Raw genomic sequence first — 112,561 nt, 5'->3', positions numbered from 1 at the left:
GCTTGTACATGACGACGAGCGCCATCCCAAACAGGGCGAAGATCGCGCCCGATGCCCCGAGCGTCGTCTGGTGCGGTGTCGAGAGCCAGTAGACGAAGACCGATGCGGCGACGGCCGACGTGAGATAGGCCAGAAGGAACCGCGCCGTCCCGAGGTAGCGCTCCAGCACCGGACCGAACAGGTAGAGCGCGTACATGTTGAACGCGATGTGCAGGATGCTTGCGTGCAGGAAGGCTGACGAGAGCATCCGCCAGTAGGCGCCGTCGGCGACACCGTCCATCAGCGCGACCGAGCCGTCATCGAGTGGGAAAGCAGCGGAGTCGCCGAGCATCACCCCCCACTCCCAGAGCGGGGACTGCCACAAGCCGCCGGTGGCCATCATCAGCAGGAATGCGACGACGTTGAGGCCGATCAGGCTCAGCGTCACGACACCCGGACGGCCCGGAACCAGCCCGCCGCCTGCCGTACGGGCCTGACGCACCCCTGCCTGACCTTCGCGCAGGCAGTTCGGGCACTGGAAGCCGACCGAGGCCTCGCCCATGCAGTCAGGACAGATCGGTCGACCGCACCGCTGGCACGAGATGTAGGTCTCGCGGTCCGGGTGGAGGTAGCAGCGGGGCGGCACCGGCTGGGGTGCCGCCCCGGCGTCGTGCGGGGAGTGGGTCATCGACGGTGGAGGTCAGGCCTCGTCGAAGACGACCGACTCGATGACGACGGGCTCGGCGGGTCGGTCGAGCCGGCCGGTCGGCGTCGAGCCGATCGCGTCCACGACCGCCTTGCTCGCGTCGTCGGCGACCTCGCCGAAGATCGTGTGGCGGCGGTTGAGGTGCGGGGTGGCCACCGTCGTGATGAAGAACTGCGAGCCGTTGGTGTTGGCACCCGCGTTCGCCATCGCGAGCAGGTAGGGACGGTCGAACTGGAGCTCGGGGTGGAACTCGTCCTCGAACTCGTAACCCGGGCCGCCGGTGCCGTTGCCCTTGGGGTCGCCGCCCTGGATCATGAACTGGTCGATGACGCGGTGGAAGATCGTCCCGTCGTACAGGGGATCGTTGCGCTCGGCCCCCGTCTCGGGGTCCTTCCACGTCTTCGTGCCCTTGGCGAGCCCGACGAAGTTGTCCACGGTCTTCGGAGCGTGGTTCGGGAAGAGCCGGATGGTGATGTCGCCACGGTTCGTCTTGAGGGTGACGGTCGACTGGTCTGCCACGGTTGCCTCTCGCTCGGGAACTCTGGTTTCCATCTTCCCACGCGGCACCACAGCCGGACGCGCAGTGGGGGACGCCTCAGGTTAGACAGCCGCAGTTGCGGGCACCGGCACGGTGACCACGACGTCGGTACGGTGTTGACAAAGAGAACGCTGTCCATGGGAAAGGCCAACCATGTTGCTGCGCAAGAAGAAGTCCAAGAGCGAGGAGTTCGCGGAGAAGGCCGGGGAGTTCTGGGAGAGCGCATCCCAGTCCATCTCCGAAGCGGCAACCTCGGTGGCGAGCACGGTCGGACCTCGCCTCGAAGAAGCCCGGGAAGCTGCGGCACCCGTCCTCGCTGACGCACAGGAGCGTGCTGCCGAGGCCAGGGAGCTGTCGCGCCGCAAGGCCAAGAAGGCCAAGAAGCGCGCTGCCGCCCTCGCTGCTGTCGCTGCCACCGCTGCGGCGGCGAAGGCAGAGGAGCACGCCGGCGCCGATGACGACGAGCCGAAGAAGAAGAAGCACCGCCTGCGGAAGTTTGTCGTGCTCGCCGCGATCAGCGGGGCGATCGCGTTCGCGGTCAAGAAGCTGACGGCGCCTCCGTCGGGTGGCAGCTATACGCCGCCGCCTCCGCCGCCGGAGCCCGTACGCCCGACCGGCGCCACGGTGCCTGCCTCCCCGTCGGCCCCGCAGCCGCCGGAGGGTCAGGACGAGGATGTGATCGTCGACGGCGACGCCGACCCTCGCACCGGCCAGGAGCCCGGGTCCGACAAGATCTGAGGGTGACTGTCACTCTGACGTACGAGCCGAGCGGCGCCGCGATCCTCACCTTCGCGGCGCCGCCGGTGAACCTCTACTCGCTCGCGCTCCACGAGGCGTTCGAGGAGGCGCTCGACAGCCTGGCCGCAGACCCGCCGCGTGCGCTGCTGATCCGTGCCGAAGGCAAGGTCGTCTCCGGAGGGGTCGACGTCTCGCTCTTTGACGCGCAGACCTCCGCCGCTGAGGGCAAGGTCCTGTTCGACCGGATGCTCGAGCTGCCGCTACGCATCGCCGCGCTCGACTACCCGGTGGTTTTCGCTGCGCACGCGCTGTGCTTGACGTGGGCGCTCGAGGTCGCGCTCGCGTGCGACCTCATTGTGGCCTCCGACCGGGCGAAGTTCGGGCTCGTCGAGAAGGTCGTCGGCCTGACACCGACCATGGGCGGCACGCAGCGCTTCGCGTCGCGCGCCGGCATCGGCCGCGCCAAGGAGTTCGTGATGACGGGCGACCTGTACGACGCCGCGACCCTCGAGCGGTGGGGTGTCGTCAACCGGGTGCACCCCGTCGACGAGCTCGACGCGTCGGTGGCGACGCTCGTCGACTCGCTCGCCTCCGGACCGACGCGCGCCCACGCGGCCACCAAGGACGTCCTGCGCGCGGTCGAGCGGGGAGGTGTCGCCGCGGCGGACGCCGAGATCACCACGATCGCGTCCGCGCTGTACGACACCGCGGACATGCGGACGGCGATCCGCTCGTTCCTCGAGGACGGGCCGGGCCGGGCCACGTACGCCGGCCGCTGACGGACGCTACTGCGCGGCGGTGGCTTCGGCCTCGGCCTCGTACGTGGCCCAGAGCGCGCGGGTGTGCAGGGTGGCGCGGCGCTCGGCCCAGAACGACACGAACGGGATCGTCGCCAGCACCATCGTCGCGACCGTGAAGCCGACGCTCCAGCCGGCCTGCCGGGACAGGATCGCCGTGATCACGAGCAGCACCATGTAGAAGACCCCGTGGATCGGCGAGATCGACGCCGTGAACTCGCCGATGTCGTGCAGGGTCGTGCCCCCGGAGGTGACCATCTTGATGATCCAGCCGCCGACGACGGCGATCACGAAGAAGCTGACGACGAGTGCAAGGACGCGGTACGCGGCAAGTGTCTTGGGCACGCCTTCGAGAGTACCGCCGGGGTTCAACGCCCCGACGGCGACTTCTCTTCGACCGGCTCGGCCTCGCGTGCGCGGGCTCGTGCACGCGCCGCCTCCTGCGCGGCCCGCTTGGCCGCGGGGACGTGCGAGATCGTGACCGTGCCCTCGCGCCGGATGTCCTGGCACATCCGCCACCACATGAGCAACGCGAACGCCCCGAAGATCCACCACTCGATCGCATAGAAGAGGTTGCGCGTCCCGGCGGTGGAGTCGCTCGTCGGCTCGGGAACCGTCGCCGGCGTCAGCGCGGCCGCGTCGGCGGGATCGTGGGCGGTCACGATGCCGTAGCCGCCGTACAGGTCGTACGGCATCTCGTTGACCAGGCGGGGGATGCGGATGCTGTCGAGCGTCCGGGTCTGCACGTCGAACGCCGAGCCGCGCGCGTCGCCCACCTGGAGGACCGCCTCGAGCGAGACCTCGCCCTGCGGCGTCGGCGGGAGCTCTCCTGCCTCGGCCGACCATCCGCGTACGACCAGCAGCGCGGGCTGACGATCGGCGACGGCCGGCTCCACACCGTCGACGACGATCGGGGCGACGAGCCAGTAGCCCTCGCGGCCCTCGTGCTCGCGCCCCTCGATCCACACCTGCTCGTCGGTGGGGCCGTACGTCCCGGTGACGGTCACCGGCTGGTAGTCCGCCGTCGACGTGTACGGATCGTCCGGACCGAGCACGTCCTGGAGCGGCACCGCGACGGTCTTCGTGAGGTTCGCCTGCGCATCGTCGCGCCGTTCTTCGTACGCGCCGAGCTGCCACAATCCCATGAACGTGGTGAACGCGACGGCCACCACGAGCAGGACGTGCAGGCCCCACAGGCGTGACGACAGCCACCCGACTGGCGGGCGAGCGGAGCCGGAACGGCCGGACGGTGACCCAGTCACGCCAACGGAGCCAACGACGGATAGAGCGGGAAGCGATCGGTGAGCACCGCGACGCGCTTGCGCAGCGACTCGACGTCAGCGACCTCGGGCTTGAGCGCCTCGGCGAGGATGTCGGCGACCTCGCGGAACTCGTCGGCTCCGAACCCGCGCGTCGCGAGGGCCGGGGTGCCGAGACGGACGCCGGACGTCACCATCGGCGGGCGCGGGTCGAACGGCACCGCGTTGCGGTTGACCGTGATGCCGACCTCGTGGAGGCGGTCCTCGGCCTGCTGGCCGTCGAGCGTCGAGTCGCGCAGGTCGACCAGCACGAGGTGCACGTCGGTCCCGCCGGTCAGCACGCTGACCCCGGCCTCACGCATGTCGTCGGCGCTGAGTCGCTCGGCGACGATCTGGGCGCCCTTGATCGTGCGCTCCTGACGCTCCTTGAACTCCGGCTGCGCAGCCATCTTGAAGGCGACCGCCTTGGCGGCGATCACGTGCTCCAGCGGACCACCCTGCTGACCGGGGAAGACGGCGGAGCGGATCTTCTTGCCGACCTCCTCGTCGTTGGTGAGGATCACGCCACCGCGCGGACCGCCGAGCGTCTTGTGGGTCGTCGACGTGACGACGTGAGCGTGGGGGACGGGGCTCGGGTGAAGGCCGGTCGCCACGAGGCCGGCGAAGTGCGCCATGTCGACCATGAGCTTGGCGCCGACCTCGTCGGCGATCGCGCGGAACTCGGCGAAGTCGAGCTGGCGCGGGTACGCGGACCAGCCGGCGATGATCAGCTGCGGGCGGTGCTCCTGGGCGAGGCGGCGCACCTCGTCCATGTCGACGCGGTGGGAGGTCTCGTCGACGTGGTAGGCGACGACGTTGTAGAGCTTGCCGGAGAAGTTGAGGCGCATGCCGTGCGTCAGGTGGCCGCCGTGCGCCAGGTCGAGGCCGAGGATCGTGTCGCCGGGCTTGATCAGCGCGTGCATCGCGGCCGCGTTCGCCTGAGCGCCCGAGTGCGGCTGGACGTTGACGTACGAGGCGTCGAAGAGCGCCTTGAGGCGGTCGATCGCGAGGTTCTCGGTGATGTCGACGAACTCGCAGCCGCCGTAGTAGCGCTTGCCCGGGTAGCCCTCGGCGTACTTGTTGGTCATGACGCTGCCCTGGGCCTGCAGCGCGGCCAGGGGTGCGAAGTTCTCCGAGGCGATCATCTCGAGGGTGTCGCGCTGGCGCCCGAGCTCGGCGTCGATCGCGGCGGCGACCTCGGGGTCGAACTCGGCGAGAGTCTGGTTCAGCGGGGAGGGCTGGTTCGTGGTCATCGAGCGGACTCCTGGGCGCGGCGACGGGCGGGGGGCGTTGGTCGCCCCGCCCCAGCCTAACCGGCGCGGCCAGCGGTGGATCCTGTGCGTGGTCCGGGCCGGGCTCCCTGAGAGTTGGTAACAGTCGCGTGAAGGTTGCGCGGCCCGCCTAGGTGCGGCCCAGCACCTGGAGTAGCGTGCCCAGCGGCTGTCCGCCATGCGGACAACCTTCCTGACGAGGCCGCGCGGGACGGAGATTCTCCGGCACGGCCGCTCCGAAACGAGGAGAACGACGTGAAGAAGCTGAGAGCAACAGCCGCTCTCGCGGGTGCCACGGCTCTTGCCCTGGGTGCCTCGGCATGCGGCGCAGGCAACAACGGCGACGAGGACTCGAGCTCGGGCGGCGACAGCATCGTCGTCGGCACGACCGACAAGGTCGTGTCGATCGACCCGGCAGCCTCGTACGACAACGGCTCGCTGATGGTGCAGACGCAGGTCTACCAGTACTTGCTGAACTTCCCTGAGGGCGAGACCCAGCCCCAGCCCGATGCGGCGGAGAAGTGCGAGTTCGACACTCCGACGACCTACACCTGCACGATCAAGGACGGGCTGACGTTCGCGAACGGCAACCCGCTCACCGCCAAGTCGGTCGCGCACTCGTTCCAGCGCATCGTCGACATCGAGGACCCGAACGGCCCCGCGTCGCTCCTCGTCAACATGGCCACGGTCGAGGCCAAGGACGACAAGACGGTCGTCTTCACCCTCAAGACGCCGAACGACCAGACCTTCCCGCAGGTCCTCGTGACCTCGGCAGGCCCGATCGTCGACGAGGCCACCTACCCGGCCGACAAGGCGCTCAGCGATGAGGAGGCCGTCGAGGCCCAGGGCTTCTCTGGTCCTTACACGATCGGGAAGTACGAGAAGGGTCAGCTCGCCGAGTTCAAGGCGCACGACGACTACGACGGGGCCTACAACGACCCCAAGATCGACACGGTCACCCTGAAGACGTACGCCGACAGCAACAACCTCAAGCTCGACATCGAGAAGAAGAACATCGACGTCGCGTGGCGCTCGCTGACACCGACCGACATCGAGAGCCTCGAGGGCGCTGACGGCGTCACCGTCCACAAGGGTGCCGGCGGCGAGCTCCGCTACATCGTCTTCAACCTCAAGACGATGCCGGGCGCCGACGACGCGCAGAAGCTGGCGATCCGCAAGGCCGTCGCCTCGTCGCTCGACCGCGACGCGATCTCCGAGCAGGTCTACAAGGGCACCTACGTGCCGGCGTACTCGCCGATCCCCGAGGGTCTGCCGGGCGCGACCGAGCCGTTCAAGGAGATGTACGGCGACAAGCCCGACAAGGCAGCAGCCCAGAAGTTCCTCACCGACGCCGGGGTCAAGGCGCCGGTGACGATCAACCTCCAGTACAACCCGGACCACTACGGCGGCAGCTCCGACCAGGAGTACAACGAGGTCAAGCGCCAGCTCGAGGACACCGGCCTCTTCAAGGTCGACCTCCAGTCGGCGGAGTGGACGACGTACAACGAGGAGCGCGTCAACGACTCGTACCCCGTCTACCAGCTCGGCTGGTTCCCGGACTTCCCGGACGCGGACAACTACGTGACGCCGTTCTATGACAAGGAGAACTTCATCGGGAACCACTACGAGGACCCGAAGATGACCGCCCTTCTTGCCGCGGAGCGCACTGAGCCCGACAAGGCCAAGCGTGAGGACCTCCTCGGCCAGGTCCAGCAGCTGGCTGCCGAGCAGATCTCGACGCTGCCGCTGCTCACGGGCGCCCAGGTCGCCGTCGCGACCGATGACGTGAAGGGCGTGGAGAACACGCTCGACGCGGCGTTCAAGTTCCGCCTGACCTCGCTGTCGAAGTGACGGCAAGCAAGGTTTGAGCACCACCTGAGGGGCGGGTCCCGGCCGTTGGCCGGGGCTCGCCCCTGTTCGTCTGCACCCCCGAAAACACCTCTCGTGGAAAGTTGAGCCGATGGCGACCACCGAGCTCTTGACCGGGCCCGAGCAGCCCGAGCAGCCCGAGCAGCCCGAGGCGTCCGACGCCCGGCGCCGCTCCGGGGGACTGAGCCCACTGACCCGCTACCTCCTCGTCCGGGTAGCGCTGGTGATCCCGATGATCTGGATCCTCGTCACGTTCGTCTTCTTCCTGATGCGCGTGATCGGCGACCCGATCAGTGCGGCACAGGGCGGGCGGCTCACCCCCGAGCAGATCGCCGAGCGCAAGGCCGCCGCCGGCCTCGACGCCCCGCTCATCCAGCAGTACTGGGACTACCTCGCCGGGATCCTGCGCGGGGACTTCGGCACCGCGATGACCGACGGGCGTTCCATCTCCGACGTCTTCATCGTCAACGGTGCCGCGACCCTCGAGCTCGCCTTCTGGGCGCTGCTCGTGGCGTTCGCGATCGGCGTACCCCTTGGACGCCTCGCGGCTCGGCGCCGCGACACCTGGCCCGACGCCGTCCTGCGGATCTTCTCGATCCTCGTGTACGCGGCTCCGGTCTTCTTCGTCGGCCTGCTTCTCAAGCTCGCGTTCGTGCCGCTGGGTCTCCCTGTCGCAGGCCGCGCGAGCACGTCGGTGGAGCTCGCTCTGCAGGACGTCAACCCGCAGACGCACATCATGATCATCGACGCGATCCTGTGGGGCGATCCCGCGTACGTGTGGGACGTGCTCAAGCACACGATCCTGCCGGCAATCGCCTTGGGCCTGCTCACCGCAGGCGTCTTCCTGAGGCTGGTCCGGGTCAACCTCATCGACACGCTGCGCACCGACCACGTCACCGCGACGCGCGCCCGCGGCATCCCCGAGCGGCGCGTGGTCCGCAAGCACGCGTACCGCAACGCACTCGTCCCAGTCGTCACCGTGATGGGTCTGCAGGTGGCGCTGCTGCTCGGCGGAGCGGTGCTCACCGAGACGACATTCGAGTGGCAGGGGCTCGGCTACACGCTGGCCGAGTATCTGACGAAGCGCGACTTCATCGCCGTCCAAGGCATCGTCACGCTCATCGCCGTCGTCGTGGCGGTCTCGAGCCTGCTGATCGACGTCATCGTCGCCTACGTCGACCCCCGCGTGCGGTTCTGAGGAGTCACCGATGTTTTCTCTGCTCAAGTCCACCCGTGGCCTCCAGCGCGGCATGCTGATCGCCGGCCTGATCCTCGTCACGATCTTCCTGATCCTCGCCGTCTTTGCGCCCTGGCTGGCGCCGTACGGGTTCAACGAGACCCGCGTCGACGGCGTCCCGTTCGGCACCCAGCAGCCGCCGTCGGCCGAGCACTGGTGGGGCACCACCGTGGGCGGCCAGGACGTCCTGTCCCGGGTGATCTACGGCGCGCGCACCGCGGTCGCGGTGATCGTGCTCGCGGTGACGTTCTCGCTGGTGATCGGTGTGCCGCTCGGTCTGCTCTCCGGCTTCCTCTCGGGTCCGCTCGACCGCGCGCTCGTCCTGGTGATGGACGCGCTGTACGCGTTCCCCTCGCTGCTGCTGGCGATCGTGGTCGCGATCGTGGTCGGCGGCGGGTCGTCCGGGGTGGTGGGAGGCGTCCTCGCAGCGGCGATCGCGCTCACCGTCATCTTCATCCCGCAGTACTTCCGCGTGGTCCGCAACGCCACGCTCGCGGTGAAGGTGGAGCCGTACGTCGACGCCGCGCGTGTCGTCGGCACCCGGACCCCCCGCATCCTGTTCCGTCACATCCTCGCCAACGTCCGCGGGTCGGTCCCGGTCATCGCGACGCTCAACGCGTCCGAGGCGATCCTCTGCCTGGCGGCCCTCGGCTTCCTCGGCTTCGGCATCGAGCCGTCGTCGGCCGCCGAGTGGGGCTACGACCTCAACAAGGCGATGTCCGACGCCACCAACGGCATCTGGTGGACGGGAGTGTTCCCCGGGATGGCGATCGTCCTGATGGTGGTGGGCGTGACGCTGGTCGGCGAGAGCCTCAACGACGTGCTCAACCCACTGCTCAAGGCCCGCGGAGGCGACACGACTACCTCGGACGAGGAGGAGATCAGCGCCGAGTACGCCGAGGCCGTCGCCCAGGCCGGCCTCGACGAGGAGGTTGCCGAAGAGGCGGCGGCGGTGGACGAGGACGTACGCCGCGTCGCGACGCTCAGCCTCACCGATCTCGCGGTCTCGTTCCGCACCGGGGCCGCACCCGTGCACGCGGTGAAGGGCGTCAGTTTCGACATCGCTCCTGGAGAGGTGGTCGCGGTCGTCGGCGAGTCCGGCTCCGGCAAGTCGGTGACGTCGCGTGCCGTCATGGGTCTGCTCCCGGCCACTGCCGGCGTGTCGGGCTCGGTGCTGCTGCGGACCGGGGCGAGCGACTCCCGCGAGCTGATCGGGATGTCCGAGCGCAAGCTCCGCGCCGTCCGTGGCGACCAGGTCTCGATGATCTTCCAGGAGCCAGGTACGGCGCTGGACCCGGTCTACACGGTCGGCTGGCAGATCGTGGAGATGATCCGCACGCACCGCGACGTGTCCAAGAAGGAGGCGCGGGCGCGGGCGGTCGAGCTGCTCACCCTCGTTGGGCTCCCTGACCCCGAGCGTCGCGTGGACTACTACCCGCACCAGCTCTCCGGCGGTCAGAAGCAGCGGGTGATGATCGCGATGGCGATCGCCCTCGAGCCGGAGGTCATCATCGCCGACGAGCCGACGACGGCGCTCGACGTGACCGTGCAGGCGTCCATCATCGAGCTGCTGCTCGACCTGCGTGACCGTCTCGGCACCGCGATCGTGCTCATCACCCACAACATGGGTGTGGTCGCCGACGTCGCCGACCGTGCGGTCGTGATGTATCGCGGCGAGATCGTCGAGCAGGCTCCGGTAGACCGGCTGTTCGGCGCGCCTCGCCACCCCTACACCCGCAAGCTGCTCGAAGCTGTCCCACACCTCGGCCAAGGCGCGGGCGCACCGCCCGTGCCCGAGTCGGCGCCGGCGGTGCTGACGCTGCAAGACGTGACCGTCGAGTTCGCCGGGCGGCTCGGCCAGCCGTCGTTCCGCGCGGTCGACGACGTGAACCTGACGGTGCGGCGCGGCGAGGTTCTCGGCCTGGTCGGTGAGTCGGGGAGCGGCAAGTCCACGCTCGGGCGGGTCGCTGTCGGCCTCCAGAAGGTGACCGCCGGCTCCGTGCTCATCGGCGACGAGAACATCACGACGCTGTCCGACCGCCGCCTGCGCCCGCACCGGGGCCGCTTCGGCTTCGTGTTCCAGGACCCGGCCGCCTCGCTGAACCCGCACCTGACGATCAGCGAGTGCGTGGCCGAGCCGCTGAAGGTGCAGAGCGACCTCTCCGCGGCCGACCAGCGGGCCAAGGTCGAGACGCTCCTCGACCGCGTGCAGCTCCCCGCGTCGTACGCTGCTCGCTACCCGCACGAGCTGTCGGGCGGTCAGCGTCAGCGCGTCAGCCTCGCTCGGGCGCTCGCGCTCGATCCCGACCTGCTGATCGCGGACGAGCCGACGTCGGCGCTCGACGTCTCCGTCCAGGCGAAGGTGCTGGAGCTGTTCTCCGAGCTGCAGCGCGAGCTCCAGTTCGCGTGCCTGTTCATCAGCCACGATCTGGCTGTCGTCGATGCACTGGCGAACCGGGTCGCGGTCATGCGGAACGGGCGGATCGTCGAGGAGGGGACGAGGCAGGACGTGCTCCACTCGCCGCGCGAGGAGTACACGCGCCAGCTGATCGCTGCCGTCCCGGTGCCGGACCCCGCAGAGCAGCGGCGCCGTCGCGAAGCGCGCGGAGGTCTGCTCAGCGACGTCGAGTGACGGACGCGCCGGCCCGGTGCACCACCGGGCCGGCGCGCGTACTCACTTTGTTGACTAGGTCCCGCGGTATCCTGGGGCGATGGTGACCTACCAGCGCTTCGTGGCCCTCGGTGACAGCACGACAGAGGGGATCGGCGACACCCCGTACGCCGACGGCAGTCCGCAGGGCTGGGCGGACCGCTTCGCCACGCTCCTCGCGCAGGCGGTCCCGGGAGCGTCCTACGCCAACCTCGCCGTACGGGGCAAGGTCACGCACGAGGTTCATGCCGAGCAACTCGCGCCCGCCCTCGCGCTCGACCCGGATCTTGTGAGTCTCGTGGTCGCCATGAATGACCTCATCCGCCCGCGGTTCAGCGCCGACGCGATCATCGGCCACATCGAGGCGATGGTGGGTGCGCTGCGACGGCAGGGAGCGGACGTCCTCCTGATGACCTTTCCGGACCTGGCCGCGGTCTCGCCCGTCGGCCGTCTCGTCCGCGGGCGGATCACGGACCTCAACAGGGGGTTTCGTACGGTCGCCGCGCGCCACGGCGCACACGTGCTCGACATCGCGACCGTCCCCTCCGCCGGCGACCCCCGTGTCTGGGCCGACGACCGCCTCCACCTCAACCCCCACGGCCATGCGCTCCTCGCCCGCGCGATGGCCGCGACAGCTGGGCTGCCGGACACCGACAACTCGTGGCGGGCGCCGCTGCCCCCACCGCTCCGACGTGGACTGAGGGAGCGGGCCGAGATCGAGGCGGCCTGGTACGGCACGCACCTCGGTCCGTGGCTCGGGCGTCGCCTCACGGGCCGGTCGTCCGGGGACGGCCGCGCCGCCAAGCGGCCGGACCTCCTGCCGATCGTCGCCTGAGACGACGCGCCCCGTCGCGCTAGACGAGGGTGAGGTCCGTCCCGTCAGGTGAGTGGTCCGCCATCCTGACGCTGCGGATCGCCGGGTCGTCGTAGGTGTTCCAGTAGTAGGTCCCTGTCCTCGACGAGAAGAGCCCCGTGTAGATCGTCTTCTCGAACCCGCCCGAGCTGCCCATCACGGCGCCGCCGTCCACCATCGCGACCTGCTGCAGGGTGTGGAACGCGCGGCTGACGTTCTCCTCCTCGCTAGCCTTGTCCGGGTAGTGCTCGTTGACGTACACCGCACGCACGAACCTGGAGGGTGAGTAGTAGTCGCCGGGGATCCCTCGCATGTGCGACCCCGAGCCGAACGGGGTGAGGTGGGCTCTGCCGAGCACGAGCTCCTTGGGGAACTCGGGCGAAGCGTTGAGGTAGTTGCGCAGGTTCTCGTGGTGCCAGGCGAACCCGGGCTGGTTGGTCAGGACGTCGACGTCGTCATCGAAGACGTGCATGCCGTCGCTCGTGTGCTCCACCACGATGGCGCGATCCGCGTCGCCGATGAACCAGTGCAGCATCGAGCTCGGATACTTCTCGTTGATCGGCTTGTCGACGATGACGACATTCTCGAGCGCTGCGGCGGCCTCGTCGACGGTCGCGAACTGCGAGGCCACCCAGAGCGGGAACTCGTACGCAGCGACGTTGGTCGCGCCCTCGACAGGCTCCGGTGCGTAGGCCGCATATCCCGGGAAGTTCAGTCCCGCCACGGCCAGGCCCGCATCGTTGCCGCAGTCGAAGTAGAGCGGCGTGCCCTCCTCGACGATGCCCATCCCGATGGTCGCATGCAGGATGTTCGACACCGCCCCGAACGGCGACTTCAGGTCGTACCCCTTGGGTGTCACGACCACTCGCTCCCCGTAGCCGCTCGTCCAGTCGAGGTTCCGGGCGAGATAGAGGTTGCCGCTCTCGTCGTTGAATCTGATGCCGGTGCACACGTCGATGGCCCCTGTCCTTGGCACCCGCTGACCGTGGCCAGCGAGCTCGGTCGGTGCCTTCCAGCATGAGCGGGGGTGTGACGACCGGCAACTCGGCGGTCGGCAAAAGTACGCAGGCCGGACCCTGGAGGGTCCGGCCTGTCGTCGATCCAACGAGAGATTATGCGGTGGAGCTGAGGGGACTCGAACCCCTAACCCCCTGCTTGCAAAGCAGGTGCGCTACCAATTGCGCCACAGCCCCGCAAACTGCGGGCGCGGCGCGCCCGGCAGTGGGTCAGACCTTGTCGGTCGACTCGGCCCAGAGCTGCTGACCGTTGCGGCCGGCCTTCTTCTTCTTGTTGACCACCGCGAAGAGACCTGCTGCGGCGATGGCGGCGATCACGAGCTTCTTCATCAGATTCTCCTCTGGGTGGGGTACGTGGGCCTAACAGGACTTGAACCTGTGACCTCTTCCTTATCAGGGAAGCGCTCTAACCAAGCTGAGCTATAGGCCCGTTCTCACCGAACCGGTGAGCCGACGGAGACTTTACCTGGTGCCTGGCGGCGTACCCAAACCGGGGTAGGCCGCCAGGCTGTGCAGGCTCAGTCGTCCTCGGCCAGCGTGACCTCGAGCCCGCCGAGCAGCTGCGCGGCGAGGTTGTAGAGGAACGCTCCAACGGTCGCGAGTGCGGTGATCAGGATGACGTCGATCGCGGCGATCACGATGGTGAGGCCGATGATCCGTCCGAACCCGACGTACTCGCTGATGTCGAAAGCGTCGGCGTTGTCGTTGAGGACGGTGGCGACGCTCTGGTTGATCGCGTCCCACACACCGGCGGCGCCGAGCACTGCCCACACCAGGACGACTGCCACGACCGTGACGATGCCGACGGCGATCGCGAGTGCGAATGACATCTTCATGACCGACCACGGGTCGACCCGGTAGACGCGCAAGCGCGCCTTGCGCGACGGTGCAGTCGAGGCATTCTTGGACTCGTCCTTGGGGGAGTCCTCGTACGGCTTCGGACGGCGCTTGCGGGGGCGCGCCTCCGTGTCGACCGGAGCGACCGTCGGCTTGGAGACCGTCGGCTGGCGCTTGGTCTCGGTCGCGCGGGCCTCAGCCTCTGCGATCGAGCCGGCTGTCGGCACCGGGGGCTTGGCGGTCGACGAGCCGGTCGATGCCGGCGCCGGCTTCGCAGCAGGCGACACAGGCTTTGCCGACGCATCCTGGGCGGGCTTTGCCGTGGCCGGTGCGGTGGACGCCGGGGACGCAGGCTTGACTGCCGGGGCGTCCTTGGCGGGCGCCGACTGCTTCTGCTGCTGCGCAGCCCCTGCGGCCGGCGCAGACGGCGGCGTCGGTGACGCGGCGGGCGCCGTCGGTCGAGACGGCTGAGCAGGCTGACCGTTGGAGGCCTGCCGGTCACGCGTCACCGGCGTGCCCGGACGCGCCGGGGGCGAGGGTGCCGGACGCTGCGAGGCGCCCTGTGGTTGCTGCGGTTGCTGCGGCGGCTGCGACGGCTTCTGCCCGTTCGGCCTCGGCTGGGCGCCAGGCGACGCGGGCGGGGTGGCCTCGGACGGCTTCGCGCTCGACTGCCCCCCGTTCAGGCTCCCCGGAGTCGGCTGGGCAGGTCGCCGCGGGCCGCCGTTGACGGCGCTCGTGTCGGGCTCACTCTGCCTCGGCCGCTGCGGAGCCGCGGGGTTCGGCTTGCGGTCCGTCATTCTTCCTCCTGGGCGTCGGGGGTCGTGGTCTCTGGCTCCATTGCCTCAACCATCTCCTCGGCGTCGGACTCGTCGACTGTATCCAACAGTGAAGAGTTCTCCTCATTCCGCGCAAGGGCAACCACTTCGTCGTCCCCCTTCACACCGACGAACTTCACGCCCATGGTGTCACGTCCGGTCTGAGTGACGTCAGCCACACGCGACCGGGTGACCTGACCACTGGCCTTGATCGCGATGATCTCGTCATCATCGTCCACGACGAGGGCACCGACCAGCGCCCCGCGCTCGTCCTGAAGCTTCATCGCCTTGATGCCGAGACCCCCGCGACCCTGGACGCGGTACTGCGCGACCGCGGTCTTCTTGGCATAGCCGCCGTTGGTGGCAGTGAAGACGTACTGGTCGTCCTCGTCGGCATCGCTGCGGATCACCGCCATCGAGAGGAGCTCGTCAGAGTCACGGAACTTCATGCCGGTGACACCTGAGGTGGCGCGGCCCATCGGCCGAAGGGTCTCGTCGTCGGCGGTGAACCGGATCGACTGCGCACGGCGTGAGAACAGCACCAAGTCGTCGTCGGGGCCGACGAGCTCCGCTCCGACCAGCTCGTCGTCGGGGTCACGGAAGTTGATCGCGATGACGCCGGCCTGACGCGGGCTGTTGTAGTCCGCGAGGCGCGTCTTCTTGACCAGGCCGTTCTTGGTGGCCAGCACGAGGTAGGGCGACTGCTCGTAGTCGCGGATCGCCAGCACCTGCGCGATCTGCTCGTCGGGCTGGAACTGCAGCAGACCCGCGACGTGACCGCCCTTGGCATCACGCCCCGCCTCGGGAAGGTTGTACGCCTTCTCGCGGTAGACCCTGCCCGCGGTCGTGAAGAAGAGGATCCACTGGTGCGTCGTCGTGGAGAACAGGTGGTCGACCACGTCGTCGCCGCGCAGCGTCGCCCCTCGTACGCCCTTGCCGCCACGGCGCTGGACTCGGTAGAGGTCGGTCTTGGTGCGCTTGACGTACCCACCGCGGGTGATCGTGACGACCACGTCCTCGTCGGGAATCAGGTCCTCCATCGACAGGTCGCCGTCGGCGGGGATGATGCGCGTACGACGGTCGTCGCCGTACTTCTCGACGATCGCGGTGAGCTCCTCGGCCACGATGGAGCGTTGGCGCGTGATGTTGGCGAGGATGTCCTTGTAGTCGGCGATCTCGGCCTCGATCTCGGCGAGCTCGTCGATGATCTTCTGGCGCTCGAGGGCTGCCAGGCGCCGCAGCTGCATTTCGAGGATCGCCCGTGCCTGGATCTCGTCGATCTCGAGCAGACCGGTCAGGCCGTCGCGGGCGTCCTCGACCGTCTGGCTACGGCGGATGAGGGCGATGACCTCGTCGAGCATGTCGAGCGCCTTGACCAGGCCGCGCAAGATGTGGGCCCGCTCTTCGGCCTTGCGGAGGCGGTACTCGGTGCGGCGCCTGAGGACCTCGACCTGGTGCTCGACCCAGTTCGAGATGAACTGGTCGAGCGTGAGCGTGCGCGGCACCGAGTCGACGAGCGCGAGCATGTTCGCCGAGAAGTTGGTCTGCAGCTCGGTGTGCTTGTAGAGGTTGTTGAGGACGACCCGCGCGATCGCATCGCGCTTGAGCTCGACCACCAGGCGCCGACCGACGCGGGAGCTCGACTCGTCACGAACGTCCGAGATGCCCTGGACACGACCCGTGTTGACCAGGTCGGCGATCTTCTGGAGCAGGTTGTCGGGGTTGACCTGGTAGGGGAGCTCCTTGACGACGAGGGAGATCTTGCCCTTGGCGTCCTCCTCGATGTCGACGACCGCGCGCATCGGGACCGACCCGCGGCCGGTCCGATAGACGTCCTCGATGCCCTTGGTTCCGACGATGAGGGCCTTGCTGGGGAAGTCAGGGCCCTTGATGCGCTCCATCAGCGCGTCCAGGAGCTCCTCACGCGAGGCGTCGGGGTGCTCGAGAGCCCAGATGGCCCCGTCGGCGACCTCACGGAGGTTGTGCGGGGGGATGTTCGTCGCCATGCCGACCGCGATGCCGGCCGAGCCGTTGACCAGCAGGTTGGGGATCCGCGCGGGCAGGACCGTCGGCTCGAGCGAGCGACCGTCGTAGTTGGGCGTGAAGTCGACGGTCTCCTCTTCGATGTCGCGCACCATCTCCATCGCGATCGGCGCCAGCCGGCACTCGGTGTACCGCATCGCTGCTGCGTCGTCGTTGCCCGGCGAACCGAAGTTGCCCTGGCCCGCGACCATCGGGTAGCGAAGCACCCACGGCTGGGCAAGGCGGACGAGGGTGTCATAGATCGCGGTGTCGCCGTGCGGGTGGTACTGACCCATGACGTCACCGACGATGCGTGAGCACTTGCTGAAGCCACGGTCGGGGCGGTAGCCACCGTCGTACATCGCGTACAGCACGCGGCGGTGCACCGGCTTGAGCCCGTCCCGGACGTCCGGGAGGGCGCGCGCGACGATGACGCTCATCGCGTAGTCGATGTAGGACCGCTGCATCTCGGTCTGCAGCTCGACGCGCTCGATCCGCTCCGGTGGCGTGGGTGTCTCGGTCACGAAAGGTTTCCTTCGTCGTACGGGTCAGTCTGTGGATTCACGTGAAACGATGCGTGGCGCCACGTGTCAGATGTCGAGGCCACGTCAGATATCAAGGAACCGGACGTCCTTGGCGTTGCGCTGGATGAACGCGCGACGCTGCTCGACGTCCTCACCCATCAGCACGGTGAAGACCTCGTCGGCGTTGGCGGCGTCGTCGAGCGTGACCTGGCGCAGGATCCGCTGCTCCGGATCCATCGTGGTCTCCCAGAGCTCGTGGTCGTTCATCTCACCCAGACCCTTGTAGCGCTGGACCGGGGCTTCCTTGGGCAGGCGTTTGCCCGCCTCCTTGCCGGCGGCGAGCAGCGCGTCGCGCTCCCGGTCGGAGTAGGCCAGCTCGGGGGCAGTGTTGGACCACTTGATCTTGAACAGCGGCGGCTGCGCCAGGTAGACGTACCCGCCGTCGATCAGAGGCTTCATGAAGCGGAACAGCAGCGTGAGCAGCAGTGTCGAGATGTGCTGGCCGTCCACGTCGGCGTCGGCCATCAGCACGATCTTGTGATAGCGCAGCTTGTCGATGTCGAAGTCGTCGGTGACGCCCGTGCCGAGCGCGGAGATGATGGCCTGGACCTCGGCGTTCTGGAGGATCTTGTCGATCCTCGCCTTCTCGACGTTGAGGATCTTGCCGCGCAGCGGGAGGATCGCCTGGATCCGCGGGTCGCGCCCGCCCTTGGCCGAGCCGCCGGCGGAGTTGCCCTCCACCACGAACAGCTCGCACTCCTCCGGGTTGCGCGAGGAGCAGTCGGCGAGCTTGCCCGGCAGGCCCGCGCCGCCCAGCAGGCTCTTGCGGTTGCGGGCGAGATCGCGCGCCTTGCGGGCCGCCATCCGCGCGGTCGCCGCGTCGATGCTCTTGCGCACGATGATCTTGCCCTCGGCCGGGTTCTGCTCGAACCATGCACCGAGGTGATCGTTGGTGACCGTCTGGACGTACGACCGGGCCTCAGTGTTGCCGAGCTTGGTCTTGGTCTGACCCTCGAACTGCGGCTCAGAGAGCTTGATCGAGATGATGGCGGCCAGCCCCTCGCGGATGTCGTCACCCGAGAGGCGGTCCTCCTTCTTCTTGATCAGGCCCTGGTCCTCGGCGAACTTGTTGACCGTGTAGGTCAGCGCCGCACGGAAGCCCTCCTCGTGGGTGCCGCCCTCGTGGGTGTTGATCGTGTTGGCGAAGGTGTGGACCGACTCCGAGAACGAGACGTTCCACTGCATCGCGAGCTCGAGGCTCAGCCCGGCGTCCGGGTTTTCGGACTCGAACGCGATGACCTCGCGGTTGAGCGGGCTGCGGTTGCCCGTGTTGATGTGGTGGATGTAGTCGATCAGGCCGTCTTCGTACTTGAAGCGACGCTCCATCGCGCCTTCGTCCGTGCCGCCGGTCGCGCTGTCGGCGGGGGTGATGTCGTGCGCCGCCTCTGCGCTCTGGAGGGCCTCGGCGACCTCGCCGGCCGCAGGGCGCTCGTCGCGGACCACGATCTCGAGGCTCTTGTTGAGGAAGGCCATCTCACGGAAGCGGGTCGTGAGCGTCTCGAACGAGTACGTCGTGGTCTCGAAGATCTCGTCGCTGGCGTAGAAGGTGATCGTCGTGCCGGTCTCCTCCGTGGCCTCGCCGCGCTCGAGCGGGCCGTCAGGCACGCCGTACGTGAAGGACTGACGCCAGACGTGACCCTCGCGACGAACCTCCGCGTACAGCTTGGTCGAGAGCGCGTTGACCACCGAGACACCGACGCCGTGCAGGCCACCGGACACCTTGTAGCCGCTCCCACCGAACTTGCCGCCGGCGTGCAGCGAGGTCAGGACCAGCGTCAGGGTCGGGATCTTCTCGATGGGGTGGTCCTTCACCGGGATGCCTCGACCGTTGTCGACGACCTTGATACCGCCGTCGGACAGGAGGGTGATCTCGATGGTGTCGCATTGGCCGGCGAGGGCCTCGTCGACCGAGTTGTCGACGACCTCGTAGACCAGGTGGTGCAGACCGCGCTCACCGGTGGACCCGATGTACATGCCGGGCCGCTTGCGGACGGCATCGAGGCCTTCGAGAACCTGGATGTCTCCGGCGTCGTACGAGGACCCCGAGTCTGTCGGGCGGGTCTCGGGGGTGGGGATCGACTCGCTCACAGGTGGATGGCCTCCATCGTCTCGAGAACTCAGGTCGCGAACTCGCAGGCGTCCCGACCTGCATGGTCGCCGGGGCGGCGAGAACAGCCGGGACACAACTGGTCCAGTGTAGCCGGTAGAGCGCGCCACACGAGCCGACAGCGTCCTCCCGTGAGGGCGCGACGAAGCCCGGAAGCCTCTGAGAGGGCTCAGGTGCCCTCTGTGACGGATCGGGACCCCGCCGACGATGCCCCGTATGCGCCCCGTCCCCACTCGAACGCCTGTACGGGGCTTCTGTGTCGTGGACGGTCGAGACGGTGTCGATCGCTGTTGCGCGATGAGGCAAGGTGGGGGACATGGCATCTTCGACGGTTGCTCGTGCGCCGTCCGCGGGGCAGAAGCTTTATCGCGGACGGACGCTGGCGTCGGCGTTCGGACTCCTCGTGGTGTCGTTCGCCGCACTCGTGCTGATGGTGTCCTATCTCATCGAGAACCCCCGCGGGCAGCGTCTCGACCAGCGGGCGATGGAGGCCGTGTATGCGCGCCGCGACGCCCTCGACCAGCTCCTGTCCGTCCTCGGCTACCTCTCCATCGGCACGATGGCGATCGCCATGGTCGTCCTGATGACGATGGCGGTGCTGCGGCAGCGGTTCGCCGCAGCATTCGCCGCGGTGATCGTCGTCGCAGGCGCCAACATCACGACCCAGGTGCTCAAGCACGCTGTCCTCGACCGGCCCGACCACGGGTACGGCTGGCACGTCAACAGCCTTCCCAGCGGTCACACCACCGCCGCGATCTCGCTCGTCATCGCAGCGCTGCTGGTCGCGCCGGCGGCCCTCCGCGGCCTAGTCACGATGCTCGGCTCGGCCGCCGTCGTCCTCACCGGCGTCTCGACCGTCGTCGCCGGGTGGCACCGCCCGTCCGATGTCGTCGCGGCACTCGCCGTCGGACTTCTCTGGGGCGCGGGCGCCGTCTTCGTGCTCGCACTGCGCCGCAGCGGCCCGCCGACCGGCGGGTTCTTCGCCTCGCTGGGGTGGGGGCTGATCGGAGCCGTCGCTGCCGGCGCTGTCCTGCTGTTCATCGGCGTGCGCCCATACGGGGGCTGGGACGGCGTCGGGCCAGCCGCAGGCGTGATGGTGATCATCGGCATCGCGGTCGCCCTGGTCGTGGCGGTCTTCGACCGGATCTCGTCGGTCTTCGCGCGCTGAGGCGCGCCACTCACCCGTAGGTGTCGCGCGGCCCGCGGCCCTTCACCCTCAGTGAACCCTTCGCCCAGCTCGGGCCTTGGGGTCCGCGGACGTTGATCCGCGTGACGGTGCCGTCGCCGAGCCGCTCGTTGAGCTTGCCGACCACGTTGGGAGCGAGCATCCGCAACTGTGTCGCCCACGCCGTCGAGTCCGCATTCACCCAGAGCTGCCCGTCGGCATAACGGTCGGGCCGGCAGTGCTCGGCGACTTCCGCGCCCACGATCTCGCTCCACCGCCCGAACAAGCCGTGGACCGCAACCTCGGTGTCCCAGCCGTGCTCGGTCACGAGCCGGTCGAGCGTCGACTCCAGGGTCTGGGGGTCGCGGTCGTCGGGGTGAGCGCCGCTCACGCTCGGGATGGTGCGTCGGCGTCGGCGTCGGCGTGGCGTCGATGAGCGCGAGGCGGCCGGACCGACCGAACGGTACGCACGTGCGATGCTGCGAGCCAGCTCGATGCCGTCGGTCTGATGGTCTGCCGCAGGCTCGACAGGCTCGACGGGTGTGCGCTCACCGGGGTCGACGGGTTCCTTACTCATCAGCCACCTCCTCGTCCATCCTGACCTCGCCTGCCGCCACGTCGTACCGACGCCCTCGCAGGCCCGCGGGCACGTCCTCTGCGACAGCCGCGGTCACCAGCACCTGCTCGGCGCCGGCGACCCTGTCGGCAAGGTGAGCGCGCCGGTCCCGGTCGAGCTCGGCGAACACGTCGTCGAGGATCAGGATCGGGTCGTCGCCGTCTGCGCGCAAGAGGTCGTACGAAGCCAGTCGCAGCGCCAGTGCGTATGACCACGACTCACCGTGGCTCGCGTACCCCTTGGCGGGCATGCTCCCGAGAGACAGGACGACGTCGTCGCGGTGCGGGCCAACGAGGCTGACCCCGCGGTCGAGCTCGTCGCGTCGGCGCCGCACCATCTCCTCGGCCATCGCCTCACGGAGGACGTCGCGGTCCAGGGTCTCGGGGAGCTCGAAGGAGGGCTTGTACGCGGTCGTGGCCTCCGTACGCTCAGCCGCCGCAGACGCCGCGACCGCGCGGTAGGCGTCGGCGAGGTACGGACCGAGGGCGTCGAGCAGCGCGAGCCGTGCGGCCAGCAGCTCACCCCCGTACGTGGCGAGCTGACCGTCCCAGATGTCGAGCGTGTCGAGGTTCGCACCGCGGCCGGCGTGCCGTGCGGACTTGAGCAGCGAGTTGCGCTGGCGCAGTGCCCGGTCGTAGTCCGCCCGAACCCCGGCGAACCGCGGTGAACGCAGAACCAGGAGCGCGTCGAGGAAATGGCGGCGGTCGCTCGGGTCGCCCTTGACCAACGTGAGGTCTTCGGGTGAGAACACGACCGAGCGGAGCCATCCGAGGAGGTCACGCGGGCGGGGGAGCGGACCTCGGTTCACGCGTGCGCGGTTCGAGCGCCCGGGCGTGATCTCGATCTCCAGCAGCGCAGACCGGTCATCGCGCACGACGCTCGCGCGGACGACCGCGCGGTCGGCGCCGATCCGGACGAGTGGCGCATCGCTCGCGACCCGGTGCGAGCCCAGCGTCGCGAGGTAGTCGATCGCCTCGACGAGGTTGGTCTTGCCCTGACCGTTCGCACCGATGAAGGCGGAGGCGCCGGGTTCGAGCGTGAGCTCGAGCTCGACATAGGAGCGGAAGTCGTGCAGGGAGAGGTGGGTGACGTGCACGGTGCGGTGGCTACTCCGACTTCACCGCGTGGCCGCCGAACTGGTTGCGCATCGCGGCGATCGCCTTCATGGCGGGCGAGTCGTCCTGGCGCGACACGAACCGGGCGAACAACGCTGCGGTGATCGCCGGCACCGGCACCGCGTTGTCGATCGCGGCCTCGACGGTCCAGCGTCCCTCACCCGAGTCTTCCGCGTAGCCGCGGATATGCGCGAGGCCCGGGTCCTCCTGGAGCGCCTTGACCATCAGGTCGAGGAGCCAGGAGCGGACGACCGTGCCCTCGCGCCACGAGGCGAACACCTCGGTGACGTCGTCGACGAGGTCGACCTTCTCGAGCAGCTCGTAACCCTCCGCGTACGCCTGCATCATCGCGTACTCGATGCCGTTGTGAACCATCTTGGAGAAGTGACCGGCGCCCACCCCACCTGCGCGCACGTAGCCGCTGGTCGGGCTGGGTCGCAGGGCGTCGAACGCCGGGGTGACCTTGGCGATGTCGTCGGGCGCACCGCCGACCATCAGGGCGTAGCCCTCCTCCAGACCCCAGACGCCGCCGCTGACTCCGCAGTCGACGAACCCGATGCCCTTTTCGGCCAGCTCAGCGGCATGGCGGAGGTCGTCGGTCCAGCGCGAGTTGCCGCCGTCGACCACGACGTCGCCCGCTGAGAGCAGGTCACGTAGCTGGGCGACCGTCTCGTGCGTGGCGGCGCCGGCCGGGACCATGACCCACACGACCCGCGGAGCGGGAAGGGCTTCGACAAGTGCACCAAGCGAGGAGACGTCGGCAAGGTCGGGGTTGCGGTCGTACCCGACGACGTTGATGCCCCCTCGCCGCATGCGCTCGCGCATGTTGCCGCCCATCTTGCCGAGGCCGATCAGTCCGATGTCCATGGCACTCCTTGGAGTCGTGTCCGGGCGAGATGGTGGCGACAGGGGTGACGAGCGGACGTCAGCCCGGCAGGCGCATCGGCATGATGAGGTACCGGAAGGACATGTCGGGCTCCCCGCCCAGCTCCTGCACGCCCGCGAGCGTCGCGGGGCGGCTCGCCTGGGTGAAGGCGAGGTGGACGGCGGGGTCGGTCATGACCTGCAGGCCCTCGAGGAGGAACGTCGGGTTGAAGCCGACCACAATGTCGTCGCCGTCGACCTGCGCCTGCAGCGTCTCCTGCGCCTGGGCGTCGTCCCCGCTGCCGGACTCGAGGAGGACCTGCCCGTCGGAGAACGTCAGGCGCACCGGAGTGTTGCGCTCGGCGACGAGCGAGACTCGGCGGACGGCGTCGATGAGGTCCTGGCGGCCCACGAACGCGATGGTCTGGGCGTTGGCGGCGAACAGCTGACGCACCTTGGGGAACTCACCTTCGAGCATCCGGGTGGTCGTGCGGCGGGTGCCGCTGGCCGTGGAGCCCTCGAAGCCGATGAGGCCGGGGCCCTGCTCACCCGTGGCGACGGCCATCGTCAGCTCGCCGCCGGACGTGAAGGACTTCGCGATCTCGGAGAGCGAGCGCGCCGGGACGACGGCTGTCGCGGAGGTGTCCGGGTTCTCGGGGAACCACGAGAGCTCGCGGAGGCTCGCCCGGAACCGGTCGGTGGCCAGCAGCGAGATCGTCGACCCGGCAAGCTCGATGCGGACCCCGGTGAGGAGCTGGAGGACGTCGTCGCGCCCAGCGGCGGCCACGGCCTGCGCGACGGCGGTTGCGAAGTCGTCCGAGCTCACCGTGCCTGACGCCGTCGGCATCGCCGGCAGCTGGGGGTAGTCCTCGACGGGCATCGTCTGGAGGCTGAACCGGCTGCTGCCGCACACCAGCGAGACCTTGGTGCCGTCGACCGAGACGTCGACCGGACGCGAGGGGAGCGACTTGCAGATGTCGGCGAGAAGCCGACCGGACACGAGGGCCCGGCCATCGTCGGCGACGTCGGCGTCGACGGTGGAGCGGGCGGAGGTCTCGTAGTCGAAGCTCGACAGCGCGATGCCGCCGTCGGTGCTCTCGACCATGAGGCCGGCGAGCACGGGAACGGTCGGCCGAGTCGGCAGGCTCCGGGCCGTCCAGGCGACTGCGTCGGCCAAGGCGTCGCGGTCGATGCGGAACTTCACAGCGATGTGCCTCCGGACGGGTGTGGCCGGCCGTGGGAGCGGCCGGGGAATGACATGTTTCCTGGAATCCTGCCACGGCTCTGGCTCGGGCGACCAGTCAGGGAGGTTGTCATTCGTCATCCCCAGGTTTGGCCTGTGGATGACTTCGAACGAATGAGGAGATCTTGTAGTTCTCATCTCAGTAGTAGGGGCTGTTGACGGAGTGGACAACTCGAGTCAGTGCAGGTCAGCAACTGAATGGCAATGTTCACGCGATGTGGACAACCGACCCGTTCGCTGTGCGACGCGGTGGAGGACGGACTCGCGCTCCCCAGGTCGTGCACGGGACGGCGGGGGCTTGTGGATGAAGTTGGGGTGTTTTCCCCAGGTGTATCCCCAGATGTGGGTAGTCGTGAATCACAACAAAAGGGGCGGTACGACGGGTGTCGTACCGCCCCTTTTGGGGGTCTGAGGAGCGCGTGCGGGGCCGCTGAAGGTCCCGCTCAGCCCACCTGGCGAGCCTGCTGCTTGATGCGGTTCGTGAGCTCGGTGACGTGGTTGAAGACCTGTCGGCGTTCGGCCATCAGGGTGCGGATCTTGCGATCGGCGTGCATGACGGTCGTGTGGTCTCGGCCACCGAAGTGCTGCCCGATCTTGGGCAGCGAGAGCTCGGTGAGCTCGCGGCAGAGGTACATCGCGATCTGGCGCGCCTGGACGAGTCCCCGGGAGCGGCTCGCTCCGCAGATCTCCTCGATCGAGTACTCGAGGTAGGAGGCCGTCTGGGCGATGATCAGGCCGGCGGTGATCTCAGGCTCTCCACCCTCGGGGATGAGGTCCTTCAGGACGATCTCGGCCAACGGCAGATCGACTGCCTGGTGGTTCAGGCTCGCGAAGGCCGTCGCCCGGATCAGGGCGCCCTCGAGCTCGCGGATGTTGGTCTGGATCCGACTGGCGATGAACTCGAGCACCTCAGGCGGGACTGTGAGCTTCTCGATCTCGGCCTTCTTGCTGAGGATCGCGATGCGGGTCTCGAGGTCGGGCGGCTGGACGTCCGTCGTGAGGCCCCACTCGAACCGGCTGCGGAGCCTGTCCTCGAGCGACTCGAGCCCACGGGGCGGCCGGTCCGAGGTGATCACGATCTGCTTGTTGGAGCCGTGAAGGGTGTTGAACGTGTGGAAGAACTCCTCTTGGGTCTGGATCTTGCCCTCGAGGAACTGGATGTCGTCGATGAGGAGGACGTCCGTGTCGCGGTAGCGCCGCTGCAGCGCGGGCATCCGGTCGTCACGGATGGCGTTGATGAAGTCGTTCGTGAACTCTTCGGTGCTCACGTAGCGCACACGCGCGTTCGCGTACAGGCTGCGGACGTAGTGTCCGATCGCGTGCAGGAGGTGCGTCTTGCCGAGCCCGGACTCGCCGTAGATCATCAGCGGGTTGTAGGCGCGCCCCGGCGCCTCGGCGACAGCGACGGCGGCCGCGTGCGCGAAGCGGTTGGACGAGCCGATGACGAAGTTCTCGAAGTGGTAGCGCGGGTTGAGTCGCGTCTCGGCTGCCCGGACGTGGTGCGGAGGGCGTGCCTGGCTCGTCGTGGGGACGAAGGCCGGTGAAGCGTCGAAGTTCACCGGCGCGCCGTCGTCGTGCGCCGCGGACGACGCGGGGGCGCGGACGTCGGCGGTGTGCCCTGGAGCGGACACCGGGTCGGCGGCAGGTACCCCCACGCCGTCAGAAGTCGAGTTAACGCCATCTCGACTTGTCGACAAGTCAATTTCTTCGAGGTTGTCGGCCTTCTCCGTGGCGGCGGGGAGCACGTTGGGATCGACCGTGACCGCGATCCGGATCGGCCGCCCGAAGGAGTCCGACAGTGCCTGCTCGAGCTGCGGCCTCAGGCGTACCTCCATCTGGGTCCGCGTGAAGTCGTTGGGGACCCCGACGAGGAGGGTGTTCTCGTGGAGCGTGATCGGGACAGAGCTCGTCACCCATGCCCGTGTGGTGACGGGGAGGATCTCGGTGATCGCGTTCCAACGGCGGTGGAGCGTTGCGCTGTCGATCACCTCCGAGGGCGGCGTCGGCTGGTCATCACTCATGTTGGCCCCAATCTCCGGCTCCCTGGGGGGCGCGGTACGTCCACATCGTTATCCACAATCTGTGGACTTACTGCTCCCCGTGATGAGATCCCCGTGATCCCAGTGATGTCGCGGCATTCCACGCCGATGGCGTGCCCTGTGGATATCGTGGTATTTCGGGGACGCTAACAGCACGAATGGTCAGCGGCAACCGATTGTCCACAGGGTACCGATCATGGTGCAACCGGGGGTTCCCGGCGCGTGTCCTGGACGTGTGGGGCGTCACGGGTGTAAGGCCGGTTTGACCCGCTGTGGAGCGACCACGTACCGTTGAGAGGTCGAGGGTTCTCGACACCTGCCGCATGCCTACGTACGGGTCGCAATCGCGCGCGTACGTCGGCGGGCGGTGGCCGTCGAGCCAGAGACCGTCCAGTACCGATGACCGCGATTGCCTGCGGTCGCAGACACGACACGATGGGGAGCACTCCCGTGACGAAGCGCACCTTCCAGCCGAACAACCGCCGCCGCGCGCGCAAGCACGGCTTCCGCCTGCGGATGCGTACGCGCGCCGGCCGCGCGATCCTGGGGGATCGTCGTCGCAAGGGCCGCGCGCGTCTGTCGGCCTGAGCCGTGCTGGCCGTGCGGTGCTGAGCGCAGCCCATCGCCTGCGCACGAGCGACGACATTCGGACAACCATCAGGCGAGGACGCCGTGCGGGATCCCGCACCGTCCTCGCCCATGGTCGTTTGGGGGCCCGGTCGGAGGGTGATCCGTCGCGGGTCGCGTTCGTGGTCGGCAAGCAGGTCGGCAACGCGGTCACACGCAACACCGTCAAGCGCCGTCTGCGTGCCTTGATGTCCGCACGTCTGAGCGCGTTGCCCGAAGGTTCCGATGTCGTGCTGCGTGCGCTGCCTCCTGCCGCACGTCGCTCGAGTGTCGACCTTGGGCACGATCTCGATCTCGTCCTTGATCGCTTGCACCAGCCGAGGACGACCTCCTGACATGAAGTCCATCCTGATCGGCCTCTTGAAGGCGTACCGGTTCGCCATCAGCCCGTTGTACGGGCAGGTGTGCCGCTACTACCCGTCGTGCTCGGCGTACGCGCTCGGCGCGGTCGAGGAGCACGGTGCGATGCGAGGCAGCTGGATGGCAGTGCGACGTATCGGTCGGTGCCATCCGTGGGCCGCCGGCGGCTACGACCCCGTTCCCCCCCGATCCGCAGCAGGCGGATCTTCCCCGACTCCACCGCGAGGGGTTTGATGTTCGACGCGATCGGCAACTTCTTCGACACCATCATGCAGCCGCTGTACTACGTGGTCTCGGCGATCATGGTGGCGTGGCACTGGCTGCTCAGTGAGATCGGGATGGACCCCGACTCTGGCTGGACGTGGGCACTGTCCATCATCGGTCTGACGATCACGATCCGGATGCTGCTCATCCCGCTGTTCGTGAAGCAGATCAAGGCGAGCCGCAACATGCAGATGCTGCAGCCCAAGATCCGTGAGCTGCAGAAGAAGTACGGCCATGACCGTGAGCGTATGGCCCAGGAGCAGATGAAGCTGTTCCGTGAGGCCAACACGAACCCGTTTGCTTCGTGTCTGCCGCTCATCTTGCAGATGCCGATCTTCTTTGCGCTCTTCCGGGTGATCGACCACGCTGCCCGCGGCAACGCCTACGGTGTCCTCACCGACAGCCAGGCTGAGTCGATCCAGAACGCGACCTTCCTCGGCGTGCAGATCGCGAGCCGGTTCACCGACGACAACGTCCACATCAAGATCGTCACGGCGATCCTCGTCGTCCTGATGACGGCGACCACCTTCCTCACCCAGCGCCAGCTGATGATGAAGAACATGCCGAAGGACGCGCTGTCCGGTCCGTACGCCCAGCAGCAGAAGCTCCTTCTCTATGTGCTCCCGTTCGTGTTCGCCATCGGCGGCATCGCCTTCCCGGTGGGTGTCCTGCTCTACTGGACGACATCGAACGCGTGGACGATGGGTCAGCAGTTCTACGTCATCCGCAACAACCCGGCGCCTGGCACGCCTGCGTTCGAGGCGAAGCGTGAGCGCGACAAGCGGCACGGCAAGCTGAAGGAAGAGCCACTTCCGGAGGTCACGGAGAAGCCGTCCGATGCACCGCGTCGTCAGCAGCCCAAGAAGAAGACACGAGAGCAGCGCAAGAAGGGGAGTGCTCCCCGCGGTCAGGGTCGGACCTCCGGCCCCGACTCTTCAGCGAAGAACGATGACTCCTCGGACTCCGGGTCCGGAGAGGGAGGTGGAAGCGGTGACTGAGACGTCACACGACACGAATGCCACGGCCACGGAGCCGGACGACGCCGTCCTCGATGCAGATCCCGAGGTCGATGACGCGCCTGAGGACGAGGGTTCACGGAGCAAGCGCGTCGCGCGCCTTGAGAACGAGGGTGATATCGCGGCGGACTTCCTTGAGGAGCTCCTCGACATCGCTGATCTCGATGGCGATCTCGATATGGACGTCGAGGGCAACCGAGCGTCGGTGTCCCTCGTCGGCGGCGACCTGGGGACACTCGTCGGTCGAGACGGCGAAGTCCTCGAGGCTCTTCAGGAGCTGACGAGGCTGGCGGTCTACCGCGAGACCGGTGAGCGGAGCCGCCTGATGCTGGATGTGGACGGGTTCCGCGCACGGCGTCGTGACGTCCTCACGCGACTTGCCGAGGAGAGCATCTCTCGGGTCCGAGACTCCGGTCAGGAGCTTCGACTCGACCCGATGTCGCCGTTCGAGCGGAAGGTCGTCCACGACGCCGTTGCTGCTGCTGGCCTGACGAGCGAGTCGGAGGGCCAGGAGCCCAATCGTCGCGTCGTCATCCTTCCTGGGTGACGTTCACTCATGGATGTTTCACGTGAAACATCGCCACCACCCGAGGCGGCCGCCGTATTCGGCGGTCGCCTCGATCTGGCTCGGCGCTATGTAGACCTTCTTTCGACTGACGGCGTCGTCCGCGGTCTGATTGGCCCACGCGAGGTCCCGCGCATCTGGACCCGCCACGTGGTCAACTGCGCACTGCCCGCGACGGATCTCCCCGCCGGCGCTTCGATCGCTGATGTGGGAAGCGGTGCGGGTCTGCCCGGTCTGGTGTGGGCGATCATGCGTCCAGACGTCAAGATCACACTCATCGAACCCCTCCTGCGACGAACCACCTTCTTGTCCGAGGTCGTCGACGAGCTCGGTCTCAGCCATGTGGAGGTCCGTCGTGGCCGCGCAGAGGAGATCAAGGAGCGGTACGACATCGTGACATCACGGGCCGTCGCTTCCTTGGGGAAGCTCGTCCGTTGGTCGATGCCGCTGGTGCGGCCCGGCGGCCAGATGCGCGCGATCAAGGGGTCGGCGGCCGAGGCAGAGATCGAGGAGTCACTCTCCACAATCCGCGCGGCGGGTGGGACAAACCCACGAGTCGCGTCGTACGGTGAGGGAGTCGTCGAGACGCCCACGACCATCGTCATCATCGACAAGGCGGGTTAGATGCCAATCCTCCACATCGCGCACGGGCTCGGTTACCCGTGGTGGTCACCCAAGACGGATGCTCTCTCAGACGACGTCCTGCGCACCCCGGTCGGTTGGCAGCGACCGCCTGTTTCACGTGAAACAAAGACCCCTGAGGAGATGGCTGCGTGAGCGAGCCCTACGTACCCCCGATCGTCCCGCGTGCCTCCGATCTCGCTCACTCGGGCGGGCTCGCCACCGACACCCCGCTTGCCCAAGAGGTAGCTGCTTCGCTGCAGCGCCAGCACGATGCCGAGGCTGCCGCGCCGATGCCGCGTCCGCCGGCCACCCGCGTGCTGATCGTCGCGAACCAGAAGGGCGGCGTCGGCAAGACGACGACGACGGTCAACGTGGCGGCAGCGATGGCGACACACGGCCTGCGGGTGTTGGTCATCGACCTCGATCCGCAGGGCAATGCCTCGACGGCGCTGAACGTGGATCACAGCGCGGACACCCCTGGTGTGTACGAGGTGCTGGTGGACGGACAGAAGATCGATGATCTGATCCAGGCGTGCCCGGACGTCGAGAACCTGGATGTCCTCCCGGCGTCGATCGCACTCGCCGGGGCGGAGATCGAGCTTGTCCCGATGGTCGCTCGCGAAACACGTCTGCGGCGGGCGCTGGACGACTTCCTTGCACGGAACGCGCAGGCTGACCGCCCGTACGACTATGTGTACGTCGACTGCCCGCCGTCGCTCGGCCTTCTCACCGTCAACGCCCTTGCGGCGGCACGTGAGGTCATGATCCCGATTCAGTGCGAGTACTACGCCCTCGAGGGTCTGTCGCAGCTGATCAAGACCGTTGACATGGTCCAGGATCAGCTCAACCCCACGCTGAACCTCAGCACGATCCTCTTGACGATGTACGACGCTCGGACGCGCCTCAGTGCAGGTGTCGCCGACGAGGTTCGCACCTACTTTTCCGACCGCGTGCTCAAGACGGCAATCCCGCGGTCAGTCCGTATCTCCGAGGCGCCGAGCTATCAGCAGACGGTCATCACTTACGACCCGAGCTCGCCCGGGTCGCTGTCCTATCTCGAGGCGGCGCGAGAGATTGCGGAGGCTGCATCGACGCTCGACCTGGGGGATCAGTCATGAGTCAGCAACGACGTGGACTCGGCCGTGGCCTCGGCGCCCTCATTCCCACCGCCCCCGCAGATGTTTCACGTGAAACCACGCAGCCGGCCCCGCTGAGCGAGCACACCGACAACGGCGTGAGCACCTCTCCGGCGTCGGCTGCTGACACTCCGCCCGCAAGCTCATCGACCGGAGACGCCACTCCGGGCGACGCAGCCCTGGACAGCTCGCCCCTGCCGGTGGTCGAGGGGCTCCGACCCGTTGAGGGTGCACGTTTCGCGGAGATCCCGGTCGACCACGTCTCCCCGAACCCGCGGCAGCCGCGCGAGGTGTTCGACGAGGAGGCGATGGCGGAGCTCGTCCACTCGATTCGCGAGATCGGACTGCTCCAGCCGGTCGTCGTCCGGACCGTCGGCGACAACACCTACGAGCTCGTCATGGGCGAGCGTCGTTGGCGCGCGACCAAGGAAGCCGGGCTCGACACGATTCCGGCGATCGTGCGCGATACCTCGGACGAGGACCTCCTGCGCGATGCGCTTCTGGAGAACCTTCATCGCGCACAGCTGAATCCGCTCGAGGAGGCAGCGGCGTACCAGCAGCTCCTCGACGATTTCGGGTGCACGCATGAGGAGCTCGCGACCCGTATCGGACGGTCACGCCCGCAGATCAGCAACACCCTCCGCCTGCTTCGCCTCACTCCGGCGGTGCAACGCCGCGTCGCTGCGGGAGTGCTGAGCGCCGGACACGCGCGGACGCTTGTGGCGGTCGTCGACAGCGTGCGGCAGGAAAGGCTCGCTCAGCGGGTCGTCGCAGAAGGGCTCTCCGTCCGCTCGCTCGAGGAGATCGTCGCGATGGGAGAGGACCTCGCGGACGAGCCCGACCGCCGGCAGCGTCCTCGGCGCATCGTCGCCCCGAGGCTGACGGACCTCGCAGACCGGCTCGCAGACCGCTTCGACACGCGAGTGAAGGTCGACCTCGGCAAGACGAAGGGCAAGATCACGGTCGAGTTCGCGTCGATCGACGACCTCGAGCGCATCGTGACGTTGATGGACCCGGCCAAGCGAGGGAACGGTCCAGCGTCGGCATAGCGCTGAATCAATGAGGGAATTCATCTATTTGTCGACAAGTAGACTCAAGAACATGACTTCTTGCGGCGCCGCTCCGCGAAGGGCGACGACGAAGGGCCCGCACCGTCAGGTGCGGGCCCTTCGTCTGCGGCTGTGAGGTCGTCAGATCAGCTGACGAACGCGTCGAGCTCCTTGAGCAGGAGGCTCTTGGGCTTCGCGCCGATGATCGATTGGACGATCTCACCGTTCTGGTAGACGTTGAGTGTCGGGATCGACGTCACCCGGTAGGAAGCCGGGGTCTGCGGGTTCTCGTCGACATTCATCTTGACGATCGTGATCTTGTCGCCGTACTCGGCAGCGATCTCTTCGAGGATCGGCGAGACCTGGCGGCACGGACCGCACCACTCCGCCCAGAAGTCGACGAGCACGGGCTTGTCAGAGCCCAGCACGGTGGTCGGGAACTCGGCGTCAGTGACGGCCTGGATGTTGCCCACGGTTGCTTCTCCTTCGGATTGTCAGACGGCGGGTTCGATGAGTCTGTCTGGTGAAACGCCCTCAGGAGCGAGTCGATTCCCGAGGACCGGCGCTCACGCGGTGGCGAGCTCGGCGTGCTCGAGGTCGGCGATGTAGCGCTCGGCGTCGAGGGCGGCGGAGCAGCCGGTGCCTGCGGCGGTGACCGCCTGGCGGTAGGTGTGGTCGACGAGGTCGCCGGAGGCGAAGACGCCGGGCACATTCGTCCGGGTCGAGCCGGGCTGGACGAGCACGTAGCCCTCGGCATCGAGGTCGACCTGACCCGCGAGCAGCTCGGAGCGCGGATCGTGGCCGATCGCGATGAACAGACCCGTCGCGGGGACGAGGCGCTCCTCGCCGGTCACGGTGTCCTCGAGAACGACACCTTCGAGCGACAGCTCGCCGCGGATCTCCTTGACGGCGGAGTTCCAGGCGAACTCGATCTTGTCGTTCTTGAAGGCGCGTTCCTGCATGATCTTGCTGGCGCGCAGCTCGTCACGGCGGTGGACCAGCGTGACCTTGTCGGCAAAGCGGGTGAGGAAGGTCGCCTCCTCGAGGGCGGAGTCACCGCCGCCGACGACGATGATCTCCTGCTTGCGGAAGAAGAAGCCGTCACATGTGGCGCACCAGCTGACGCCGCGTCCGGACAGCCGGTCCTCACCGTCGATGCCGAGCTTGCGGTAGCCCGAGCCCATCGCGAGGATCACGGCGCGAGCGCGGTGCTCACCGGTCGCCGTACGGACGATCTTGACGTCGCCGGTCAGGTCGACCTCGACGACGTCGTCGGCGACCAGCTCGGCGCCGAAGCGCTCGGCCTGCTGGCGCATGTTGTCCATGAGGGCCGGGCCTTCGATCCCCTCGGGAAAACCGGGGAAGTTCTCGACGTCGGTCGTGTTCATCAGGGCGCCACCGGCGGTGACGGAGCCTTCGAAGACGAGCGGGGAGAGGTTGGCGCGAGCCGTGTACACCGCGGCGGTGTAGCCCGCGGGGCCCGAGCCGATGATGATCACGTTGCGTACGTCAGTGGACATGCTCCGCCTATCGGTCTGCTGTTGCGTGCGGTGTCGGCCGCACTCCACACAACGCATCCTAGGTCGCGGGCATTCCGGCGACGCGGTGCCGTCGGGTGTTGCGGCCCAACGCCGCGGACGACCCGTGCCACCCGGCGGTCACTCCAGGCCGCGGACCGTGACCTCCGCCACCGCACCCTGGAAGATGTCGTTCTCGCGCTCGGGGAGACGGGTGAGCCAGAGCAGCAGGTAGCGCGTGTTGACGGGCTGCGAGAACGACACCGAGGCACCGCTGGGCGCGTCGGCATAGCCGCCGATGCGCTCCATCTGACTGACCTCGGTCGGCGGCTGCGTGCGGCCGGGGGCCGCGTACACCCGGAACGACGTCGGCGAGGCGCCAAACAGCACCTGCATCGCCGTCACGTCGCGCGGTCGTCCGAGGTCGATCAGTAGCCCGACACCGTCCTTCAGTCCGCCAAGGTCGTTGCGGCGGTAGTACTCCATGGTGATCCAGGACGTCGCCGGGTCGCCGTCGGTAGCGAGCTCGACGGTGCTGGGGCTCTCCTCTCCGTCGCCGTCTGGCGCCGGGTCAAAGGACTCCACGTCCTTGATCCCGAGGTCGACCACCGCGCGGCTCGCCTCGGGCGCCGGCTCGTCGGCGGGCGGAGTCGGATTGGTCGGAGCTGAGACGCGGCCGAGGATGAAGGTCAGCGACGCCGCGAGAAGGACGACGACGCCGAGCGCGAGCCAGATGAGACCACGCTCGCCCTTGGCTGAACGCCGCACCTTCGACAGGCCTCGCTCGATGGGTGTCGGCGGTGGGGGTGCGAGCGCGGCAGGCCGGGGCTTCGGCGGGTTCACAGCAGGCGGAGGCTCACCGGCCCCCGTACGGACCGGGTCGTGGCGGTAGAGGTCGGGTGAGGAGCTGGGAGTGACCTCGGGGTCGACAGGCTCCTCCTCGCCGGTGATCGCCAGCTCGAGCGCCACGTCGCGGGCGCTGCGCAGCGGCGGGCGGTGGTGGCGCGGCGGGCGCCCGAGGATCCGGTCGCAGACCGTGTCGACGTCGTGCGAGACACCTGCCCTGACCTGTCGCGGACGCAGGACACGGCCGTGCTCACTCGGGGCAGGTGCGAGCAGTTCGTCGCCGCCGGGGTAGCGCCCGGTCAGACACGCGTACAGGATCTTGCCGAGCGCCTCGACGTCGAGCTGCTCGGCGTAGCCCACGTCGGCGTCGTCCACGTCGTGGTGGGCCGAACGCAGGGCGTGGTCGGTGGCGAGCCCGATGATGCGGATGCCGCCATTCTCCTTGAGAAGCACCGTCGCCGGGCGCAGATGGCGGTGATAGACGCCGGCATCGTGGGCGTGCGCGAACGCGTCGGCGAGCTCGAGGGTGACTGTCGTCGAGCGCGCGTTGGTCAGCGTCGACGGCCCGAGCACGTGGTCGAGCGAGACGGCGCGCGCCCACTCACGGACGAGATAGGTGTGTCCGTGGTCGCCCTCGACGATGTCGAGCACCTGAAGGAAACGTGGGTCGGAGACCGCGGTCGACCGACCGGCCGCGAGCACGAACGCAGTCGCACGGCGGTCGTCGGCACGCACCGCCTGGATGCCGACGTTGCGGTCGAGGACGGTGTCGTACGCCTTCCACGTCACCGCGCCGTCCGACTCCTTGATGAGGTCGTCGAGGCGGTAGCGACCCGTGAGCAGGGTCCCCGAACTCAGTGCCGCGGTCTGGTCCACGCCTCATGCTATCCAGGTCGGGGCGCGTGCTTGCACCACCGCGTGGTCAGCGACGCAGAACGGTCCTCACGACCGAGGTCACCTCGCGGATCCGCAGCAGGGACGCGGCCGCCAGATAGGTCACGGCGCCGAGCCCGCCGAACAGCACGAGCGCGAACAGCGCGTCGAGCTTGCCGTCGCCGTCCAGCCCCAGCGGGCCGGCGAGCATTGCGGCGGAGCCGAGGATCACCGCCCCTGCGAGCACGCAGGCGGTGACCAGACGCACGACGAACCCGACGGCGCTCCAGTCGACGACCGGCCCGATCCGTCGCGACAGCATCGAGATCGCGAGCAGAGAGCCGACCAGGTAGGCGGCTCCGTACGAGAGCGCGAGCACGGCCGAGATCGCGTTCGGCTCGACCTGGGACGCCAGCGTGATCGCGAGCCCGATGTTGACAGCGGCGAGCACGATCTGCAGGAAGAACGGCGTACGGGTGTCCTCGAGGGCGTAGAAGCCGCGCAGGCTCATGTAGTGCAACGAGAAGAAGATGATCGCCGGAGCGAACGCCGCGATCGTGGCCGACACCGTCTCGGTGTTGCCGGCCATCGCACCCCACGATGCCACCACGGTGCCGAGCGGACCCGACAGCGCGAACACCGCGACCGCGATCGGGGCGATCAGCGCCAGGACGAGACGGATGTTGTTGCGGATCTCTGCGCGCATCCGGACGAAGTCCGCCTCGGCAGCGAGCCGCGAGATCAGCGGCATCGTCGCGGTCACGAGGGACACGGTGATGACCCCGTGCGGGACCTGGGTGATGAGGAACGCGCTCGAGTACACCGTGGTGCCGGCCGGGTCGGGGTCGCCGTTGGCCGCGGCGAGCAGGCCCGCGCTCGAGCCGATGCGGGTGACGACGACGAACATCACCTGGTTGACCAGGATGAACGCCAGCGTCCACGCGCCGAGCTTGAGAGTGTGGCCGAGCCCGACACCGCGGAAGTCGAACCGCGGCCGGTAGTGGAAGCCGGCTGCCTTCAGGTACGGGAGGAGGATCAGGGCCTGGACGGCGATGCCGACCGTCGACCCGACACCGAGCATCAGCTCCTGCCCACTGGTGAACCCGTCGGAGCCGTTGCTCCCGCCGTACACGACGAGGTAGGTCCCGAGGACCGCGCACGAGATGACGTTGTTGGCGATCGGCGCCCACATCATCGGCCCGAAGCGACCACGCGAGTTGAGAATCTGGCCGACCAGCACGAATGCGCCGTAGAAGAAGATCTGCGGGAGGCAGTAGCGCATCAGCGTGTACGCCGAGGCGAGCGCGCCCTCGTTGCCCGGGTCGAACAGCATGCCGTCGAAGACGAGCCGGACCAGCAACGGCGCGAACACGACCAGGACCACCGTGGCGATCCCGAGGACGAGGAGGCCGAGCGTGATGATGCGCTGGGCGTACGCCTCTCCGCCGTCGGCGTCGTTCTTCATCGCCCGCACGAGCTGCGGGACGAGGACGACGTTGAAGATGCCGCCGGCGAGCAGGATGTAGAGGGCGTTGGGGATCGTGTTGGCACCGGTGAAGATGTCGGCGTTCAGGCTGCTGCCGATCGCCGCGAAGATGAGTGCCGATCGGACGAACCCGGACAAGCGAGACACGATGGTCCCGGCGGCCATGAGGACGCTCGCCGAGAGCAGGCCCGTCGAGGTGCGACGTTCCGCCTCCGCGACGGCCTCGCTGGTCTGGGTCACCTCCTGGACCGCGTCGGCCTCAGCGGCCAGGAACGGCGCATCCTCGGCGGTGGCCGTCTGCGCCGGCGTGGGTGCGGGCCTGCCCGACCTCCGGTCGCGGCGCGAGAGCCTGTGCTTGCTCATGCGTCTGTCTCCTGCTCCGACCGGGCCGGCTCAGTGCTGCTCGCGGGCTCGACTGTCGGATCGGGCTCGGCGTCACCCTCGAGCTCGCCCTCGGTCTCGTCATGGAGCGTCTCGACCTTGCGCCCCTTGACGACCCGGCGAACGACAGCGATGACGACCAGCAGCATGGCGAGGCCGAAGAAGAACCAGATCACCCGACCGACCACGCTCGAGCGGACCGTGAAGCGGGCCGGCTCGCTCAGCTCGCTGCCGCCGGACGTCACCAGTGCGGCCGTGAACGTGGTCGTCGTCGCCTGCCCCACGTCGGCCGAGACGGTGATCGTGACGCTCTGGCCTGCCGAGATCTGCTGCGGAGCGATGTCCTCGATCCGGGCGCTCGCGTCGTCGGAGGTGAAGCGCACACCGACGGTGACCGGTGACGACAGGCTGTTGGTGATCGTGATCGGGAAACGACCTGAGGAGCCCGAGAGGGTGACGAACGAGGACGCCGAGACGCTCACCCGATCGAGGACCCGCTCGACCGACGCAGCCTGCGCCTCGGCGTGCTGGACACCACGCGTACGAGCGCCGCGCCAGTCTTGGGAGACCGCCAGCGACGCGCTCTGGGCGTAGAAGACGTCACGCCCGACGTCGTCGCCGAGGAGCTCGCTCACCACGCTCCCGCTGTCGACGATGCGTGCCGCCGCGGCGACCTGCTCCTCGGTGATCGGGCGTTGGTTGGTGCGCGGGGGCAACGCGATGCGGCCCGTCCACCGACGGCTGCCCGAGCCGAGCAGCGCGTCGGCGGCCACGGGGCGTATCCACGCCGCGTCGAACACGTCGTGGAACTGCGCACGCGCCCACTCGCTGCCCGGGTCGAACGACGCGGACGGGAGGACGACGATCCGCCGCGAGCTGTCGCCCAGCGCGCCGAGTGCCGCGCGTGAGGCGATCCGCTGCCGCAGGGCGAGCGTCGGGTTGGTGGCCGACGACACGGCCTGGAGTCCCGGGTCGACGACGACGACGTCCATCGGCGCGCCACCGACCTCTGCGCGCAGCGCCGTGCCGTCGTCAGGCGTCCAGCCGGGGAGGACCTCGGGGGAGAGAATCGCCAGCTCCGTGCCGAGCTGTCGGGAGCCTGCGAGCCGGCTGGCGTTGCTGATGCCGTTGGGCGGCCAGGAGACCGTGCGCGCCGTGATCCCGAACTGCGCAAGCGTTGCCTGTGTCGCCGTCGTGGCCGCCTCGACGACGGTCGCGCCGGACTCGCCCGCGCTGCGCCGGGTGATCGCGAACGAGTCGGGCCGGCCGTACGGAACCGCCCATACGGGGTGGCGCTGGGCGTACGACACCAGGTCCGTGAGGAACGTTGCCACACGCTGCCGCGCGCCGCTGGTCTCCGGCTGCGCTTCGGGATCGGCCTGCTCCGGCGCGTCGGCGTCGGGGGACGGCGTCGGCTCGCCTTCGGGGACGTACAGCGCCGTCCCGCCGGGCCCGCCCTGACGGTTCGGGCCGTACGAGTCGGCGGCGATGTCCCGCAGGGCGTCGAGCAGCGCGGGGTCGAGCAGCACCGTCGACGGGGACGAGTCGTCCGAGCGTGCCAGGTCGAGCAGGCGCCGCAGCCTGCCACCGGGGGAGACCGACTGGACCAGCCCGGCGGTGTCGACGTACCGGTTGCGCTCGTCGCGCTGAACGGGCGCAATGAACGGCCACACCATCGACACCCGCGCGGCCGCCGCAGCCGCGTCGCCGACGAACGGGATGCTCGTGTAGGACCGACCGACGGCGTCCGGTGACCGGGTGCCGTCCGGGCCGGTGGCGAGCACGTGCACCCCCACCGGATAGACGCCCTCGGAGGTCACTCGCAGCTCGGCGTACGGCACCTGGAGCTGGAAGGTGGTGGTGTCGCCCGGAGCCAGGTCACCGGCCGCGACGACCGCGCCACCGCTCGTGTGGCGGGTGCCGGTGACCTCGGCCGACGGGTGTCCGAGCGCCTCGTCGAGGTCGGCCGCATCGTCGAGCGGCACCGACGGCATCACGAGGTGCACGCGCAGCCGGCTCCAGGCCTTCGACGACGGGTTCGTGATCCGCCCGCTGATCGTCAGCGTGTCGCCCTCCGACAGCGTGGCCGGAGAAAGCGCGTCGATCGTGACGGCGAGCCGGTCGGCATCGGCGGCGCGGGCGGGGGCGACGACCGTGGCGGTCGGGAGCAGCGCTGCGAGCACGGCGATCAGCGCGGTCGCCAGCAGCCCCCGTACGGCGCCGCGGTGCGCGGGACGGGAGGAGCAAGCTTCGGCGCGTGTCATCGGGGCAATGCTAGAGCGACCGGTCGAATCGGCGGACCCAGCCACTGTCAAGGCCGCACCGTAGAATGGCGGGTCATGGCCACAGCCTCCCCTTCCCCCGCGCTGCACGATCCCGGGGCAGCACTCACCGACCGTCTCGTCGCGGCCCCCGAGGTCCTCGAGCTGGCCCGCCGCTTCAGTGAGGCCGGTCACACGTTGGCCCTGGTCGGCGGCCCTGTGCGTGACGCCGTCCTCGGGCGGCCGACCCAGGACTGGGACGTCACGACCTCTGCTCGCCCTGACGACACCGAGCGCATTCTCGACGGGTGGGCCGACGCGACGTGGGACGTCGGCCGTGAGTACGGCACCATCGCCGCGCGCAAGGGCGACCTCCAGATCGAGGTCACGACCTACCGCAGTGAGGAGTACGACATCTCCTCACGCAAGCCGCACGTCTCGTACGGTGACTCCCTGGAGGGCGACCTCTCGCGACGCGACTTCACGGTGAACGCGATGGCGTACCTCCTCGAGTCCGGGACGTTCGTCGATCCCTTCGGCGGCCTCGCCGACCTCGACGCGCGGCTCCTCCGGACGCCGGTGTCGCCGACCCAGTCGTTCGACGACGATCCGCTGCGCATGATGCGGGCCGCGCGCTTCGTCGCGCAGCTCGGCTTCACCCCGGTCGAGGAGGTCGTGGCGGCGATGACGGCGATGGCCGAGCGGATCACCATCGTGTCGGCCGAGCGCGTGCGCGACGAGCTCAACAAGACGCTGCTCGCCGACCACCCGCGCGACGGCCTCACGCTGCTCGTCGACACGGGCATCGCCGAGTACGTGCTCCCCGAGCTCCCCGCGCTGCGTCTCGAGCGCGACGAGCACCACCGCCACAAGGACGTGTACGACCACTCGTTGACGGTCCTCGAGCAGGCGATCGCGCTCGAGGAGCGGCTCCCCGGCGGCGGGCCGGACCTGGTGGCCCGGCTCGCGGCGCTGCTGCACGACATCGGCAAGCCCAAGACACGCCGCTTCGCCGACGACGGCTCGGTCACCTTCCATCACCACGACGTCGTCGGGGCCAAGCTCGCCCGCAAACGGCTGCGCGAGCTGCGCTACTCCAACGAGGTCGTCGACGAGGTCACCACGCTCGTCGAGCTGCACCTGCGATTCCACGGGTACGGCACCGGTGAGTGGACGGACTCCGCGGTGCGGCGGTATGTCCGCGACGCCGGAGACCAGCTCGAGCGGCTCCACGTGCTCACCCGCGCCGACTCGACCACGCGCAACCGCCGCAAGGCCGAGCGGCTCCAGCGCACCTACGACGACCTGGAGCAGCGCATCGCCGTGCTCGCGGAGGCCGAGGAGCTCGACAAGATCCGCCCCGACCTCGATGGCAACCAGATCATGGGGATCCTCGGCGTCGGACCGGGCAAGGTGGTCGGCGAGGCGTACCGGTTCCTCATGGACCTCCGTCTGGACCGCGGCCCCCTCGGCGAGGACGCGGCACGCGAGGCGCTCCTCGCGTGGTGGGCCGCCCGCGAGGGCGGCGTCAGCTGAGCGTCGCCCGGTACGCCAGCTGCGGGTAGTCGACGACGACGCCGTCGCGGTCCACGGTGAGGTCGCCGACGAAGTCACGGCTCGCGCTCGCGTACCGTACGACCGCGTGGCCGGCCTCCTCGTCGTACGGGGCGACCGTCCCGTAGCGCTGCTCGCTGCGGATCACCGCGAGCGACGGCAGGTCGACCCACGCCATCACGTGCGCGATCTCGGGTCCGGGCGGTGCGGTCACGAGGCTGTGGCGCAGGATCGGCATCGTGTTCGTGACCGGGCACAGCGCGATGTCGCAGTCGAGCGCTCCGGCCACAGACTCCGGGTCGGCGAGTCCGGGCGCCTCGGCGGGACCGCCGTCGCCGTGCTGCTCCGCGAGGCCGGTCCACGCGTCGCCGTCACGGACGAGGGCGAGGCGGCGCGACCAGCCGGTTCCGTGGACGCTGACGTCGAGTCGGCGCGTCACCCAGTCGTCGCCGGTGACGAGCGACCACGCGGCGACGTACGACGACGCGCGCGAGGTGCCTCGGGCGATCAGGGTCCGGTCGTCGAGCGCAAGGGTCGCCGCCTCCACCCGCTCGGGGTCGTCCTCGGCACCGGTCCAGGTCACGTTGCGCAGCGTTCGTCCGTCCACGTCATGACCATGGCATCGCGGGCCGCGCGTCGCTAGTCTGGCGTCCGCGGGGGACGCGCGAGAGGACCACGGTGGCCGGACGGCATGCTGCTCCGAGCCGTGCCGAGCCTGCGACCCCGCACGCCGGCACGGATGCCGACCTGCCCGCGTCGGAGGACCCGCCCACCCGCCCTGAGCGCTCGTCCCGCGCTGCGACGGCGGCGGGTGGGCGGCGTGCGCAGACCAGGAGGCGGGGCGCCGGACGGGGCGCTGGACGGGGCGCTGGACGGGGCGAAAGCCCGGGCCCGCGCCGGCCTCGGTTCCGCCGCGTGCGACGCCTCGCCGTCCTCGTTCTCGTGGTCGCGATGGCCGTCCCTGCCGTGCGCTACGTCCTGGACGAGCGGGAGCGCGCTGCCCACGAGGCCGCCGTCGCGCGCGCGATCGCGCAGGAGGTCGACAAGCGCGCCTCGCACGAGGCCGCCGAGGTCCGCAGCAGCCGGGGGATGAGCGAGGCCGGTCGTGCGGTCGCCGAGCGGATGCTGATCCTCACCTCCTGCGCGTCCACCGGATCGCAGCCCTCGGGCCCGAACGGCCGCCTGCCAGCCTCGGCGCTGTGCACGGTGCCGCCGTCCGGCACCGAGCTGCGTGCTGACGCCGCCGAGGCCTGGGCGAGCCTGCAGGAGGCCTTCAAGGAGGCGCACGGACGCTATCCGTGTGTGAACAACGGCTACCGCAGCTATGCGCAGCAGGCCAAGATGCACGCCTCGAACCCGGGCATGGTCGCACCGCCGGGCACCAGCAACCACGGTCTCGGCCTCGCGCTCGACCTCTGCACGAACAGCGACGGCCAGGCTGGGACGGCGGCATGGGCGTGGATGGATGCCCACGCCTCGGCGTTCGGCTGGGACATCCCGTACTGGGCGCGCCCCGGCGGCTCACGACCGGAGCCGTGGCACTGGGAGTACGTCGCGTCCGGCGACCGCGTGTCCTGACCGCGGTTCACGCCACGAGCAGCGCTGCCAGGGCGGCACCGGCGACGTACGTGATGTTGTTGAGGACGTCGTAGAGCACGAAGACGCGGCCGAGGTACTGCTCGTCGACCTCGCGCTGCACCACCGTGTCGGTACGGATCTTCCACACCTGGTGGACGAGCCCGAACGCGAACGCCTGCACGAACCACGCCGTGACCGTCCCGCCCCCGACCAGCGGGGGCGCCGTGAGCAGGGTGAGCCCGACCGCTCCCGCGACGACGGTCCAGCGACCGATCCCGAGCCGGTGCGCGAGCCACGGGGTGCTGACGGCACCCAGCGCGAACCCTGCCGCGACACCGGCCGCCGCCACCGCAGCCTCCGCGTCGTCACCTCGCCCCGCCGTCGCCGCGAAGGCCAGCAGGGTGAACCCGCCGTACGCGACCCGCAGTGCGCCGAACGTGAGCAGTGCGGCGCTCGCGCGGCGGCGGCTCCACAGGTGGGCGAGGGCATCGGCGAGGTCACGCAGCACGTCACCGGGGCGCGGCGGACGGCTGCCGGCGTCCGGGCCGAGCGCGGCCCGACCGAACCCCCTGGCGAGGAGCGACGCCGTGACCGTCAGCAGCGTGCTCGCGACGAGGACGACGGGCGAGCCGGCGCCGAGCGCGAGCAGCAGCGCCCCGGCGCCGAGCCCGGTCGCGTGCGCCGTCGCCCCGAGCGTCGGGCCGACGGTGTTGGCGTCGACGAGGCGGTCCTGCGCCACCACGTGCGGGACGCTCGCCGACAGGCAGGCGAGCAGCAGCCGGGCGAACCCGAGCGCGACGAGGACCAGGACGTACACGGGCCAGTCGGCACGCTCGGCCGACAGCCACGCAACGAGGGCGACAGAGGCAACGACCCCGGCCCGTACGGCCTGGGCGGTGACCAGGATGCTGCGGCGCAGCCACCGGTCGAGCACCAGCGAGACGAACGGGGCGAGCACGCTGAACGGCAGCAGCACAATCGCGAGCACGAGCACGAACCGTCCCGACGAGCGCTGTGCCTCGGGTGACAGCAGCACCAGCCACGCGAGACCCGCCTGGAACAGACCGTCGCCAGCCTGGCTCGCCACGCGGACGCCGAGGAGCCGGACGAAGCCGCGGGTCCACAGGCTGGTGCGCACGCGCTCACTATCTCAGCGGCACCGGGAACGCCGAACGGCGCGGACCCGACCAGGGATCCGCGCCGTTGGGCGTGGTTTCGACAGGCTCAACCAGCGTGGTGTCAGCGCTCTTCGGTGCCGGCGATGAACGCCTCGAGCTTGGCACGCCCGAGATCGTCCGGACGCTGCACCGGCGGGGACTTCATCAGGTACGACGAGGCCGAGATCAGCGCGCCGCCGATGCCGCGATCCTTGGCGATCTTGGCCGCACGGATCGCGTCGATGATGATGCCGGCGGAGTTCGGGGAGTCCCAGACCTCGAGCTTGTACTCGAGGCTCAGGGGGACGTCACCGAACGCGCGACCCTCGAGACGGACGTACGCCCACTTGCGGTCGTCGAGCCACTGGACGTAGTCCGACGGGCCGATGTGGACGTTCTTGTCGTCGATCTTGCCGGCGAGCGGACCGTTGAGGTTCGAGGTGACGGCCTGCGTCTTCGAGATCTTCTTGGACTCCAGGCGATCACGCTCGAGCATGTTCTTGAAGTCCATGTTGCCGCCGACGTTGAGCTGGTACGTCCGGTCCAGCGTCACGCCGCGGTCCTCGAACAGCTTGGCCATCACGCGGTGGGTGATGGTCGCGCCGACCTGGCTCTTGATGTCGTCGCCGATGATCGGGACGCCCGCGTCCTCGAACTTCTTGGCCCACTCGGGGTCGGAGGCGATGAACACCGGCAGGGCGTTGACGAAGGCGACGCCCGCGTCGATCGCGCACTGCGCGTAGAACTTGTCGGCGGCGTCCGAGCCCACCGGCAGGTACGACACGAGGACGTCTGCCTTCGTGTCCTTGAGCACCTGCACCACGTCGACCGGCTCGGCGTCGGACTGCTCGATGGTCTCGAGGTAGTACTTGCCGAGCCCGTCGAGGGTGTGGCCGCGCTGCACGGTCACACCGGTCGGCGGGACGTCGGCGATCTTGATGGTGTTGTTCTCGCTGGCCTGCGTCGCCTCGGCGAGGTCGAACCCGACCTTCTTGGCATCGACGTCGAACGCTGCGACGAACTCGACGTCCTTGACGTGGTACTCACCGAACTGGACGTGCATGAGGCCAGGAACGGTGCCCTCAGGATCAGCGTCCTTGTAGTACTCGACGCCCTGGATGAGCGACGTGGCACAGTTGCCGACGCCCACGATCGCTACGCGTACCGAACCCATGGGGTCCTCCTCCTCGGGGGCCGCTGGCCCCGCTCTCTCGTCCTAGCCACCGTTGTCCGGCGGCGATGTCTTCGATCTCGTCTGGTCCCACGATCCGCCCGGCTGCTTGCCGGAGCGCTCCGCGTCGATCAGACCGGTCAGCCAGCGCACCTCGCGCTCGACCGACTCAAGGCCGTGGCGCTGCAGCTCCAACGTGTAGGCGTCGAGCCGTTCACGATTGCGCTGTGCCGTGCTGCGCACACGTTCGAGCCGCTCCTCGAGGCGACTCCTTCGTCCCTCGAGGATGCGCACACGGGTACGGGAATCGGTGCGCGAGAAGAAGGCGAAGTGGATGCCGAAGGTCTCGTCCTCCCACGACGAGGGGCCCGACGCCGACAGCAGGTCGCTGAAGTGCTCCTTGCCCTCGGCGGTGAGCCGATAGACGATCTTTCCCCGCCGTCCCCGTGCTGCCACGGCCGTCTCGGCAGGGTCGTCGGCCACGATGTAGCCCTTCTTGCCGAGCACCTTCAGGCACGGGTAGAGCGTGCCGTAGGACAGCACCCGAGACCACCCGAGCAGGGCGTTGAGCTCCTTGCGCAGCTCGTACCCGTGCATTGGGGTGTCATGGAGCAGCCCGAGTACGGCGAACTCGAGTGCAGCACCGCGCCTGGCCACGACGACCCCCTTCGCATTCCTCCTCGGCAGCCGGTCTCGACTGCCGATTGGATATATCGTTGCGATACATCGAACCAGATGTCAATGCGTGCTCGTGACACCGGGTCCGTGGCGCGGGGGTTTTGGTTCAACCTCGAAGTTGGGCACACTTGCTCGATGGGCCGTGCTCCGGCACGCCTGTGGCCTGCCCTGTGAAGGGCGGCATCCCCCCGGCAGCAATCCAGAGGAGTACGACGCGTGGCGAACCAGTCGCACGGCGGACCCGTGAACCCGCGCTCGAGGAAGGCCCAGCCCGCCTCACGGGCCGGCTCTCGATCCCGCACGGCCCCCAAGCCCGGCAACGGCGGCCGGTCCGCCGAAGAAGGCAAGCCCCGCAAGCCGCTCTGGCGCCGCATCGTCAAGTGGGGACTCATCACCGGCGTGGTGATGTTTGTCCTCGGGATCGCCGGCCTGTTCTTCGCGTACCGCGCGGTGTCCATCCCCGACGCGAACGCCGAGTTCCTCACGCAGACCACCAAGGTCTACTACTCCGACGGCAAGCACAAGATCGGCGACTTCCAGACGCAGAACCGTACGTCGATCACGTTCGACGAGATGCCGCAGACGATCAAGGACTCGGTCGTCGCGGCGGAGGATCGCAGCTTCTACACGAACCAGGGCCTCGACTTCAAGGGAATCGCCCGCGCCCTGCGCGACAACGCGACCACCAACTCGACGTCCGGCGGATCGACCATCACGCAGCAGTACGTGAAGGTTCTCTACCTCACCCAGGACCGCACCTGGAGCCGCAAGGCCAAAGAGGCGATCCTCTCGATCAAGGTCCACAACCAGATGTCGAAGGAGGAGATCCTCGAGGGCTACCTCAACACGATCTACTTCGGCAACGGTGCGTACGGGGTCGAGGCCGCGTCACAGACCTACTTCGGCCAGAAGGCCGCCAAGCTGACCGCACCGCAGGCTGCGCTGCTGTCGTCGGTGATCAACAACCCGAGCGCGTTCGACCCGTACGACGAGGACGACCACGACCGTCTGATGGGTCGCTACAGCTATGTCATCGACGGGATGCGCAAGGCCGGCAACATCACTGAGGAGGAGTACGCGAAGTACTCCGCGAAGCTCCCCAAGGTCCAGAAGCAACGCCAGTCCAACCGCTTCGGCGGCACCAGGGGCTTCCTTCTGCGCCTCACCGAGCAGCAGCTGCGCAAGGAGGGTTTCGACGACACCCAGATCAACGGCGGCGGGCTCAAGGTCGTCACGACGTTCGACTACGACGCCCAGAAGGCCGCGGTCGAGTCCGTCAAGGAGATGAAGCCCGAGGGCCTCAAGGAGCTCAACGTCGCGCTGTCCTCCGTCGACCCCGAGACGGGGGCGCTGCGGGCGATGTACGGCGGACCGAACTACCTCAAGAGCCAGCTCAACTGGGCGATGCTCGGCTCGCAGCCCGGGTCGTCCTTCAAGCCGTTCGCGGTCGCCGCGGCGCTGAGCGACGGCTACGGCCTCAAGACCCAGCTGAACGGCTCGTCGCCGCTGCGCCTCAAGGGTGACGCCGAGATCGAGAACCAGGGCGACTCCGGTGGCCGCTCGTTCGGGCCGGTCTCCCTGGAGTACGCGACGCAGGAGTCGGTCAACACCGCGTTCGTCGACCTCACGTACGACGTGATGGACGACGGCGGCGACAAGACCATCGAGGCCGCGCGTCGAGCCGGCGTCTCCGCGGCTGCGGTCAAGCGCTACGACCCGAGCGTCGCCGTCGTCTCCCTCGGTTATGCGCCCGTCCCCAACGTCGACATGGCTGCCGCGTACGCGACCTTCGCCAACGAGGGCAAGCAGAACGACTGGTACGTCATCGAGCGGGTCCGTGACCGTGAGGGCAAGGACCTCCACAAGCACACCGTCCGCTCCAAGGAGGCGTTCTCCAAGGCGGTCGCCTCCGACGTGACCAAGGCGCTCCAGGACGTCGTGCGCTCGGGCAGCGGCACCAACGGGAGCACGATGTGCCCGACCGCCGGCAAGACCGGCACCGCGACGTTCCAGAAGGTCGAGGACGGCAAGGAGGTCGGCAGCGCGCACGTCTCGAGCTCGTGGTTCGTCGGCTACACGCCCAAGCTGTCGACGGCCGTCATGTACGTCCGCGGCAAGAACGGCAACGAAGCCCTCAACGGCTACATGCCGACGTTCTACGGTGGCCAGTACCCCGCCAAGACCTTCAAGACCTTCATGGACAAGGTTCTCGACGGCGGCGACTGCGGCGAGTTCCCGCCGCCGGCCAACATCAAGTCGACCAAGGGCAAGACGTTCGTCCCGACGCCGACAGCGACCGAGGAGACGAAGAAGCCGAAGCCGGACCGTCCGGACCGTCCGAGCCGCCCGACGCGTCCGACCCGACCGGCACCCACCCAGCCGACGCTGCCGACGGAGCCGACAGAGCCGGATCCGACGCGTCCGACGCGTCCGACGCAGCCCACGCTGCCCACCGAGCCGGAGCCGCCCGAGGAGACCGACGGCCCAGGTAACGGCTGGGGCGGCTGACGATGGCGGGACCGGCGGGGGGCCGGGCCCGTCCCAGCCGGTGGTGGACGCCGGTCCGCATCCTGCTCGCGACGGCGATGCTCGTCGGGACGCTCGGGCTCGTCACCAAGGGCCCGTGCGCCGTCGACTCCGGGAGCCGGTGGTTCAGTGCGAAGCCGGTCGCGGGCGGAGCCTCGTACGCACGGCTGTGCGCGAGCGAGCTGCCGCAGGAGTACGCGACCACGGGGCTCGCCGAACGGGTCGCCCCCTGGTCGGAGGCCGGTGGCAGGTGGCCCGTCAACGCGGTCACGCTGCCGGTCGGGGCGCTGCAGCACGCGACGGCCGCGGTGGTGCACACCCTCGCGCGATCCGATGTCGACGCCCGCGCTGCACGGGACGCGACGGAGGTCGAGCGCGACCGCTCGGTGCGCCGCGAGGCCGTCGCGTACACCGGGCTGGTCGCGGTCGGGAGCCTCCTGCTCCTCCTTCTCGCACTCGTGGCGCTCGCCCGCTCCGCGCTCTCGACGAACGCCACGCGGCCGTGGCCCTCGTGGTCGCGTCCGGTCGCGTCGCTGATGCCGTTGGCCGCGTCCCCGCTGATCGCGCTCCTCATCGGCGTCGGCTGGGATCTCGTCGGGGTCGCCCTCGTGGCCTGGGGGCTGGCGGCCTGGACCGCGGGACGTGCGCGCCTGGCTGGTCTGGTGCTCGGCGTCGCGGTGCTCGCCGCGTGGTGGCCGGTCGTGGTCCTGCTCGTCCTCGGCGCCACCGCGCTGCTCCGGCACGGTGCCGCCGCGGGACGCCTGCTCGGCTCGGCGACGCTCACGGTGGCCGTCGGTGGTGTGGTGGCGTTCGCGGTGACGGCGGGCGACGCCGTCACCGAGCCCGTACGCCGGTGGCTCGACCATGAGGGCGGCGTCGGGTCGCTGTGGGCGGTGCTGGCCGAGCTCGGGGTGGATGTGTCGTCGACGGTCGTCGTCCCGATCGTGATCGGGCTGTGGGCGTTCGCGGTGTCCGTGACCTTCCTCTATGCGGCACGCTCGGGTGACGTGTCGCAGACCGCGCGCTACGCGTTCGTCCTGCTCGCGGCGCTGCTTCTCGTGGGGACGACATACGCACCTGGCTACGCCCTGTGGCTGCTGCCCCTCGCGGTGCTCGCGCACCCGGTGTGGCGCGACCTCCTGTGGTGGCAGGCAGCGGAGGTGTTCCTCGTGGTGGCGACGTGGTGGCACCTCGGCGACGTCACGAAGCCCGCCGGGGACACCGCCGACGTGGTCTACGTGGTCGCGATCGCGCTGCACGTGGTGGCGACGGTGTGGCTCGCGGCGCGCATGCAGCGGTCAGCCGCCGGCCGCGGCGTACCGGCGTCCGAGCAGCCGAACGTGGTCGATCAGCTCGGGCGGTGAGTCGACCCGGAAGTCCAGCCCGAGCATCCCGACGTACACGGCGAGGATCTCGATGCTGTCGGCGCCGGTGACGAGCACGCTGGTGTGCTCGTCGACCTCCTCGACGACCCCGACCGCGTCGTTGATGCGGGAGCGCACCTCCTCAGCGGGTGCGAGCACCGTGATGCGTGCGTGCACCGACCAGCCGCCCGACGCGATCTCGCGCACCACGAACGTCGTGTAGTCGTCGACGGCCATCGGGCGTGGCGCGAAGCGCGGCTGGGGCATCGCGCTGATCTCCGCCCAGTCCACCCGAAGGGCACGCCACCTCGCGGTGCGCACCTCACGGGCGACGAGGTACCAGCGCCGCTGCCACGTGATCACCCGGTACGGCTCGACGTCGAGACGCTCGCCCTCGTACGTGAGCCGCAGCCGCTCCTCGTCGCGGATCGCATCGGCGATGCGGGAGAGGGTCTCCGGGGCGATCTTGGGGTCCTCCACGTTGCTGTCGGTGTTGACCGGCCCTGCGCTCACGGTGTCGGTGATCGCCTCGACCCGGCGGCGCAGGCGGTGCGGGAGCACCTGCTCGAGCTTGGCGAGCGCACTCGCAGAGCTCTCCTCGATGTCCGTGATGCCGTGGGCCGCGCGCAGCCCGATCGCGACAGCCACCGCCTCGGCGTCGTCGAGGAGCAGCGGCGGGAGCTTCGCGCCGGGCCCGAGCCGGTAGCCGCCCGCAGGGCCGCGTGCGCCGTCGATCGGGTAGCCGAGGTCACGCAGCCGGTCGACGTCGTTGCGGATGGTGCGCGGGGTGACGTCGAGCCGTTCGGCGAGATCGGCGCCCGCCCATGCCGGGCGGGACTGGAGCAGTCCGAGCAGGGCGAGCAGGCGAGCGGACGTCTCCAACATTCTCCCGATCATGCCATAGATGAGGAACGATCCGTACCTGAATGCTTTGTACTGTCCTTTCATGAGCACACACGAGAACACCAGCACCCGACCCTTCCGCATCGAGGTCGCCCAGGCCGACCTGGACGACCTCGACGACCGGCTCGCCCGGACGCGCCTCCCCGCAACGGCCCCCGGCGACGACTGGACCTACGGCGTCCCGAACGCCTACCTCGCCGACGTCATCGAGCACTGGCGCACAGGATTCGACTGGCGCGAGGTCGAGGCTCGGCTGAACGCGTACGACCAGTTCCTCACCGAGATCGACGGGCAGACGGTCCACTACCTGCACGTCCGCTCGGACGAGGAGAACGCGACCCCGCTCCTGCTCGCCCACTCCTACCCCGGCTCGGTGTACGACTTCATCGAGATGATCGACCCCCTCGTCGACCCGGTCGCCCACGGCGGCCGCGCCGAGGACGCCTTCGATGTCGTCGTGCCGTCCATGCCCGGCTTCGGCTTCAGCACCCCAGTCGTCGATCGCGGCTGGACGATGGCGCGGATCGCGCAGACCTATGACACGCTGATGCGACAGCTCGGCTACGAGTCGTACGGGTCGCACGGGAGCGACGGCGGCGCGATGGTGTCGCGCGAGCTCGGCCTGAGGGAGCCCGAGGGCTTTCTTGGCCTGCACGTCATGCAGCTGTTCTCGTTCCCGACCGGTGCGCCCGGCGAGATGGACGGGTTCGGGCCGAAGGAGTTCGCGGCGCTGGAGCACCTGCAGTGGTTCCAGTCGGTCGGGGGCTACAACGCGATCAACGCGTCGCGTCCGCAGACCGTCGCCGTCGGTGTGTCCGACTCACCGGTCGGGCAGCTGGCGTGGAACGAGCTGTTCCAGTCGTTCGGCGACGGGACGAGCCTCCTGACGACGGACCAGATCCTCGCCGAGGTCACGCTCGAGTGGCTGACGAACACGTCGGCGACGGCCGGGCGCTACCACTACGAAGAGGCGCACCGCGATGCGAAGCCCGAGGTCAACCACTCTCGTACGGGGGTCGCGGTCTTCGCGGACGACTTCAAGACGATCCGGGCGTTCGCCGATCGCGACAACGACAACATCGTGCACTGGAGCGAGTTCCCCGAGGGCGGGCACTACGCCATGCTCGAAAAGCCGCAGGAGCTGGTGGCGGACATCCGCACCTTCTTCGCCACCGCCTGACCCAAACTGCAAGACCGCTAGGGCAGGTCGACGGCGTCGAAGGTCGTGGTCGTCATGCGCACCTCGAGCTCGACCTCTTCGCCGACCTCCGGCACCGCGACGCCGGAGGGGAGCAGGATCATGCTCGCCTGCATGTGCGGCGGCTCGACGAACCAGCGTTGCTTGCCGCCCACGACGAACGGCGACAGCGCGAGCCCCGCAGCGCCGAGCCCGCCTTTCGCGACGGACGTGGCGCGCTGCTTGAGCGTCGTGGCCGCCGTCGGCGCCTCGAGCCCGATGCCGTGCGAGGTGCCGCCGGACACGACGAGCACCGTGCCTCCGGCCGGGAGCGGGCGCTGGCGGTAGCCGATCCGCTCGCCCCGCTCGACGACGTGGGAGTCGAGGACGAGGCCGGTGACCCGGAACGCACCCCGGTCGCCGAGCCACAGCGCGGTGCCGACGCGGGGCCGTACGGACAGGCCCGGCCGGCGCTCGGCCAGCTCGCGCACCTCGCGGTCGGACAGGTGCGAGACGGTGAACAGCGGGGTCCCGGAGACTGCCGGTGCGAGCTTCGACGCCTCGAACGCCGCCGCCCACCGGTCGGCCTCGGCGAGATTGTCCTCGGAGAGCGGGAGGTGGATCGAGAAGCCGATCAGCCGCAGGCGTCCGAGCGCGTCGGCAGCCGCGGTGAGTGCGTGCCGGTCGACGCCGTGACGCGCCATCGCCGTCTCGCCCTCGAGGACGATCCGCGTGCCCTCCGGCGCCTCGTCGCGCAGCAGCGCCAGGTCTTCGATGCGGCTGACCGTGTGGACGACGCGCGGGTCGTACATCCGCTCGGAGCGCACCGTGTCGGACCAGAACGGGCGCCACGGTGTGAGCACGTGGATGTCGCCCCCGAAGCGCGGGAGGACGTCCATCAGCTCGGCGTACGTCCCGACGGCGACCGTGTCGACCTCGAGCCAGTCCGCACGGCGCGCGAGGGTCCGGTTGCCGAACCCGTACCCGTTGCCCTTGATCACCGGGACGATGCCTTCGTACAGCTCAGCGGTGCCGCGCAGGTGCGCTCGCCAGCGTTCGCCGTCGACGTGGAGCGTGAGAGTCATGGTCAGCCTTCCTCGCGTCGTGTGGGTCAACGCCGCTTCATGTACTGCTGGAACGCCAGATAGAGCAGGCGGTTGACGGGGAGGTCCCACTCGCCGGCGTACTCGACGGCCTGACCGCCGGTGCCGACCTTGAACTGGATGAGCCCGACGTGGCTGTCCTCGGGGTCGAGCGTGTCGGTGATGCCGCGCATGTCGTACACGGTGCACCCATCGGCCATCGCGTCGCGGATCATCTGCCACTGGATCGCGTTGGACCCACGGACCTCCCGCTTGGCGGTGGTCGAGGCGCCGTACGAGTACCAGGCGTGCTGCCCGACCCGGACGAGCGTCGTCGCGGCGACGAGGTCACCCTCGTGGTGGGCGAGGTAGAGACGCATCCGGTCGGGGTCCTCGCCGTTGAGCGCGTCCCACATCGTCTGGAAGTACGACAGCGGCCGCGGCGTGAAGTGGTCGCGCACGGCGGTCTCGGAGTAGATCGCGTGGAACGCCGCCAGGTCGTCCGCGCCGCCGAGGGTCACCTCGACGCCGGCCTTGTCGGCCTTCTTGATGTTGCGGCGCCACAGCTGGTTCATGCCGCGCAGCACCGCCTCCTCCGTACGGGGAGTGCCGTCGGCCTCGGCGAGGGGGAGCCAGAAGTTGTACTTGGGCTGGCCTGCGGTGAACCCGCCCTCGCTGACCTGCTCGCGCCACCCGATCCGGTGCAGCTCGCGGGTCACGGCGATCGCACGGCCGTCGGCCGTCGCCGCAGGGGCGTCGCCGAGCGTGCGCAGCGCCGGGTCGGCGACGGCCTTCTTGACGGTGGCCGCGTCCCACGTCCGCAGGACGACCGGCGGGCCCATGCGGACACCGAACGCGCCCTTGCCTGTGAGGTGCTTCACCATCGGGTCGAGCCACGCGGCGAGTCCTCCGGGACCCTCGACGGCCGAGGCGAAGTCGATGACGGGGCCCTCGGGCAGGTAGGCGAGGTACTTCGCGACCTTCGGCAGCTTGCGGTAGAGCACCAGGCCGGCACCGACGATCTCGCTCCCGTCGAACCAGCCGATCGACTCGCCTCTCCACTCCGGCTTCACCGCCGCCCACGCCGGGGTCTGGAGGAAGCTCGCGGAGGGGAGGGAGGTCAGGTACGCCAGGTGGTCGGCGCTGCTGATCGTACGGACGGTGAGGGACACGGCCACGAGGCTACCGGAGCGCCGTTCGGCCGCCTCGGTGTGGCGAAGCGGCCATGCTGCGAGCGGCTCCACGAATTTGTCTCCGCGCGATGTAAATGTGTGTGACACTCGGCACACCACGTGCGTCGGCTTTGCTCCCGGCGTTCTACGTTTCTCTGGAGGGAGATTCAGTGTCTACTTCGTCATGCCCACCCCCGGGCAGACTGAGGCGGTCCACCGCAGCGGTCGCGACCACCGCGCTCGCGGCCGGGACCCTGGCATTCGCGGCGGCGCCGATCACGGCCGCCGAGCGTTCTGCAGCCGCAGACGACCGCCCGATCGACAAGAGCTTCACCTACAACTGTCACGTCGTCGCCGGCGGTCTGTCGCTCGGCAAGCACGACGTCGGCGTACGCGCGCAGGTCGAGGTGCCCGAGTCCGCCAACCCGGGCGAGGTCGTGCCCAGCCGCACGACGCAGATCACGCTCACGATGCCGGAGAGCCTGCGCAACGCGACCGTCGGGCTGCTCGGTGGCAAGACCGCCGGCGGCAAGTCCGAGGACGCAGCCGTGGTGATGGCGCTGGGGGGCCAGACGCAGTCGTACCTGATCGACGGGCTGTCGGCACCGCAGACGCCGATCCCGCAGAAGGCCGGCGGCCTCTGGAAGATCCCGACCGAGGGGACCGTGCCGGCGATCACCGTGCCCGAGCTCACCGGCACCGCGACGCTGTCGATGCCTGAGCAGTTCTTCGTCAACGCCGTCGTCTACACCGAGCCCGAGGGCCTGCCCGCGAAGGACCTCCCCGCGACGATGGACTGCACGGGTCCGACCGTCGCAGCCGACCGCATCCTCACCGCGATTGAGGTCGAGGAGTCCTCCCCGACCCCGATCGCGAAGGATGTCGACGCAGGCAAGGTCGGCCGTACTGCTTTCGACTACGGACCGAAGGTCCCGGTCACCCTCCGGGCCGTCGGCGGGCGTGCTCCGTACACCTTCGCGGTCGTGACCAAGCCCGGGGCAGCGATCGTCACGATCGACGGGGCGACAGCGGTGCTGTCGACCACCGCGGGCGGCGCGGCGAGCTTCACCTACACCGCCACCGACGCCGACGGCCAGGTCAGCCCGCCGGCCACCGTCACGTACGAGGGTGTCAACAACGCGCCGCTGGTGCGCGACCTGCACTTCACCATCGGCAAGGGCAAGGCGCTCGACCTGTGGCCGTACGTCCGTGACGACGCCGCTCGGTTCTACTTCTGGCAACAGGCCAACGACTCGCAGCGCATCACCTACGGTGCCCCGAAGCACGGGGCGCTCTCCCCGTTCCTCACCGCCGCTGACGTCACCGCCGACGGGTGGACCGAGTTCCCAGATCTCGCGAAGTACCCGAGTGTCGGGCACAAGCAGACCTACACCCCCAAGCCCACCTTCGTCGGGACGGACACCTTCACCTATACCGCCACCGACAACGAGGGTGCGTCCGCGACAGCGACGATCACGGTGGACGTCGTGGAGGAGACCGCTGTCCGCGGCGTGCTCGACGGCGTGCGCTACAAGTGTCAGCCGCAGGAGCGCGACTTCGAGACCGGGGAGGAAGTTCCCGGGTTCACCGAGCTGCAGAACTATGTCATGGGTGGCTCGATGGCCTTCACCGTCGACACGCGGGCCGACCTGCCGCGCAGCATCGCCCCCGGCGAGGTGTTCACCCCCGAGCCGACCGACGTGGACCTCGTGATGCCGCAGGGCCTTGCCGAGCTGCTCGCCGGGAACAACACGCTCGACACGATGGGCTTCGGGCAGACCAAGGTCGGCGGCTCGTCGATCGCCTCGGTCCACCTCGAGGAGACCGCGACCGGGCATGAGTACGACGCCCCCCTCGAAGGCCTGCGGGCCGAGGACGTCAACGTGTCGTGGCCTGTCCCGAGCGAGGGAGTCCGGATCCCGACCACGGGCACGCTCGACGCCGTGACCGGGCCCGACAAGGGAGCGATCAAGGTGTCGGCCCCGCAGGAGATGGCGATCCTGTCCAAGCTGACGCCGGGGATCATGGACGGACTGATCCCGAACGTCTGGCTGCAGTGCGCGGCGATGCCCGGCCAGGACCTCCACGTCGCCACCGTCTACGTCAAGGGCGACTCGACCACGACGGCGAAGGTCGGCCCGGTCTCGTACGGCGCCGCGCCGGTCGTCGACGTGACCGTCGCGTCGGACAACGCCGCCGAGGGCACCGTCGAGGTGCGCGCCGGTGACAAGGTCGTCGGCACCGGCACGGTGAAGGGCGGCAAGGCCCGCGTCACGCTGCCCAAGGCCGCGAAGGTCGGGGCGCACGAGGTCGAGGTCGCCTACCTCGGCTTCGACGGAGCCAAGCCCTCCTCGACCACCGCGTCGTACTCGGTCACCAAGGCCGCGTCGACGACGACGGCGACCGCCCGCACCAGCGCGTACGGGGCCTCCCCGTCGGTGAGCGTGGCCGTCCGTACGGTCGCGGGTGCGAAGGGCAAGGTCGAGGTGCGTCGCGGCGCGCAGGTCGTCGGCTCGGCGACCGTGTCCGGCGGACGCGCGACCGTCGCCGTGCGCAAGGGCGCGCTGGCGCCGGGCAAGCACGCGCTGACGATCGCCTACCGCGGCGACGCGATCAGCGCGGCCTCGTCCGGTCGCGTGTCGGTCACCGTCACCAAGGCACGGGCTGCCGTCCGCGCCAAGGTGGCGCCGACCAAGGTCCGCGCGAAGCGCACCAAGGCGAAGGTGTCCGTGCAGGTCACGACGCCGACGGGTGTCGCACGGACCGGCAAGGTCGTGGTGACCGTCAAGGGCAAGAAGATCGGCACCGCGACGGTCCGCGCCAACGGCAAGGTCGTGGTCCGGCTCAAGAAGTTCGCCAAGCCGGGCACGTACAAGGTGAAGGTCGCCTACGCGGGCAACGTGTACGCCGCCGGCAAGACCGTCACCGTGAAGGTCAAGGTCCGCAAGTAGCGGACCCCCGCCGCTGGCGGTGCCTCAGCGCACCGTCAGCGGCGACCGGTGGGGCACGGCGGGGGTGACCAGCAGCGTCATCCCCGCCTCCGCCGGCGTCCGGTCGCCCTTGCGGTGGTTGCACCGCAGGCAGGCGGCCACCGAGTTCTCCCAGGTGAGCAGCCCTCCGCGAGAGCGGGGGAGGATGTGGTCCACGGTCTCGGCCGGGCCGCCGCAGTAGCCGCAGCGCTCGTCGCGCGCCTTCACCGCCGTCTTCGTGCACAGCGGGTCGCGCCCGTGCAGCCACCGCATCACGACGTAGCGCACGAGCCGCAGGACCTTGGGCACGGGGAACGGCCCGAAGCGGTCCTCGGGGTGGGCCTCTTCGACGACGGCGACCTCACGCACGAGCATCCGGATGGCGTGCCGCAGCGACACCCGCTGCAGGGGCTCGTAGCTGGCGTTGAGCACCAGCACGGTCCGCCTGTGGCGCGTGACTGTGACGTGGTGGTCCACCACCACGGGCTCGGCGACAGCTGTCATGGGCACCGCCTCTCGACCGCTCCGTGCGATCAGCCTAGCCGCAGGGCCCATGGCACGGCGCGTGCTTAACCGGCGCCGACCGGCGTTTCGTGACGGTCCGTCTCCTCAGCGCGGCGGCTGTTTGCGGGGCTTCAGCCGAGTGTGCGGCAGCTCCGGCGCGGGCAGCACCGCGGAGCCCCACACGTCGGGGAACGGCCCGTACGCGTCGGTGGCGGGGCCGGTCGCGCCGTGGACCTGCGCCTGCCACTCCTCGCGGAACCGCACGATCTCGTCGTGGTCGCGCCCGAGGAAGTTCCACCACATGACGATCTCCTCCTCCAGCGGCTCGCCGCCGATGAGGACCACGCGGCCGTCGGAGTCACCGGTGCGCAGGGCGAGCGTCGTCCCACCGACGGGCCGGTACGCGAGTGCCGCTGGCGCAACCGTCGTCCCGTCCACGTCCACCGGCCCGAGATCGACCAGCACCCCGTGCTCGTACGAGGGGTCGACGTCGAAGCGCACCTCCGAGCCGGCGGGCAGCACGATCTCGGCACCGACGAGCGGCGTGTACGTCGTGACCGGCGAGGCCGATCCGGCGAACGAGCCGACGAATGTCCGTACGGTCGCCGGACCGTGCGCCACCGGCTCGGTCACGTGGTGCTCGAAGGAGCGGCCGGCGAAGCGGGCCGAGTCCGGCAGGGCCGTCCACAGCTGGACGCCCTGCAGCAGCGTGGTCTCGGGCGTCGAGTACTCCGAGTGCGCGATGCCGCGGCCCGCCGTCATGAGGTTCACCTCGCCGGGTCGTACTCGCTGGACGGAGCCGACCGTGTCCACGTGGTCGACCTCGCCGGTGAACAGCCAGGTCACGGTCTGGAGTCCGGTGTGGGGGTGCCCAGGAACGGCCATGCCGCCGGTCTCGCGCACGTCGTCAGGCCCGTAGTGGTCCGCGAAGCACCAGGCACCGATGAGCGAGCGCAGGCGTTGGGGGAGCGTCCGGCGCACGGTCATCGCGCGCGGCCCGCCCAGCGGGACGAGCCGCGGCTCCAGCACCTCCGGTGCACCGTGGCCGTCGGTGGGCGGGCAGGTGATCTCCTGCGGATCGCGCTCCAGGTCGCTCATGAGCACCAGTATCAGGGTCTTCTCTCAGGGTCTTCCCCGATGACCGACCCTGTTCGCCAGGGGCAAAACCGATATCGGTGTGTCCCCGCCGTGTCCTAGCGTGGACGGACACCCCGCCCACCAGGAGTTGTGCCATGCCCGATGCCGCGTCCGCCACGACCCGCACTGTCGCCGCCCGAGCGGTCGACCTGCACAAGACCTACGGCAAGCAAGAGGCGGAGGTGCGCGCTCTCGACGGGGTCAGCATCGACGTGTACGCCGGCGAGTTCACCGCCGTCATGGGGCCGTCCGGCTCCGGCAAGTCGACGCTCATGCACCTGCTCGCCGCGCTCGACACCGCGACCAGCGGCACGGTCTTCATCGGCGACACCGAGCTGGCCCGCCTCAACGACAAGCAGCTGACCAAGCTGCGGCGTGACGACGTCGGCTTCGTCTTCCAGGCGTTCAACCTCGTGCCCACGCTGACGGCCAACGAGAACATCCTGCTCCCGCTGTCGATCGCGGGTCGCAAGCCCGACCAGGCCTGGTACGACCAGGTGATCGACACCGTCGGCCTGCGCGACCGGCTCGGCCACCGCCCCAACGAGATGTCGGGCGGACAGCAGCAGCGCGTCGCGTGCGCCCGCGCGCTCATCGGCCGGCCCACGATCGTCTTCGCCGACGAGCCCACAGGCAACCTCGACTCCACCTCTGGGGCCGAGGTGCTCAAGTTCCTCCAGCACAGCGTCCGCACGCTGGGTCAGACGATCGTGATGGTGACCCACGACCCGATCGCGGCGTCTTACACCGACCGCGTCGTCTTCCTCGCCGACGGCCGGGTCGTCGACGAGGTCCGCGACCCTGCCCCCGAGAAGATCCTCGAGCGTATGGGTGCGATCCAGACCCGGGCGATGGACGCGGCCAGCGAGGCGGTCGACGGTTCTTCTGGTCTCGAGGGTGGGGCCGCCTGATGTTGCGCGTGACCCTGCGCAACCTGCTGGCGCGCAAGGTGCGCCTGCTGATGAGCGCGTTCGCGATCGTGCTCGGCGTCGCGTTCGTCGCCGGCACGCTCATCTTCACCGACACGATGAGCAAGTCCTTCGACGGCATCGTCAAGGGGTCGACCCCTGACGTGGTGGTCCGTCCTGCGGGGTTGGCCGGCTGGCAGGAGGATTCGAGTGCCGACACCCGTACGGTCTCGGCGACGGTGGTCGACGAGCTGCGCGAGCTGCCCGGCGCCCAGCGCGTCGACGGCACGGTGGCGAGCCAGGCGCTGACCCTGGTCGGCACCGACGGCAAGCTCGTCACAGGCTTCGGCCCGCCGACACTGTCCTTCAACTACGACGACGCCCCGGCGATGACGGGCGAGCCCGCGGTCGAGATCGCGCAGGGCCGGGCGCCGACCGCCGACGGCGAGGTCGCGATCGACACCGACAGCGCCGAGAAGGGCGGCTACGAGATCGGCGACACCGTACGGCTCGTCTCGACGGGAGACCAGCCGCAGCTCGACGTCGAGCTGGTCGGTCTCGCCGAGTTCGGGGGCGGGTCGATGGCCGGTGCCTCGCTGGTGCTCTTCGAGACCACGTACGCCCAGGACCTGTTCCTCGACGGACGCGACGCGTACAACCAGGTCTCGCTGACCACGCGCGACGGCGTGACGCAGCAGGAGCTGGCCTACGACGCGAGCAAGCTGCTGCCCGACGGCTTCGAGGCCGTCACCGGTGACACGGCGGCCGCGGAGGCCGAGGAGACGATCGGGGAGATCCTCGGGTTCCTCACGACGATCCTGCTCGTGTTCGCGGCGATCGCGATCATCGTCGGCACCTTCCTGATCGTCAACACGTTCTCGATCCTCGTCGCGCAGCGCAGCCGCGAGCTGGCGCTGCTGCGTGCACTGGGTGCGTCCCGGCGTCAGGTGAGCCGCTCGGTCCTCCTCGAGGCGCTGGTGGTCGGGCTGGCGGGGTCGACGCTCGGCGTGCTGCTCGGCATCGTGCTCGCGATGGCCCTGTCGGCGCTGTTCCGGACGTTCGGCCTCGACGTGAGCGAGACCCCGCTCGTGATCGCTCCCCGTACGTGGGTGGTCGGCTACGTGGTGGGCGTGCTCGTGACGCTGGTCGCGGCCTACCTGCCGGCCCGCCGCGCCGCGCGCGTCGCCCCGGTGGCGGCGATGCGCGACGACGTGGCGCTGCCGGAGTCGTCGATGCGGGTGCGCATGCTCGTCGGCGCGATCCTCGTCGTGCTCGGCGCCGGTCTGGTGTGGCTCGGGCTGAGCGGCGCGGACAACGGTGCCTGGTACGTCGGTGGTGGCGCGTTCGCCATCCTCCTCGGCGTCTCTTTGATGAGCCCGCTGCTCAGTCACCCGGTGCTCGTCGCGCTCGGCGGGCTCTTCCGCCCGTTCGGCCTGGTCGGGCGGATGGCCACCCAGAACGCGTTGCGCAACCCGCGACGGACCGCGGCGACCGCATCGGCGCTGATGATCGGGCTGACGCTGGTGACGACGATGAGCATCCTCGGGTCGTCGGTCAACAAGTCCGTCGACGCGGGCGTCAAGGAGGAGTTCACGACGGACTTCCTCCTGATGAACCCGGTCGGCGCGCCGTTCTCCCCGACGATCGCGGAGCAGATCCGTGAGATCGACGGCGTCGGCGACGTCGTCGAGACGCAGTTCGTGCCCGCCCGGCTCGACGGGTCGTTCGCCGGCGTGACGGCCAGTGATCCGGAGAAGCTGTTCTCGATGTTCGAGCTGGACGCGAGCGTCGACACGTTGGGTGCGGGGGAGGTGGCGGTCCGCGAGGACACGCTCGACGAGCGGGGCCTGGAGGTCGGAGACACCCTGACGTTCTCGACGCAGTCCGGCGACCACGACCTGCGGATCGCGGGCACCTTCCCGGCGTCCAACGTCGTCTCGGAGTACGTCACGAGCTTCGACTTCGTCGACCAGGTGAGCGTGACCCGCGAGGACTCGTTCGTCGCGGTCGACGCGGCAGCGGGCGTGACGGGCGCTGAGATCGAGGAACCCGTACGCGACGTGGTCGCGGACATCCCGACCGTGGTCGTGCAGACGCAGGACGAGTTCATCGAGTCCCAGCGCGACCAGATCAACGGGATCCTCATGCTCATCAACGCGCTGCTCGGGTTGGCGATCATCATCGCCGCCCTCGGCATCGTCAACACGTTGGCGCTCAGCGTCATCGAGCGGACCCGCGAGGTCGGCCTCCTGCGGGCGGTCGGCATGAGCCGGCGCCAGCTGCGCCGCATGGTGCGCCTGGAGGCGGTCGCGATCGCGGTGCTGGGTGCGGTGCTCGGCATCGCGATGGGGCTGGTGTTCGGGATCGTGCTGCAGCGCGTGCTCGAGGACGACGGCATCACCGAGCTGTCGATCCCGTACGCGACCCTGCTCGTCTACGTGCTGATCGCGGCGGTGGTCGGCGTGCTCGCGGCGTTGTTCCCTGCGTTGCGGGCGTCCCGACTCAACGTGCTGCGGGCGATCGCCACGGAGTAGCCCTTACGGTCTCAGGGGGTGGTGGCAGCGAGGCCTGCGGCGAGTGCGAACCCGAGCACCGCCGCCAGGCCAGCCCTCTCGTGGATCTTCGCCTGAGCCTCGGGGATCATCGCGCCGACGAGCATCACGAGCAGTGCGCCGGCGGCGAACCCGTCGACCCCACCGACGAACCCGGCGGGGGTCGCCTTCGCGGCGGCGTACCCTGCGACGGTCCCGAGCAGGCACACGAGCGCCACGCCCGTCCACAGCAGGAGGATCCGACGCGGGGGCGAGCCGGCCTCTCGCATGTCCGATGCCGACCCGATCGCCTCGGGCAGGTTGGAGACGAAGATCGCGACGAGCAGGGCCACGCTGACACCGCCGGACTTGGCGATCCCGATGCCGAGCGCCGCCTGCTCGGGGATGCCGTCGAGGAACGCGCCGAGTGCCAGGGGCAGTCCGGCCGCCCCCGCACGCGAGCGCCCGCCGATCCGCTCGACCCACCGGTCGGAAACGTAGAAGACATAGGCGCCGAAGGCGAGCCCCAGCGCGAGCGCGAGCGCACCGCCCACCTCGAGGCCGTCCGGGAACAGCTCGAACGAGATGCTCGCCATGAGCGCTCCCGCCCCGAAGCCCAGGACGGTCCCGACGGCCCCGTCGCTCCACCGCCGTGCCATTCCGAGGATCGCGCCGATCAGCAGCGACGACGCAGCGACCGTGCCCCAGACCCAGACCGTCCCCACGCAGCGATCATGCACGCCCCCGGGGAATGCGGCGATTTGGGACGCCGTGGTGCCGCCGGATAGACTGATCCGGTTGCCTGGCCACTGCCGGCCCATGCCGGATCCACGGTGCCCGGGCAACGCGATGCATAGCCCTCCTGTCACGGAAGGACCGTGACCGTACAGACCGAAGGAGGTGGAGTTGCCTTGCGTCACTACGAAGTCATGGTGATCCTCGATCCCGACCTCGACGAGCGCACGGTGGCCCCGAGCCTGGACACGTACCTCAACGTGGTGCGTCAGGACGGTGGCACCGTCGACAACGTCGACATCTGGGGCAAGCGTCGTCTTGCCTACGAGATCAACAAGCGGTCCGAAGGGATCTACGCCGTGGTCGACCTGACCGCGACGCCCGCGACCGTCAAGGAGCTCGACCGTCAGCTCACGCTGAACGAGTCCGTCATCCGCACGAAGGTCATGCGACCCGAGAAGTGACGGACGTACGACACCTCGTCCTCAGGACGCACGCCGAGGTTTTCCCCGGCCTGCGATCACGGGGTCGCTTGTGTCGGACTCTTGATGTTGACTGCTAGCCAGCAGACATCCCGCGACCCGTTGGAGTAGAGACATGGCAGGCGAGACCGTCATCACCGTCGTCGGCAACCTCGTTGACGAGCCCGAGCTGCGGTTCACGCCGTCAGGCGCGGCCGTCGCGAACTTCCGCATCGCCTCGACGCCGCGCACGTTCGACCGCCAGAGCGGCGAGTGGCGCGACGGCGACACGCTCTTCCTCGGGTGCGCCGTCTGGCGTCAGGCCGCGGAGAACGTGGCCGAGTCCCTCCAGAAGGGCATGCGTGTGATCGTGCAGGGGCGCCTCAAGTCGCGCCAGTACGAGACGCGTGAGGGCGAGAAGCGCACCGTGTTCGAGATCGACGTCGACGAGGTCGGTCCGAGCCTGCGCAGCGCCACTGCCAAGGTCACCAAGGCCTCCCGCTCCGGTGGGGGCGGCGGCGGTGGCTACCAGCAGGGTGGCGGCGCCCAGGGCGGCGGCCAGGGCGGGTTCGGAGGCGGAGGCCAGCAGGCCCCGGCCAACGACCCGTGGTCCTCGCCCGCTCCGCAGGGTGGCAACGCTGGCAACGATCCGTGGGCCTCGCCGGCCGGCTCGACCGACGAGCCGCCGTTCTGAGCCCGCGCATCTGAACGACAACCAAGGCGATCATGTGATCGCCGCGTCATTCCGACCCGTCCTGCGGGTCGGGCTCACCGGAAGGGAGCACCACAATGGCTGCCAAGCCCGTTGTTCGTAAGCCAAAGAAGAAGAGCAATCCGCTCAAGGCTGCGAAGATCACCTATATCGACTACAAGGACACCACCCTCCTGCGGAAGTTCATCTCCGATCGCGGCAAGATCCGCGCTCGCCGCGTCACGGGTGTGTCCGTCCAGGAGCAGCGCAAGATCGCGACCGCGATCAAGAACGCTCGCGAGATGGCGCTGCTTCCTTACACCTCGACCGGTCGCTGATCGTAGGGGAAGGGACTAATCATGAAGCTCATCCTCACCCACGAGGTCACCGGTCTCGGTGCCCCCGGCGACATCGTCGAGGTCAAGGACGGCTACGGCCGTAACTACCTCCTGCCCCGCAAGTACGCGATCCGTTGGACGCGTGGTGCCGGCAAGCAGGTGGAGTCGATCAAGAAGGCCCGTGAGGCCCGCTCGATCCACGACCTGGACGACGCAAAGGCGCTCAAGCAGAAGCTCGAGAACAGCACCGTCAAGGTGAAGGCTCGTGCCGGCGACGAGGGTCGCCTGTTCGGCGCGGTCACCGTGTCTGACATCGCCTCGGCGCTCGAGGGCACCGGTGCCGACGTCGACAAGCGTCGCATCGAGATCGGCAACCCGATCAAGACCCTCGGCTCGTACGACGTGCAGGTGCGCGTCCACCCCGAGGTGACCGCCAAGGTCAAGATCAACGTGGTCGCTGCCTGATCCAGGCCGCCCCGCGAGTCGCAAGGACCCGCCCCCCTTCTCCCAGGGTGGCGGGTTCTTTCGCTTCGCCCCATGACCTCGGTACGGCCCTAGAATCAGCGCGAGCAAGAGCGGAGAGGACACGGGTGACGAGTCGAGCCGACGTTGTGGAGGATGCCGCCGATCGTCTCCGGCTGCTCCTCGATGCCAACCGGACGCTGGTCGAGGAGCTCGATCTCCCTGAGGTCCTGCGCCGGATCGTCACCGCCGCGATCGACCTCGTCGGTGCCCGGTACGGCGCGATCGGCGTGTTCGACGACGACGGGCGGCTCGAGGTGTTCATCCACGCGGGCATCGACGACGAGACGGCGGCGCAGATCGGGCACCTGCCGCGTGGACGCGGACTGCTCGGTGACCTCCTCGACGGAGGTCCCGCCGTCCGGCTCGACGACGTCACGACGCACCCCCACTACACCGGCTTCCCCGCGGAGCACCCGCCGATGCGGTCCTTCCTCGGCCTCGGCCTCGAGGTGCGCGGTCGGGTCTACGGCAACCTCTACCTCACCGACAGCGCTCACGGCACGTTCAGCGAGGAGGACGCCGAGCTCGCCCGCGCGCTCGGCGAGACCGCGGGAGTGGCGATCGCCAATGCCCGCCTGTACGACGAGAGTCGTCGCCGGGAGGCGTGGTCCTCGGCGTCGGCGGAGGTGACACGCGAGCTGCTCTCACCCGACGGCATCGATGCCCTGGAGCTCGTCGCGGTGAGGGTCCAGGAGCTCACTCGTGCCTCGCTGGTCGCGGTGCTCCTGCCCGCAGGCGACGGGACGTACGCCGTCTCTCGCGCTGCGGGGACGCACAGTCAGGAGCTGGTGGGAGTACGGACGACGACCGCCGCGGCGGCCCCGGTCGAGCCGACGATCGGCACCGTCGCGGCCGTGTGCGCCCCGCTTGGTCTGGACCTGCCGGACGTGCCGGCGTCGCAGGCGATGCTCGTGCCCCTGGTCGATGCCGACGACCCGCGCGGGCTTCTCGTCGTGCTCCGCGACGGCCCGCCGCGGTTCGACGACACCGACCTCTCGATGGCCGAGGCGTTCGCCGGCCAGGCAGCGCTGGCGCTCGGCAAGCGCGACCTTCGCCAAGCGCGTGAGGCGATGCTCGTCCTCGAGGACCGCGACCGCATCGCTCGTGACCTGCACGACCACGTGATCCAGCGGCTGTTCGCCAGTGGTTTGACGCTGCAGAGCGTCCACGCCACCATCCCGGTGGGCGCCCCGCGAGACCGGCTCGCTGCCCAGGTCGCTGAGATGGACGAGACGATCCGCCAGATTCGTCGCACGATCTTCGAGCTGCATGACACCGACCCCGGGCAGGGAGGCGTACGCCGTCGGCTCCGGCGGGTCGTCTCCGCGACGGGCGACGGCGGCACCGCGGTGACGCTCCAGATCGACGGGCCGGTGGACCTCGCGCTCGACGACGGGCTCGCGGACGACGTCGTGGCCGTCGCACGGGAGGGCGTCTCGAACGCACGCCGTCATGCCCAGGCCGAGCACATCGAGCTGCGGTGCGTCGTCCGTGGGGGTGAGGTGGTCGTGACGGTGAACGACGACGGCCGGGGTGTCCCTGAGGACGCCCGGCGCAGCGGCCTCGACAACCTCGCCCGCCGCGCCGAGGCGCGGTGCGGCACGTGCCGCGTGACGAGCGGGCGCGGCGGGACAACGCTGCGGTGGGCTGCACCGATCCCTGACGAAGGATATGACGCATGATCCGCGTGTTCGTGGTGGACGACCACGAGATCGTCCGACGCGGGGTCACCGACCTGCTCGAGACCGCCGACGACATCCGCGTCGTTGGTGAGGCGGTCGACGTCGCCCAGGCGCTCGCGCGGATCCCGTCGGTTGTCCCGGACGTCGCCGTCCTCGACGTCCGGCTGCCCGACGGGAGCGGGATCGACGTGTGCCGCGAGCTGCAGGTCTCCTACCCGGGCATCCGGACGCTGATCCTCACCTCGTACGACGACGACGAGGCCGTCTATGCGGCGATCCTCGCCGGCGCCTCGGGATACCTGCTCAAGGAGGTGCTCGGGTCGCGGCTCATCGAGTCGGTCCGTGAGGTCTCCGCAGGTCGCTCGCTGCTCGATCCGCACGTGGTCGCCCAGCTCATGCGTCGCTTGCGAGACCGGGAGTCCTCGCACGGCGACCCGCGGCTCGACGCGCTGACCGAGCGTGAGCGCGAGGTGCTGATGCTGATCACCGAGGGCTTGAGCAACCGCGAGATCGGCGAGCGGATGTTCGTCGCCGAGAAGACGGTGAAGAACTACGTGACCAACCTGCTCGCGAAGCTCGGGATGCAGCGGCGGACCCAGGCTGCCGTGTTCGGAGCCGAGGTCCGCCGTGCCGAGGAGGACGAGCAGCGGCACGTGTGAGCGGTGCCGATCAGTAGACGGGGCCGACCGGTGCCTGCATCGCGCGAGGGCGCGGGTGGTAGGCCAGGTCGACGGCGTCGTGCGGCACTGTGACGACGGGGCAGGCCGTGTGCGCGAGCACCGCCTTGGCCACCGAGCGGGTCCATGGCATGCGGTGCCCCGTGGTCCGGTGGCGCCCGAGGACGAGGAGGCGTGCGCCTTGGGCCGCGGATGCGCAGGCGTCCGACGCCGAGCTCTCGACCGTCTGCGTCGTCACCTCCACCTCCGGGTAGTCCTCACGCCACCCGGCGACCGTCTCGCCCACCGCGCGTCGACCCTGCTCGGTCCCTCCTCGCGCGGTGGCGTGGAGGACCACGAGGTCGGCGTGGGTGTGGCGCGCCCTCGCGAAGGCGAAGGTCAGCGCGCCGTGCGACGGCGAGTCCGCGTCGATCGCCACGACCACGGGGCCGGCGGCCGGCGCGTCGGTGTCGCACGGGACGACCATGACCGGGCAGGCTGCCCGGGTGGCGATCCGCGAGCTGGTGCTCCCGCTGAGCAACCTGTCGGCGATGCTCGCATCGCGGCGGACGACGATCACCATGGATGAGTCCTTCGAGACCGTCTCCAGGGCCAGCGCGACCGACCCGAGCACGGGGTGGACCTGCACCGGGACGTCGGGGGCGAGGTAGCGCGCCAGCGTGGCCGCACGTGCGAGGACGTCGGTCGCCTCCTCGCGTGCCGCGGTCACCTCGTACGGGGTGAAGGCGACGCCCTCGAACGGCAGGGCGGACGCGTGGACCAGCGACAGCGGGACGTCGAGCATCCGCGCCAAGGCGATGCCGTGGCGTACGCCCGTCTCTGTTCTCGCGCGGCTGGAGTCGACTCCGACGGTGACGGGGTGCGGTGCTCGTGCGGTCGTGCTCATCGGTCTCACCTCTCCTGGGTGCGGTTACACGCTCAGCCTGCGGCAGCGCGGGGCGCGCGAACAGTGACCAAGGTCCTGGGAACCGGGGACTCTGGGCTCTGACGGGGACCCTGCGGCCGGCTCGAGGATGAAGGTGTCAGAACGATCCAGGAGGACACCATGAGCGCCACCCCCCGAGCCGGCCTCGCCGGCCGCACCAAGGTCTTCGCCGCACGCGACGAGGAGCACGCCGTCACATCGAGCGCGGTCGCCAAGGGATTGGCGGCGATGCGCATCGGCTTCGGGCTCACGTTCCTCTGGGCCTTCGTCGACAAGCTGTTCGGACTCGGGTACGCGACACCGAGCGAGGGAGCATGGGTCAACGGCGGGAGCCCGACCGAGGGCTACCTGGCGAACGCATCCACCGGCCCGTTCGAGGGCTTCTACAACGCACTCGCAGGCCAGTGGTGGGTGGATGTCCTGTTCATGCTGGGTCTGCTGGCGGTCGGGCTGACCCTGATCCTCGGCATCGGCATCCGCCTCGGCGCCGCCGCTGGCGTCCTGCTCTACGTGATGATGTGGACGGTCGCCCTTCCGCCGGCCAACAACCCCGTCCTCGACGAGCACGTGCTCGGCGCTCTCGGTGTCCTCGTCGTCGGTCTCGCCCTCGCCGGCGACACCTGGGGACTCGGACGCTGGTGGGGCTCGGTGGAGCTGGTCCAGAAGTACCCCGTCCTCCGGTGAGTCGCCGCCACGACGTCTCGGGAAAGAGAAGCCACCCGGTTACGCACCGGGTGGCTTCTCACGTGTCTGGGTCGGTCCGCAGGGCGAGGTCGGCGACGACGGCCGCGAGGTCTCCGTCGACCCCGACTCGTCGCTGGCGGTCGGCGCCGGTCCCCTCGCGAAGGATTCGCGCGACGCCGTCCTGGACCACCTCGAGGTCCCTGGCGTCGACGAGCGCGTCCTTCACGTGCGCGACGAGCCCGGCAAGGACGTCCTCGGCGGGGCGGAGCTCGCGTGCGCCGGGGTCGAAGAGCGTGTCGGCCGTCCCGTGCCGCGCGGCGTGCCAGCGCGCACCGCGCAGCAGCTCGACCCGCCATTGCGCAGCGGGCAGGCCTTCGGTCCAGGCGCGCGCCTCGGTCTCCACGAGCCCGCGGGTGAGCGCAGCGACGAGGAACCCGTCGCGCAAGTCCGTGCAGACGTCGGCTACTCGGACCTCGACCGTCGGGAACGTGCGCGCCCGCCGGATGTCGAAATAGATCATCCCCTCGTCGAGGGCGGCGCCGGAGGAAACCAGGTCGGCGACGGCACGCTGATAGGTGGCGGCGTCACCGAACGGCTCGACCGGACCGGCGCTCGGCCACTCGGTCCAGAGGCGCGACCGCCAGGTCGCATGCCCCGTGTCCCTGCCCGCTTCGTACGGAGAGTTCGCGGCGAGCGCGATCAGCGTCGGCAGCCACGGGCGGATCCGATCGATGACCCCGACGGCCTCCTCGTCGTCGTCCACGCCCACATGCACGTGCATGCCGCAGACGACGGCGCTGCGCCCGATGGCGCCGAACTCCGCCACCATGCGCTCGTACCGCGGCTTCGGGGTGACCTGTGCCGGTGCGCTCGGCAACGGCGACGTCCCCGAGGCGACCAAGGAGGCTCCTGCAGCCCGTGCGGCGGCGACGGTCTCGCGCCGGGCCTGCGTGAGGTCGGCAGCCAGGTCGTCGAGCAGCCGGTGGGGGCTGGTCATCGTCTCCACCTGCTCGAGGAACAGCTCGTGCTCGATCGGCGCCTCGCCGTCGTGACTGCGTAGGGCGCGCTGCGAGACGGCGATCGTCTGCCCGGTCCCGGGATCGACGAGGAGCATCTCCTCCTCGACGCCGATGGTCCTCATGCGGCGGCGATCTCCTCGAGTCGCGGACGCAGCGTCGTTCGTACGTGGGAGAAGAACGCGTCCATCTCGTCCGGCGGGCCGGCGTTCATGAGGACGAGGTGGTCGAAGCCGGCATCGAGGAACCGGCTCGCCACCTCCGCGTGCCGCTCCACGTCGGGCCCGCAGCCGAACGCCTCGCGCATGTCGTCGACGCGGACGTGCGCGGTCGCCGCCTCGAAGTTGATGGGGTTCGGCAGCTCTGCCTGGACCTTCCACCCGGTCAGGCCGAAGCGCATCGTCCGGTGCGCCGCCTCGGCAGCGGCGACGGGGTCGGACGAGTACGCGAGCGGGACCTCGGCGTACCGGGGTCCGGCGCCGCCGGCCCGTTGGTAGGTCTCGACGAGCTCCTCGCGCGGCTCGGTCGCGAACAGACCGTCTCCCAGCTCGGCGGCGAGCCGGGCCGCGTCCTCGCCTCCGGCCGCGACGAGGATGCGCGGCGGGATCTCGGGCAGGTCGAACACCCTCGCGTCGTCGACCTCGAAGTGATCGCCGGTGTAGGAGTGGTAGCCGCCGGTGAACAGCAGGCGGATGATCTCGAGCGCCTCGGTCAGCATCTCGTGCCGTACCGACACCGATGGCCAGCCGGCACCGGTGACGTGCTCGTTGAGGCGCTCACCGGAACCGACGCCCAGCGTGAAGCGGCCGTCGCTGAGGACACCGGTAGTCGCCGCCATCTGGGCCACGACAGCGGGGTGGTAACGCATGATCGGGCAGGTCACCCCGGTCGCGAGGCCGATCGTGCGCGTCCGGGCAGCGATCGCGGCGAGCATCGAGAAGGCGAAGCCCGAGTGCTGCTGCGAGTACAACCACGGGTGATAGTGGTCGCTGACCTCGACGAAGTCGAAGCCGGCGTCCTCTGCGGCCACCGCCTGCTCGACGATCTCCTTCGGAGGGAACCCCTCCGCCATCAGCTTGAAGCCGATCCGCAGTCTGTTCGTCGCCATGGTTAGACCCTGCGCGCCCGCGCCCCGAACGGCAATCGGACGGTGTTCGCGTTGACAGCGCCGCCTCGGGACGGTTCGCTTGGCCAACGAGGGGGTGAGACGATGCGCGCGATGTGGAAGGGCTCTGTCTCGTTCGGCCTGGTCAGCATCCCGGTGAAGATGTACGGCGCGACGTCGACCCACGACATCTCGTTCCGGCAGGTCCGGAGCAGCGACGGGTCGCGGGTGAAGTACAAGCGGGTCGCGGAGGCCGACGGTGAGGTCGTCGAGTACTCCGAGATCGCCAAGGGGTACGAGCTCCCCGACGGCCGCATGATCGTCCTCACCGACGAGGACATGGAGCAGCTGCCGCTGCCGACGAAGAAGACCGTCGAGGTGCTGGAGTTCGTGCCGCTCGACCAGGTCGACCCGATCCTCTACAACAAGAGCTACTACCTCGAGCCGGACACGAACGCCGGCCTCAAGCCGTACCTCCTGCTCCGTGAGGCCCTTGAGTCGTCCGAGATGGTCGCGGTCGTCAAGGTGACGATCGGGACGCGTGAGCAGATGGCGACGATCCGCGTCCGCGACGGCGTGCTCACGATGAGCACGCTGCTGTGGGCCGACGAGATCCGCAAGCCCGAGTTCGGGTTCCTCGGCGAAGACCTGGAGCTGCGCCCGCAGGAGATCAAGATGGCGCAGTCGCTGGTCACGAGCATGGAGGGCGACTTCGACCCCGAGGAGTACACGGACGAGTACGAGTCCGCGCTCGACGAGCTCGTCGAGGCGAAGCTCGAGGGCAACCAGGTGGTGTCGCCGGCCGTCGGTGAGGGTGCTGACGAGAAGGACAACGTCGTCGACCTGATGGCGGCGCTGCAGGCCTCGATCGACCGTGCCAAGAAGGGCGAGGGTGCGGGGGAGGGCGCCGACGAGGCGGGGAAGAAGCCCACCAAGAAGTCCGCCTCCAAAAAGGCCGCGAAGAAGGCGCCCGCGAAGAAGGCCGCCGCAAAGAAGTCGACGGCCAAGAAGAGCACCGCGAAGAAGGCCGCGAAGAAGGCGTCGTAGCGCTCAGTCACCCACCCGAACCAGGCCCGAGGCCGAGGCAGGTGGGCCCGAGCAGCATGGTGGCACCGACGAGGAACAGACCAACCTGCCACTGAACGGCACAGGGTGGTCCTCAGGACGAGCGCCCTCCTGAGCGCGGGCCGCCTGAACACGACCCACCGGATCGCCTCGAGCAAGCAAGGACCACCGACGTCGCCCACCACTGCGCCGTACGCATGGCTCAATGTCAGGGCCCGATGGACCGCGATCAAGATCACCTGCCGCCCACGACACGCCGGGGCGCGGTTCGGCGGTCCTGTCGGACCTCGCGAGCACACTGAGAGCAGAGGAACCCCGACCCCCGGAGATGAGGTGCCCGATGTCGGAGCTGGTGATGATCTGCGTCGACTGCGGCACGGAGTTCTCCGAGGTCGACGGGTGGGGCGCTCGGTGCGCGACGTGCTGCGTCGTGCTCGACGACCACCTCACCGGCGTCCACGCGGCGTTCGTGATCGGTTGCGTCCTGTGCGACGACGCCGACCGCGACGCGGCTGACGTCGACCTCCATCGCGCGGTTCGCGAACGCTACCGCGCGGCCTGACCCGGGCGCGCCGGCGCGCAGTACCCCCGCGTGTCGACGCGCGACCGGTCGGCATCGCCCGCTCAGGGTGCGCCGACGACCATCCAACGGTCCGTACGCTCGCGGAGCACGAGCGTGACCATCCGCGCGAGCATGAATGCCGCGTACGCGATCCAGAGCCACGTCAGCCCCGCGTCGGTGAGCCACACCGCGACGGCGAGCGGCGCGTACGCGATGAGGGTGATGACCCCGGCCCACGCCAGATACGCGCCGTCGCCCGCTCCGATGAGGACGCCGTCGAGCACGAAGACGACACCTGAGATCGGTTGGGTGAGCGCCACGACGACGAGCGCCCCGACGAGCAGCTGACGCACGGCCTCGTCGGACGTGAACAAGCTCGGGAGCCACGGTACGGACGCGAGCAGGAGGACGGCAGCGACCACGCCCGACGCGACGCCCCAACCGATCATGCGCCGCGTCGTCGAGCGGGTGCCCGCGACGTCGCCGGCGCCGAGCGAGCGCCCGGTCAGCGTCTGCCCGGCGATCGCGATCGCGTCCAGCGCGAACGCGAGGATCGACACGATCGTCACGACGACCTGGTGCGCCGCGAGCGCAGCGGACCCCTGAGTGGTCGCGACGACGGTGGCGATGAGGAGTGCGGCGCGCAGCGTGAGCGTACGGACGACGAGGGCGGAGCCGGCGCGTGCCGACTCGCGGATGCCCGCGCGGTCCGGGCGAACGGGGGCGCGCTCGCGGCGAACTGCCCGCACCACCACGAACGCGAGGAACAGCCCCGAGCCGAGCTGCGCCACGGTCGTCCCGATGGCGGAGCCGCGGATGCCCATGTCGAACCCGTACACGAGGACGATGTTGAGGATCACGTTGACGACATTGGCGACGATGACCGTGTAGAGCGGGGTCTTGAGGTCCTGCATCCCACGGAGCACCCCGGTCGCCGCGAGCACGACGAGCATCGCCGGGATGCCGGGGGCGGCCCAGACGAGATAGGTGACGGCCTGGTCGCCGACCGCGTCGGCGGGACCGAACGCCCGGACGATCAGCGACGCTCCCGCGCCGGCGAGGAGCGCGGCAAAGGCGCCGATGAGGACGGCGAGCCACAGTCCGTTCATGCCGGCCGTCATCGCGCCCCGCTTGTCCTCGGCGCCCAGGTGGCGACTGACCGACGCCGTCGTGCCGTACGCGAGGAACACGCACAGCCCGACGAAGGTCTGCAGGACCGTCGAGGCGATCGCGAGGCCGGCCAGCGGGTCGGTGCCGAGGTGGCCGATGATCGCGGTGTCGGCGGCGAGCATCAGAGGCTCGGAGACCAGCGCGGCAAAAGCCGGGACGGCGATCCGGAAGATCTCGCGGTCGCGCGTGTCCAGGTGCGGTCTCACCGGGCTAGTTGACCACGTCCCTTCGACGGAACCCGAGGAACCCTGCTGCCACGAGCGTCACCGCGATCCCGGTGAGCCACAGGATCGGCGCCCACGCGACGTCATCGAGCGGTACGAGCGCGAGGTGGGTGAACGGCGAGACGTTCATGAGCCAGTCGGGGAACTTCAGCAGTGGCCCGAAGAACATCACGACGGCCGCGAACCCGATGGCCAGCCAGCCCCACGATGCGAGGCGCGGGAGGAAGCCGACAAGGACCACGGTGACGCCGATCATTACCCAGATCGCGGGCGCGTACGTGAGCCCGGCCCCGGTGAGCTGGCCGATCCTGTCGTACGACCCCGACACCACGCCGTACATCCACCCGGTCGCCGCGCCGGCGAGTGCGACGCCCACGGTGGAGGCGAGCACGGCGAGCGCGACATGGCTCGCGAGGTACGTCCTGCGGTGCAGGGCCGTCGCGAGCAGTGGCTCGGCCCGGCCGGACGTCTCCTCTCCACGGGCGCGCAGGATGACCGCGACAGCGAACGCGGCGGTGATGATGGCGAGCATGAGCATCGCGCTGCCGTAGAAGCCGTCGGTCATGGCCTCGCCGCTCGTCTGGCCGCCGGTCAGCGACCCGGACAGGTCGCTGTCGCCGACGAGGTCGCCGACATCGTTGCCGATGGTGCCGTACGCGGCGCCGCCGAACGCGAGCCCGACCAGCCAACCGATCACGGTCGGACGTTGGAGCCGCCACGCGAGCTCGTACGCCCCGCCTCGCCAGTCGCGCGTCGCCGGGCCACGGCGAGGAGCGACGAGTCCCGCTCCGAAGTCGCGACGGAGGTGGAGCATGCGGGCGACGGCGACAGACAGGACAGTCGTGCCGAGCAGCAGCAGCGCGGGCCACCACCGTTCGTCGGCGTACGCCCGCACCTGCTGGCCCCAGCCGATCGGGGAGAGCCACGTCAGGGCGTTCTCGCCGACGTCGCCGGCGGCTCTCAGCGCGTACGCCACTCCGATCGCCGCGCCGCTCATTCCCCACGCACCACGGGTCGTGCTGCTGACCTGGGCGAAGATCAGCGCGAGCCCCATGAACACCATCCCGGTGAACCCGCAGGCGCATCCCAGAGCCCAGGATCCTTCGGCGGGGAGCCCGCAGGAGATCAGGAGCAGTGCGATCGCGACGACGAGCACGAGGTTGGCGGCGGTGGTGACGATGACCGCCGCGGCGTTGGTGGCGGAGCGGCCCACGACGCCGGCACGGATGAGCTCGTCCGCTCCGTTCTCCTCGCCGGCCCGCGTCTGGCGCACGATCAGGAAGGTGCTCATCAGCCCGGCGAGGATCGCGCCGAAGGCCGACGTCTGCCACGCGGTCTGTCCGCCGATCGTGTCGAGGGCGTACTCGGGCCCGGCCATGGCGATGATCGCGGCGTTCCCGGAGAGGCTCGCGGCGAGCTGGTCGAGATCGGCCTGCGTCGGGTAGCTGGCCTCGAGCGCGAGGGCTTGGATGGGATAGAGCGCGGTGATGCCGACGATCCACCACAGCAGCGCGAACCGTGAACGGCGCAGTGCGAACCGGACCAGCGTGGCGGTCCCGGCGAAGGAGTCCCTCACGCCACCGGCTCCGCATCGCGCGCGCCGATCTCGTCGCCGTAGTGGCGCAGGAACAGCTCCTCGAGCGTCGGTGGCGTGCTCGTGAGCGCCGTGACGCCGTAGGTGCCGAGGTAGGTGAGGGTGTCGCCGATCCGTACGGTGTCGACCTCGAAGCGTGCCCGGGTGCCGTCGGCGTCGACGACGAGGTCGTGGATCCCGCCGAGGGTGTCGAGCCCGTCGACCGGGCGGGATGTGGTGACGTCGATCGAGGTACGGGTGAGGTGGCGCATCTCGGCGAGGGTGCCGGACTCGACCGTACGGCCCTCGCGGATGATCGTGACGCGGTCGCACAGCGCCTCGACCTCGCCGAGGATGTGGCTCGACAGCAGGACCGTGCGGCCCTGCTCGCGGACCTCCTGCACGGCCTCGCGGAACACCTCGTCCATCAGCGGGTCGAGCCCGGAGGTGGGCTCGTCGAGGAGAAGCAGCTCGGTGTCGGCAGCGAGCCCTGCCACGAGGGCGACCTTCTGGCGGTTCCCCTTGGAGTAGGTGCGGCCGCGCTTGGTCGGGTCGAGCTTGAAGCGCTCGATGAGGTCGTCGCGCCGTGCGGGGTCGACGCCGCCGCGGAGTCGACCGAAGAGGTCGATGACCTCGCCGCCGGAGAGGTTGGGCCACAGGGTCACGTCGCCGGGGACGTACGCGAGGCGTCGGTGCAGCGCGGTCGCCTCGGACCACGGGTCGCCGCCGAGGAGACGGACGGTGCCGCCGTCCTGTCGCAGCAGGCCGAGCAGGACGCGGATGGTCGTGGACTTCCCGGCACCGTTCGGGCCGAGGAAGCCGTGGACCTCGCCGGTGGTCACCGTGAGGTCGAGCCCATCGAGGGCGCGCGTGGTGCCGAAGCTCTTCTGGAGCCCGGCGATCTCGATGGCGTGGTTCACTCGACCGACGCTACACATGATTCAGAATTATGTGAAGGGTAAAGTGGGGCAGGCGGACGCAAAGTGACGGAGGTGGGCCCGGTGGCGAGCGATGCCCTCGAGGACTTCGTGGAGAGGTTCTCCGCGATCCTGCGCGACTCCGGCGTGCCTCCGATGCCGGCGCGGACGTTCGCGTACGTCCTGGGGCTCGGGCAGCGCAGCTATACCGCGGCCGAGCTCGCGGAGGCGACCGGCGCGAGCCCGGCGGCGATCTCGGGTGCGGTCAACTATCTGATCGGCCTTGGGATGCTCGAGCGCCATCGTGGAAGCGATCGACGTCACCACTACCGGCTCCCGCCAGGCGATCCGTGGGAGTCGATGATCGCGCGGCGGCAGGCGATCCTGGTCCGCTGGTACGAGAGTCTCGAGCAGGCAGCGAAGGACCTCGGCGACGAGCACGAGGACCACGGCGCGCCGCTCGAGCTCGGGGCCATGTTCTTCGCGTTCATGGCCCAGGAGATCCCGGGGATGCTCGCGCGCTGGGAGGCCTTTCGCGACGGCCACGGGCGCGCAGATTAGAAGGCTTCCATGCTGTGTGCAAGTCGGACGGACACGCCCGTGGGGGAGTTTCGATCCACACGCGGGGGACAGTGTTTCCCCAGGTCAGCCCACAGGTGTGGAGAACCTCGTGGGGTAATCCACACGGATACCCACAGCCTGTGCACATGTCTTCCCCTGGTTATCCACACAAATGTCGTCGCGATCCACAAAGGCTGTGCATCCACAGCCGCACACGACTGGCAGCCGGCATCGCGATGCGCGTAGTTTGCTTCTCGTTCGACGGATGTTTTCGAACCTCCTGGTGCGGGTCCGGGATGGCTCTCGAAGCTTCGTCGGTGGTCCCCCGTACGCTCGAAGCGTGAATGACAGACCTGTGATTCACGGCGTGCCGTTTTGGGGGCGTGGGGTGTCGCAATCGGGGTCGAGCGTGGAGGAGTGGCGCGGGTGAGCGTTGCCGAGCTGGGGTCGGTTCCGGAGCCGCCGGACGACTACGAGTACGGCGGGAGCCGGGTCGACCGCACCCCACCTCAGGACAACAACGCCGAGCAGTCCGTGCTCGGCGCGATGATGCTCTCGAAGGACGCGATCGCCGACGTGCTCGAGGCGGTGAAGTCGATCGACTTCTACCGTCCGGCGCACGAGGAGATCTTCGACGCGATCCTCGACCTGTACGGCCGCGGCGAGCCCGCTGATGCCGTCACCGTGTCCGCTGCGCTCCAGCGCCGAGGCGAGCTGGCCAAGATCGGCGGCGCGCCCTACCTCCATACGCTCGTCGCCAACGTGCCGATCGCGGCCAACGCGTCTTACTACGCCGACATCGTCCGCGAGAAGGCGATCCTGCGGCGACTGATCTCGGCCGGCACCAAGATCGCGCAGCTCGGCTATGCAGGCGAGGGCGAGATCGACGACATCGTCGACACCGCGCAGTCCGAGGTGTTCGGGGTGACCGAGCAGCGCACGTCGGAGGACTACACGGTCCTCAACGACATCATGGAGGCGACGTTCGACGAGCTCGAGGCGATCGCGGCCCGCGACGGGCAGATGGCGGGCGTGCCGACCGGGTTCGTCGACCTCGACCGGCTCACCAACGGCTTCCACCCCGGCCAGATGATCGTCGTTGCCGCACGACCCGGTGTCGGCAAGTCCACGCTGGGCCTCGACGTCTGCCGATCGGCGGCCATCAAGCACGGGCTGACGACCGCGATCTTCTCGCTGGAGATGAGCCGCATCGAGATCACGATGCGTCTGCTGTCCGCCGAGGCGCGCGTCGGTCTGCACGAGATGCGGTCGGGTTCGCTGTCCGACGACCAGTGGGCCAAGCTCGCTCGTCGCATGAGTGAGGTGGCGGCGGCGCCGCTGTACATCGACGACTCGCCCAACATGACGATGATGGAGATCCGGGCGAAGGCACGGCGCCTCAAGCAGCGCCACGACCTCAAGATGATCGTCATCGACTACCTCCAGCTGATGACCTCCGGCAAGAAGGTCGAGAACCGCCAGGTCGAGGTCTCGGAGTTCTCGCGTCAGATCAAGCTGCTCGCCAAGGAGCTCGAGGTCCCGATCATCGCGATCAGCCAGCTCAACCGTGGCTCGGAGCAGCGCACCGACAAGCGACCGATGCTGTCCGACCTGCGTGAGTCCGGCTCGATCGAGCAGGACGCCGACATCGTGGTCCTGCTGCACCGACCGGACATGTACGAGCAGGAGTCCGAGCGTCTGGGCGAGGCCGACTTCATCGTCGCCAAGAACCGTTCAGGTCAGCCGGGCTCGGCGACGGTCACGTTCCAGGGCCACTACTCGCGGTTCATCGACATGCCGAAGGAGTTCGGCTGAGCCAGCTCACCGCACGCCCTGGGCCCGGGCGGTCCGTCACCCCGGGCCGTCGGGATGGGTGAGGTCGTACGCGCGGGACAGCTTCTGGGGTACGACCATGCGCCAGGCGTCGACGACGAGCTCGCGGGCCTCAGCCCGGTCTAGTGCCGCAAGGTCGGAGCGGACCCAGTTGAACCGCATGTCCGACTGCACCGGCAGCTGGAACTTGCGCGGCTCGCTCGCGACGAGAGCGGCCCGCTCCTCCTTGGGGAATGCGAACTCCATCACGGTCTCGTCGAGGGAGAACGCCACATAGACGATCTGCTTCACGCGGAACTTCAGCCGGCCTCGTACGTACACCTCGTACGAGCGCTCGAGCGCGCTGCCGAGCGGCCGGACGTCCTCGATCACCGCCATCGCCGAGAGTCCTCCCTCTGAACCTGCTCCCTTCCCAGTTCGACTGCGCCAGCGGGCCCGAGTCATCGCTCAGGGATTGACGGCCTTGCTGCACCCGGGTCGTCGCATCAGAGGTTGCCCTTCCAGGGGTTGTCAACATCGCCGAGACCTGACGGACGGCATCGAGGCATCACGCGACCTGGCGATGGCGGAGTGGTCTCCGGATGACCGGCTGGCGGCTGTCTCCACGAACGACGGTGCCGACAACGAGTCGACCACCCTCATGCTCGTCGACGTCGGTCTCGGTCGGCGGCGAGAGTGCGGAGAACGCGCGCGTTCCCTGGACGGCTTCACTCGTTGATGGCCTCGATGCCCTGCCGCTCAAGCTCGGCGAGGTGGTCCCGCATGTGCTGGAGCTCCTCAGCAGAGTGCGGCGCCCAGTCCTCGACCTCGCCGACGACGCGCAGCGGCTCTCGCGTGCGGTACGACCGCGTCGGGTTGCCCGGGAACCGCTGATCGGTCAGGTTGGGATCGTCCTCGAAGGGCCCCGTCGGGACGACCTCGTAGATCCTCCCGGGCCCGTTGCCCACGGCCAGCTCGGCTCCCCAGGTGGCGGCGTCCAAGGTCGCGGTCATGTAGATGAAGTTCGCCTTCTGCCGCTCGCCGTAGTTGGAGCCGTAGCCAGGAGCGAGCAGGTCGTCGGGCTGCAGTTCGGCCTTCGTTCCGTGGAAGAAGGGTCCGGGATCGTCGGCTGCGGACCGGGTCGGTTCGTTCGTCATGCGCACTCCCGTCGGCGTTCACGCACGTCGGTGGCCCAGCGTCCACCCGTCGCGCTCGTGTGGACGCTAGCTCACCGACGCGCAGCCCGCGCATCGATCACGAATCGAGAAGCGTCCCTCGTGCGGCTCCGGCATCGTGGCGAGCACGACGACACCACGTCGACCGAGACCACGAGGAGCATCCGATGACCACCACCAAGAAGGCCGGCCAGAAGGAATCGACCGGCGTCGGCTTCACAGACGACGAGCGCGCCGCGATGAAGGAGCGCGCCGAGGAGCTGAAGGCGGAGGGGCGAGGCGGCAAGAAGAAGGCCGACAACCTCAAGGCCGTGCTCACGAAGATCGCCGAGATGGGCGACTCCGACCGTGTGATGGCCGAGCGCATCCACGCGATCGTCTCTCGCGTCGCGCCTCAGCTGGGCGCCAAGACCTGGTACGGGATGCCGGCCTACACCGACGAGAACGGCAAGGTGGTCTGCTTCTTCAAGGCCGCGGAGAAGTTCGACGGCAGGTACGCGACGCTCGGGTTCGAGGAGTCTGCCACGCTCGACGAGGGCAGCATGTGGCCCACGTCGTACGCGCTGACCGAGATCACCGACGCCGACGCGGAGAAGATCGAGCAGCTCGTGAAGCGCGCGGCAAGCTGACGACCATGGCGTGCGGGTCTGCCGATGATGGGGTGGGTCGACACGATCCCAATGACGCTGGCGCGGGTAGTCGGCATCGCGCCAGGCCTGGCAGTGGTCGCCGCGCTCTGCCTCGCGGTGCTGCACGTGCTGCCCGCGGGGCTCCACCTGTCTCGCGGCGAGGTGAAGGAGATCGCTTGCTGACACCGGCCTCTGTCGGTTGGCCGTGCCAGAGTGGCGTGCGACATGCCGACGAACGGAGCCACGATGAGCCGCGAATTCCAAGTGACCTTCGATGCGCACGATCCCAGGGCGCTGTCGACCTTCTGGCGTGACGTCCTGGGATACGTCCACCCCGGCCCGCCCGGCGTCGACGTCCCAGAGGGCGACGATCCGCTCGCTGCGTGGGACGACTTCCTCGCGCAGATCGGTGTCCCTGAGGAGGCGCGCAACTCGCGCTCTGCCATCGAGGATCCCGACGGCAAGGGCCCGAGGGTGTTCTTCCAGCAGGTGCCGGAGGACAAGGCCTCCAAGAACCGCCTCCACCTCGACGTCCGTGCGGCTCCTGGGCTGGAGGGAGACGCGCGGATGGACGCGTTGGAGGCCGAGTGCGAGCGGCTCGTCGCCTTGGGGGCGACCCGCCTGCGCCGCTTCGAGCCCGCGCCGCCGTTGGAGGCCGGGCACGTCATGATGGCCGACCCGGAGGGCAACGAGTTCTGCCTGGACTGACCGGCCCTCGCGAGCTGGCGCGGCAAACTCCAGGGTCAGGCAGCGAGGGCGCGCTCGAGGCGCCGTGCCCGCAGATAGGCGTACGGCGGCTCGCCGTAGGCGCGCTCGAACTGCCGAATGAGCTGGCCCGTCGACATGCGGGCACCGGCGGCGAGTGCCATGACGTTCAACGGCTGGGCGTATTCCCGCTCGAGCCGGTCACGGACACGGCGAAGCCGTACGAGGTCGTCGAGGCGTTCGGGCCGGTCGTGAGCCGGAAGGGCATTCATCCTCATGCACATGACGTCACGCTAGGCGTGGGCCAGACGGCGTGCTTCTCGATTCCTGACGGGCCTAGGCTGACGGCCATGAGCGAGGAACGCTGGTCACCGGATCGTTGGCAGGGGATCGCGACACCGTTCCTTGCGGTCGACCTCCCGACGCTGCGACGCAACCTCGCCCGCGCGCAGGCGCTCTGCGACGACCGCGGTCTGCGGCTGCGTCCTCACGTGAAGACCCATAAGATCCCGGAGATCGCGCGGCTGCAGGTCGCGGCCGGAGCGCGTGGCCTGACGCTCGCGACCGTTGGGGAGGCGGAGTGCTTCGCGAAGGCCGGGTTCGACGACCTGTTCGTCGCGTACCCGGTCCTTGCGACGGACGATCTCGCGGACCGGCTGCGGCGGCTGCTCGACGCAGCGACGGTCATCCTCGGCGTCGACTCGCGTGACTGCATCGACGCCCTCGTTCGCCACGGCCTCGCGGACCACCCGCGCCTCTCGGTCCTGGTCGAGGTCGAGTGCGGGCTGCGTCGTACGGGTGTCGTGCCCGAGGAAGCCGGCCTGCTCGCGGCGCACGCCACCGAGCGTGGTCTGAGGGTCGGCGGGGTGTTCACCTTCCCTGGTCAGGGGTATGCGCTCGGCGCAGGCGCGCCCGCCGCAGCTGATGAGGCGAGTGCGCTGTCGCGTGCCGCCGACGCGTTCGCCGCAGAGGGACTGCCGTGCGAGATCCGCAGCGGCGGGGCGACTCCGTCGTACGAGGCGACCGACGTAGAGGTCGTCACCGAGACGCGGCCGGGTGTGTACGCGTTCCAGGACGCGCAGCAGGTCGCACTGGGGACGGCCGGCCCGGACGAGGTCGCGCTCGCGGTGATCACCACGGTGGTGAGCGCGCCCGCGCCGGATCGCCTCGTCCTCGATGCAGGCTCCAAGACCCTCGCCGCCGACCGGCCGCCGTACGTCGACGGGCACGGAGTGCTGCTCGGAGTCCCCGGCGCGCGCATCGACCGGATCTGGGAGCACCACGGCGTGGTCGACGTGAGCGGCGCGGACCCGGCGGACGTCCCGGCGGTCGGCGACCGGGTCGCGGTTCTCCCGAACCACGTGTGCACCGCGATCAACCTCGCCGATCGGGTTCACGTCCGCGACGATGGAGAGGTGGCGACGTGGACCGTCGCGGCGCGCGGGCAGAACGGCTGAGGGAGCACCGTGAGCGGAGACGATCGCCCTGACGACGCGGGTGACGCGGTTGCCCGCAGTCTCGACGCGATCGCCGACCAGCTCGACGCGACGCTCGGCCTGGCCGTGCTCGACCAGCCCGACGGCGTTCACGCGCACCGCAAGGCCGTACGGCGGCTACGCAGCACGCTTGCGGCGTACCGGCCGTTCTTCGACGCCGACACGGTCCGCCGCCTGCACCGCACCTACCGGGACTGGGGACGCGAGCTCGGCGAGGCACGCGACCTCGAGGTGAGGATCGCGGTGGCCGAGCGGTTCCTCGACGACGACGACGACGACGCCGCCGCTGGCGCCCGGATGCTCGACGAGCTCCGCACCGCGTACCGCGACGCCCACCGTGCGGTCGCACGCCGCGGGGTGAGTGTCGATGCGAGGGACCGTCGGGCGGATCTCGCGGCCTTCCTCGACGCGCCCCCTCGGACCGCGAAGGCGTCGCGTCGTACGAAGCGCGGCGTGCGTCGCAGGATCGTCAAGGAGGGCGACAGGGTGCTGCGTCGAGCCGCGGCGGCGACCTCGGGTCCCGGTGATGACGTCGCGTTGCACGAGCTGCGCAAGGCGGCGCGACGCCTGCGCTATGCGGTCGAGTCCGTCACTCGCCCCCCGGTCGGACTCTTCGGTGCCAAGGCAGATGCGCTGGCGGTGAGCGCCGAGCAGATCCACGACCTCCTCGGCGACGTCCGGGACCTGCTCGCGTTCGCCCGGGCGTACGAGGCGGCAGGCGGCGTCAGCGACGGCCCGGCCGCGCGCGCCAAGGTCGAGGCGGCCGAGAAGCTCGACGAGCTCCCAGCCGCGGTCGACGACCTGCGCGGCGCGCTCGCTCAGTTCCGCTGACGCGCTCCACCCCGCCTACGCGCCCACGCGGTCGCGCCGATCGCCACAGCGAGCGCGGCGGCCGCCGTCGGCACGAACAACGCCCGCCGATAGTCGTCCAGGGTCGCGTCCTCGGGGCTCGCGCCGACGAGGACGATCGTGACCGCCGAGAGGCCGAGCGCCGCGCCGAACTGGAAGGCGGTGTTGACGATCCCGCCGGCGACGCCGTGCTCGGACTCGTCGAGCCCCTCGGTCGCAGCCGCGGCGAGCGGCCCATACGCGAACGCGAAGGCGAAGGCGACCAGCAGGAGCGTCGGGAGCAGGTCGACGTACGTCCAGTCGGCTTCGAGTCGCAGGGTCAGCGCGAACGCCGCGGTCGCGCTGGCGAACCCGGCCGTCATCACCGCCGCGGTGCCGAGCCGTGCGACCAGGAGCGGCGTGAGGAGCGGCGCGATCACCATGTCCGCGCCCATGATCGCGAAGGTCAGGCCGGTCTCGAGCGGAGTCCAGCCGCGGAGCTCTTGGAGGTACAGCGTGACCAGGAGCTGGAATCCGAAGAACGCGCCCATGAAAAGCAGCCCGGCAGTGCTGCTCGAGAGGAGCATCCCGTGGCGAAGGATGCTCAGGCGAAGGAGCGGCGCAGGGGAGCGGCGCTCCCACAGGACGAAGCCGACCAGCAGCGCGGCGGCGCCGGCCAGGGTGAGCGCGGCCGTCGTTGTGTGTCCCTCGCCCAGGCTCACGAGTGCGAACACGATCGACACCATCGCGGCGGTGACCGTGACCGAGCCGACGACGTCGAACCCGGAGGTCGAGGGGAGGCGTGGCTGGTCGGGACGGATCAGGGCACGGCCGACGACGAGGAGGAGTGCGCCGAGGACCACGGGGGCGAAGAAGACCCAGCGCCAGCTCGCGGTGGTGAGCAGCCCGCCGGCGACCATCCCGAGCGTGAACCCGCCTGCACCGACGGCACCGTACACGGAGAGCGCGCGGTTGCGCAGCGGTCCCTCCGGGAAGCTCGACGTGACGATGCTGAATCCGGCCGGCGTCATGAACCCCGCGGCGACTCCGGTCGCAAAGCGTGCGGTCACGAGCAGCCAGCCGGAGTCCGCGAAACCACCGACTCCGGAGAACGCGACGAAGACGGTGAGCCCGACCAGGAACACGCGCCGCCGCCCGAACAGGTCTGCCGAGCGGCCGCCGAGCAGCATGAAGCCGGCGTAGCCCAGGACGTACGCGCTGATGATCCAGTGCGCGGTCCCGGTCGCGAGCCCGAGGTCGGCGGCGATCGCGGGGACGGCGACGTTGAGCATCGCGATGTCGATCCCCTCGAGGAAGAGGGCGCCGCAGAGGACGAGCAGCAACCCCCATGAGCGCGGTGTCATCTGCTGTGCGGGTGGATCGAAGACGGGTGCGACGGTCACGCGGGCTCCTAGGGTTACCAAACATCAGCCTGGTTACTTCTTGTAACTGCGATCAGTCTGGGTGAGGATGGGGGCATGGCGGAAGTACGCACTTCGACATCACCTAGTTCTCTTGAAGTGACCGAGCCTCTTGAAGTGACCGAGGAGGACGAGCCCCGCTGGGACGTGTTCCAGTGGGACGCGCGCGAGGGCTGCGAGGTACGTCAGATCCTCGACCGGATCGCCGACAAGTGGTCTCTGCTCGTGATCTCGCTCCTCGAGGAGAAGACGATGCGGTTCAACGAGCTGCGTCGCGCCATCGACGGGATCAGTCAGCGCATGCTGACGGTCACGCTGCGCAACCTCGAGCGCGACGGCCTGATCTGCCGGACGGTGTACGCAGAGGTGCCGCCGCGCGTCGAGTACTGTCTGTCCCCGCTCGGATGCACCCTCCTCGGCACGATCCAGTCGCTGGTCCAGTGGACCGAGAAGCACCAGGAGGAGATCGTGCAGGCGCGCGCGGAGTTCGACCGCGCCGCACGCTGACATCACCGGTAGCGTGGCACGGGATGACGACTTCACCGACCACGAGCACGCCGACCCGACCCTCACGCGCGCTTGCCTGGGTGGTGCTCGTCGCGGCGATCGTCCAGGTGGTGACCCCGGCGGTGCAGGCGCTCGGCGACCTCGGCGCTCCACCGAGCAGCCAGGGCGACGACCTGCTGATCACGCCCTCGGGCTACACGTTCTCGATCTGGAGCCTCGTCTATCTCCTGACGATCGCCTACGCGATCGCCGTGCTCGTGAAGCGTGCGACCGGCACCGTGGCGTCTGGCCGCCTCCTCGGTGACCTGGCTCTGCTGTATCTGGGCGCGTCGCTCTGGATCGTCGCCTCGGCCTTCGAGTGGTCGTGGATCACCGCCGTGATCCTCCTTGTGATGGTCGTGATCGCCGTCGATGCGGCGCACGTGGCCGCCGCCCGTACTCCCGACACCGAGGCGCCGACGTGGCTGACGCGATTGGCGCGGGCGACGACGGGTCTGTACGCGGGGTGGGTGACCGCCGCCGGGGGCCTCAACGTCTGCACGGCGCTCGTGGCCGACGGTGACTTCGACGGGATGGAGACCAGTTGGCAGGTGTGGGCCCTCGCCCTCGTCGCCCTGGTCGCCGTGGGCTTCAGCGCGCTGATCGGCGGCTCGATCGCTTATGCGGCGGCGCTGGTGTGGGCGCTCGTCGGAGTGGTCGTGGCCGTACGGGACACGTCAGCCGCGCTGGTCGCCACGGCGGTTGTCGCGGCCATCGCGATCGTGGCCGTCAATGCGCTGCTGCTCCTGCGGCGGCGCAGTCGAACCTAGACTCGACCCATGAGCACCACGACCGACGGACGGCGCGCGCGCGGCGACGCGACGCGGCGCAAGGTGGCCCGCGAGGCCGCCGACGTCGCGACGCTGCACGGGCTCGACTCCCTGTCGGTCGGAGGGCTCGCCGCGGCCACCGGCGTGAGCAAGAGCGGCATCCTCACCGTCTTCGCGAACCGCGAGGCGATCCAGCTCGCGGCGATCGCAGAGGCCCGCCGGGTGGTCATCGCCGAGGTCGTCGCCCCGGTCTGGTCGACGGAGCCGGGCGCACCGCGTCTGCGTGCGCTGGTCGAGAGCTGGGCCGCGTACGCGCGCAGGCGGGTGTTCCCTGGCGGTTGTTTCCTGGTGACCTCGTCGTCGGAGTTCGGGGCGCAGGAAGGGCCGATCGCCGACGCCGTCCGTGCTCTCAAGCAGGAGTGGCTGGATCTGCTCGCGGTCGATGCGGTCGCGGCGGGAGGTGACGGGCGTACGGTCGCGTTCCAGCTTGATGCGTTCCTCGCCGCGGGCATCACGCGGTCGGTCCTCTTCGACTCCGAGGCCGAGCTCGACCTCGCCCTGGCGTGCGCCCTCGACGCGATCGCCGCACTCGCCTGACCGTACGAGCACTCAGACAGCCGGCCGCTCCACGTGGTCGGCGAGCAGCGGCGCCGCGTAGGTCCACTGCTCGTCGGTCAGCGGTGTCGGCCGCAATGTCGCCGGGTCGAGGTTGACGAGACGGCGCGAGCCCTCCGCGTGCAGGATGGTGCGGTCGGCAGAGGTGATCCGGAACCGGTAGTTCACGCTCGTGCGCCCCGCCTGGTCGACCCACAGGTGCACGGCGACGTCGCCGATCGCCGTGATCGGCTGGTGGAAGGTGAGGTGGACCTCGCGGATCACCTGCACCGACGAGGTCGGGTCGAGCACCCAGCCCGCGTCGGTCCAGAAGTCGATGACCGCGTGGTCGAACAGCCGCGCGTACTCGACGTGGTTGAGCATCCCGAACCCGTCGAGGTCGTCGAGATAGACGCGGACGGGGACCACGACCCCGTACGACGGCTCGTCCAGGGAAGGCGTCTTGTCGTTGGTGAGTGTCATGCACGCAACTTTACGACCGATCGGTCGTAAAGTCGACAGGTCTGAGGAGTGACAGCGCGGCACCGTCGCGCGAGCATGGACCGATGAGCACGCAGAGACTGACCGGCCCGCAGATCGCCGACGAGCGGCTCGACGGGTGGGCGAACCTGATCGGCGGCCTCCAGACACGCATCCGTACGCCCGACTTCGCGACGGGCCTGGCGCTCGTCAACGCGATCGGTGCTGCGGCCGAGGAGATGGGCCACCATCCCGACGTCGACCTGCGCTACACCCACGTCGATGTCCGGCTCACGAGTCACGACGCCGGCGGCATCACCGAGCGCGACGTCGGTCTCGCGCGCACGATCAGCGGGCTCGTCGCCGACGCCGCCGCGGGCGCCGACATCATCATGGAGTGTGCGACCGTCTCGCGGCTGGAGCTCGGGCTCGACACCCCTGCGTACGAGGGAGTGCTGCCGTTCTGGCGTGCCGCGCTCGCGATGGAGGATGCGTCGTCGTCGGAGGTGGATGACGAGGTGATCGACCCGTACGGTGCGCTGCCGACGATCTGGTTCCAGCCGTCCGGCGGCGAGGAGCCGAGACAGCGTTGGCACCTCGACGTGTGGGTCGAGCCCTCGCAGGTGCGGCCGAGGATCGACGCCGCGGTTGCCGCCGGTGGCACGCTCGTGAGCGAGGCGGAGGCGCCGAGCTTCTGGGTCCTCGCCGATCCGGAGGGCAACAAGGTCTGCCTCTGCACCTGGCAGGACCGCTGACTCGCGTCTCGCGCCACGGAATCCGTTCGACGGCCCGCCGCTGCGCCCGTACGGTCTGGGCATGCGCACCACAGAGTACGGCGATGTCCGCGTCCTCCTCGTCGACGCCGAGGGGCCGGCAATCTCCAGCGAGCAGGACGCGCTGGATCTCGTGGGCGACGCGTTCGGGTGCGAGGCACAGCTGATCGCGGTGCCGGTCGCACGCCTGTCCCCGGAGTTCTTCCGCCTCCGGTCGGGTCTTCTCGGCGAGGTGACGCAGAAGCTCGTCAACTACCGGCTGCGGCTCGCGGTGGTCGGCGACGTCGCAGGGCACGTCGCGGGGAGCGACGCGTTCCGCGACTTCGTCCGCGAGGCGAACCGTGGGACCCAGACCTGGTTCGTCGCGGACGAGAGCGCGCTCGCGGGTCGGCTCTCGCCCGCCTGAGCGAGCCCGGGCCGGTGCTCGCCAGCGCCTCAGCCCGCGGCCCTTGCCGCCAGCGATAAACAGCAGCGGTGCGCGGTCGTCGTTGTCGTGGTCGACCCACGTCTCCTGGTGCCCGGGTCTCGGGGACGGTGAGGTTCGCGATCACGTCGGGGTTCTCGCGGAGCGCCTCGACCTCGATCTCGAAGCCCGGGTATCCGGGCGTCACGACGCGATAGCCCGTCTCGATGGTGTCGTCTCACCCGAGAATGGCCTGCTGCGGAGCACTTGGCCCGCGCGTTGCAAGAGGGGCTCGGTGCCGCCCCCGCCGACGCCGAGCCCCTCTGTCACAGGCCGCGAACCGATGACGCTCTTAGCAGACCAGAAATCTTGACGACTGACAAGATTTTTGTAGGCATTCGTCCAGAAAAGTACCGGGCTGGCCCTTCTTCCGGCCGTACGATGGACGAGATGGGCATCACCGAGGGTCCGAGGAGTCGACAGCGCGCACGCGCCGAGCGCGCCGCGGTCGACAAGTTCGAGCGCCGCCGGGCCGAGATCGCCGACTCCGCCCTGGTGACGCTCGCGGCGAACGGATACGCCCACACCGGGCTGAGGGACATCGCCCAGAACTCCGACTTCTCGCACGGCGTCGTGCACTACTACTTCAGCGACAAGCTCGACCTGATGCAGCACTGCATCCGCCAGTACAAGCAGGACTGCGTCAAGCAGTACGACGAGATCCTCGAGACGGCGACCACGTCCGTCGAGCTGCGCGACGGCTTCGCCGAGGCGATGGCCGAGACGCTGCGAGACGAGAGCACGCTCCACCGCATGTGGTACGACCTGCGCAACCAGAGCATGTTCACCGCCGAGCTCGTGGGCGTCATCAAGGAGATCGACCTGCTGCTGGAGCAGATGATCTGGCGGGTGGTCGAGCGGTACGCCGAGCTTGCCGACAGCCCGCCGACCATCACCTCGCCGGTGGCGTACGCGCTCTACGACGGGCTCTTCTTGCGCTCGCTGATCGACTTCCTCGCCGGCGACCTCGAAGCGCTCGAGACCCTGCGCCGCGAGTGTGCAGCGCTGCTGGTGCGACTCTGCCCCTAGGCTGGGCGGCGACACCCCTCCGGCGAACAGAGGTCTCATGTCCGACGACGCATCCGCGACGAGGTCGCTCTCCGCGCCACGTACGATCGGGCGCCTCGCGCTCGGTTCGTTCCTTCTCTTCGCCGGCATCAGCCACCTGACGTTCGCGCGTCAGGAGTTCCTCGCGCAGGTGCCGGACTGGGTGCCGCTCGACGGCGACACCGTCGTCCTCGCCTCCGGGTTCGTCGAGATCGGGCTCGGTGGTGCGCTGATCGGTCTGCCCGGCAAGCGCGTCGCCGTCGGCTGGCTCACGGCAGCATTCTTCGTCGCGATCTTCCCCGGCAACATCTCGCAGTACGTGACGCACACCGACGCGTTCGGGCTGAACGACGACCGTGCTCGGGCGATCCGCCTGCTCTTCCAGCCGCTGCTCGTGCTCTGGGCGCTGTGGGCGACCGGCGCATGGCGCGACCGGCGGCGCGACGGCTGAGCACCCTCGCGCCAGCGCGCCACCGGTTGCCGCCACCGGACACCAGGCGCACAGTGAGAGACGACCTGGATCCTCTGGAGGTTCCCCATGCGTCGTCATGCGCTCGTCCTCGTCTCCACGCTCTCCGGCCTGGCTCTCGGCGCCGCCCTGCTCGCGGCACCGGCGCAGGCCCGCCCGGGTCCGCGCCCTCACTTCACGCCGGGCGCTGTCGGCATCGGTGACCCGTACTTCCCGACCGACGGCAACGGCGGGTACGACGCGCAGCACTACGGGCTGGACGTCCGCTACGACCCCGCTACCGACCGCCTCACCGGCACCGCGCGCATCCGTGCACGGGCCACGCAGAACCTGTCGCGGTTCAACCTCGACCTCGATGGTCTGACCGTGAGCGCGGTGAAGGTGAACGGCAGGCGCGCCGGCTGGAGGCACGTCGACGGCGAGCTCACCGTGATCCCGTCGCGCGGACTGCGCAAACGCAGCACCTTCACGACCGAGGTCACCTACGGGGGCGTGCCCGCCACCCTGGAGGACGGGTCGGGCTTCATCCACACGAACGACGGCGCGCTCATCGTCGGTCAGCCGCACGTCGCCGCCACCTGGTATCCGGTCAACGACCACCCGAGCGACAAGGCCTCGTACTCGTTCCGCGTCACCGTGCCGCAGGGCCTCGAGGCTGTCGCGAACGGCGTCCCGCGCGGCCACCGTACGCACAAGGGCTGGACCACGTGGGCGTGGGAGGCGCGCGAGCCGATGGCCTCGTACCTCACGACGGCGACGATGGGTGAGTTCGCGCTCAAGGACTACCGGTACGACGGCATCCGGATGGTCGAGGCGATCGACCCGCAGCTGTACGAGCCGGCGCCGACGCGCACGGGCGACCAGTACGCCATCTCGCAGGTCGCCGGCGAGGCTGCCTCGTACAAGCGCTTGAGCCGCACGGTCGAGGTGCCCGCCGGCGGTGGAGAGCTGGGCTTCTGGGTGGACCGCGACACGGAGACCGACTGGGACTTCGTGTTCGTCGAGGCTCGGACGCCGGGGCAGGACGACTGGACGACGCTGGCGGATCTCGGTGGGGCGACGAGCACGAGCGTCGGCGACGCCTGCCCGTTCTGGCTGAGCCTGCACCCGTTCCTCGGGCACTACCAGAGCGTGCAGCCCGACGACACGTGCGCGCCGACGGGCACGACCGGGACGTGGAACGCGGCGACCGGCAGCTCGGACGGCTACGAGCAGTGGCGCGTCGACCTAGGGGCGTGGGCCGGCGGGTCGGTCGAGGTCGCGATCACCTACGCGAGCGACGACGTCTTCCAGGGGATGGGCGTGTTCGTCGACGACGTCACGACGCCCACCGGTGTCGGGAGCACGTCGTTCGAGGACGACGGCGACACCTTCGACGGCTGGGCGGTCACCGGTGCACCGGCAGGGAGCGAGCCGAACCCGAACGACTGGATCGCGGGCACGCCCGCCGACGGGCCGCCGACACTGGGCGAGAAGGCGGAGGCGAACTTCGCGAAGCACCCGCAGGTCCTCGACTTCCTGCAGGCGAGCTTCGGCCCGTACCCCTTCTCGGCATCGGGCGGTCTCGTCGACGCTCACCCGGGGCTCGGGTTCGCGCTCGAGAACCAGACGCGCCCGATCTATGCGCAGGAGTGGTTCAGCGGCTCCGACGAGACCGCCGAGGGCGTGATTGTGCACGAGCTCGCGCACCAGTGGTACGGCGACAGCCTCGCGCTGTACAGGTGGAGCGACATCTGGCTCAACGAGGGCTTCGCCTCGTATGCGGAGTGGCTGTGGTGGGAGAGCCAGGGTGTCGCGACCGCGCAGGAGATCTTCGACGCGACGTACGGCTCGCACCCGGCCGACGACTCGTTCTGGGACATCGTGATCGGTGACCCCGGGCCGGACGACCTGTTCGCCGGTGCCGTGTACGACCGCGGCGCGATGACGCTGCACCAGCTGCGGGTCACGGTGGGCGACGACGACTTCTTCGCGATCCTGCAGGGGTGGGCCGCACGGAACAAGGGAGGCAACGTGACGATCCCGCAGTTCGTCGCGTACGCCGAGCGGGTGTCGGGGCAGCAGCTCGACGCGCTGTTCGACGCGTGGCTCTTCACGGCGCAACGGCCCGACGTGCCGGCCGCCCTGGCGCGGCGCGCGCCCGTCGACCTGCCGCCGCTGATCGGGTCGAGCCGGTTGCACCGCCACTGAGCGCGGCGGCGCAGCTCAGAGCCCTTCCCACGGGTAGCCGTGGCGCGTGAACGCCTCGGCCACCTGGCCGCGTCCGGCCTCGACGTCCTGCTCGAAGAGACGCCGGCCGTCGGTGCCGTCGATGACCACCTTCTTGCGGTCGGTGTAGACGGCGGCGACCTGGGCGTGCGCGATCGTGCGTCGGTCGTCGCCGTGCTGGACCACGATCTGCTCATCGCTCACGTCGAGCCGGTAGGCGTCGGCCACGACGACGGCAGCAAGCACGAGACCGACGACCAGGCCGACCGCCGGGCGTGCCACCCACGCCCACGGCTGGTCGAACGAGCCGACCCACTCGAGCGGACCCCTGAACGGGACGAGCGGCACGTCGGCGAGCCACGCCGCGAGCAGCGGGGCGAGGAGGAAGATCGCCAGCCCGGCGCCGCCGAAGACGACAGCGGTGCCGATCTTGTCGTTGCGGGTGTAGCCGAGGGTGGTCGTGGGGGCATCGACGCTCACGCACCCGACCGTACGGAGGCAGGCGCGGTCGCGACATCCGCCATCGGGCTAGCGGCCTGCGACGAAAGTAGGGGGCCGTGCATCTGTCCCGGGTGTCCCGGGCTCCCGCATCGGCGGCGGCAGCTCGGCGAGCCGACCGATCGGGGTGAGCACGATCGCGACGCACGCGAGCGCGTGCACCCCGGCCATCGCGAGCATGGTCGGCCGCGTGCCGACTTCATGCGCGAGGAGGCCTGCGGTCACGCCTGCCAGTGGCATCGCGCCGTAGATGACCACCTGGCTCGTGGTGACGACGCGTCCGATCAGCCGGGCCGGGATGTAGCGCTGCCGCCACGCTCCGCGGATGACGTTGCCGGACACGACGGTGGCCCCGACAAGGACGAGCCCGGTGACGGTGATCCAGACGTGGCGGCTCGACGTCGGGAGTGTGATGAGGAGCGCGGCGGGTCCGCTCAGCAGGAGGAGGCCGGTCGACGCGCGACCGGTGCCGAGCCGGTGGGCGAGCGGGACGGCCACGAGTGCGCCGAGGACACCACCGATGCTGCCGAGCATCATGACGAGCCCGGTGTACGAGGCGTCGATCTCGAGGACGTTCACCAGGTAGATGACGAGCAGCGTGGTGAGGCCTGTGAGTCCGAAGTTGGACACGCTGCCGATGAGCACGAACGGCGCGAGGTAGCGATCGCTCCTGACGACCGTGATCCCCTCGGCGATCTGGGTACGCAGCCGCACGGGCGCGGCCGTCGCGCTGCGCGCAGCCTGGCGGGGCCGTACGCCTCGCATGCACGCCACGGACACCAAGAACCCGGCGACGTCCACGAGCAGACCGGTCGCGGCGGAGACGACCGTGACGAGGAGGCCGCCGATGCCCGGCCCGGCGACCTGGGTCAGCGACTCGGTCCCGAGCAGGCGGGCGTTGGCCCGCTCGAGTCGCTCCGGTGGCACCACCAGCGGCACGATCTTGATGCCGGCCGCGCGTGAGAACAGGCTCGCGGTGCCGGTCGTCAGTGCGACCACGAGCAGATGGCCGAGCGTCAGGTGGCCCGCCCAGCCCGCGAGAGGGACGGTGAGGAGCGCCGCGGCGGCGACGAGGTTGGCGACGACGATGACCGCGCGCGGGGGGTGGCCGTCCACGAGGGCACCGGCCACCAGCCCGACGACGACCCAGGGAAGCCACGCTGCCGCGGTGAGGAGGCCCATCCACAACGGCCCGGCCTGCAGGTGGACGACGGCGAGCACCGGGATCAGGAACGAGCTCGTCGCGTTTCCAACGAGGCTCGCGCCCTGGCCGAGCCAGAGATAGCCGAATCCCGACCCGTGTGTGCGGCTGTCGTCGGATGGCGTCAACGTGAGCTCCTCAGGGCAGGCCGACATCACCTCGCGAGGAGGTGTGCGCGGCGGAAGGTGGGGCTGGCTAGGGCTGGTGGGGGAACCCGCGGGAGAAGACGAGGATGGGCTCGCGCTCCGCCCCGTCGTCCGGCACCTCCCTCCGGTGCCAGCGCGTCAGGAGGTCGACCATCTCCTCGCCGAGCTCGCGCAGCTCGGCAGGTGTCAGTCGCAGCCACGTCTGGGCGACGAAGGCAGCACCGTCCCAGTCGCCGGACGTCTCGGAGTTGGCGAGCCAGGTGCGGGCTGCCTCGGACTGGCGGTCGAGCTCCATGGACTCCGCGACCTTGGCGGCGTCGACGGCGGCGGTGTCCGTCGCGAACTCGTTGCGTGACCACCGAAGCGAGGGCGACACCTTGCGCCACCAGCGCTCTCGGCGGTCCCGAGCCAGCTCGGGCGCCTCCTCCACGAGTCCCGCCTCGTGGAGGACCTTGAGGTGGTGGCTCGCGCTGCCGACCGCCTGTCCGGTGCGCTGCGCCAGCGCGGAGGCCGTCGACGGGCCGTCCACGCTGAGGGCATCGAGCATCCGCGCACGGAAGGGGTTGGCGAGTGCTGACAGCGCCTTGGCGTCGGTGATCGTACGGCGGTAGGCGGCGTCGTCGGGTCCGTGCTCGCGGTCGTCGCTCATGATCGTCACGCTATATACGCAAGGGTGCTTGTGCAAGAGGTCTTGTGCAAGGTTTTTTGTGGATCTGGGTTGCCTAGACTCGACGAATGGGGGTTCGTACCGGCATGCAGCGCGGGCGCCGTGGCATCGGCGCGGTGGCGCTGGCGATGGTCCTGCTCGGCGGCTGCGGCGGCGGAGGCGACGACAGTCCGGGTGAGGCGACGCCGGCGCCGCAGACCAGCGGGACGACCTCGGAGGTGAGCCCGTCGGCCCCGGCCACGACGACGCCCAGTGCGACGGCCGCCAGTCCTGAGCCTGGCACCGTGCCGCCCGCGTGGCTCGGCACCCGAGAGCTGCCTCGTACGGAGGCCGGCTTCGGCGAGGTGCAGCCGACGCCGCCCGAGCTGCGCAACCGGCGGTTCACCCTGCCCGACTCCCTGCCGCAGCTGCCGGGCGACGGCTTCGCGAGCCAGATCACGGATCCCGCCCCTGCGCGTGTCATCGCCCGGTCGACCTGGAAGCGCGGCTGTCCGGTCGGACGGCGAGACCTGGCCTGGGTGAGAGTGGCGTTCTGGGGCTTCGACGACGCCCGCCACACCGGCGAGCTGCTCGTGAACGGCCGCGTCGCCAAGGACGTGGTGGAGGCCTTCCGGCGCATGTACGAGGCACGCTTCCCGATCGAGGAGATGCGCATCACCCGCGCCGCCGAGATGGACGCGCCGCCGACCGGCGACGGCAACAACACGGGCGCGTTCGCGTGCCGGCCCACGCGTGGGGCCACCACCTTCTCGGAGCACGCGTACGGGCTGGCGATCGACATCAACCCGTTCCAGAACCCGTACGTGAAGGGTGACGTCGTGCTGCCCGAGCTCGCGTCCGCCTATCTCGATCGCAAGGACGTCCGGCCGGGGATGATCATCGCCGGCGGCCCCGTCGTCGGCGCCTTCGACGCGATCGGGTGGGGCTGGGGCGGCGAGTGGCGCATGCTGAAGGACTACCAGCACTTCAGCGAGAGCGGGCGTTGATCCGCGCCACGCTCATCCCCAGGCGTGGCTCGTCCACCGCTGCGTCATGGGTCCACGCCGCTGTCGGCGGGAGCCCCTAGCGTCTTAGGTGTGTTCGAGTCCGATGCAGTGCAGGCGCTCAGCGAGGCGGTCGACGCGTTGTGCGTGCAGCCGTTGGCACTGGCCGACGGCACGCAGACCCGCGCGCTGCTGCGGGCGTTGCAGGCGGGCATCGACCGGCTGGAGGGGCTGAAGGCCGCCGCGTTGGACCAGCTGGACGAGACCGGTGGAGGTGCTGAGGAGGGGGCCTCGTCGGCGTTGGGGTGGGCGCGGCGCGAGCTGCGGATGGGTGATGCGGAGATCAAGCGGCGGCGCACGGCGGGTCGTTCGATGCGGCTGATCCCCGAGCTTGGCGAGGCTGTGCGCGGGGGCGAGGTGCGTCTGGACCACGCGTACGAGTTCTCCGCGGGCCTCGCCACTCTCGGTGTCGAGAAGATGCGTGAGGCGAGTGCGCAGATCCTCCTGCCGCTGGCGCGGGTTGCGGGTGCCGCGGACGTGCGCATGGCGATCCGGCGGATCGACGAGCTGGCCCGTCCCGAGCGGTTGGACGAGGCCTACAAGCGCGGCATGGAGCGGCGCGACCTGTCGGTGACGCGCTGCGGCGACGGGTTCCACGTGGCGGGGTTCTTCGACCTGGTCAACGGCGCCAAGCTCGCGACGTGGCTGGGTGCCGCGTCGGCGCCGCGGGGCGCCGACGACGTGCGTACTCCGGCGCAGCGACGCCTCGACGCGTTCGGTGAGCTGATCGACGCGACGTTGGCGCACGGGATGCCGTCGGACCGCGGTGTGCGCCCGCAGCTGCACCTGATGGCTGATGCGACGTGGCTTGCCGGGCAGGGTGGGGAGCCGCCACGGTTGGTCGGGTTCGGGTCGATCGGGCCTCAGCTGTTCGCGCAGCTGGCCTGTGGCGCCGACGTGACCCCGATCCTGGTCGACGGAGTGACGGGCGGGCCGACGCCTCAGGCTGACGTCCTCAACGTCGGGCGCACCCAGCGGTTGGCGACGACCCGGCAGCGCACCGCGGTGATCGCCCGTCAGGAGGGGATCTGCGCGGCGCCGGGGTGTCGGCACCGGATCGCTGAGATCCACCACGCCACGTGGTGGTCACGCGGCGGCCGTACTGATCTGGACGAGCTCGTCGGGTTGTGCGGACGTTGCCACCACGCGGTCCACTCCGGCAGGTTGCACGTCGAGCCCGACGGGCGGCGCGGGTTCGCGTTCCGTCGCGGCGCCGGCGCGGCCGGGCGGGCGATCGAGGACCACGACCGGGTCCAGCACACCCGCATCAGCGCCTACCTGCACCCGTTCGAGCACCCGCTGGCGCGCACGGCACCGCTGACACGACAAGACGGCACGCGCCGTCGCCACCTCCTCGACCCTCGGACGTGACGAGGCCGGAGCGGAGCACCACCACACTCACTCACAGGGGCACGCGAACGTCAGAGCCGCCCTCGTGGGTGAGGCGTTGCGCCATCTGGACGATGGCTGCTGTCGTCGTGAACCCGCCGGCGAACAGCGCCTGCCCTTGGACGAACGTGCCCGAGCGCGTCAGCAGCTCGTGCGGGGCGTAGCCGAAGTACTGGCCGAGCTCTTCGAGGTCACGCGGGGAGGTCATCTTCATGAGGGCGAGGTTGTCGCACTGCGAGAGCGCGTTCGGATGGATCTTTGAAGGACGTTGGGTGGACAGCAGCAACCACAGGCCATACTTGCGTCCCTCGGCCGCGATCTGGACGATGCGCTCGGTCAGTGCGACCTCGACGGGGAGCAGAGGGTCGGCCGGGCAGAGGTTGTGGGCCTCGTCGATCACGATGAGCAACGGTTGCCGGCTCTCGCGGGTCGCCCACAGGTGGTCGAGGATCGCGAGCGAGGCGACCTTCGACTCGTCGGGCGTCTTGAAGCCCCCGAGATCGAGCACGGCCGCACGCGGGCGCTCGTCGATCACGGCCTGAGTCGATCCGCCTCCCCACGCCCACACGTCCCAATCGAGGACACCGAGGTTCTCCAGACGCATGAGGAGCTTGCGAAGGCCGGGGTCCGTCGATTCCCTGAGTCGACGCAGGAAGGTCGTACGGTCGAACGTCGTCGGCCCGAACTGCGACTCGAGATGAAGGAGAACGTTGTACTCCTCGGCGTCCTTCAGCGGGTCGAGCCGGAGGATCGCAGCGCGAGAGCGCAGGCTCAGGTCGACGAACTTCACGCAGAGCCGCTCGTCCCCGTTCGCGCTCGGGCGGAACACCCTCGGGCGGACCGCCGTGAGCCTCTGCGCCACGTCGCCGTCCACGTCGTCGCGCACCTCACCGAGACGCACGAAGTCGGCGTTCGGGTCCATCACGAGCAGCGGGAGCTGGGTCTGCAGGAGGAGCTGTTCGAGGATGACCCCGAGCGCGTACGTCTTGCCTGAGCCGCTCTGTCCACACCAGAAGGTGTGCCGGTTGAACCGCATCGGGTCGAGCGTTGCAGGGGCGCCGTCCACGGAGTCGACGAGGGAGCCGATTGGCAGCTGGTTGTCCATGCGCCGACCGTAGTGGCGGAGAAGGTCGTCCGCCCGGGAGATGTGAGCCGTTGTCGGTGGGGCGTCGTACGGTGGCGACTCGACCGGCGGGGTGCCCGCCCGAAGGGAGCACGCATGGGACCGAAGCGACCGACGACGCGAGCGCCTCAGCTCGACACGCTCGCCGTGGATGCTCTCGTCGAGGGCAGCGTCGACGACCTCGTCGCCTCGGCCAACCTCGACGGGCTCGCCTTCGTTGGCCTCACGCTCGACTCCGCCAACCTCTCGGGCGCCCAGGTGCGGGAGTCGCTGCTCGAGCGCGTCAACGTCGCGGTGCTGCGCGCACCGCGTGCGACGCTGCGCGACGTACGGATCGAGGGCGGAAGGATCGGGTCGGCCGACCTCTACGACGGCGTCTGGGAGTCCGTACGGGTGAGCGGCTGCAAACTGTCGTTCGTCAACCTTCGAGGGGCGCAGCTGCGCGACGTCGTCTTCACCGACTGCGTCATCGACGAGCTCGACCTGGTGCAGGCGACCGCCGTGCGGGTGAGCTTTGCCGGGTGCACGATCGCGCGGCTCGACGTGCAGCACACGAAGTCCACCCACGTCGACCTGCGCGGTGCCGAGCTGCGCGAGATCGTCGGAGTCTCCTCGTTGCGCGGCGTCACCATCACCCCGCTGCAGCTCTCGCTCCTCGCGCCGCTGCTCGCCGACTCGCTCGGGATCACCGTCGAGGACTGAGCTCCGGTCAGCGACCGTCGCGCGGGCCGAAGGCGGCGATCGCCTCGGCATCGCCGTTGCGCGAGCGGACATACTCGTCGGCCCACGCGGCCCGCTCCGGGTAGGTCGAGAGCCGCACGATCTCCGCAACCACCGCGTCGACATCAACGGCGGTGTGACGCAGGGCGACCTGCCCGTCACGCATCAGCGCCCATGCGCCGCCGACGCGCCCGTACGGCATGCCGATGCTTCCCGGGTTGACGACGAGGCGCCGGTCCACGAGCCGGACGAAGGGCATGTGGGTGTGCCCGCACACGACTGTGCGTACCTCGTCGGGAAGGTCGGCGAAGACCTCCGCCCAGCGCGCCATCCGCGTGTCGACGAGCACCACCTCGTCGTCGTCGCGCGGCGTCCCGTGGCAGAAGACGACGGGGCCGAATCCCGCGACGTCGAGCGTGACGGGGTGCGGCATCGCGTCCAGCAGCTCCACCTGGTCCGGGCGCAGCTGACGACCTGCCCACTGCGACTCGGGGTGCGACGAGGTGCCGCCGCGTGCGACCTCCACCAGCTCGCGATCGGCGTTGCCTCGTACGAGGATGCAGCGCTCACCGAGCGACGTGAGCCGGTCGAGGACGTCGACCGGCATCGGTCCTGCCGCGTGGTCTCCCGTGACGACGATCCGGTCCGCCGTCGCCACCTCGGGCTCGGCCAGCACTGCGTCGAGCACGGGGAGGACACCGTGGACGTCGGAGAGCACCGCGACGGACGTGACCATCTCGTGACCGTACCGCTAGTCTCGCCGGGTGATCGCACCGTACGGACGCCCCCGCCGCCCGACCGCCGCGACCCCGAAGAGCGCCGTCCTTGCTCTCGTCGGCGTGCTCGTGGCGGCGACCGCGATGCTCTTCGCGGCGGCGCCGTCCGCTTCGGCCGCACCGGCCGACACGATCGCCAGCCTCGCCAACGACGCCCGCGCCGCGCAGGGCGCGAGCCCGCTCGCCCGCAACGCCGCGCTCGACGCCGTGGCCCGCGGGTGGGCGCGCCAGATGGCCTCCAATGGGAGCCTGTCGCACAACCCCGACGTCGCTGACGAGATCCCCAGCGGGTGGCGCCGAGTCGGAGAGAACGTCGCGCAGGGCTATCGCACCGCCGCCCAGATGCACTCCGGTTGGATGAACTCGTCCGGTCACCGTGCCAACATCCTCGGCGACTACACCGACATCGGGGTGGCGTTCATCGAGTCGGGTGGCACGACATGGGGCGTCCAGGTGTTCGCGAACTATCCGAACGGGTCGGGGGCGCGTCCGGCTCCGCCGACTCCGTCGGCGACAACGACCGCGACGTCTCGTCCAAAACCCACGGCGACGGCGACCACGCGGAAGCCGGCGAGCGCGCCGCGTCCGCCCAAGGCGACGCCCACCCGGACCCCGTCACCGACCGCGACGAAGACGACGCCGACACCGACGCCCACCCCGAGCCCGACCCCCAGTGTGACGGCCTCACAGGCGGCGGCGCCTGGCACGCCGTCGTCCGGTCCGGGGCAGGACCCGACACGCGAGGTCGTGGCCGACGCCCCCGCCGGAAGGGCGATCGATCCCGTGGTCCTCACGGTGGTGGGTCTTGCCGCGCTGCTGGCGGCGATCGCCGCGCTGGTCGCCTGGCGCCGGCACGCCGTTGCCAGGGATGCGCGTCACCGCGGCTGAGTCCTACTCCGGCACCACCGTGAGGACGAGATCGCGCACGAGGGCCTGGAGCGCGGTGTCGTCGACGCCGATGACTCCGGGCAAGGTCAGGTGCTCGAGGAGCAGTCCGCTCATCGCGAGGTAGAGGAGGAGCGCCGTCGTCGCGCCTCCAGGGAAGCCTCCCTCGACGTGGGCGGCAGTGATCTCGTCGAGGTTGGCGCGGTAGCGCGCGGTGAACGCCTCCTGCAGCTCCGGCCGACGGGCCGCCTCGAGCCGGAGCTCGAACATCGCGAGGTAGCCCGCGCGGTCGGCGCGCGCCCGCTCGACGATGTCCTGCATGAGCACGACCTCGAGCTCGCGTGACGGCGGCTCGGCCAGGCGCGCGGCGGCCTCCTCGGGGTCGGGCGCGAGCCGGACGAACACGTAGTCGCTGAGGTCGCGCAGCAGCGCGTCGCGGTTGGCGAAGTAGTTCGACGTGGTCCCCGTGGGGACTCCGGCCTCCTCGTCGACGGCGCGGAAGGTGAGGCCGCGGGCGCCGAGGCGGGCGATCACCTCGATGCCGGCGTCGAGCAGGGCCGTACGGCGTCCGGGGTTGCTGACCATGGGGAGCATCCTCCCGTGTTCGCACGCAGATAACAACTACGCTTGACGTACTTCATCTGTCGTGGTTGAGTCGGCGGCATGCGAGAACTGACCTACTACATCGCCCTGACCCTCGACGGATTCATCGCCGGACCCGACGACCAGGTCGACTTCTATCCGGTCTCGGAGGACCACACCCAGCACATGAACGCCACCTATCCCGAGGTGCTCCCCACCCACATCCGCCAGGCCATCGGCGCTGACGACGCGCCGAACCGCCTGTTCGACACGGTCGTCATGGGGCGCCGGACGTACGACCCGGCGCTGGAGCTCGGCATCACCGACCCGTACGCGCACCTTCGTACGGTCGTCTTCAGCCGGACGCTCACCGAGTCGCCGGATCCGAAGGTGGAGGTGACGGCCGCAGACCCCGTGGCGCGCGTGCGCGAGCTCAAGGCGGAGGAGTCGCCGTACGGGATCTATCTGGCCGGTGGCGGCGCGCTCGCGGGCGCGCTGCTGGACGAGATCGACCGGCTGGTCGTGAAGAAGTACCCGGTCGTCGCCGGCGCCGGCATCTCGGCGTTCACGACGGACTTCCGCCCGACGCAGCTCGCGCTCGAGGAGGTGAGCACGTTCGACAACGGCTGCGCCGTCCTCACCTACGCGCGGGCGTGAGCGCGTCGGCGCGCAGCAGGTCGACGAGGGTGTCGACGTCGTACGTCGCGAAAGCCGCGACGTACTGCTCGAGCAGCACCGCGTCCCTTGGATCGAGCAGAGCGTACGGGGCGGGCGGCGTGTCGACGTCGACCTCCCGCAGTGTCCGTCGGGCTCGCTGCAACGCGCTGTTGACCGACGCGACCGTGGTGGCGAGGAGCGCCGCCACCTCCGCCGCCCGCCAGCGCAGCACGTCGCGAAGCACGAGCACCGCCCTCTGGCGCGGTGGGAGGTGACGGACGGCGGTGGTGAACGCGTCCCGTACGGCCTGGTGCTCCGCCGCGACCTCGGCCGGGTCGGGCGCGGGGAGGACGTCGACGATGGTGAACGCCGCCCCCTCCGTCGTGCCGAGGTCCGCTGGTCGCGGGAGGCGCGCACGGGACCCCAGGGAGTCATGGCACACGTTCGTCGCGATGCGGTAGAGCCACGACCGCACCGACGCACGTCCCTGGAACGTCCTTCGACCACGCCAGGCCCGGATCATCGTCTCTTGGACCGCATCGTCGGCGTCGGACACTGATCCGAGCCGCCACGCGCAGTAGCCCAACAGGTCGGACCGATAGCGCTCCAGGTCGGCCGTCGCCACCGGCGCGACGGGCGTGATCATCACCGCCGCGCTCACCGTGCCGACTCCGTGTCGAACACGACGGCGAGCGCGGTGGCGCGCTCGGTGCTGAGGAACTCCTGGTCGATCTGCGGTGAGGCGTGGATGCACAGCATGCGCAGGGTCTGAGGTCCGACCGCGCGGAACGCGTGCGGGGTGTGCGGGCCGACGACGACGACGTCACCGGCCTCGCCGTGCGTCTCTCCGTCGGCGGTGCGGATGTGCGCGACGCCTGCGAGGACGACCCACGTCTCGGAGTACGGGTGGACGTGGGCGTCGGGCCCCGTCCCGGGCGCGTTGTCGACGTGGAAGAACGAGATGCCTGACCCGTACGCCTCGCCCTCGAACCGCGTCGTACGGCTTCCGGGGAGTCGCAGGTCGGCTTCCTTTGCGACGATCAGCATGGGGTGCTCCTTCGTACGTCCGTTGTTCTGGTGACTCGATCGTCGGCCGGGAGACCGGCTCTCCGGATCCGTGCCGAGCACGGAGCCGCCACGGAATCGGCACGGGTCTTCCCTCTGTGGACGGCATACTGAGCGGGTGCCAGATCTGCGCGGCGACGCCGTCTCCCCGCGGGAGCGGGACGTCCTGGGCGCCGTGGCCGAGCACCTGACCAACGCCGAGATCGCACGTCGGCTGCACCTGTCCGTCCGCACCGTCGAGAGCCACGTCTCGTCGCTGCTGCGCAAGCTCGGAGCGCGTGATCGTCGCGAGCTCGCTGCGTGGGCCGCCGGGGCCTCGTCGGGAACGCAGGCGCGCGCTGCCGCCGGCGAGCTGGTCGGACTGCCGCGTCCACGGACGTCCCTGGTCGGGCGTACGGCCGAGGTCGACGCCGTCACCCGGCTCGTTGCGGAGAGCCGGATCACGACCCTCCTCGGACCCGGAGGTGCCGGCAAGACGCGGGTCGCCGTGGCCGTGGCGGACCGTTCGCGGGCGTGGTTCGCGTCGGGCGGTGCGTTCGTCGACCTGGTGCCGGCCGCCGAAGGAGCCGTCGACGCGACGGTCGCTGCGGTCCTGGGTGTCTCCCAACGCCCGCAGGTCAGCCTGGCCGACGCGCTCGCCGCCGGCCTGAGAGGGCGGACGCTGCTGGTCCTCGACAACGCCGAGCACGTGCCGGACGACGTGGCGAGGCTGGTCGCCCACCTCGCCGACGCCGTCCCTGATCTGCACGTCCTCGTCACCAGTCGTGAACGGCTCGGGGTCCCGGGGGAGGCCGTCTTCCTCCTCGCACCCCTCCCTGACGACGAGGCCGCGGCCCTGTTCGTCGAGCGCGCGTCGGCCGTGGACCCCGCCGTGACGCTGCCGGAGGTCGCTGCCGGCGAGCTGTGCCGGCGCCTCGACGGATCACCGCTGGCGATCGAGCTGGCGGCGGCGCGCGTCGCCTCGTTGGGGCTGGCCGGGGTCGAGGCGGGACTCGACGACGTCCTCCGGCTGCTCACCCTGGGTCGCCCCGCCGACCGTCGGCACCGGTCGCTGCGCGCGGTGGTCGAGTGGAGCCACGCCGCGCTCGCCGACGACGAGCGCGCGGCGCTGCACACCGTGGCGGTGTTCGCGGGCGCGTTCGACCTGGACGCGGCCGCCGCGCTCCTGCCGGACGAGGGGCGCGCCGGTGCCGCCGACCTGCTCGGGCGCCTCGCTGACAAGAGCCTCGTACGCCGTACGCCCGGTGTGGACGGCACCGACCGCTGGTCCTTGCCCGTCGGCGTCCGCGAGCTGGCCCGTGAGCGCCTTGCGTCGTCGAAGAGCGTGGGGGAGACCCGTGACCGCTACGCCGTGTGGGCCCGTGCGCGCGCTCGGGACCTCGTCGAGCGACGCCCGTACGCCGCAGCGACCCTCGCTGCGTGGGCGACGGATGTCGACGCCGTCATGGACGACCTGCGCTCCTGCGTGCCGGGGATGGGACACGGCGATCCCAGAGCGCACGGTCTCGCACGCGACGTGGCCACGCTCGCCTACGCCCGCGGGTTCGTCGCCGAGGCAGGACGACACTTCCGCACGGCCGCCGGCCTTGCGGCGCGGGGCCGTGAGGCGGCGGCCGACCTGACCGATGCCGCTGCCTGCGTCCACCTCGTCTCCGACGCGAGGGAGGCCTACCGGCTCCTGCTGGACGCGGCCGACGCCGCCCGGGGCGAGGATCCGGAGGTTGCAGCAGTCGCCCTGGCGTCGGCTGTCACTGTCGCGGAGCGGTTCCGTGGGGGCGGCTTCGCTACGGACCCCGACCCTGCGAGGTTGGAGTCCCTGCTGGCAGAGGCCGAGGCCCTCTCGGGAGACACGGAGGTGGCGCGCGCGTCCTTGGCCACCGCGCGTGCGTGGACCTCGGGGGCCGACCACCAGCACGTCGTGCCCGCGGCGGCGGCCGAGGCAGTCGCCACCGCGCGCGCCGACGGAGACGTCCTGGTCCTCAGCGCCGCGCTCGACGCGTCGTCCACCGCGGCGGCGTTGTCCGGTCGTCCCGACGAGTCGCTCCGGCTCTCTTCCGAGCGCCTCGAGCTGGTCACGGCGGCGTCGGCGGAACGTGACCCCCGAGGTGCGATCGAGGTGGTCGACGCGCTGCGCTCCGTGACGGCGTACGCGGTCGCGACCGGAGGGCTCGAGGTGGCGCTCGCCGCCACCCGTCGGGGCACCGAGAACCCGACGCTCGAGCCGCACCCGTGCTGGGCGAAGGGCAGTGCGATCGCTCCGCTAGCACTCGCCGGAGACTTCGACGGCGCCGAGCTCATGGCTGTCGACGTGTGGGCGAACGTCGTCGAGACACGGCGCTACCAGAACGCGTCGCTCGCGGGCCCGCTCCTCGGTGCCGTGCTCGCGGCAGGGCTGCGCGGCGACCCGGACGCGTACGACCTGTGGTGGGAGCGGGCGCGGCAGGTCGCCGTTCCGACACGGCTCGACCAGTCGCCGAACCTCGCGCCGTGGGCGGCCTTCGTACGGGCGCGCGTCGCGCTCGCAGAGGGTGACCACCTGGAGCGTGCGCTTGCTGAGGTGTCCGCGTCGTTCGTGCCTGGCAGGTTCGACGGCTATGCCGCCGTGATGGCTGCCGAGCTGGCCGTCGTCCTGGACAGTCCGGACAGTGACCGGCTGCTGGAGCGCGCGGAGCGGTACGCCCCGCACCACCGGTGGGTCGCCGCCGGCGTGCTCCGGGTCCGTGGTCGACGCGACGGCGATGAGGCGACGCTCGACGCGGCGGTCCGAGCGTGGGACGCGATGGGCGCCGCGTATGAACGCGAGGCGACACGAGTGCTCGCCGCACAGGCTGAGCGAGGACGGATGTCCTGAGGTTGCGGGTGGGTCAGGCCGACGCGAGCACGTCGTCGTCGCAGTCCCACGCCGGAGGGCGTTCGTGGCCCGACCTCTCAGCCGCGTCGATGTAGTCGGCGAGCGCCTCGCGAGAGTGAGCGATCTTGCTCATCTGGGCATCAAGCCGTTCGAGGCGTGTGCGCATCGCGGTCAGCAGCTCCGGACACCCGGTGAGGTCCGGCGCCTCACCGGTCGCGCACGGCAGCAGGTAGGCGATGTCGTCGGACGAGAGGCCCGCACCGAGCAGGTGTCGGATCTGCGTCACCCGCAGCACGGCGCCCTCGTCGTACGTCCGATATCCGTTGGACCCGCGCTCGGCCTCGAGGAGGCGCTGTGCCTCGTAGTAGCGCAGCTGGTGGGCGTTGACGCCCGTCCGCCGGCTCAGCTCACCGATCAGCATCGACGCTCCTTGACCTTCACACCGATATCAAGGTTGACGATTCTTCCATGAACGCAGACACCGAGAAGTCCGTGACCGTGATCGGCCTGGGGCTGATGGGCCAGGCGCTCGCCAGCACCTTCCTGGAGGCCGGGCATCCCGTCACCGTGTGGAACCGTACGGCGTCCAAGGCCGAAGGGCTGGTGGCGCGGGGTGCACGGTCGGCGCCCACCGTGGGCGACGCCCTCGGAGCGAATGCCCTGACCATCCTGTGCGTCACCGACGACGAAGCGGTCCGTGAGCTGCTCGGTCAGGATGACGGAGGGCTGGACGGTACGACGCTGGTCAACTTCACCTCCGGCGACTCCGCCCAGGCTCGGAAGGTCGCTCGATGGGCAGAGCAGCGCGGCGCACGCTACCTGGACGGCGCCCTCATGGCCGTCCCTCCGGCGATCGGGTCCGCCGACGCGGTGATCCTGCTCAGCGGGTCGCCGTCCGACTTCGAAGCACACAGATCGACGCTCGACGTGCTCGGAACCACGACGCACCTCGGCGCGGACCCAGGCCTCGCCGCCTTGTACGACGGCGCCGGCCTCGCCATGATGTGGAGCATCCTGAACGCCTGGCTCCACGGGACGGCCATGCTCAAGACGGCCGGGGTCGACGCCGCGACGTTCGCCCCCTTCGCCCAGCAGATCGCCGTCGAGGTCGCGCAGTGGTTGCCGGGCTATGCCGAGCAGATCGACCACAGCTCCTTCCCTGCCGAGGTCTCGGCGCTGGAGACCGATGCGCGGGCGATGGCGCACCTCGTCGGGGAGAGCGAGGCGCTGGGCGTGAACGCCGAGCTTCCGAGGCTGATCCAGGCGATGGCCGAGCGCGCGATCGCCGCAGGGCACGGTGCGGAGCAGTATCCCGTGCTCATCGAGGAGTTCGGCAAGCCGTAGCGGTCGCCACCGCCACGGTCAGAGGCGCTCGAACACCGTGGCGTTCGCGAGCCCGCCCGCCTCGCACATGACCTGCATGCCGTATCGGCCACCGCGCTGCTCGAGCACCGACAGCAGCGTCGTCGTGAGGCGGGCACCGCTGGCGCCGAGCGGGTGCCCGATCGAGAGCGCGCCGCCGTTGACGTTGACCTTTGCTGGATCGGCGCCGGTCTCGGCGAGCCAGGCGAGGACGACGCTCGCGAACGCCTCGTTCACCTCGAACGCGTCGATGTCGCCGATCGAGAGTCCGGCGCGCGCCAGCACCTTCGCGGTCGCCGGGATGATGCCGGTGAGCATCATGACCGGGTCGTCGCCCGTGACCGCGAACGCGTGCAGGCGAGCCCGTGGCGTCAGCCCTAGCCGAGCGGCCGCCTCCTCGCTCGTGACCAGGAGCGCGGCAGCGCCATCGTTGACCGGTGAGGAGTTTCCGGCGGTGACCAAGAAGTCGAGGTCGGGAAAGCGCTGCGCCCAGTAGTCGTCCTTGAACGCCAGACGCAGGCCCGCCAGCGTCTCGACGGACGTCCCCGGGCGGACGGTCTCGTCGTCGAAGACCTCGTGCACCGACCCATCCTCGCGGGTCACCTTCACGGGAGCGAGCTCGGCGGCGAACAGCCCGTGGTCGTGGGCCTGCGCGGCACGGTGGTGGCTCTGGGCCGAGAAGGCGTCGAGCTGGGTGCGGCTCAGCCCCCACTTCTGCGCGATCAGCTCCGCGCTGATGCCCTGCGGGATCAGCCCGGACGGGTACCGGTCGGCGACTTCGGTCCCGACGAAGTCGCGTCCCAGAGTCTGGCTGCCGATCGGGATGTGGCTCATCGACTCCACGCCCGACGCGATGGCGATGTCGTACGCGCCGCTCATCACGCCCTGCGCGGCGAAGTGCAGGGCCTGCTGGCTGCTGCCGCACTGGCGGTCGACGGTCACGGCGGGGACGGACTCGGGGAACCCGGCAGCGAGCACGGCCCAGCGGGCGGTATTGCCGCTCTGCTCGCCGACCTGGCCGACGGTGCCGGTGATGACGTCGTCGACGGCAGCCGGATCGAGTCCGGTGCGCTCGACGAGCGTGCGCAGGACGTGGGCGTGAAGGTCGACGGGGTGGACCGAGGCGTACGCCCCGGTCGGTTTGCCCTTGGCGACCGGCGTACGGACGGCGTCGACGATGACGGCGGAGCGGAGCGGTGCGGACATGCGAGGCCTCCAGGCGTCTGAGTCTAGGTTTGTGAACTCAGTTGCACGCTAGCACTGCTGGGTTCAGTTGAACAGACCTAGATCCGGTGCGACGATGGCCAGGTGATCCTCAAGGGAGTGCTCAGTGACCGCGATGCGTGGAGTGCCGTCGGCCACTGCGCGATCGAGAAGGCCGTCGAGGTCGTCGGGACCCGCACGGCGATGCTCGTGATGCGCGAGGCTTACTACGGCACGACGCGGTTCGACGACTTCGCCGAGCGCGTCGGCATGACGCGCGCGACGACGGCGACCCGGCTGTCGGCACTCGTCGAGGCGGGGCTGCTCGAGCAGCGCGACTACCGCGAGGAGGGGCAGCGCACGCGCAAGGAGTACGTCCTCACCGACGCCGGACGTGACTTGGTCCCCGTCGTGTGGGCGCTGTTCCAGTGGGGGCGCAAGCACCTGCCGAGCGAGACCATCCTCGAGCTGGCCCACCACGACTGCGGCGCGCCCGTCGACGTCGAGGTGCGGTGCGCCGACGGTCACGAGGTCGGTCTCGACGACGTGGAGCTGCGGCTGCCGCGACGCTAGGTCTTGTACTCGACCCGCTCGCCCTCGCTGGGCTTCCAGATGGTGATCTCCAGCCGGTCGTCGCCGGCCGCTGCTGACGACGCACCCGTGAGGTCGGCGACGTAGAACGGGTCGAACACCTGCCCCCGCAGGTCCATCCCCGTCTTCTCGAACAGGTCGGCGGCGAAGCGGGCGTGGAGGTCGGGGGCCTGGAGGTTCGTGACACGGCCCCAGAGCTTGGCGTCGCCCTCTCCGAGCATGGGGTCCGTGGTGGCGGTATGGAGGCAGAACCGAGGGTCGCGGGCGAGGTCACGGAACTTCGTCGTCCCGGGCATGCCGACGAGCACCAGGTGGTCCTCGAAGAGCGTCGGTTCCATCGGGCTGATCCGCGGGAAGCCGTCGGAGCGCAGCGTCGCGAGCATGCACAGGTTGCCGGTCGCCGCGTGCCGCCGGGTGAAGACCTCGGCGATGCGCGGCGCCTCGTCCTGGAATGCGGCCCACGTGACCATCGCCGCCGAGACTACTCGCGCGACGCCGTCGGCGCCGGTCGGCACAATGGCACGCATGTCCGTCACCTTGCGCTGGATCACGGCCTACCTCGACCAGCCCGCTGCCACCGCTCCCGGCGCGCTGGCGTACTGGGAGGCGGTGAGCGGCACCCACGCCTCGGTGCCTCGGGGCGAGCACGACGAGTTCCGTACGCTGCTGCCGCCCGAGGGGGACGCCGCGCTCCGGTTCCAGGTGGTCGGCGACGGCGAGGCGCGTCTCCACCTCGACCTGCACGTCGACGACCCAGGTGCCGCGACGCCCGAGGCGGTGTCTCTCGGCGCGACGGTCGTGGCCGAGCCGGACTCGTACGTGGTCCTTGCATCCCCGGGTGGGATGCCGTTCTGCCTCGTCCCGAACGAGGATCAGCACGTCGTCCCGCCCCCGCCGAGGTGGCCCGCCGGCCACACGAGCGCCGTCGACCAGGTGGCGCTCGACATCCCGGCGGACGCGTACGACGTCGAGTGCGGGTTCTGGGCGGCGCTCACCGGCTGGACGTTGCGCGACGTGGACAGCCCGGAGTTCATGCGGCTGCCGCGGCCCGCCGCGATGCCGCTCGGGATCCTCCTCCAACGCCTCGACGACACCCCGCCCGGCCGCCCCGTCACGGCCCACCTCGACCTCGGCGCCGGTGGCGCTGTCGATGCCGAGGTCGAGCGCCACCTCGCGCTCGGCGCCGAGGAGCTGTGGCGCTCGAGCTGGTGGGTCACGCTGCGTGACCCGTACGGGCGGGTCTACTGCGTCACGCGGCGCAGCCCGGGCAAACCGGTCAGCTCATGACGGTGCGCGCAGCTGCGCGGCGAGCGGGCAGTCGAACGGGTCACGGGCGCGCAGACCGACGTGGTTGAGGTAGTCGACGACGATCCCGTACGACTCCAGCAGCCCGGCCTCCGTGTACGGGATGCCGTTCCGCTCGCAGTACGCACGGACGATCGGCTGCGCCTTCTTGAGGTGCGGTCGCGCCATGCTCGGGAACAGGTGGTGCTCGATCTGATAGTTCAGGCCGCCCATCATCACGTCGGTCACCGGCCCACCGCGCACGTTGCGCGACACGAGCACCTGGCGGCGCAGGAAGTCGAGACGCATGTCGCGCGGCACGATCGGCATGCCCTTGTGGTTCGGTGCGAAGGACATCCCGAGCGACACCCCGAAGACCGCCATCTGCACCGCGAAGAACGCGGCGGCCATCCCGAGCGGGAGGACGATCAGCAGTACGGCGACGTACCCGACGAGGCGTGTGGCGATCAGCGTGAGCTCGAGCCGTCGCCACGGCTGCCGCGACGTGCGATCCATGGTCGAACGGACGCTCGCGTAGTGAAGATTGAGCCCCTCGAGCGTGAGCAACGGGAAGAAGAGCCAGCCCTGGTGGTCGGCGAACCATCGCCCGAACGCGCTGCGTCGCTGCTGCACGATCGCCGGCGTGAACGCGAGGGCGCCGGGAGCGATGTCAGGATCGACCTCTTCTTGGTTCGGTCCCTTGTGGTGCTTGTTGTGCTTCGCGCGCCACCAGCCGTAGCTGAGACCGGCGAAGGGGCCCGAGAGGAGGCGCGCCGCCCATGCGTTGGCCGACGCCGACGCAAAGATCTGCCGGTGCGCGGCGTCGTGTCCCAAGAACCCGAACTGGGTGAGCACCACCCCCATCGCGGCTGCGACGGCGAGCTGCCACCACGAGGTGCCGAGGGCGAAGAACGCCACCCACAGGCCGACGAACGCGCCGACCGCGAGCGCGATCTGGAGGCCGTACCAGCCTCGCCGTCGCCTCAGCAGTCCGCGCGCGCGCACCTCGGCGAGGAGCTCGGAGAATCGTCCGGTGTAGCGGTCGGAGGTGGTGGTCGGGGCCAGGGCAGTCTGGATGCTGCTCATGCTCATGGGAGGCTCGTTCCGTGAGGTCGGTGAGCACCACATGTGCCCTTTCCTCGACGTTAGAAACGGCATGCGTCCGAGACGAGGGTGCTGACGCCCCGAGGTGGGTGGGCCTAGCACCACCCCGCCTCGCGATATCGGTTTGATGAGACCGGCGGCTGCGGGCGATCATGCATGGGTGTTCGGGTCCTTCGTCGCAGGTGCTGCCGCCGGGTACGCGATCGCGATCCCGGTCGGCGCCATCACGACCTACCTGGTGATGCTCGGCGCTCGGCACGGTTGGCGGGTCGCCGCGGCGGGAGGTCTGGGCGTCGCGACGGCCGACGGCCTGTACGCGACGGTCGCCCTGACAATCGGCGCGGTCATGGCGCCGGTGATCGTGGCCGTGCAGACGCCGCTGACCTGGATCTCGGTGGTCGTGCTCGCCGGCGTCGGTGTGGCGCTCGCCCTTCCCGCACTGCGGTCCGCCCCCGCGCGCACAGCGGCAGCGGACACGTCGTTGACGACGGCCCGCCGTGCGTACGTGGTCGTCCTCGGACTCACGATCATCAACCCGGCGACCGTCGTCTACTTCGCCGCGCTCGTCGCCGGGTCGTCGTTCGGCTCGTTCGACACCCTGCCCGAGCGGGCCGCGTTCGTCGCAGGTGCCTTCCTTGCGTCCGTGAGCTGGCAGCTGTTCGTCGCCGGGGCAGGCGCGTCGCTCGGCCGGATCCTCACCGGGCCGACCGGGCAGCGGGCGACGGCGCTCCTCGGCGGCGCCGTCGTCATCGCTCTCGCCGTCAAGACCGGGCTCGGGGCATGAGGCTAGACCTCTGCGCCCACCGGAACGCCTGAGTCGTCGCCGACCGACCGCTGCATCCAGGCGACGTCGTGCCACGCGTTGTGCTTCAAGCCGATCTTGCGCAGCGTGCCGACCGGCTGGAACCCGAGCGCGGAGTGCAGCCCGAGGCTCGCGGCGTTCGGCAGCGTGATCCCGGCGAGCAGCGTGCGGAACCCGCGGCCGGCGAGCCGTGGCAGCAGCGCCTCGTAAAGCGCGCGTCCGGCGCCCGAGCGCGGCTGGTGACCCTGGGCGAGGTAGACGCTCACCTCGCACGACCACGCGTACGCCGCACGGGACTTGAACTCCGTGCCGTACGCGTAGCCGGTCACCTCGCCGCCCTCGCACAGCACCAGCCACGCGTGGCGTTGTTGCGCGGCCGCGATGCGTGAGGCCATCCCGGTGACGGTCGGCGGCTCGGTCTCGAAGGTGATCGCCGTGTCGCGGACGTACGGAGCGTAGATCGCGGCGCATGCGGGGGCGTCGGCGCTGGTCGCATCACGGATGTCGAAC

At 69.8% G+C, this 112,561-nt stretch carries 111 protein-coding genes and 2 tRNA genes (2 of these 113 cut by a window edge); 57 read left to right on the top strand and 56 right to left on the bottom strand.

The window, feature by feature from the left end:
* Both ACFSDF_RS01105 and ACFSDF_RS01100 read right to left on the bottom strand, forming a co-directional pair.
* Positions 1-541 carry the 5' portion of a rhomboid family intramembrane serine protease gene (locus tag ACFSDF_RS01105; RefSeq protein ID WP_208322212.1) on the bottom strand. It extends 239 nt beyond the left edge of the window, so only the first 541 of its 780 coding nucleotides appear in the window; the start codon lies at positions 539-541; its stop codon lies beyond the left edge, outside the window.
* Positions 542-679: 138 nt separating this feature from the next.
* Complete coding sequence (locus ACFSDF_RS01100) at positions 680-1,204, bottom strand: peptidylprolyl isomerase (protein WP_243842837.1); 525 nt, start codon at positions 1,202-1,204, stop codon at positions 680-682.
* 172 nt (positions 1,205-1,376) lie between these two features.
* On the opposite strand from ACFSDF_RS01100, the gene ACFSDF_RS01095 reads away from it, so the two are divergent.
* Positions 1,377-1,961 (top strand): hypothetical protein, encoded by a 585-nt coding sequence (locus ACFSDF_RS01095; RefSeq protein ID WP_377155724.1) that lies wholly within the window; start codon positions 1,377-1,379, stop codon positions 1,959-1,961.
* 2 nt (positions 1,962-1,963) lie between these two features.
* A complete protein-coding gene (locus ACFSDF_RS01090) occupies positions 1,964-2,740 on the top strand; it encodes an enoyl-CoA hydratase/isomerase family protein (RefSeq protein WP_377155723.1) in 777 nt (258 codons plus the stop codon).
* A 6-nt stretch (positions 2,741-2,746) separates the two neighbouring features.
* Here the strand turns inward: ACFSDF_RS01090 and ACFSDF_RS01085 are convergent, their stop codons facing one another.
* Genes ACFSDF_RS01085 through glyA form a run of 3 tightly spaced genes read right to left on the bottom strand, consistent with a single transcriptional unit; the run spans position 2,747 to position 5,309 of the window.
* On the bottom strand, positions 2,747-3,103 hold the full coding sequence (locus ACFSDF_RS01085) for a DUF3817 domain-containing protein (protein WP_167000762.1): 357 nt from the start codon (positions 3,101-3,103) through the stop codon (positions 2,747-2,749).
* A gap of 23 nt (positions 3,104-3,126) precedes the next feature.
* Positions 3,127-4,020 (bottom strand): SURF1 family protein, encoded by an 894-nt coding sequence (locus tag ACFSDF_RS01080; protein ID WP_377155722.1) that lies wholly within the window; start codon positions 4,018-4,020, stop codon positions 3,127-3,129.
* Positions 4,017-5,309 carry a serine hydroxymethyltransferase gene (glyA, locus tag ACFSDF_RS01075; protein ID WP_377155720.1) on the bottom strand — a complete coding sequence of 431 codons (1,293 nt, stop codon included), beginning with the start codon at positions 5,307-5,309 and terminating at the stop codon, positions 4,017-4,019. The genes ACFSDF_RS01080 and glyA overlap by 4 nt, the downstream gene beginning before the upstream one ends.
* Positions 5,310-5,582: 273 nt before the next feature.
* Between glyA and ACFSDF_RS01070 the strand changes: the two genes are divergently transcribed.
* The 4 genes from ACFSDF_RS01070 to ACFSDF_RS01055 all read left to right on the top strand — a co-directional run bounded on the left by ACFSDF_RS01070 (position 5,583) and on the right by ACFSDF_RS01055 (position 11,918).
* Positions 5,583-7,178, top strand: coding sequence for an ABC transporter substrate-binding protein (locus ACFSDF_RS01070; protein WP_377155718.1), 1,596 nt, complete (start codon positions 5,583-5,585; stop codon positions 7,176-7,178).
* Between the two features lie 109 nt (positions 7,179-7,287).
* Positions 7,288-8,394, top strand: coding sequence for an ABC transporter permease (locus ACFSDF_RS01065; RefSeq protein ID WP_167000754.1), 1,107 nt, complete (start codon positions 7,288-7,290; stop codon positions 8,392-8,394).
* Between the two features lie 10 nt (positions 8,395-8,404).
* A complete protein-coding gene (locus ACFSDF_RS01060; protein ID WP_243842836.1) occupies positions 8,405-11,065 on the top strand; it encodes an ABC transporter ATP-binding protein/permease in 2,661 nt (886 codons plus the stop codon).
* Between the two features lie 79 nt (positions 11,066-11,144).
* Positions 11,145-11,918 carry an SGNH/GDSL hydrolase family protein gene (locus tag ACFSDF_RS01055; protein ID WP_377155715.1) on the top strand — a complete coding sequence of 258 codons (774 nt, stop codon included), beginning with the start codon at positions 11,145-11,147 and terminating at the stop codon, positions 11,916-11,918.
* 19 nt (positions 11,919-11,937) lie between these two features.
* On the opposite strand, the gene bsh is transcribed toward ACFSDF_RS01055, so the two are convergent.
* The 7 genes from bsh to gyrB all read right to left on the bottom strand — a co-directional run bounded on the left by bsh (position 11,938) and on the right by gyrB (position 19,298).
* Positions 11,938-12,912, bottom strand: coding sequence for a choloylglycine hydrolase (bsh, locus tag ACFSDF_RS01050; protein ID WP_377155713.1), 975 nt, complete (start codon positions 12,910-12,912; stop codon positions 11,938-11,940).
* A gap of 144 nt (positions 12,913-13,056) precedes the next feature.
* Positions 13,057-13,129 (bottom strand) — tRNA-Ala (locus ACFSDF_RS01045).
* Between the two features lie 33 nt (positions 13,130-13,162).
* Positions 13,163-13,282 carry a DLW-39 family protein gene (locus ACFSDF_RS01040; RefSeq protein WP_243842835.1) on the bottom strand — a complete coding sequence of 40 codons (120 nt, stop codon included), beginning with the start codon at positions 13,280-13,282 and terminating at the stop codon, positions 13,163-13,165.
* 25 nt (positions 13,283-13,307) lie between these two features.
* Positions 13,308-13,382 (bottom strand) — tRNA-Ile (locus ACFSDF_RS01035).
* Between the two features lie 88 nt (positions 13,383-13,470).
* Positions 13,471-14,586, bottom strand: a complete 1,116-nt coding sequence (locus tag ACFSDF_RS01030; protein ID WP_167000750.1) for a DUF3566 domain-containing protein — start codon at positions 14,584-14,586, stop codon at positions 13,471-13,473.
* The gene (gyrA, locus tag ACFSDF_RS01025; protein WP_167000748.1) at positions 14,583-17,150 is read right to left on the bottom strand and encodes a DNA gyrase subunit A; all 2,568 of its coding nucleotides are present in this window, start codon (positions 17,148-17,150) and stop codon (positions 14,583-14,585) included. Before gyrA ends, ACFSDF_RS01030 begins: the two co-directional genes overlap by 4 nt.
* Positions 17,151-17,234: 84 nt before the next feature.
* Complete coding sequence (gene gyrB / locus ACFSDF_RS01020) at positions 17,235-19,298, bottom strand: DNA topoisomerase (ATP-hydrolyzing) subunit B (RefSeq protein ID WP_279587718.1); 2,064 nt, start codon at positions 19,296-19,298, stop codon at positions 17,235-17,237.
* Positions 19,299-19,633: 335 nt separating this feature from the next.
* Between gyrB and ACFSDF_RS01015 the strand changes: the two genes are divergently transcribed.
* Positions 19,634-20,485: a phosphatase PAP2 family protein gene (locus ACFSDF_RS01015; protein WP_377155709.1), complete on the top strand. Its 852-nt coding sequence runs from the start codon at positions 19,634-19,636 to the stop codon at positions 20,483-20,485.
* A 10-nt stretch (positions 20,486-20,495) separates the two neighbouring features.
* Here the strand turns inward: ACFSDF_RS01015 and ACFSDF_RS01010 are convergent, their stop codons facing one another.
* From ACFSDF_RS01010 to dnaA, 5 genes are all read right to left on the bottom strand, one after another.
* Positions 20,496-21,059 carry a DciA family protein gene (locus tag ACFSDF_RS01010; RefSeq protein WP_167000744.1) on the bottom strand — a complete coding sequence of 188 codons (564 nt, stop codon included), beginning with the start codon at positions 21,057-21,059 and terminating at the stop codon, positions 20,496-20,498.
* On the bottom strand, positions 21,052-22,194 hold the full coding sequence (recF, locus tag ACFSDF_RS01005) for a DNA replication/repair protein RecF (protein WP_167000742.1): 1,143 nt from the start codon (positions 22,192-22,194) through the stop codon (positions 21,052-21,054). Before recF ends, ACFSDF_RS01010 begins: the two co-directional genes overlap by 8 nt.
* Positions 22,195-22,204: 10 nt before the next feature.
* Positions 22,205-23,122, bottom strand: a complete 918-nt coding sequence (gene gnd, locus ACFSDF_RS01000; protein ID WP_347877918.1) for a phosphogluconate dehydrogenase (NAD(+)-dependent, decarboxylating) — start codon at positions 23,120-23,122, stop codon at positions 22,205-22,207.
* 16 nt (positions 23,123-23,138) lie between these two features.
* Positions 23,139-24,281, bottom strand: coding sequence for a DNA polymerase III subunit beta (gene dnaN, locus ACFSDF_RS00995; RefSeq protein WP_167000738.1), 1,143 nt, complete (start codon positions 24,279-24,281; stop codon positions 23,139-23,141).
* 482 nt (positions 24,282-24,763) lie between these two features.
* Positions 24,764-26,341 carry a chromosomal replication initiator protein DnaA gene (gene dnaA / locus ACFSDF_RS00990; protein WP_167000736.1) on the bottom strand — a complete coding sequence of 526 codons (1,578 nt, stop codon included), beginning with the start codon at positions 26,339-26,341 and terminating at the stop codon, positions 24,764-24,766.
* A 468-nt stretch (positions 26,342-26,809) separates the two neighbouring features.
* Between dnaA and rpmH the strand changes: the two genes are divergently transcribed.
* The 8 genes from rpmH to ACFSDF_RS00950 all read left to right on the top strand — a co-directional run bounded on the left by rpmH (position 26,810) and on the right by ACFSDF_RS00950 (position 32,000).
* Entirely contained in the window at positions 26,810-26,947 is a 138-nt protein-coding gene (rpmH, locus tag ACFSDF_RS00985; protein WP_182397207.1) for a 50S ribosomal protein L34, read from the top strand.
* A 17-nt stretch (positions 26,948-26,964) separates the two neighbouring features.
* Entirely contained in the window at positions 26,965-27,321 is a 357-nt protein-coding gene (rnpA, locus tag ACFSDF_RS00980) for a ribonuclease P protein component (RefSeq protein WP_167000732.1), read from the top strand.
* A 1-nt stretch (position 27,322) separates the two neighbouring features.
* Entirely contained in the window at positions 27,323-27,580 is a 258-nt protein-coding gene (gene yidD, locus ACFSDF_RS00975; protein ID WP_167000730.1) for a membrane protein insertion efficiency factor YidD, read from the top strand.
* A complete protein-coding gene (gene yidC, locus ACFSDF_RS00970; protein ID WP_167000728.1) occupies positions 27,580-28,608 on the top strand; it encodes a membrane protein insertase YidC in 1,029 nt (342 codons plus the stop codon). The genes yidD and yidC overlap by 1 nt, the downstream gene beginning before the upstream one ends.
* Positions 28,601-29,173: a Jag family protein gene (locus tag ACFSDF_RS00965; protein WP_465264185.1), complete on the top strand. Its 573-nt coding sequence runs from the start codon at positions 28,601-28,603 to the stop codon at positions 29,171-29,173. The genes yidC and ACFSDF_RS00965 overlap by 8 nt, the downstream gene beginning before the upstream one ends.
* A gap of 9 nt (positions 29,174-29,182) precedes the next feature.
* Positions 29,183-29,815: a 16S rRNA (guanine(527)-N(7))-methyltransferase RsmG gene (gene rsmG / locus ACFSDF_RS00960; RefSeq protein ID WP_167000726.1), complete on the top strand. Its 633-nt coding sequence runs from the start codon at positions 29,183-29,185 to the stop codon at positions 29,813-29,815.
* A 149-nt stretch (positions 29,816-29,964) separates the two neighbouring features.
* Entirely contained in the window at positions 29,965-30,933 is a 969-nt protein-coding gene (locus ACFSDF_RS00955) for a ParA family protein (RefSeq protein ID WP_370465454.1), read from the top strand.
* The gene (locus ACFSDF_RS00950; protein ID WP_377155701.1) at positions 30,930-32,000 is read left to right on the top strand and encodes a ParB/RepB/Spo0J family partition protein; all 1,071 of its coding nucleotides are present in this window, start codon (positions 30,930-30,932) and stop codon (positions 31,998-32,000) included. The genes ACFSDF_RS00955 and ACFSDF_RS00950 overlap by 4 nt, the downstream gene beginning before the upstream one ends.
* A gap of 146 nt (positions 32,001-32,146) precedes the next feature.
* On the opposite strand, the gene trxA is transcribed toward ACFSDF_RS00950, so the two are convergent.
* The 5 genes from trxA to ACFSDF_RS00925 form a co-directional block, all read right to left on the bottom strand.
* Complete coding sequence (trxA, locus tag ACFSDF_RS00945) at positions 32,147-32,473, bottom strand: thioredoxin (protein ID WP_279587717.1); 327 nt, start codon at positions 32,471-32,473, stop codon at positions 32,147-32,149.
* A gap of 93 nt (positions 32,474-32,566) precedes the next feature.
* Positions 32,567-33,520 (bottom strand): thioredoxin-disulfide reductase, encoded by a 954-nt coding sequence (gene trxB / locus ACFSDF_RS00940; RefSeq protein WP_182397125.1) that lies wholly within the window; start codon positions 33,518-33,520, stop codon positions 32,567-32,569.
* A 138-nt stretch (positions 33,521-33,658) separates the two neighbouring features.
* Positions 33,659-35,239: a hypothetical protein gene (locus ACFSDF_RS00935; protein WP_167000720.1), complete on the bottom strand. Its 1,581-nt coding sequence runs from the start codon at positions 35,237-35,239 to the stop codon at positions 33,659-33,661.
* Positions 35,240-35,285: 46 nt separating this feature from the next.
* Positions 35,286-37,085 carry a murein biosynthesis integral membrane protein MurJ gene (gene murJ / locus ACFSDF_RS00930; RefSeq protein WP_377155697.1) on the bottom strand — a complete coding sequence of 600 codons (1,800 nt, stop codon included), beginning with the start codon at positions 37,083-37,085 and terminating at the stop codon, positions 35,286-35,288.
* Positions 37,082-39,367, bottom strand: a complete 2,286-nt coding sequence (locus tag ACFSDF_RS00925; RefSeq protein WP_377155695.1) for a DUF6049 family protein — start codon at positions 39,365-39,367, stop codon at positions 37,082-37,084. Before ACFSDF_RS00925 ends, murJ begins: the two co-directional genes overlap by 4 nt.
* Before the next feature lie 75 nt (positions 39,368-39,442).
* Between ACFSDF_RS00925 and ACFSDF_RS00920 the strand changes: the two genes are divergently transcribed.
* Entirely contained in the window at positions 39,443-40,900 is a 1,458-nt protein-coding gene (locus ACFSDF_RS00920) for a CCA tRNA nucleotidyltransferase (RefSeq protein ID WP_167000714.1), read from the top strand.
* On the opposite strand, the gene ACFSDF_RS00915 is transcribed toward ACFSDF_RS00920, so the two are convergent.
* Entirely contained in the window at positions 40,893-41,525 is a 633-nt protein-coding gene (locus tag ACFSDF_RS00915; protein ID WP_208322210.1) for a putative glycolipid-binding domain-containing protein, read from the bottom strand. The genes ACFSDF_RS00920 and ACFSDF_RS00915 overlap by 8 nt on opposite strands.
* A 308-nt stretch (positions 41,526-41,833) precedes the next feature.
* On the opposite strand from ACFSDF_RS00915, the gene ACFSDF_RS00910 reads away from it, so the two are divergent.
* A complete protein-coding gene (locus tag ACFSDF_RS00910) occupies positions 41,834-42,496 on the top strand; it encodes a M15 family metallopeptidase (RefSeq protein ID WP_167000712.1) in 663 nt (220 codons plus the stop codon).
* Positions 42,497-42,503: 7 nt separating this feature from the next.
* Here the strand turns inward: ACFSDF_RS00910 and ACFSDF_RS00905 are convergent, their stop codons facing one another.
* From ACFSDF_RS00905 to ACFSDF_RS00895, 3 genes are all read right to left on the bottom strand, one after another.
* On the bottom strand, positions 42,504-43,634 hold the full coding sequence (locus tag ACFSDF_RS00905; RefSeq protein WP_377155691.1) for an MFS transporter: 1,131 nt from the start codon (positions 43,632-43,634) through the stop codon (positions 42,504-42,506).
* A 101-nt stretch (positions 43,635-43,735) separates the two neighbouring features.
* A complete protein-coding gene (locus ACFSDF_RS00900) occupies positions 43,736-44,827 on the bottom strand; it encodes an inositol-3-phosphate synthase (RefSeq protein WP_167000708.1) in 1,092 nt (363 codons plus the stop codon).
* A gap of 42 nt (positions 44,828-44,869) precedes the next feature.
* Positions 44,870-45,481 (bottom strand): PadR family transcriptional regulator, encoded by a 612-nt coding sequence (locus ACFSDF_RS00895; RefSeq protein ID WP_377155689.1) that lies wholly within the window; start codon positions 45,479-45,481, stop codon positions 44,870-44,872.
* Positions 45,482-45,718: 237 nt separating this feature from the next.
* Here ACFSDF_RS00895 and ACFSDF_RS00890 point away from each other — a divergent pair, with 237 nt between their 5' ends.
* Both ACFSDF_RS00890 and ACFSDF_RS00885 read left to right on the top strand, forming a co-directional pair.
* Entirely contained in the window at positions 45,719-48,010 is a 2,292-nt protein-coding gene (locus ACFSDF_RS00890; RefSeq protein ID WP_377155687.1) for a transglycosylase domain-containing protein, read from the top strand.
* A 2-nt stretch (positions 48,011-48,012) separates the two neighbouring features.
* The gene (locus tag ACFSDF_RS00885) at positions 48,013-49,392 is read left to right on the top strand and encodes a hypothetical protein (RefSeq protein ID WP_377155685.1); all 1,380 of its coding nucleotides are present in this window, start codon (positions 48,013-48,015) and stop codon (positions 49,390-49,392) included.
* Here the strand turns inward: ACFSDF_RS00885 and ACFSDF_RS00880 are convergent.
* Positions 49,327-50,277 (bottom strand): helix-turn-helix transcriptional regulator, encoded by a 951-nt coding sequence (locus ACFSDF_RS00880; protein WP_167000701.1) that lies wholly within the window; start codon positions 50,275-50,277, stop codon positions 49,327-49,329. The two genes, ACFSDF_RS00885 and ACFSDF_RS00880, sit on opposite strands and share 66 nt — an antisense overlap.
* A 61-nt stretch (positions 50,278-50,338) precedes the next feature.
* On the opposite strand from ACFSDF_RS00880, the gene ACFSDF_RS00875 reads away from it, so the two are divergent.
* Entirely contained in the window at positions 50,339-51,475 is a 1,137-nt protein-coding gene (locus ACFSDF_RS00875; RefSeq protein WP_167000700.1) for an epoxide hydrolase family protein, read from the top strand.
* 17 nt (positions 51,476-51,492) lie between these two features.
* Here ACFSDF_RS00875 and ACFSDF_RS00870 read toward each other — a convergent pair whose 3' ends face one another.
* Entirely contained in the window at positions 51,493-52,557 is a 1,065-nt protein-coding gene (locus ACFSDF_RS00870) for an alanine racemase (RefSeq protein ID WP_167249627.1), read from the bottom strand.
* 26 nt (positions 52,558-52,583) lie between these two features.
* Positions 52,584-53,726, bottom strand: a complete 1,143-nt coding sequence (locus tag ACFSDF_RS00865) for a lipid II:glycine glycyltransferase FemX (RefSeq protein ID WP_167000696.1) — start codon at positions 53,724-53,726, stop codon at positions 52,584-52,586.
* Between the two features lie 170 nt (positions 53,727-53,896).
* On the opposite strand from ACFSDF_RS00865, the gene ACFSDF_RS00860 reads away from it, so the two are divergent.
* On the top strand, positions 53,897-56,677 hold the full coding sequence (locus ACFSDF_RS00860; RefSeq protein ID WP_167249629.1) for a DUF6801 domain-containing protein: 2,781 nt from the start codon (positions 53,897-53,899) through the stop codon (positions 56,675-56,677).
* A gap of 24 nt (positions 56,678-56,701) precedes the next feature.
* On the opposite strand, the gene ACFSDF_RS00855 is transcribed toward ACFSDF_RS00860, so the two are convergent.
* On the bottom strand, positions 56,702-57,199 hold the full coding sequence (locus ACFSDF_RS00855; protein ID WP_167249631.1) for an HNH endonuclease: 498 nt from the start codon (positions 57,197-57,199) through the stop codon (positions 56,702-56,704).
* 105 nt (positions 57,200-57,304) lie between these two features.
* Positions 57,305-58,297, bottom strand: a complete 993-nt coding sequence (locus ACFSDF_RS00850) for a pirin family protein (RefSeq protein ID WP_377155681.1) — start codon at positions 58,295-58,297, stop codon at positions 57,305-57,307.
* Positions 58,298-58,431: 134 nt separating this feature from the next.
* Between ACFSDF_RS00850 and ACFSDF_RS00845 the strand changes: the two genes are divergently transcribed.
* On the top strand, positions 58,432-59,247 hold the full coding sequence (locus ACFSDF_RS00845) for an ABC transporter ATP-binding protein (RefSeq protein WP_167000688.1): 816 nt from the start codon (positions 58,432-58,434) through the stop codon (positions 59,245-59,247).
* Complete coding sequence (locus ACFSDF_RS00840; RefSeq protein ID WP_167000686.1) at positions 59,247-61,778, top strand: ABC transporter permease; 2,532 nt, start codon at positions 59,247-59,249, stop codon at positions 61,776-61,778. The genes ACFSDF_RS00845 and ACFSDF_RS00840 overlap by 1 nt, the downstream gene beginning before the upstream one ends.
* Positions 61,779-61,789: 11 nt before the next feature.
* Here the strand turns inward: ACFSDF_RS00840 and ACFSDF_RS00835 are convergent, their stop codons facing one another.
* Positions 61,790-62,500 (bottom strand): ZIP family metal transporter, encoded by a 711-nt coding sequence (locus ACFSDF_RS00835; protein ID WP_167000684.1) that lies wholly within the window; start codon positions 62,498-62,500, stop codon positions 61,790-61,792.
* A gap of 186 nt (positions 62,501-62,686) precedes the next feature.
* Between ACFSDF_RS00835 and rpsF the strand changes: the two genes are divergently transcribed.
* From rpsF to ACFSDF_RS00805, 6 genes are all read left to right on the top strand, one after another.
* Positions 62,687-62,974 carry a 30S ribosomal protein S6 gene (rpsF, locus tag ACFSDF_RS00830; RefSeq protein ID WP_167000682.1) on the top strand — a complete coding sequence of 96 codons (288 nt, stop codon included), beginning with the start codon at positions 62,687-62,689 and terminating at the stop codon, positions 62,972-62,974.
* A gap of 133 nt (positions 62,975-63,107) precedes the next feature.
* On the top strand, positions 63,108-63,665 hold the full coding sequence (locus ACFSDF_RS00825; RefSeq protein ID WP_167000680.1) for a single-stranded DNA-binding protein: 558 nt from the start codon (positions 63,108-63,110) through the stop codon (positions 63,663-63,665).
* 95 nt (positions 63,666-63,760) lie between these two features.
* Positions 63,761-64,000 carry a 30S ribosomal protein S18 gene (gene rpsR, locus ACFSDF_RS00820; RefSeq protein ID WP_139085704.1) on the top strand — a complete coding sequence of 80 codons (240 nt, stop codon included), beginning with the start codon at positions 63,761-63,763 and terminating at the stop codon, positions 63,998-64,000.
* A 21-nt stretch (positions 64,001-64,021) separates the two neighbouring features.
* On the top strand, positions 64,022-64,465 hold the full coding sequence (gene rplI / locus ACFSDF_RS00815) for a 50S ribosomal protein L9 (protein WP_377155676.1): 444 nt from the start codon (positions 64,022-64,024) through the stop codon (positions 64,463-64,465).
* A 125-nt stretch (positions 64,466-64,590) separates the two neighbouring features.
* Positions 64,591-66,207 (top strand): sensor histidine kinase, encoded by a 1,617-nt coding sequence (locus ACFSDF_RS00810; RefSeq protein WP_377155674.1) that lies wholly within the window; start codon positions 64,591-64,593, stop codon positions 66,205-66,207.
* Positions 66,204-66,866, top strand: coding sequence for a response regulator (locus ACFSDF_RS00805; protein WP_167000674.1), 663 nt, complete (start codon positions 66,204-66,206; stop codon positions 66,864-66,866). Before ACFSDF_RS00810 ends, ACFSDF_RS00805 begins: the two co-directional genes overlap by 4 nt.
* A gap of 10 nt (positions 66,867-66,876) precedes the next feature.
* Here ACFSDF_RS00805 and ACFSDF_RS00800 read toward each other — a convergent pair whose 3' ends face one another.
* A complete protein-coding gene (locus ACFSDF_RS00800; protein WP_167000672.1) occupies positions 66,877-67,770 on the bottom strand; it encodes a universal stress protein in 894 nt (297 codons plus the stop codon).
* Positions 67,771-67,929: 159 nt separating this feature from the next.
* On the opposite strand from ACFSDF_RS00800, the gene ACFSDF_RS00795 reads away from it, so the two are divergent.
* Positions 67,930-68,493 (top strand): DoxX family membrane protein, encoded by a 564-nt coding sequence (locus tag ACFSDF_RS00795; protein ID WP_167000670.1) that lies wholly within the window; start codon positions 67,930-67,932, stop codon positions 68,491-68,493.
* Positions 68,494-68,551: 58 nt separating this feature from the next.
* Here ACFSDF_RS00795 and ACFSDF_RS00790 read toward each other — a convergent pair whose 3' ends face one another.
* A complete protein-coding gene (locus ACFSDF_RS00790) occupies positions 68,552-69,634 on the bottom strand; it encodes a carboxylate-amine ligase (RefSeq protein ID WP_167000668.1) in 1,083 nt (360 codons plus the stop codon).
* Positions 69,631-70,617 (bottom strand): TIGR03557 family F420-dependent LLM class oxidoreductase, encoded by a 987-nt coding sequence (locus ACFSDF_RS00785; protein ID WP_377155670.1) that lies wholly within the window; start codon positions 70,615-70,617, stop codon positions 69,631-69,633. Before ACFSDF_RS00785 ends, ACFSDF_RS00790 begins: the two co-directional genes overlap by 4 nt.
* Before the next feature lie 102 nt (positions 70,618-70,719).
* Here ACFSDF_RS00785 and ku point away from each other — a divergent pair, with 102 nt between their 5' ends.
* Entirely contained in the window at positions 70,720-71,661 is a 942-nt protein-coding gene (gene ku / locus ACFSDF_RS00780) for a non-homologous end joining protein Ku (protein WP_167249643.1), read from the top strand.
* 358 nt (positions 71,662-72,019) lie between these two features.
* Positions 72,020-72,241, top strand: coding sequence for a hypothetical protein (locus ACFSDF_RS00775; protein WP_167000664.1), 222 nt, complete (start codon positions 72,020-72,022; stop codon positions 72,239-72,241).
* 62 nt (positions 72,242-72,303) lie between these two features.
* On the opposite strand, the gene ACFSDF_RS00770 is transcribed toward ACFSDF_RS00775, so the two are convergent.
* The 3 genes from ACFSDF_RS00770 to ACFSDF_RS00760 are packed head-to-tail and all read right to left on the bottom strand — an operon-like array spanning position 72,304 to position 76,128.
* Positions 72,304-73,617: an MATE family efflux transporter gene (locus ACFSDF_RS00770; protein WP_243842832.1), complete on the bottom strand. Its 1,314-nt coding sequence runs from the start codon at positions 73,615-73,617 to the stop codon at positions 72,304-72,306.
* Positions 73,618-73,621: 4 nt separating this feature from the next.
* Entirely contained in the window at positions 73,622-75,211 is a 1,590-nt protein-coding gene (locus ACFSDF_RS00765; protein WP_167249645.1) for an ABC transporter permease, read from the bottom strand.
* Complete coding sequence (locus ACFSDF_RS00760; RefSeq protein WP_243842831.1) at positions 75,208-76,128, bottom strand: ABC transporter ATP-binding protein; 921 nt, start codon at positions 76,126-76,128, stop codon at positions 75,208-75,210. Before ACFSDF_RS00760 ends, ACFSDF_RS00765 begins: the two co-directional genes overlap by 4 nt.
* A gap of 81 nt (positions 76,129-76,209) precedes the next feature.
* Here ACFSDF_RS00760 and ACFSDF_RS00755 point away from each other — a divergent pair, with 81 nt between their 5' ends.
* A complete protein-coding gene (locus ACFSDF_RS00755) occupies positions 76,210-76,686 on the top strand; it encodes a GbsR/MarR family transcriptional regulator (protein WP_167000658.1) in 477 nt (158 codons plus the stop codon).
* 441 nt (positions 76,687-77,127) lie between these two features.
* On the top strand, positions 77,128-78,501 hold the full coding sequence (gene dnaB / locus ACFSDF_RS00750; RefSeq protein WP_208322287.1) for a replicative DNA helicase: 1,374 nt from the start codon (positions 77,128-77,130) through the stop codon (positions 78,499-78,501).
* Between the two features lie 36 nt (positions 78,502-78,537).
* On the opposite strand, the gene ACFSDF_RS00745 is transcribed toward dnaB, so the two are convergent.
* Both ACFSDF_RS00745 and arr read right to left on the bottom strand, forming a co-directional pair.
* Positions 78,538-78,897: an MmcQ/YjbR family DNA-binding protein gene (locus ACFSDF_RS00745; RefSeq protein WP_167000654.1), complete on the bottom strand. Its 360-nt coding sequence runs from the start codon at positions 78,895-78,897 to the stop codon at positions 78,538-78,540.
* 329 nt (positions 78,898-79,226) lie between these two features.
* The gene (gene arr, locus ACFSDF_RS00740) at positions 79,227-79,655 is read right to left on the bottom strand and encodes an NAD(+)--rifampin ADP-ribosyltransferase (protein WP_167000652.1); all 429 of its coding nucleotides are present in this window, start codon (positions 79,653-79,655) and stop codon (positions 79,227-79,229) included.
* A gap of 185 nt (positions 79,656-79,840) precedes the next feature.
* On the opposite strand from arr, the gene ACFSDF_RS00735 reads away from it, so the two are divergent.
* From ACFSDF_RS00735 to ACFSDF_RS00725, 3 genes are all read left to right on the top strand, one after another.
* On the top strand, positions 79,841-80,302 hold the full coding sequence (locus ACFSDF_RS00735) for an iron chaperone (RefSeq protein ID WP_167000650.1): 462 nt from the start codon (positions 79,841-79,843) through the stop codon (positions 80,300-80,302).
* Between the two features lie 24 nt (positions 80,303-80,326).
* Entirely contained in the window at positions 80,327-80,485 is a 159-nt protein-coding gene (locus tag ACFSDF_RS00730; protein ID WP_208322209.1) for a hypothetical protein, read from the top strand.
* A 63-nt stretch (positions 80,486-80,548) separates the two neighbouring features.
* Positions 80,549-81,010, top strand: coding sequence for a VOC family protein (locus ACFSDF_RS00725; RefSeq protein ID WP_167000648.1), 462 nt, complete (start codon positions 80,549-80,551; stop codon positions 81,008-81,010).
* 35 nt (positions 81,011-81,045) lie between these two features.
* Here ACFSDF_RS00725 and ACFSDF_RS00720 read toward each other — a convergent pair whose 3' ends face one another.
* Positions 81,046-81,291: a helix-turn-helix transcriptional regulator gene (locus tag ACFSDF_RS00720; RefSeq protein WP_182397124.1), complete on the bottom strand. Its 246-nt coding sequence runs from the start codon at positions 81,289-81,291 to the stop codon at positions 81,046-81,048.
* A 66-nt stretch (positions 81,292-81,357) separates the two neighbouring features.
* On the opposite strand from ACFSDF_RS00720, the gene ACFSDF_RS00715 reads away from it, so the two are divergent.
* Both ACFSDF_RS00715 and ACFSDF_RS00710 read left to right on the top strand, forming a co-directional pair.
* Entirely contained in the window at positions 81,358-82,464 is a 1,107-nt protein-coding gene (locus ACFSDF_RS00715; protein WP_377155665.1) for an alanine racemase, read from the top strand.
* Positions 82,465-82,473: 9 nt separating this feature from the next.
* Complete coding sequence (locus tag ACFSDF_RS00710; protein ID WP_377155663.1) at positions 82,474-83,334, top strand: CHAD domain-containing protein; 861 nt, start codon at positions 82,474-82,476, stop codon at positions 83,332-83,334.
* On the opposite strand, the gene ACFSDF_RS00705 is transcribed toward ACFSDF_RS00710, so the two are convergent.
* A complete protein-coding gene (locus ACFSDF_RS00705; RefSeq protein ID WP_377155661.1) occupies positions 83,322-84,734 on the bottom strand; it encodes an MFS transporter in 1,413 nt (470 codons plus the stop codon). The genes ACFSDF_RS00710 and ACFSDF_RS00705 overlap by 13 nt on opposite strands.
* A gap of 135 nt (positions 84,735-84,869) precedes the next feature.
* On the opposite strand from ACFSDF_RS00705, the gene ACFSDF_RS00700 reads away from it, so the two are divergent.
* Genes ACFSDF_RS00700 through ACFSDF_RS00690 form a run of 3 tightly spaced genes read left to right on the top strand, consistent with a single transcriptional unit; the run spans position 84,870 to position 86,665 of the window.
* Complete coding sequence (locus ACFSDF_RS00700) at positions 84,870-85,259, top strand: winged helix-turn-helix transcriptional regulator (RefSeq protein ID WP_243845053.1); 390 nt, start codon at positions 84,870-84,872, stop codon at positions 85,257-85,259.
* 23 nt (positions 85,260-85,282) lie between these two features.
* The gene (locus ACFSDF_RS00695; protein ID WP_377155659.1) at positions 85,283-86,068 is read left to right on the top strand and encodes a hypothetical protein; all 786 of its coding nucleotides are present in this window, start codon (positions 85,283-85,285) and stop codon (positions 86,066-86,068) included.
* Positions 86,069-86,077: 9 nt separating this feature from the next.
* Positions 86,078-86,665, top strand: coding sequence for a TetR/AcrR family transcriptional regulator (locus tag ACFSDF_RS00690; RefSeq protein ID WP_167249657.1), 588 nt, complete (start codon positions 86,078-86,080; stop codon positions 86,663-86,665).
* Between the two features lie 12 nt (positions 86,666-86,677).
* Here the strand turns inward: ACFSDF_RS00690 and ACFSDF_RS00685 are convergent, their stop codons facing one another.
* Positions 86,678-87,145, bottom strand: a complete 468-nt coding sequence (locus ACFSDF_RS00685) for an acyl-CoA thioesterase (RefSeq protein WP_167249659.1) — start codon at positions 87,143-87,145, stop codon at positions 86,678-86,680.
* A gap of 83 nt (positions 87,146-87,228) precedes the next feature.
* Here ACFSDF_RS00685 and ACFSDF_RS00680 point away from each other — a divergent pair, with 83 nt between their 5' ends.
* The 5 genes from ACFSDF_RS00680 to ACFSDF_RS00660 all read left to right on the top strand — a co-directional run bounded on the left by ACFSDF_RS00680 (position 87,229) and on the right by ACFSDF_RS00660 (position 92,084).
* On the top strand, positions 87,229-87,897 hold the full coding sequence (locus ACFSDF_RS00680) for a 4a-hydroxytetrahydrobiopterin dehydratase (RefSeq protein ID WP_167249661.1): 669 nt from the start codon (positions 87,229-87,231) through the stop codon (positions 87,895-87,897).
* Positions 87,898-87,958: 61 nt separating this feature from the next.
* Positions 87,959-88,321 carry a DUF4180 domain-containing protein gene (locus ACFSDF_RS00675; RefSeq protein WP_167000637.1) on the top strand — a complete coding sequence of 121 codons (363 nt, stop codon included), beginning with the start codon at positions 87,959-87,961 and terminating at the stop codon, positions 88,319-88,321.
* Between the two features lie 447 nt (positions 88,322-88,768).
* Positions 88,769-89,407, top strand: coding sequence for a TetR/AcrR family transcriptional regulator (locus tag ACFSDF_RS00670; protein ID WP_167249663.1), 639 nt, complete (start codon positions 88,769-88,771; stop codon positions 89,405-89,407).
* A gap of 37 nt (positions 89,408-89,444) precedes the next feature.
* Positions 89,445-89,876: a DoxX family protein gene (locus ACFSDF_RS00665; RefSeq protein ID WP_167000635.1), complete on the top strand. Its 432-nt coding sequence runs from the start codon at positions 89,445-89,447 to the stop codon at positions 89,874-89,876.
* Positions 89,877-89,963: 87 nt separating this feature from the next.
* Entirely contained in the window at positions 89,964-92,084 is a 2,121-nt protein-coding gene (locus ACFSDF_RS00660; RefSeq protein ID WP_377155656.1) for a M1 family metallopeptidase, read from the top strand.
* A gap of 15 nt (positions 92,085-92,099) precedes the next feature.
* Here ACFSDF_RS00660 and ACFSDF_RS00655 read toward each other — a convergent pair whose 3' ends face one another.
* The 3 genes from ACFSDF_RS00655 to ACFSDF_RS00645 all read right to left on the bottom strand — a co-directional run bounded on the left by ACFSDF_RS00655 (position 92,100) and on the right by ACFSDF_RS00645 (position 94,596).
* Positions 92,100-92,582 (bottom strand): YqeB family protein, encoded by a 483-nt coding sequence (locus ACFSDF_RS00655; RefSeq protein WP_377155654.1) that lies wholly within the window; start codon positions 92,580-92,582, stop codon positions 92,100-92,102.
* Between the two features lie 48 nt (positions 92,583-92,630).
* On the bottom strand, positions 92,631-93,929 hold the full coding sequence (locus ACFSDF_RS00650) for an MFS transporter (RefSeq protein ID WP_377155652.1): 1,299 nt from the start codon (positions 93,927-93,929) through the stop codon (positions 92,631-92,633).
* A gap of 67 nt (positions 93,930-93,996) precedes the next feature.
* Positions 93,997-94,596, bottom strand: a complete 600-nt coding sequence (locus ACFSDF_RS00645; RefSeq protein ID WP_167249671.1) for an ArsR/SmtB family transcription factor — start codon at positions 94,594-94,596, stop codon at positions 93,997-93,999.
* An 86-nt stretch (positions 94,597-94,682) separates the two neighbouring features.
* Here ACFSDF_RS00645 and ACFSDF_RS00640 point away from each other — a divergent pair, with 86 nt between their 5' ends.
* Positions 94,683-95,600, top strand: a complete 918-nt coding sequence (locus ACFSDF_RS00640; protein WP_243842828.1) for a M15 family metallopeptidase — start codon at positions 94,683-94,685, stop codon at positions 95,598-95,600.
* A 90-nt stretch (positions 95,601-95,690) separates the two neighbouring features.
* Entirely contained in the window at positions 95,691-97,028 is a 1,338-nt protein-coding gene (locus ACFSDF_RS00635) for an HNH endonuclease (protein WP_377155649.1), read from the top strand.
* 31 nt (positions 97,029-97,059) lie between these two features.
* Here the strand turns inward: ACFSDF_RS00635 and ACFSDF_RS00630 are convergent, their stop codons facing one another.
* On the bottom strand, positions 97,060-98,151 hold the full coding sequence (locus ACFSDF_RS00630) for an ATP-binding protein (RefSeq protein ID WP_377155646.1): 1,092 nt from the start codon (positions 98,149-98,151) through the stop codon (positions 97,060-97,062).
* Between the two features lie 114 nt (positions 98,152-98,265).
* On the opposite strand from ACFSDF_RS00630, the gene ACFSDF_RS00625 reads away from it, so the two are divergent.
* A complete protein-coding gene (locus ACFSDF_RS00625; protein WP_167000623.1) occupies positions 98,266-98,871 on the top strand; it encodes a pentapeptide repeat-containing protein in 606 nt (201 codons plus the stop codon).
* Between the two features lie 7 nt (positions 98,872-98,878).
* Here ACFSDF_RS00625 and ACFSDF_RS00620 read toward each other — a convergent pair whose 3' ends face one another.
* Positions 98,879-99,625, bottom strand: coding sequence for a metallophosphoesterase family protein (locus ACFSDF_RS00620; RefSeq protein WP_167249677.1), 747 nt, complete (start codon positions 99,623-99,625; stop codon positions 98,879-98,881).
* Positions 99,626-99,653: 28 nt separating this feature from the next.
* On the opposite strand from ACFSDF_RS00620, the gene ACFSDF_RS00615 reads away from it, so the two are divergent.
* Positions 99,654-100,553 carry a CAP domain-containing protein gene (locus ACFSDF_RS00615; protein WP_377155643.1) on the top strand — a complete coding sequence of 300 codons (900 nt, stop codon included), beginning with the start codon at positions 99,654-99,656 and terminating at the stop codon, positions 100,551-100,553.
* Positions 100,554-100,556: 3 nt separating this feature from the next.
* Here ACFSDF_RS00615 and ACFSDF_RS00610 read toward each other — a convergent pair whose 3' ends face one another.
* Positions 100,557-101,135, bottom strand: a complete 579-nt coding sequence (locus tag ACFSDF_RS00610) for a TetR/AcrR family transcriptional regulator (protein WP_167000617.1) — start codon at positions 101,133-101,135, stop codon at positions 100,557-100,559.
* 78 nt (positions 101,136-101,213) lie between these two features.
* Between ACFSDF_RS00610 and ACFSDF_RS00605 the strand changes: the two genes are divergently transcribed.
* On the top strand, positions 101,214-101,789 hold the full coding sequence (locus ACFSDF_RS00605; RefSeq protein ID WP_167000615.1) for a dihydrofolate reductase family protein: 576 nt from the start codon (positions 101,214-101,216) through the stop codon (positions 101,787-101,789).
* On the opposite strand, the gene ACFSDF_RS00600 is transcribed toward ACFSDF_RS00605, so the two are convergent.
* Positions 101,770-102,450 carry a sigma-70 family RNA polymerase sigma factor gene (locus tag ACFSDF_RS00600; RefSeq protein ID WP_208322856.1) on the bottom strand — a complete coding sequence of 227 codons (681 nt, stop codon included), beginning with the start codon at positions 102,448-102,450 and terminating at the stop codon, positions 101,770-101,772. The two genes, ACFSDF_RS00605 and ACFSDF_RS00600, sit on opposite strands and share 20 nt — an antisense overlap.
* On the bottom strand, positions 102,447-102,836 hold the full coding sequence (locus ACFSDF_RS00595; protein ID WP_167000612.1) for a cupin domain-containing protein: 390 nt from the start codon (positions 102,834-102,836) through the stop codon (positions 102,447-102,449). Before ACFSDF_RS00595 ends, ACFSDF_RS00600 begins: the two co-directional genes overlap by 4 nt.
* A gap of 136 nt (positions 102,837-102,972) precedes the next feature.
* Here ACFSDF_RS00595 and ACFSDF_RS00590 point away from each other — a divergent pair, with 136 nt between their 5' ends.
* On the top strand, positions 102,973-105,705 hold the full coding sequence (locus ACFSDF_RS00590; RefSeq protein ID WP_377155640.1) for an ATP-binding protein: 2,733 nt from the start codon (positions 102,973-102,975) through the stop codon (positions 105,703-105,705).
* Between the two features lie 13 nt (positions 105,706-105,718).
* On the opposite strand, the gene ACFSDF_RS00585 is transcribed toward ACFSDF_RS00590, so the two are convergent.
* Entirely contained in the window at positions 105,719-106,126 is a 408-nt protein-coding gene (locus tag ACFSDF_RS00585; RefSeq protein ID WP_377155638.1) for a MerR family transcriptional regulator, read from the bottom strand.
* 47 nt (positions 106,127-106,173) lie between these two features.
* Between ACFSDF_RS00585 and ACFSDF_RS00580 the strand changes: the two genes are divergently transcribed.
* Entirely contained in the window at positions 106,174-107,049 is an 876-nt protein-coding gene (locus ACFSDF_RS00580; protein ID WP_377155636.1) for an NAD(P)-dependent oxidoreductase, read from the top strand.
* 18 nt (positions 107,050-107,067) lie between these two features.
* Here ACFSDF_RS00580 and ACFSDF_RS00575 read toward each other — a convergent pair whose 3' ends face one another.
* Positions 107,068-108,273 carry a thiolase family protein gene (locus ACFSDF_RS00575; RefSeq protein ID WP_377155634.1) on the bottom strand — a complete coding sequence of 402 codons (1,206 nt, stop codon included), beginning with the start codon at positions 108,271-108,273 and terminating at the stop codon, positions 107,068-107,070.
* A gap of 102 nt (positions 108,274-108,375) precedes the next feature.
* On the opposite strand from ACFSDF_RS00575, the gene ACFSDF_RS00570 reads away from it, so the two are divergent.
* On the top strand, positions 108,376-108,843 hold the full coding sequence (locus ACFSDF_RS00570; RefSeq protein WP_243845054.1) for a winged helix-turn-helix transcriptional regulator: 468 nt from the start codon (positions 108,376-108,378) through the stop codon (positions 108,841-108,843).
* Here ACFSDF_RS00570 and ACFSDF_RS00565 read toward each other — a convergent pair.
* The gene (locus ACFSDF_RS00565) at positions 108,840-109,388 is read right to left on the bottom strand and encodes a pyridoxamine 5'-phosphate oxidase family protein (RefSeq protein ID WP_208322206.1); all 549 of its coding nucleotides are present in this window, start codon (positions 109,386-109,388) and stop codon (positions 108,840-108,842) included. The genes ACFSDF_RS00570 and ACFSDF_RS00565 overlap by 4 nt on opposite strands.
* On the opposite strand from ACFSDF_RS00565, the gene ACFSDF_RS00560 reads away from it, so the two are divergent.
* A complete protein-coding gene (locus tag ACFSDF_RS00560) occupies positions 109,387-110,148 on the top strand; it encodes a VOC family protein (protein WP_377155631.1) in 762 nt (253 codons plus the stop codon). The two genes, ACFSDF_RS00565 and ACFSDF_RS00560, sit on opposite strands and share 2 nt — an antisense overlap.
* Here ACFSDF_RS00560 and ACFSDF_RS00555 read toward each other — a convergent pair.
* Positions 110,143-111,237, bottom strand: coding sequence for a fatty acid desaturase family protein (locus tag ACFSDF_RS00555; protein ID WP_167000604.1), 1,095 nt, complete (start codon positions 111,235-111,237; stop codon positions 110,143-110,145). The two genes, ACFSDF_RS00560 and ACFSDF_RS00555, sit on opposite strands and share 6 nt — an antisense overlap.
* A 172-nt stretch (positions 111,238-111,409) precedes the next feature.
* Here ACFSDF_RS00555 and ACFSDF_RS00550 point away from each other — a divergent pair, with 172 nt between their 5' ends.
* Positions 111,410-112,033, top strand: coding sequence for a LysE family transporter (locus tag ACFSDF_RS00550; protein ID WP_243842826.1), 624 nt, complete (start codon positions 111,410-111,412; stop codon positions 112,031-112,033).
* A 2-nt stretch (positions 112,034-112,035) separates the two neighbouring features.
* Here ACFSDF_RS00550 and ACFSDF_RS00545 read toward each other — a convergent pair whose 3' ends face one another.
* Positions 112,036-112,561 carry the 3' portion of a GNAT family N-acetyltransferase gene (locus ACFSDF_RS00545; RefSeq protein WP_167000602.1) on the bottom strand. Its footprint extends 5 nt past the window's final position, so 526 of the gene's 531 nt are visible here — the last part of the coding sequence; its start codon lies beyond the right edge, outside the window; it ends in the stop codon at positions 112,036-112,038.

Origin of the sequence: Mumia zhuanghuii (genome assembly GCF_042681565.1) — a bacterium.
Taxonomy (GTDB): Bacteria; Actinomycetota; Actinomycetes; order Propionibacteriales; family Nocardioidaceae; genus Mumia.
The sequence above is the reverse complement of the archived record's forward strand: the minus strand, read 5'-3'. Positions and strand labels throughout refer to the sequence as shown.

Bases quoted from the DNA above. Each gene is read 5' to 3' on its own strand.
- ACFSDF_RS01095 (WP_377155724.1), top strand. From the start codon at position 1,377: ATGTTGCTGCGCAAGAAGAAGTCCAAGAGCGAGGAGTTCGCGGAGAAG.
- glyA (WP_377155720.1), bottom strand. From the start codon at position 5,309: ATGACCACGAACCAGCCCTCCCCGCTGAACCAGACTCTCGCCGAGTTC.
- ACFSDF_RS01065 (WP_167000754.1), top strand. From the start codon at position 7,288: ATGGCGACCACCGAGCTCTTGACCGGGCCCGAGCAGCCCGAGCAGCCC.
- ACFSDF_RS01060 (WP_243842836.1), top strand. From the start codon at position 8,405: ATGTTTTCTCTGCTCAAGTCCACCCGTGGCCTCCAGCGCGGCATGCTG.
- ACFSDF_RS01055 (WP_377155715.1), top strand. From the start codon at position 11,145: ATGGTGACCTACCAGCGCTTCGTGGCCCTCGGTGACAGCACGACAGAG.
- ACFSDF_RS01040 (WP_243842835.1), bottom strand. From the start codon at position 13,282: ATGAAGAAGCTCGTGATCGCCGCCATCGCCGCAGCAGGTCTCTTCGCG.
- ACFSDF_RS01030 (WP_167000750.1), bottom strand. From the start codon at position 14,586: ATGACGGACCGCAAGCCGAACCCCGCGGCTCCGCAGCGGCCGAGGCAG.
- ACFSDF_RS01015 (WP_377155709.1), top strand. From the start codon at position 19,634: ATGGCATCTTCGACGGTTGCTCGTGCGCCGTCCGCGGGGCAGAAGCTT.
- ACFSDF_RS01010 (WP_167000744.1), bottom strand. From the start codon at position 21,059: ATGAGTAAGGAACCCGTCGACCCCGGTGAGCGCACACCCGTCGAGCCT.
- dnaA (WP_167000736.1), bottom strand. From the start codon at position 26,341: ATGAGTGATGACCAGCCGACGCCGCCCTCGGAGGTGATCGACAGCGCA.
- yidD (WP_167000730.1), top strand. From the start codon at position 27,323: ATGAAGTCCATCCTGATCGGCCTCTTGAAGGCGTACCGGTTCGCCATC.
- yidC (WP_167000728.1), top strand. From the start codon at position 27,580: ATGTTCGACGCGATCGGCAACTTCTTCGACACCATCATGCAGCCGCTG.
- rsmG (WP_167000726.1), top strand. From the start codon at position 29,183: ATGGATGTTTCACGTGAAACATCGCCACCACCCGAGGCGGCCGCCGTA.
- ACFSDF_RS00950 (WP_377155701.1), top strand. From the start codon at position 30,930: ATGAGTCAGCAACGACGTGGACTCGGCCGTGGCCTCGGCGCCCTCATT.
- trxB (WP_182397125.1), bottom strand. From the start codon at position 33,520: ATGTCCACTGACGTACGCAACGTGATCATCATCGGCTCGGGCCCCGCG.
- murJ (WP_377155697.1), bottom strand. From the start codon at position 37,085: ATGAGCAAGCACAGGCTCTCGCGCCGCGACCGGAGGTCGGGCAGGCCC.
- ACFSDF_RS00925 (WP_377155695.1), bottom strand. From the start codon at position 39,367: ATGACACGCGCCGAAGCTTGCTCCTCCCGTCCCGCGCACCGCGGCGCC.
- ACFSDF_RS00920 (WP_167000714.1), top strand. From the start codon at position 39,443: ATGGCCACAGCCTCCCCTTCCCCCGCGCTGCACGATCCCGGGGCAGCA.
- ACFSDF_RS00900 (WP_167000708.1), bottom strand. From the start codon at position 44,827: ATGGGTTCGGTACGCGTAGCGATCGTGGGCGTCGGCAACTGTGCCACG.
- ACFSDF_RS00885 (WP_377155685.1), top strand. From the start codon at position 48,013: ATGGCGGGACCGGCGGGGGGCCGGGCCCGTCCCAGCCGGTGGTGGACG.
- ACFSDF_RS00880 (WP_167000701.1), bottom strand. From the start codon at position 50,277: ATGTTGGAGACGTCCGCTCGCCTGCTCGCCCTGCTCGGACTGCTCCAG.
- ACFSDF_RS00875 (WP_167000700.1), top strand. From the start codon at position 50,339: ATGAGCACACACGAGAACACCAGCACCCGACCCTTCCGCATCGAGGTC.
- ACFSDF_RS00870 (WP_167249627.1), bottom strand. From the start codon at position 52,557: ATGACTCTCACGCTCCACGTCGACGGCGAACGCTGGCGAGCGCACCTG.
- ACFSDF_RS00855 (WP_167249631.1), bottom strand. From the start codon at position 57,199: ATGACAGCTGTCGCCGAGCCCGTGGTGGTGGACCACCACGTCACAGTC.
- ACFSDF_RS00850 (WP_377155681.1), bottom strand. From the start codon at position 58,297: ATGAGCGACCTGGAGCGCGATCCGCAGGAGATCACCTGCCCGCCCACC.
- ACFSDF_RS00845 (WP_167000688.1), top strand. From the start codon at position 58,432: ATGCCCGATGCCGCGTCCGCCACGACCCGCACTGTCGCCGCCCGAGCG.
- ACFSDF_RS00840 (WP_167000686.1), top strand. From the start codon at position 59,247: ATGTTGCGCGTGACCCTGCGCAACCTGCTGGCGCGCAAGGTGCGCCTG.
- ACFSDF_RS00825 (WP_167000680.1), top strand. From the start codon at position 63,108: ATGGCAGGCGAGACCGTCATCACCGTCGTCGGCAACCTCGTTGACGAG.
- rpsR (WP_139085704.1), top strand. From the start codon at position 63,761: ATGGCTGCCAAGCCCGTTGTTCGTAAGCCAAAGAAGAAGAGCAATCCG.
- rplI (WP_377155676.1), top strand. From the start codon at position 64,022: ATGAAGCTCATCCTCACCCACGAGGTCACCGGTCTCGGTGCCCCCGGC.
- ACFSDF_RS00805 (WP_167000674.1), top strand. From the start codon at position 66,204: ATGATCCGCGTGTTCGTGGTGGACGACCACGAGATCGTCCGACGCGGG.
- ACFSDF_RS00800 (WP_167000672.1), bottom strand. From the start codon at position 67,770: ATGAGCACGACCGCACGAGCACCGCACCCCGTCACCGTCGGAGTCGAC.
- ACFSDF_RS00795 (WP_167000670.1), top strand. From the start codon at position 67,930: ATGAGCGCCACCCCCCGAGCCGGCCTCGCCGGCCGCACCAAGGTCTTC.
- ACFSDF_RS00790 (WP_167000668.1), bottom strand. From the start codon at position 69,634: ATGAGGACCATCGGCGTCGAGGAGGAGATGCTCCTCGTCGATCCCGGG.
- ACFSDF_RS00785 (WP_377155670.1), bottom strand. From the start codon at position 70,617: ATGGCGACGAACAGACTGCGGATCGGCTTCAAGCTGATGGCGGAGGGG.
- ku (WP_167249643.1), top strand. From the start codon at position 70,720: ATGCGCGCGATGTGGAAGGGCTCTGTCTCGTTCGGCCTGGTCAGCATC.
- ACFSDF_RS00775 (WP_167000664.1), top strand. From the start codon at position 72,020: ATGTCGGAGCTGGTGATGATCTGCGTCGACTGCGGCACGGAGTTCTCC.
- ACFSDF_RS00745 (WP_167000654.1), bottom strand. From the start codon at position 78,897: ATGGCGGTGATCGAGGACGTCCGGCCGCTCGGCAGCGCGCTCGAGCGC.
- arr (WP_167000652.1), bottom strand. From the start codon at position 79,655: ATGACGAACGAACCGACCCGGTCCGCAGCCGACGATCCCGGACCCTTC.
- ACFSDF_RS00735 (WP_167000650.1), top strand. From the start codon at position 79,841: ATGACCACCACCAAGAAGGCCGGCCAGAAGGAATCGACCGGCGTCGGC.
- ACFSDF_RS00730 (WP_208322209.1), top strand. From the start codon at position 80,327: ATGATGGGGTGGGTCGACACGATCCCAATGACGCTGGCGCGGGTAGTC.
- ACFSDF_RS00725 (WP_167000648.1), top strand. From the start codon at position 80,549: ATGAGCCGCGAATTCCAAGTGACCTTCGATGCGCACGATCCCAGGGCG.
- ACFSDF_RS00720 (WP_182397124.1), bottom strand. From the start codon at position 81,291: ATGTGCATGAGGATGAATGCCCTTCCGGCTCACGACCGGCCCGAACGC.
- ACFSDF_RS00715 (WP_377155665.1), top strand. From the start codon at position 81,358: ATGAGCGAGGAACGCTGGTCACCGGATCGTTGGCAGGGGATCGCGACA.
- ACFSDF_RS00695 (WP_377155659.1), top strand. From the start codon at position 85,283: ATGACGACTTCACCGACCACGAGCACGCCGACCCGACCCTCACGCGCG.
- ACFSDF_RS00690 (WP_167249657.1), top strand. From the start codon at position 86,078: ATGAGCACCACGACCGACGGACGGCGCGCGCGCGGCGACGCGACGCGG.
- ACFSDF_RS00685 (WP_167249659.1), bottom strand. From the start codon at position 87,145: ATGACACTCACCAACGACAAGACGCCTTCCCTGGACGAGCCGTCGTAC.
- ACFSDF_RS00680 (WP_167249661.1), top strand. From the start codon at position 87,229: ATGAGCACGCAGAGACTGACCGGCCCGCAGATCGCCGACGAGCGGCTC.
- ACFSDF_RS00675 (WP_167000637.1), top strand. From the start codon at position 87,959: ATGCGCACCACAGAGTACGGCGATGTCCGCGTCCTCCTCGTCGACGCC.
- ACFSDF_RS00670 (WP_167249663.1), top strand. From the start codon at position 88,769: ATGGGCATCACCGAGGGTCCGAGGAGTCGACAGCGCGCACGCGCCGAG.
- ACFSDF_RS00665 (WP_167000635.1), top strand. From the start codon at position 89,445: ATGTCCGACGACGCATCCGCGACGAGGTCGCTCTCCGCGCCACGTACG.
- ACFSDF_RS00660 (WP_377155656.1), top strand. From the start codon at position 89,964: ATGCGTCGTCATGCGCTCGTCCTCGTCTCCACGCTCTCCGGCCTGGCT.
- ACFSDF_RS00645 (WP_167249671.1), bottom strand. From the start codon at position 94,596: ATGAGCGACGACCGCGAGCACGGACCCGACGACGCCGCCTACCGCCGT.
- ACFSDF_RS00640 (WP_243842828.1), top strand. From the start codon at position 94,683: ATGGGGGTTCGTACCGGCATGCAGCGCGGGCGCCGTGGCATCGGCGCG.
- ACFSDF_RS00630 (WP_377155646.1), bottom strand. From the start codon at position 98,151: ATGGACAACCAGCTGCCAATCGGCTCCCTCGTCGACTCCGTGGACGGC.
- ACFSDF_RS00625 (WP_167000623.1), top strand. From the start codon at position 98,266: ATGGGACCGAAGCGACCGACGACGCGAGCGCCTCAGCTCGACACGCTC.
- ACFSDF_RS00620 (WP_167249677.1), bottom strand. From the start codon at position 99,625: ATGGTCACGTCCGTCGCGGTGCTCTCCGACGTCCACGGTGTCCTCCCC.
- ACFSDF_RS00610 (WP_167000617.1), bottom strand. From the start codon at position 101,135: ATGGTCAGCAACCCCGGACGCCGTACGGCCCTGCTCGACGCCGGCATC.
- ACFSDF_RS00605 (WP_167000615.1), top strand. From the start codon at position 101,214: ATGCGAGAACTGACCTACTACATCGCCCTGACCCTCGACGGATTCATC.
- ACFSDF_RS00595 (WP_167000612.1), bottom strand. From the start codon at position 102,836: ATGCTGATCGTCGCAAAGGAAGCCGACCTGCGACTCCCCGGAAGCCGT.
- ACFSDF_RS00585 (WP_377155638.1), bottom strand. From the start codon at position 106,126: ATGCTGATCGGTGAGCTGAGCCGGCGGACGGGCGTCAACGCCCACCAG.
- ACFSDF_RS00580 (WP_377155636.1), top strand. From the start codon at position 106,174: ATGAACGCAGACACCGAGAAGTCCGTGACCGTGATCGGCCTGGGGCTG.
- ACFSDF_RS00575 (WP_377155634.1), bottom strand. From the start codon at position 108,273: ATGTCCGCACCGCTCCGCTCCGCCGTCATCGTCGACGCCGTCCGTACG.
- ACFSDF_RS00560 (WP_377155631.1), top strand. From the start codon at position 109,387: ATGTCCGTCACCTTGCGCTGGATCACGGCCTACCTCGACCAGCCCGCT.
- ACFSDF_RS00565 (WP_208322206.1), bottom strand. From the start codon at position 109,388: ATGCGTGCCATTGTGCCGACCGGCGCCGACGGCGTCGCGCGAGTAGTC.
- ACFSDF_RS00555 (WP_167000604.1), bottom strand. From the start codon at position 111,237: ATGAGCATGAGCAGCATCCAGACTGCCCTGGCCCCGACCACCACCTCC.